At 40.7% G+C, this 90,970-nt stretch carries 68 protein-coding genes; 35 read left to right on the top strand and 33 right to left on the bottom strand.

What is annotated here, in order from left to right; genetic code table 11:
* Window positions 1-804, top strand: an 804-nt coding sequence (locus H5201_RS08605; RefSeq protein WP_182784249.1) for an ISAs1 family transposase, incomplete at its 5' end; no start/stop codon positions are given.
* A 380-nt stretch (window positions 805-1,184) separates the two neighbouring features.
* Here the strand turns inward: H5201_RS08605 and H5201_RS08600 are convergent.
* The 3 genes from H5201_RS08600 to H5201_RS08590 form a co-directional block, all read right to left on the bottom strand.
* Window positions 1,185-1,577 (bottom strand): GreA/GreB family elongation factor, encoded by a 393-nt coding sequence (locus H5201_RS08600; RefSeq protein WP_182730903.1) that lies wholly within the window; start codon window positions 1,575-1,577, stop codon window positions 1,185-1,187.
* Between the two features lie 230 nt (window positions 1,578-1,807).
* The gene (locus tag H5201_RS08595; RefSeq protein WP_182717756.1) at window positions 1,808-4,897 is read right to left on the bottom strand and encodes an efflux RND transporter permease subunit; all 3,090 of its coding nucleotides are present in this window, start codon (window positions 4,895-4,897) and stop codon (window positions 1,808-1,810) included.
* Window positions 4,897-5,946 (bottom strand): efflux RND transporter periplasmic adaptor subunit, encoded by a 1,050-nt coding sequence (locus H5201_RS08590; RefSeq protein ID WP_182717757.1) that lies wholly within the window; start codon window positions 5,944-5,946, stop codon window positions 4,897-4,899. Before H5201_RS08590 ends, H5201_RS08595 begins: the two co-directional genes overlap by 1 nt.
* Window positions 5,947-6,116: 170 nt before the next feature.
* Between H5201_RS08590 and H5201_RS08585 the strand changes: the two genes are divergently transcribed.
* On the top strand, window positions 6,117-6,722 hold the full coding sequence (locus H5201_RS08585) for a TetR/AcrR family transcriptional regulator (protein WP_145234238.1): 606 nt from the start codon (window positions 6,117-6,119) through the stop codon (window positions 6,720-6,722).
* Between the two features lie 17 nt (window positions 6,723-6,739).
* On the opposite strand, the gene H5201_RS08580 is transcribed toward H5201_RS08585, so the two are convergent.
* Both H5201_RS08580 and H5201_RS08575 read right to left on the bottom strand, forming a co-directional pair.
* Window positions 6,740-7,429, bottom strand: a complete 690-nt coding sequence (locus H5201_RS08580) for a VC0807 family protein (RefSeq protein ID WP_149980025.1) — start codon at window positions 7,427-7,429, stop codon at window positions 6,740-6,742.
* Between the two features lie 107 nt (window positions 7,430-7,536).
* Window positions 7,537-8,445: a LysR family transcriptional regulator gene (locus H5201_RS08575; protein WP_182784247.1), complete on the bottom strand. Its 909-nt coding sequence runs from the start codon at window positions 8,443-8,445 to the stop codon at window positions 7,537-7,539.
* 120 nt (window positions 8,446-8,565) lie between these two features.
* Here H5201_RS08575 and H5201_RS08570 point away from each other — a divergent pair, with 120 nt between their 5' ends.
* The 3 genes from H5201_RS08570 to H5201_RS08560 all read left to right on the top strand — a co-directional run bounded on the left by H5201_RS08570 (window position 8,566) and on the right by H5201_RS08560 (window position 14,127).
* The gene (locus tag H5201_RS08570) at window positions 8,566-10,554 is read left to right on the top strand and encodes a ligand-gated channel protein (RefSeq protein WP_182717759.1); all 1,989 of its coding nucleotides are present in this window, start codon (window positions 8,566-8,568) and stop codon (window positions 10,552-10,554) included.
* Between the two features lie 437 nt (window positions 10,555-10,991).
* Window positions 10,992-13,019, top strand: coding sequence for an ATP-binding protein (locus H5201_RS08565; protein WP_182784245.1), 2,028 nt, complete (start codon window positions 10,992-10,994; stop codon window positions 13,017-13,019).
* Window positions 13,020-13,263: 244 nt separating this feature from the next.
* A complete protein-coding gene (locus tag H5201_RS08560; protein WP_145234228.1) occupies window positions 13,264-14,127 on the top strand; it encodes a diguanylate cyclase domain-containing protein in 864 nt (287 codons plus the stop codon).
* A gap of 72 nt (window positions 14,128-14,199) precedes the next feature.
* Here H5201_RS08560 and H5201_RS08555 read toward each other — a convergent pair whose 3' ends face one another.
* From H5201_RS08555 to H5201_RS08545, 3 genes are all read right to left on the bottom strand, one after another.
* Window positions 14,200-15,063, bottom strand: coding sequence for a DMT family transporter (locus H5201_RS08555; RefSeq protein ID WP_182767299.1), 864 nt, complete (start codon window positions 15,061-15,063; stop codon window positions 14,200-14,202).
* Window positions 15,064-15,194: 131 nt separating this feature from the next.
* Window positions 15,195-16,769, bottom strand: coding sequence for a PepSY domain-containing protein (locus H5201_RS08550; protein WP_145234223.1), 1,575 nt, complete (start codon window positions 16,767-16,769; stop codon window positions 15,195-15,197).
* A complete protein-coding gene (locus H5201_RS08545; protein WP_145234221.1) occupies window positions 16,766-17,062 on the bottom strand; it encodes a hypothetical protein in 297 nt (98 codons plus the stop codon). The genes H5201_RS08550 and H5201_RS08545 overlap by 4 nt, the downstream gene beginning before the upstream one ends.
* Window positions 17,063-17,418: 356 nt before the next feature.
* Between H5201_RS08545 and H5201_RS08540 the strand changes: the two genes are divergently transcribed.
* On the top strand, window positions 17,419-19,494 hold the full coding sequence (locus H5201_RS08540) for a TonB-dependent receptor (RefSeq protein ID WP_182784243.1): 2,076 nt from the start codon (window positions 17,419-17,421) through the stop codon (window positions 19,492-19,494).
* 61 nt (window positions 19,495-19,555) lie between these two features.
* Here the strand turns inward: H5201_RS08540 and H5201_RS08535 are convergent, their stop codons facing one another.
* The 5 genes from H5201_RS08535 to H5201_RS08515 form a co-directional block, all read right to left on the bottom strand.
* A complete protein-coding gene (locus tag H5201_RS08535) occupies window positions 19,556-21,217 on the bottom strand; it encodes a methyl-accepting chemotaxis protein (protein ID WP_182784241.1) in 1,662 nt (553 codons plus the stop codon).
* 228 nt (window positions 21,218-21,445) lie between these two features.
* Window positions 21,446-22,435 carry a Gfo/Idh/MocA family protein gene (locus H5201_RS08530; RefSeq protein WP_145234213.1) on the bottom strand — a complete coding sequence of 330 codons (990 nt, stop codon included), beginning with the start codon at window positions 22,433-22,435 and terminating at the stop codon, window positions 21,446-21,448.
* A 2-nt stretch (window positions 22,436-22,437) separates the two neighbouring features.
* Window positions 22,438-23,241 (bottom strand): class I SAM-dependent methyltransferase, encoded by an 804-nt coding sequence (locus H5201_RS08525; protein WP_182784239.1) that lies wholly within the window; start codon window positions 23,239-23,241, stop codon window positions 22,438-22,440.
* An 8-nt stretch (window positions 23,242-23,249) separates the two neighbouring features.
* On the bottom strand, window positions 23,250-23,621 hold the full coding sequence (locus tag H5201_RS08520) for a hypothetical protein (RefSeq protein WP_145234209.1): 372 nt from the start codon (window positions 23,619-23,621) through the stop codon (window positions 23,250-23,252).
* A 57-nt stretch (window positions 23,622-23,678) separates the two neighbouring features.
* The gene (locus H5201_RS08515) at window positions 23,679-24,098 is read right to left on the bottom strand and encodes a DUF3429 domain-containing protein (RefSeq protein WP_149980032.1); all 420 of its coding nucleotides are present in this window, start codon (window positions 24,096-24,098) and stop codon (window positions 23,679-23,681) included.
* 245 nt (window positions 24,099-24,343) lie between these two features.
* Between H5201_RS08515 and ahpC the strand changes: the two genes are divergently transcribed.
* The 3 genes from ahpC (at window position 24,344) to H5201_RS08500 (ending at window position 27,131) form a co-directional block, all read left to right on the top strand.
* Window positions 24,344-24,913: an alkyl hydroperoxide reductase subunit C gene (gene ahpC, locus H5201_RS08510; RefSeq protein WP_145234205.1), complete on the top strand. Its 570-nt coding sequence runs from the start codon at window positions 24,344-24,346 to the stop codon at window positions 24,911-24,913.
* 103 nt (window positions 24,914-25,016) lie between these two features.
* Window positions 25,017-26,591: an alkyl hydroperoxide reductase subunit F gene (gene ahpF / locus H5201_RS08505; protein WP_182784237.1), complete on the top strand. Its 1,575-nt coding sequence runs from the start codon at window positions 25,017-25,019 to the stop codon at window positions 26,589-26,591.
* A gap of 135 nt (window positions 26,592-26,726) precedes the next feature.
* A complete protein-coding gene (locus H5201_RS08500; protein ID WP_182717767.1) occupies window positions 26,727-27,131 on the top strand; it encodes a GFA family protein in 405 nt (134 codons plus the stop codon).
* A gap of 98 nt (window positions 27,132-27,229) precedes the next feature.
* Here the strand turns inward: H5201_RS08500 and H5201_RS08495 are convergent, their stop codons facing one another.
* Both H5201_RS08495 and H5201_RS08490 read right to left on the bottom strand, forming a co-directional pair.
* On the bottom strand, window positions 27,230-27,700 hold the full coding sequence (locus H5201_RS08495) for a DM13 domain-containing protein (RefSeq protein WP_145234199.1): 471 nt from the start codon (window positions 27,698-27,700) through the stop codon (window positions 27,230-27,232).
* Between the two features lie 200 nt (window positions 27,701-27,900).
* Window positions 27,901-28,713, bottom strand: coding sequence for a transporter substrate-binding domain-containing protein (locus tag H5201_RS08490; RefSeq protein WP_259398462.1), 813 nt, complete (start codon window positions 28,711-28,713; stop codon window positions 27,901-27,903).
* A 140-nt stretch (window positions 28,714-28,853) separates the two neighbouring features.
* Here H5201_RS08490 and H5201_RS08485 point away from each other — a divergent pair, with 140 nt between their 5' ends.
* Window positions 28,854-30,479, top strand: coding sequence for a methyl-accepting chemotaxis protein (locus H5201_RS08485; protein ID WP_182739552.1), 1,626 nt, complete (start codon window positions 28,854-28,856; stop codon window positions 30,477-30,479).
* A 156-nt stretch (window positions 30,480-30,635) separates the two neighbouring features.
* On the opposite strand, the gene H5201_RS08480 is transcribed toward H5201_RS08485, so the two are convergent.
* From H5201_RS08480 to H5201_RS08445, 8 genes are all read right to left on the bottom strand, one after another.
* Entirely contained in the window at window positions 30,636-31,481 is an 846-nt protein-coding gene (locus tag H5201_RS08480) for a patatin family protein (RefSeq protein WP_259398468.1), read from the bottom strand.
* A gap of 29 nt (window positions 31,482-31,510) precedes the next feature.
* Window positions 31,511-32,746, bottom strand: a complete 1,236-nt coding sequence (locus H5201_RS08475; RefSeq protein ID WP_145234192.1) for an ABC transporter permease — start codon at window positions 32,744-32,746, stop codon at window positions 31,511-31,513.
* Complete coding sequence (locus H5201_RS08470) at window positions 32,746-33,942, bottom strand: efflux RND transporter periplasmic adaptor subunit (RefSeq protein WP_182784235.1); 1,197 nt, start codon at window positions 33,940-33,942, stop codon at window positions 32,746-32,748. The genes H5201_RS08475 and H5201_RS08470 overlap by 1 nt, the downstream gene beginning before the upstream one ends.
* Entirely contained in the window at window positions 33,939-35,099 is a 1,161-nt protein-coding gene (locus tag H5201_RS08465; RefSeq protein WP_145234188.1) for an efflux RND transporter periplasmic adaptor subunit, read from the bottom strand. The genes H5201_RS08470 and H5201_RS08465 overlap by 4 nt, the downstream gene beginning before the upstream one ends.
* The gene (locus H5201_RS08460; RefSeq protein WP_182784233.1) at window positions 35,089-36,060 is read right to left on the bottom strand and encodes an efflux RND transporter periplasmic adaptor subunit; all 972 of its coding nucleotides are present in this window, start codon (window positions 36,058-36,060) and stop codon (window positions 35,089-35,091) included. Before H5201_RS08460 ends, H5201_RS08465 begins: the two co-directional genes overlap by 11 nt.
* Complete coding sequence (locus tag H5201_RS08455) at window positions 36,054-36,728, bottom strand: ABC transporter ATP-binding protein (RefSeq protein WP_182717774.1); 675 nt, start codon at window positions 36,726-36,728, stop codon at window positions 36,054-36,056. The genes H5201_RS08460 and H5201_RS08455 overlap by 7 nt, the downstream gene beginning before the upstream one ends.
* Window positions 36,729-37,046: 318 nt before the next feature.
* Complete coding sequence (locus H5201_RS08450) at window positions 37,047-37,499, bottom strand: NfeD family protein (RefSeq protein WP_182784231.1); 453 nt, start codon at window positions 37,497-37,499, stop codon at window positions 37,047-37,049.
* Window positions 37,500-37,517: 18 nt separating this feature from the next.
* Window positions 37,518-38,471 (bottom strand): slipin family protein, encoded by a 954-nt coding sequence (locus H5201_RS08445; protein WP_145234179.1) that lies wholly within the window; start codon window positions 38,469-38,471, stop codon window positions 37,518-37,520.
* 339 nt (window positions 38,472-38,810) lie between these two features.
* On the opposite strand from H5201_RS08445, the gene cas6f reads away from it, so the two are divergent.
* Window positions 38,811-39,020: a type I-F CRISPR-associated endoribonuclease Cas6/Csy4 gene (gene cas6f, locus H5201_RS08440; protein WP_182717775.1), complete on the top strand. Its 210-nt coding sequence runs from the start codon at window positions 38,811-38,813 to the stop codon at window positions 39,018-39,020.
* 925 nt (window positions 39,021-39,945) lie between these two features.
* The gene (gene tkt / locus H5201_RS08435) at window positions 39,946-41,946 is read left to right on the top strand and encodes a transketolase (protein WP_182784229.1); all 2,001 of its coding nucleotides are present in this window, start codon (window positions 39,946-39,948) and stop codon (window positions 41,944-41,946) included.
* Between the two features lie 107 nt (window positions 41,947-42,053).
* Here tkt and tal read toward each other — a convergent pair whose 3' ends face one another.
* Entirely contained in the window at window positions 42,054-43,007 is a 954-nt protein-coding gene (gene tal / locus H5201_RS08430; RefSeq protein WP_182784227.1) for a transaldolase, read from the bottom strand.
* Window positions 43,008-43,249: 242 nt separating this feature from the next.
* On the opposite strand from tal, the gene H5201_RS08425 reads away from it, so the two are divergent.
* The 8 genes from H5201_RS08425 to H5201_RS08390 all read left to right on the top strand — a co-directional run bounded on the left by H5201_RS08425 (window position 43,250) and on the right by H5201_RS08390 (window position 54,177).
* Complete coding sequence (locus H5201_RS08425) at window positions 43,250-44,902, top strand: ribulokinase (protein WP_182784225.1); 1,653 nt, start codon at window positions 43,250-43,252, stop codon at window positions 44,900-44,902.
* Complete coding sequence (locus H5201_RS08420) at window positions 44,899-45,600, top strand: L-ribulose-5-phosphate 4-epimerase (protein ID WP_182717779.1); 702 nt, start codon at window positions 44,899-44,901, stop codon at window positions 45,598-45,600. Before H5201_RS08425 ends, H5201_RS08420 begins: the two co-directional genes overlap by 4 nt.
* Before the next feature lie 22 nt (window positions 45,601-45,622).
* Entirely contained in the window at window positions 45,623-47,122 is a 1,500-nt protein-coding gene (araA, locus tag H5201_RS08415) for an L-arabinose isomerase (protein ID WP_182784223.1), read from the top strand.
* A gap of 88 nt (window positions 47,123-47,210) precedes the next feature.
* Window positions 47,211-47,801 (top strand): HAD family phosphatase, encoded by a 591-nt coding sequence (locus H5201_RS08410; RefSeq protein WP_182717781.1) that lies wholly within the window; start codon window positions 47,211-47,213, stop codon window positions 47,799-47,801.
* Window positions 47,802-48,017: 216 nt separating this feature from the next.
* Entirely contained in the window at window positions 48,018-49,085 is a 1,068-nt protein-coding gene (locus H5201_RS08405; protein WP_259398463.1) for an aldose epimerase family protein, read from the top strand.
* Window positions 49,085-51,052, top strand: coding sequence for a glycoside hydrolase family 97 protein (locus H5201_RS08400; protein WP_182784221.1), 1,968 nt, complete (start codon window positions 49,085-49,087; stop codon window positions 51,050-51,052). The genes H5201_RS08405 and H5201_RS08400 overlap by 1 nt, the downstream gene beginning before the upstream one ends.
* Window positions 51,024-52,994 carry an RICIN domain-containing protein gene (locus tag H5201_RS08395; RefSeq protein ID WP_182767289.1) on the top strand — a complete coding sequence of 657 codons (1,971 nt, stop codon included), beginning with the start codon at window positions 51,024-51,026 and terminating at the stop codon, window positions 52,992-52,994. Before H5201_RS08400 ends, H5201_RS08395 begins: the two co-directional genes overlap by 29 nt.
* A 415-nt stretch (window positions 52,995-53,409) precedes the next feature.
* The gene (locus H5201_RS08390; RefSeq protein ID WP_182717785.1) at window positions 53,410-54,177 is read left to right on the top strand and encodes an ABC transporter substrate-binding protein; all 768 of its coding nucleotides are present in this window, start codon (window positions 53,410-53,412) and stop codon (window positions 54,175-54,177) included.
* 289 nt (window positions 54,178-54,466) lie between these two features.
* On the opposite strand, the gene H5201_RS08385 is transcribed toward H5201_RS08390, so the two are convergent.
* The 4 genes from H5201_RS08385 to H5201_RS08370 all read right to left on the bottom strand — a co-directional run bounded on the left by H5201_RS08385 (window position 54,467) and on the right by H5201_RS08370 (window position 62,050).
* Complete coding sequence (locus tag H5201_RS08385) at window positions 54,467-54,886, bottom strand: hypothetical protein (RefSeq protein ID WP_259397091.1); 420 nt, start codon at window positions 54,884-54,886, stop codon at window positions 54,467-54,469.
* A 114-nt stretch (window positions 54,887-55,000) separates the two neighbouring features.
* Entirely contained in the window at window positions 55,001-56,902 is a 1,902-nt protein-coding gene (locus tag H5201_RS08380) for a carboxylesterase/lipase family protein (RefSeq protein WP_259399669.1), read from the bottom strand.
* Between the two features lie 229 nt (window positions 56,903-57,131).
* On the bottom strand, window positions 57,132-60,560 hold the full coding sequence (locus H5201_RS08375; RefSeq protein ID WP_182784219.1) for a LamG-like jellyroll fold domain-containing protein: 3,429 nt from the start codon (window positions 60,558-60,560) through the stop codon (window positions 57,132-57,134).
* 527 nt (window positions 60,561-61,087) lie between these two features.
* Window positions 61,088-62,050 (bottom strand): glycoside hydrolase family 43 protein, encoded by a 963-nt coding sequence (locus H5201_RS08370; protein WP_182784217.1) that lies wholly within the window; start codon window positions 62,048-62,050, stop codon window positions 61,088-61,090.
* Between the two features lie 548 nt (window positions 62,051-62,598).
* Here H5201_RS08370 and H5201_RS08365 point away from each other — a divergent pair.
* The 6 genes from H5201_RS08365 to H5201_RS08340 all read left to right on the top strand — a co-directional run bounded on the left by H5201_RS08365 (window position 62,599) and on the right by H5201_RS08340 (window position 74,292).
* A complete protein-coding gene (locus H5201_RS08365; protein ID WP_182784215.1) occupies window positions 62,599-65,433 on the top strand; it encodes a TonB-dependent receptor in 2,835 nt (944 codons plus the stop codon).
* Between the two features lie 512 nt (window positions 65,434-65,945).
* Window positions 65,946-68,777 (top strand): TonB-dependent receptor, encoded by a 2,832-nt coding sequence (locus H5201_RS08360; RefSeq protein WP_182784213.1) that lies wholly within the window; start codon window positions 65,946-65,948, stop codon window positions 68,775-68,777.
* A 300-nt stretch (window positions 68,778-69,077) separates the two neighbouring features.
* Window positions 69,078-70,415, top strand: coding sequence for an MFS transporter (locus H5201_RS08355; RefSeq protein ID WP_149980054.1), 1,338 nt, complete (start codon window positions 69,078-69,080; stop codon window positions 70,413-70,415).
* Between the two features lie 14 nt (window positions 70,416-70,429).
* Window positions 70,430-71,374, top strand: a complete 945-nt coding sequence (locus tag H5201_RS08350; protein WP_033103079.1) for a glycoside hydrolase family 43 protein — start codon at window positions 70,430-70,432, stop codon at window positions 71,372-71,374.
* A 22-nt stretch (window positions 71,375-71,396) separates the two neighbouring features.
* Complete coding sequence (locus tag H5201_RS08345; protein ID WP_182739567.1) at window positions 71,397-73,847, top strand: glycoside hydrolase family 127 protein; 2,451 nt, start codon at window positions 71,397-71,399, stop codon at window positions 73,845-73,847.
* Window positions 73,848-73,857: 10 nt separating this feature from the next.
* On the top strand, window positions 73,858-74,292 hold the full coding sequence (locus tag H5201_RS08340) for an FKBP-type peptidyl-prolyl cis-trans isomerase (protein ID WP_182761407.1): 435 nt from the start codon (window positions 73,858-73,860) through the stop codon (window positions 74,290-74,292).
* Window positions 74,293-74,390: 98 nt separating this feature from the next.
* Here the strand turns inward: H5201_RS08340 and H5201_RS08335 are convergent, their stop codons facing one another.
* Entirely contained in the window at window positions 74,391-75,401 is a 1,011-nt protein-coding gene (locus tag H5201_RS08335; protein ID WP_149980056.1) for an arabinan endo-1,5-alpha-L-arabinosidase, read from the bottom strand.
* A gap of 102 nt (window positions 75,402-75,503) precedes the next feature.
* Between H5201_RS08335 and H5201_RS08330 the strand changes: the two genes are divergently transcribed.
* Complete coding sequence (locus H5201_RS08330) at window positions 75,504-76,532, top strand: family 43 glycosylhydrolase (protein WP_182784211.1); 1,029 nt, start codon at window positions 75,504-75,506, stop codon at window positions 76,530-76,532.
* A 73-nt stretch (window positions 76,533-76,605) separates the two neighbouring features.
* On the opposite strand, the gene H5201_RS08325 is transcribed toward H5201_RS08330, so the two are convergent.
* The 4 genes from H5201_RS08325 to H5201_RS08315 all read right to left on the bottom strand — a co-directional run bounded on the left by H5201_RS08325 (window position 76,606) and on the right by H5201_RS08315 (window position 79,850).
* Window positions 76,606-77,670, bottom strand: coding sequence for a hypothetical protein (locus H5201_RS08325; protein WP_182739569.1), 1,065 nt, complete (start codon window positions 77,668-77,670; stop codon window positions 76,606-76,608).
* Window positions 77,667-77,855 carry a hypothetical protein gene (locus H5201_RS08320; protein ID WP_182717795.1) on the bottom strand — a complete coding sequence of 63 codons (189 nt, stop codon included), beginning with the start codon at window positions 77,853-77,855 and terminating at the stop codon, window positions 77,667-77,669. The genes H5201_RS08325 and H5201_RS08320 overlap by 4 nt, the downstream gene beginning before the upstream one ends.
* 367 nt (window positions 77,856-78,222) lie before the next feature.
* Window positions 78,223-78,522: a hypothetical protein gene (locus H5201_RS23135; protein WP_259399668.1), complete on the bottom strand. Its 300-nt coding sequence runs from the start codon at window positions 78,520-78,522 to the stop codon at window positions 78,223-78,225.
* Between the two features lie 20 nt (window positions 78,523-78,542).
* Entirely contained in the window at window positions 78,543-79,850 is a 1,308-nt protein-coding gene (locus H5201_RS08315; RefSeq protein WP_259399667.1) for a sodium:solute symporter, read from the bottom strand.
* Window positions 79,851-80,097: 247 nt separating this feature from the next.
* On the opposite strand from H5201_RS08315, the gene H5201_RS08310 reads away from it, so the two are divergent.
* The 8 genes from H5201_RS08310 to csy1 all read left to right on the top strand — a co-directional run bounded on the left by H5201_RS08310 (window position 80,098) and on the right by csy1 (window position 90,850).
* On the top strand, window positions 80,098-80,829 hold the full coding sequence (locus tag H5201_RS08310; RefSeq protein WP_145234132.1) for a FadR/GntR family transcriptional regulator: 732 nt from the start codon (window positions 80,098-80,100) through the stop codon (window positions 80,827-80,829).
* Window positions 80,830-80,870: 41 nt separating this feature from the next.
* Complete coding sequence (locus H5201_RS08305; protein ID WP_149980061.1) at window positions 80,871-81,650, top strand: SDR family NAD(P)-dependent oxidoreductase; 780 nt, start codon at window positions 80,871-80,873, stop codon at window positions 81,648-81,650.
* Window positions 81,651-81,749: 99 nt separating this feature from the next.
* Window positions 81,750-82,457 (top strand): sulfite exporter TauE/SafE family protein, encoded by a 708-nt coding sequence (locus tag H5201_RS08300; protein ID WP_149980062.1) that lies wholly within the window; start codon window positions 81,750-81,752, stop codon window positions 82,455-82,457.
* Window positions 82,458-82,496: 39 nt separating this feature from the next.
* A complete protein-coding gene (locus H5201_RS08295) occupies window positions 82,497-83,378 on the top strand; it encodes an SMP-30/gluconolactonase/LRE family protein (protein ID WP_182761402.1) in 882 nt (293 codons plus the stop codon).
* A gap of 76 nt (window positions 83,379-83,454) precedes the next feature.
* On the top strand, window positions 83,455-84,672 hold the full coding sequence (locus tag H5201_RS08290; protein ID WP_182761401.1) for a J domain-containing protein: 1,218 nt from the start codon (window positions 83,455-83,457) through the stop codon (window positions 84,670-84,672).
* Window positions 84,673-85,028: 356 nt separating this feature from the next.
* Window positions 85,029-86,003, top strand: coding sequence for a type I-F CRISPR-associated endonuclease Cas1f (cas1f, locus tag H5201_RS08285; RefSeq protein ID WP_182768117.1), 975 nt, complete (start codon window positions 85,029-85,031; stop codon window positions 86,001-86,003).
* Complete coding sequence (gene cas3f, locus H5201_RS08280) at window positions 86,000-89,344, top strand: type I-F CRISPR-associated helicase Cas3f (protein ID WP_182784209.1); 3,345 nt, start codon at window positions 86,000-86,002, stop codon at window positions 89,342-89,344. The genes cas1f and cas3f overlap by 4 nt, the downstream gene beginning before the upstream one ends.
* A 438-nt stretch (window positions 89,345-89,782) precedes the next feature.
* Entirely contained in the window at window positions 89,783-90,850 is a 1,068-nt protein-coding gene (gene csy1 / locus H5201_RS08275) for a type I-F CRISPR-associated protein Csy1 (RefSeq protein WP_182784207.1), read from the top strand.
* Window positions 90,851-90,970: the final 120 nt, after the last annotated feature.

Raw genomic sequence — 90,970 nt, 5'->3', positions numbered from 1 at the left:
GTTGCGATTGATGGTAAGCGATTGAAAGGTTCATTTAATCAGTCAGATAGGCGCGATGCACTTTATATGGTCAGTGCATTTGCGTGCGAAAATGGTGTTGTTTTGGCGCAATGCCCTGTTGATAAAAAGTCGAATGAAATAACAGCGTTACCAGAGCTTCTTGAATTACTGGAGATAAAAGGCTGCTTAGTCACGATTGACGCGATGGGGTGTCAAAAATCAATTGCAGAGACAATAGTGGATAAACAAGCCGATTACCTACTTGCAGTAAAAGCGAACCATAAAGGACTGCTGTCACAAATAGAGAATGCTTTATTACCTGAGGTCACACGACAAGCGTCCGAAGGAGTTTTGTTTAATGAAGCCGATTATCATAAAAACAGAGAAGAATTCAGGTGTTGTGCTGTTAGTCATAACGTAAGTGATTTATCAGAAACGAGCAATTGGAAAGATGCCAAAACAGTGGGAGTTATTGTTTCTTATAGGAAAGAAAAAAACAAAGTAAGCAATGAGTTATGCTATAGATACTACATCAGTTCAGCATATTTATCGGCGGAAGAACTCGCAAGATCCGCACGGCAACATTGGCAAATAGAGAATGGATTACATTGGCGTTTAGATGTCGGATTTAAAGAAGATGATTGCCGAATTAGGCGTGAAGGTGCAGCACCTGTATTTGCGGGGCTGAGACACATCGCATTTAATCAGCTAAAAGCAGAAACAAGCTTTAATAAAGGCATGCCCGCAAAACAGAAAAAAGCTATGCGCAGTACAGGTTACCTTGAAAAGGTATTGAAATCATAGGCTTTTTTCATGCTCTTGCCCTGACGAAGCTCCTGTAAGCGATGCTCAAGCAAATACTGAACCTTCTGTATCAGAGTAAATTGAAAGCGCGGTTTATACTGCGCTTTATTTTTGCAGCTAATTTATACTTATTTAAAGTTTATTTAAACGATAAAAGCCCGACATTTTTATAATGCCGAGCTTTGGACTTTATTAAGGTTTCCATGAAACGTTATATGTAAAGTGACAACTCTTTACTTTTCGGTTGTCTTTGTTTTCTCTTTACGTATTTTTCGCTTTTCTTTTAACGTCATTTTTGCTGGTTTTTTAGCTTTTTCTTTACTCATTATAAATAACTCCAATTAAATATATAAAAATTAATAAATAAAAATTGAAATGATTTACTCTATATAATTCTCCTTACTATTAATTGCTAATATTTGCCAAGAGTGAAAACATCCATATTCTTTACACTCAAAAATGTGACCTATTTTATGTCCTAAAAGATCAGTACCTATAGAAGAGTGTAATGACACAACATTATTACATAGCCCCTTTTCTGCAGCCGGAACTAAGCTTATACGGCGTTTATAACCCGTATCAGTATGCTGGATGACTACGGTACAGCCAATTTGTACATGTGGGCTAAACTTTGACCAAGGTCGTTGTGAATACTCTATTTTTTGCAACACATGCGCGAGTTTCAGCGGATGTAAAAATGCTGAACTTTGGCTTAAATAGTTTTTATACTTATAAAAAGCAGGGGTTTTGTACCCGAACAGAAAAGCAAACACGGACTAAATCTCCACGAAAACTGAACCGAACTTAAATTTAAAATAATACAGTGAGACTGCCGAGTGTAAGAGTTACACTCGGCTTAAATGTCGAAGGTGAGATTTGTTTTTTGTGGATGAGATATTAATATAAACATGATGTTCCTCTTATTTAAAGTAATCATACCTCATAAAAATATTATATCAATGGTGTTTTATAATTTAAAAATAAAGATATTAATTTAAATTTACTAGTGTGCGTTAATTCCATGTTTTTTTGTGCGTAGCGTGCGTTTTGATACTAAATAATATGCCACAGGAACAAAGTAAAATGACAACACAGTGGTTAATACAGTACCACCTGCGATAGCGACGGCAAACGGAGGCCAAAAACCTCCGCCGGCGAGTATGAGTGGTAAAAAGCCACCAACGGTGGTGATGGTAGTGGAGCTGATATGGCGTGAGCAAGTCATCACAGCGGCAACGATTTTGTTTTTATCAGTGAGGGCTTGCAGTGAATTTAACTCTGATAAAATGACAATGGCGGCATTTATGGCCAGTCCCATTAAGCCCAATAAACCAATGATCACAGTAAAACCAAACGGGTAGCCAGCAATAAATACACTGAGCAAGCCCAGCATTGCAGCTTGCAGGGCGTTTATTAAGATTAGCCCTGTGGTGGTAAATGAATTAAATGACATCACCAGTACGGTGATCAATAACACGACAATAATCCCCACTTGGCCAAGCAATTTACTAACCGCTTCGTTGCGTTTTTGCGACTCACCACCGAGCTCTAATCTGTAGCCATGGGGTAATACAAAGCCTGATTGTGCAATGGTGGCGGTCACTTCATTCAGTACGGTTTGCGGTAATACGCCAGTTGCTAAATAAGCTTCGATAATATTAACACGTTCACCGTCACGGCGAGCGATAGAGCCACGAGAAGGGCTCAGTGTTGCACTGGCAAATGATTCAATCACTAGCGGTTGTGCAGTATCTATTTGGTTTGAACTAGCTGGCGTATTTAACTGCGTACTAAATAGCGAGCTAATATCATCTCGGTGCTTATCTGCAACTCTAACGCGTACGGGAACGGTTTCGGTATTATCAATAATACTGCCGACCACGACACCATTGAACTGGTTTTGTAGTTGGGTTGCCATGTTACTTAGGCTTAATCCTGCATGAGTCAGCGCTGCTTCATCGGTGTTTAACCATAGTTTAGGCGAGCCCGACAATAAGGTTGGACGGGTGTGGGTTATATCGTTATGAGCAATGAGCTGCGTGCGTAATTGTTGGCCCAGTTCAGAGAGAGTATCTAGGCTTGGGCCATAAATACGCATTTCAATTGGTGCATTGAATGGTGGACCTTGCTCAAGCTTTCTGACTAAAGTTTGTGCGTTTGGAAATGCTTTATCAAGTTGTATTTGCAAGCTTTTTATTAACTCGTTGGCACGTTTAAAGTCGGTTACTTTTACCATCGCTTGCGCATAGTTATTGGCGCCGCGATTACGCTGGAGCATATTATAGTAAAAGCTTGGGAAATTAGTTCCGATCATCCAATCGAGCTTTTCAATGCCTTCAGATTGCCGAATTAGTTGATCCATTTTCTCTATGGCTTGTCGAGTTGATGTAATACTCACATGAGGGGCAAAATGCACTTCAATTTGAAACATATCGCGATCTGAGGGCGGGAAAAACTGCTCGGTGAGTTGTCCTGCCCCAAAAAAACCGGCAACAGGGAGTATAAAGACCAGTAGTAAAGTGAGTATTGGTTTTTCTAGGCTACGTTTTAACGTTGCTTCAAAGCGTTTACTGAGTTTAGGTGTGCGTATACCTTGATAAAAGATACCAGTACGCTGTTCGTTATTGATAAATTGCCCTGCAAATACCACCACTAAAGAGTGTGAAATCAGGTATGAACCAATTAAGGCAAAAATAACACTTAAGGCAATACCGCCAATAAACTCTCCTGCAGCACCTGGCATCAACACAATCGGTGCAAACGCTAAAATAGTTGTTAGAGTTGAGCCAAGCAGTGGAAGCCAAAAATGTGCCACGGCTTTTTCTACTGCGGCTAAAGCTGTTAGGCCTTGTTGGCGAAAGCGCTGAACAGCATCGGTGATGACAATGGCGTTATCAACCATAATGCCCAGGGCCACGACTAAACCGGTAACCGACATTTGATGAATAGGTAAGCCATAGAGCTGCATACTTACTAACGTAAACAATACGGTTAAAGGTAACGCGGTGCCGACAACTAGAGCAGCTTTAAAACCTAAAGTGATAAATAGTACCACTAGAATAAGCACAAACCCCACGGTAATATTGCTGAGTAAATCGGATAAACGAGTTTGGGTATAACCGCGTTGATCAAAAATATCTTGGAGTAAAATTTGGCTTGGTAAGTCTTGGCTAAAGTTATCGATGGCGACATCAACACGCTTAGAAAAAGTATCGATACGCAAGTTTGGTAACATGCGGATCGCAATATAAATACCGGGTTTTCCATCAATTAATGCAATTTCGTTCACGGGGGTTTTTACTGAGCGAGTAATTTGGGCTACATCAGAGAGTTGATATTGCCCTGCATTTTGATTACTACTTAGTGGAATTGCGCCAATGCGAGCAATCGAGTCAAACGCACCGGTCACTTCAATTTGCATTTGCGATTTGTCATTTGTAAGGGTACCAGCGGCTACTTTTGCATCTGCACCTTGAATAGCTGCATGAATATGCGCTAAAGGAATACCAGCTAAACTGGCTTTTTGTTGATCAACCGCAACTAAAATTTCCTCATCAACTTGGCCAAAAAAATGCACCAACTCCACACCTGAAACATTACGTAATTGATTTTGCAGTTCTTTTGCATAGCGATTAACCGTTGCTAATGTGGTTATATCGTCATTGGCGTTAAGCGATAAGATACGAGTATAAGCATAGCCACGCTCGTCATCCAGTAGCGGTGATGAAGCATTTACTGGCAACTGGTTGTTGACATCACCTAATAAATCACGCATTCGCGACCAAATGGGTTTAACGTTCGTGACTTCGTCTTTTAGCTCAATGGTGATCACTGAGAGCCCAGGACGAGAAATCGACGATAAATGCTTTACTTCAGCTTGGGATTTTAGTTTTTGTTCGATTTTCTCACTTATTTGCACCTCAACTCGTTCAGCACTGGCGCCAGGTAAAGCAGTGGTTACGATAGCGATACGATTAGTTATTCGAGGATCTTCACTGCGCGCTAAGCCACTGATCGCAGCTAAACCACTAACGATAAGTAACGCCACTAAAAGCGCTTGGACACGCCCGTGATTAAATAAATAGCGGATCATCACAGCACCTTGGTTGGTTGATTTGCAACAACATTAACCGAAATGTTGGCCGACAGCTTATGCATGCCATTGGCAACAATTTGCGCACCATTGTGTAATGGGGCGCCAATAAACGCATAGCCATCATGGGCATAATAAAGCTGCACAATGATAGGTTTTAGTACCTTGTTTTTTATTTGATAAACCTGCCAAGTACCGCGCACACCATCGGCAAGGGCATCAAGAGGCACCCAAAAACCGCTTTGTTGCTGATATTGTTGCACTGTTAATTTTGCTAATTGACCAGCATAAACAACTGCGCTACTTGGCAAAGCAAAGCGCATTGTTAAGGTTTGTGTATGTGGGTCGATACTCGCTCCTTTACTGATAGATTGTGCAGTAAAGTTTTGTCCGGCAATCTCAATGTCCATGCTATTTTGGATGGTGCTTTGCAGTGTCAGTGGGATCCCCATGCTAACTTGCGCATGTTGGTTTTCGATTAAACGCACAATCGGTGTACTGGCTGCAACAATTTCACCTTGTGAGGCAAAGCGCTGGCCTAAAATACCGTTGAATGGCGCGGTTAAATGTGCCTTTTCAGTGCGGATACTGACTTCATTCAAGCTTGCTGCTATTGCGGCTAGTTCTGCGTTAAGTACAGCGATATTGGTTTTAACTTGGTCAAGTGCCGAGGTGGCCGAGTAGTTCTTTTTATCAAGTTCTGCTAAACGCTTTTTTTCAAGTTCAGCGAAGGTAAGTTGTGCTTGAATTCGTTGTTTTTGCGCCTGAAGTTTTTGTTCTTCGATAACTAAAAGCTGCGTATTTTGGCGTGCAATAATATCACCTTGTTTTACTTGCTCGCCTTGATCAAAATAAATTTGTGCAATTTTTCCTGGAAATTCAAAACTCAACTTTGCATCGTTTTGTATGACCACTTTGCCACTAAGCGTACGTGTTTGATAATAGCCTGCCTCTTGTTGTACTGTGTAGGCAGCTACATGAACCAGACTTTCGCCGTAACATATAAATGGTGTGAATAAAATGAATGCACTAAGCAGATATTTTTTCATTATAATATCCTTATTTATCGCCATGTTAAATCAGCGTGGTTAGTCAGGTGCATTAAACACAGTTATGCTTTGTGCTAGACGCAGAATGATTTAGAATTGGACTCAAGAGTCTAATTTTGTATAAATATAAATCAATCAAACTAGACTGTCTAGTTTGATTTGAGGTGAAAATGGAAATAACTACCCTAAGTCGGTCAGAACAAAAACGACAACAAATTATTACAGCTGCAACGACCTTGTTCATGGATAAAGGCTTTCCTAATACCAGCATGGATCAAATTGCTAAATTAGCCCAAGTATCTAAACAAACGGTTTATAGTCATTTCAAAGACAAAAATAATCTATTTGTTGAAACTGTAACAGCGCATTGTTCCTCCTCAAACTTACGTAAAGAGCGTTTTGAGCCAGCGCAAAGCCTAGAGGAAAACTTACTACGTGTTGTGACTAATTTTATTACACTGGTATTTTCACCCGAGGCATTGAAAGTATACGACACGTGCGTAGCGCACAAAGATGAATACCCTGAGTTGGCCTTATTGTTTTATGACGCCGCCCCTAAAGTAGTGATGCAGCAGGTAGAGGTCTGCTTATGTAGTATTGCACAGGCGGGCTTGCTTGATATCGACAACCCTAAGTTTGCCACGTTACAGTTACTGGGCATGGCCACAGGTGATTGGAAATTACGCCATGCACTTGGGCACGCAAAAATTAATGATGTACCGCCAGCAGCATATATTGAAGATTGCGTAAGGCGGTTTATTAAAATGTATCGCTAAGGCTTTTGAGTAACCACTTACTGCAATATAAATTCATCGATAGGTTGTTTAGTTAATTTACCTATTTGCTTAAAAATGAAAATAATTGCTCCGCCTAATAGCACCATAGTCGGCGCCACAATGACTGGGTAGCTTAACCAAGTCATACGTCCTAACTCTTCGGCATAAGCTGTGGTGCCTGGCATACTAACAACAATACTTTTTGCTAAAAAGTAGTTGAGTGTTGCAGATAAAAAGAACGCACTGGCAACAATAAAACCGGCAAGACGCATTTTTGCATCAAATACCGCGGTGTTGTTTTGTTGCTCTAACGAATGCATAAGTTTATCAATATCAAGCAATTCAGGATTAATTAGTAATTTACGGATCAGCGGATAAGGGGTGTACTGGCTGATCAATACAATCACACCAATAATTGCTGGTACCATCGCTTCTTTAATCGCGATATAAGCTGGGTCAAGTTCAAATAAACTGATACCGCCAGTAAGTAGTACGCTGATAATGCCAAGTACTGAGAAAAAGTTTACTTTGCCTGATTGTTTAAGTTCCCACAAACCAAATAACAGCGGAAAAGCAAGTGCTACCACTACTGCCCATACCGGGCCTAACGTATCAGGTGTACTAAAGCGGCTTAAAATCACCGCAGGTAAAATAATATTAAAAATTATATTACTGAAAAAATTACTCTTCTTTTTTGCCGCTGTCATTATGCATCAATCATTGGTATTCAATACATAAAGTATATACACAAGTTACTTTAAGATATAGACCCGCTGTGTTGCAGTAGTTACAAGTAAGTTTAGGATAATTTGCTTTATGCAGACTGCTTTAATGAATCTGAGATTTCATCACAGTGCTGTTTTAAAATTTCGATAGCCAGTTTGGTTTTACCTGCCAAAATATCTCTTGCTGGGGTAATTGCATACACACTGTAGGTTGGCAGTTGCCAGTCAGTGCATAACTCAACGAGTTCTCCTTCTAGCAATAATGATTGTACTTCTGGCTTTGGTAAAATTGCATAACCAACGCCATCACACACTAATTGAATAATACTGTGCATGTTATTAACCACGATACGTGGTTTTGGGAGCGCTTTTTTTTGGCTGTTTAAACTATGCGTTAATGGGTGATCTGCAGTGCAATGCGAGATACGAGTATAATGGTTTAACTGCCAAGGCGACAGTGTGCAATGCTCAGCCAATGGGTGACTTTTATGTACACATAATACGAGTGGCCACTTCGCCAAAGGCCGAGCAACTAAACTTGAATCATCCAGCGGGCCAATCGCTATAGCCAAATCAGCGCCCGACTTTATTATATCAAGGGGTTCGTCAGATAAAGTCAGTTGCACATCAAAATAAGGGTACTGGTTGGTTAATTTTTTAAGCGGTTCACTTAATATTCCGCCACCAAATCCAACCGGTGCTACTAACTTTAATTGACCACTAGGGCTGTTTTGTAAAAATTGCAGCTTTTCACCAGCTTGTTTTGCAGCGGTGAGGATGGTTACACAGCTTTGATAATAAATCTCGCCAGCCTCGGTGAGTGTCAGTTCTCGTGGACTGCGATTAAATAAGCTCAACTTAATATCAAGCTCTATTTGTTTGATTTGTTGGCTAATTGCTGATGTGGTCATGGCAAGATCAACTGCGGCTTTACTCATACTACCCGTTTCAACAATGCGCACAAATACAGTTAATGCGCGAAGTAATTTTGTATTCATTTGGTTAAGTCTTACTTAATACTGTTTTAAGAAAATACACATTGTAGAAAAAGGAACATCTCACTACCATGCAAACGCTAATTATTATCATTTAAACTGCATTTGTCACGGAGAAAAATCATGAACACGGTAAGTTGTAAGTTAATACCGTTAACTAGCGCCATTTTAACCGCGCTTAGTTTATCCAGCTCAATAGTGTTAGCTGATGAAACGAAACAAGATATGGAAGTTATCGTGGTATCAGCGTCAGGTTATGAGCAAATGTTAAAGGACGCGCCAGCAAGCATCAGTGTGATTGATCGCGCAGATCTGGAAAAACGCTTTTATCGTGACTTAACCGATGCAATGACCGATGTTCCTGGAGTTGTGGTTACCGGCGGTGGCGATCGCAAAGATATAAGCTTGCGAGGCATGGCTAGCCAATACACATTAATTTTAGTTGATGGCCAGCGACAATCATCACGTGAAACAAGGCCAAACAGTGATGGACCAGGTGTTGAAGGTGCATGGACACCGCCAATCTCTGCAATTGAACGCATTGAAGTGATACGTGGGCCTATGTCGTCCTTGTATGGCTCAGACGCTATCGGTGGGGTGATAAACATTATTACTCGAAAAACACCCCTGCAGTGGTATGGTGAGCTGCGTTTAGACAGTACAGTTCAACAAAGTAGCGACTCAGGTAATACTAATCAAGGTAGTTTTTTCGCAGCTGGTGGACTTGTCCCAGAATTATTAGGTGTGCAATTATATGGGCAGTTTTCAAAACGTGACGAAGATAACTTTACTTCAGGCTTTAGGGGCAAAGAGCAAAGTAACCTTAAAGCAAAGTTTATTTTAACGCCAAACGATAATCACGAAATAATGCTAGAGGTTGGCAGCGCGCAGCAAAAATTTGAAAACACACTGGGTAAAACAGTTGAACCATTGGCGCCGGGTGAAAGCTGTGGCCGAAGAGGTTGCCCAGAATCATCGACAACAGAGTATGAGCAACAAACTTACTCGTTAACCCATAACGGTTATTATGACTTTGGTAACTCGCGCAGCTATTTAAAATACGATAAGTACGATAATACTTCTCGTGAAATGTTTGTTGAAAACACGGATGCGCAAACCAGTTGGACTTTACCGATTTTTGCCGGTCATAACGCGACGCTTGGTGCAGCCTACTTAAAAGAAGTGCTTGATGATTACACGAGTAATAGGATCAGCGAGTTAACCCATGTAGAAAATAAACAGTGGTCGGTATTTGCTGAGGATGAGTGGAGCACCAGCGACAAATTTAAGCTCACCACAGGTTTGCGTTACGACCACGACGATAATTTTTCAGGCCATTGGAGTCCACGTTTATATGGTGTTTATACCGCCTCTAAGGCTATCACTATCAAAGGTGGTATTTCGACAGGTTTTAGAGCGCCTAATATTCGTCAATCAAATGCAGACTGGGGACAAGTAAGTCGAGGCGGCAATATCTATGGCAACCCAGATCTTAGTCCTGAAAAGTCATTGAATTATGAAATGGGTATTTATTACGATCCACGTGGTGATTACACAATCTCAAGTACGGTGTTTTACAATGAGTTTGATGACAAAATTACGCGAATTGCATGCCCACTTACGCAATGCACGGATGGCCAAAATCAGTTTGGTTCAGATCCGACAACCTATGTAAATGTTGATGAAGCCGTGACTCAAGGGTTTGAATTTTCAGTTTCTTACGACTTAACCAGCGATTTAGGTTTAAGCGCTAATTACACTTATACCGATTCTGAGCAAAAAACCGGGCAATATAAAGGCAGTCCTCTCAATCAGTTACCTAAACATATAGTGCAAACATCGTTAAACTGGCAGCCAAGCGATAAGTTAGGGGGGTGGTTACGTGTGCATTATCGTGGTGAGGAAAGTCAACCAACCACAGGACCTTCACAAAGCAGCCTAATTGCACCTAACTACACGTTAGCCGATGTGGGTGGTAATTATGTTTTGACTAAAAGCGTAAAGTTAGGCTTTGGTATTTATAACCTATTTGATAAAGATATCACTGAGAATGAATATGGTTATGTCGAAGACGGACGCCGTTATTGGGCATCGCTCGGGTGGCAGTTTTAATGCATACCACTTAGTAACCCCTGCTTAGGTTAAGTAATAAGGTCTCAATTGAGGCCTTATTTTATAAATGGAGCTTTATAACTAACTGAAAATATAAATAAACTATTGCTGATGAAAAGTTTCTACTCTAAAGTTAGGGTAGCGTGTGTTTCTATTTCGAAGTTTGCAGCAATGTGTTTGGCTTTTAGGCTAGGCTAGGCTGAGCTTATGTAGTGTGGTAATTCCCCATAAATAGGCGATAACGCAGCATAACTGGCAAACATACTATGCTCTAAGTGTTAAACCTAAATTGAACAAATTTTAATCCCGAAAGGTCAGTCTCCTTAGTAAGGTAAATATTTAATTACACGCTATAATAATTAACCAATATGAAGTGGTTAGATAAGATTTTTTAGCTATAGCATCTGTCGCTATGCAAAATAATACGAGGTATTTATTTGAATTTCCTTCGAAGCTTCCATGATATTGTATCTGATCAAAGTCAAAGTTTTGACGAGAAAACGCATAGTTTGCTCAAGTTTGGGCTTGATGTATTTAATTTAGATATCGCGATTGTTAGTAAAATTGAACAAAATATTTATACCGTGCTCTACGTTATAACACCTGATAATTCTTTAGCTTCTGGTACAACGTTTGATTTAGAAGGCACTTATTGTGTACATACACTCGCAGCAAATGCCGCGCTTACTTTTCATAAAGCGTCGAGTAGTCGCATTGCAAACCACCCATGTTACCTAAATTTCCAGCTCGAATCTTATATTGGGGCGCCAATAAAAGTCGGTTCAAATGTATTCGGTACAGTTAACTTTTCATCACCGGCTGTTTCAACTCCCTTTTCACAACAAGCCCATGACTACGTTGAGCTATTTGCACAATGGCTGGGTGCTGAGTTTGCCCGCAAGATCACCAATGAACAGCTTATTAAAAACAACAATACGCTGTTAAAATTAGAGGCTGTAGCAAATATTGGCACGTGGGAAGTTGATTTACTCACTGATAAAGTCACTTGGAGCGAGCAAACACGACGTATTTACCAAGTTAGTGATAGCTATGTTCCTGATCTTAATGCTGCGACTGAATTTTTTAAAGCAGGAGAAAGCAGAGAAAGCATCGTTAATGCAGTGAACTCTGCAATACAAAGTGGCGAGAAATGGCATCTCGACCTCGAACTTGTTACCGCTAATGGACAGACTTTGTGGGTATCAACATTTGGTGAAGCTGAATTATTAAATGGTCGATGTGTGAGGTTATTTGGTACCTTACAAGACGTGACTGAATCGGTCATGCTTCGCGAAGAGTTAAAAAATAAAAAAGCAGAAGCAGAGCGCATGTTAGAAGATAGAAGCATGCTACTAGCTAAAATAAGTCACGAACTCAGGACACCATTGAACGGCATAACCGGAATGTTAACTACGCTATTAGGTGAGCGTCGTGAAGATAAGAGAGTTGAAAAACTAAAGATAGCTTTGCGTAGCGCGGATATTTTACTGAGTATAATTAACGAAGTGCTCGACTTTTCAAAAATAAACCACGGTGAGTTAAAACTCGAACCAAATCATTTTTTATTAAAAACAATTTTTGTTGATCTTGCTTCGTTGTACATTCCATTGTTTAGAGATAGTAAGGTTGATTTTCAAACAAATATAACGATAGCAGATGACTGTTGGGCTTATTGCGATAATGCTCGGCTGAGCCAAATTGCGTCAAACTTATTAAGTAACGCGTTAAAATTCACTGACGAAGGCTTGGTAAAATTTAATGCTGATGTGAATGTAGTCGGTGATAAATTAGCCTTGCATCTTGAAGTGTGTGACAGCGGAAGGGGGATGACCAACTCATTTTTAGATTCATTGTTCTCACCTTTTACACAAGAAATAGACGCCAAAAAGAGTAAAGGTGGTACCGGCTTAGGCTTGGCAATCGTAAAAGAATTGATTGATTTTATGGGGGGGACAATAACGGTTGATAGTACTTTTAATCAGGGTACGACATTTATCGTGGATATCCCACTTGCAGTCGGCGCAGTACAAATCGAAAATAATCCTCGGGTAAACGTTGTCATAGCGGCAACTAATTTATCGGTTTTAGTTGTTGATGATAACCAAATAAACCGATTGGTACTGGACGCTTCGCTTGAAAAATTAAATATTAAAGCCGATTTTGCAGTTGATGGCGAAGACGCAATTTTAAAGTGTAAGCAAAAAAAATACGATCTTATTTTTATGGATTGCGTGATGCCGCAGCTGGATGGACTTGAGGCCACTAAAATTTTGCGAGCACAACATATTTGTCCTTATGCAGATACCTTAATAGTGGCATTAACTGCAAATACATCATCTACCGATAAAGTTGCGTGCAAAGAAGCTGGCATGGATATGTTTATTTCAAAGCCTTTTAAACTACATTCGATTGAGGAAGCGGTAGTTAATGCTGTAGGAAAGAACAAAACTAAAGAAATAAGCTAGTTTATTAACAGAGAAACATAACGTGGCCTAATATTTGTATGTTTTTTAATGTGGTATTTGATAAAACGCACTATGATTAGTTTTATTATCGCAATATATTATTATTTCTTTATAGCTCTCAACAGCAATGAACCGTATCCTAAGATACGTTATACACTATTACGCAATGATTGATTGCTTAACTGATGGGTACTGTAAATAAATAATAAAGACTGTATTTTTACTGTTTGAGGCATGGAGTTGAATGAAAAATAGTGGTGTGATTTGTCTCTCGGATGTACTTGAACTGATGCTTGACGCTGTTTGCGTGGTTGACAAGCAAGGGGTATTTGTTTTTGTGAGCGCGGCTTTTAAAGACATTTTTGGTTACGAGCCTTGCGAAGTAATTGGTAAACCAATGCTCGACTTTGTTTATAAAGAAGATATTGAGATCACGCTTGACGCAGTAAATACGTTATTATCTGGGGGCTCTAAACCGCGCTTTGAAAATCGTTGGGTGAGAAAAGACGGGCGAGTGGTGCATATATTATGGTCTGTCCGCTGGTCTGATTCACATCAGTTCAGAATTGCTGTTGCTCATGATATCACCGAGCGCAAAAAATTTGAAAAGCAATTACAACATATGGTGGGACATGATCAGTTAACTGGGTTGCCCAATCGCATGCTGTTACTTGACCGAATTCAATCAACATTAACGAAAGCTGACCGACAGCAAGTTGAATTATCGCTACTATTTATAGATTTTGATGGTTTTAAAGAAGTTAATGATTCATATGGGCATCAATGTGGTGATCGATTATTACAAGCCATTGCTGCTCGGCTGCAAGGGTGTATTCGAGGATCTGATACTGTTGGGCGTTTAGGTGGCGACGAATTTTTAGTCTTACTTCATGGGATTAGCTTACGCTCAGACGTACATAAAACAGCTGAAAAAATCCGCAAAGAGTGCGAACAAGCTTTTGTGATAGATGAACATTCATTACAGCTTTCAGTCAGTATCGGTATCGCCAGTTATCCTGAAATGGGCGAGAATGAACAACAACTTATTCAACATGCAGATCAAGCAATGTATGTTGCAAAAAATGCAGGGGGTAATCGTATTGTCTAAACACGTTACTCCCCTTTGATCAAAATCAACATTTAGCTTTATAACTAATATTTTTACGTCTTTTTTGGTTTGTTAGTTGCTGTCTTTACTTGTAGACATTGAACTGCCAACCGATGCAACTATCACCAAAAGAATGGCTAACCATTGCCAAAGAGTTAATAACTCGCCTAAAATTATAAAGCCAGCAAGTGCCGCAATAGCGGGCTCTAAGCTCATCATAATACTAAACCCTTGTGCAGGCATATTACGCAGTGCAACCATTTCCAGTGTATAAGGTAGGGCACTTGACATAATAGCAACCAATAAACCTAAAGGGATCACTTCCCAGTTTAGTAGTGCACCACCTTGAGAAATAGCACCATAAGGCACTAATATAAGTGCAGCGACACTCATACCAAGGGCAACAGTCATCCCGCCAGAGCTTTGATTACCCGTTTTTTTGCCAAATAAGATATAGCCTGCCCAACACGCACCAGCTCCCAGTGCCAGAATCACGCCCAGTAGATCGAGACTTTCTTCACCTTTCATATCCGGGAGCAACATTACGATCCCCGATATAGCACAGGCGACCCAAAATAAATCTCGCTTACGTCGCGATGATAGCAGCGCTACCGCTAACGGGCCGGTAAATTCAAGGGCGACCGCAATCCCCAATGGAATACGCGCAATGGCGTAGTAAAAAAAAATGTTCATACCGCCTAAGCATAAGCCATAAACAATAATTGGCATGCGTTGACCCAGTGGCGGAAAGGCGCGCCAAGGTTTAAACACTAAGCACAATATCGTTGCTGAAAAACCTAAACGAAGTGCGGTTGTCCCTTCAGGGCCAATTAATGGAAATAGTTGCTTAGCAATTGAAGCGCCTGACTGAATAGTCACCATGGCAAGTAATACACATATAACAGCAATGAAAAAAGGAGAAATAACTCGAGACATAACGTATAAAAAATGAAAAAGGAAATTATCTGCAGAGTGTACAGATTAATGTAACAATTTAATATATTTGCGATAAATAGCAGCCATTAAGTGATGCAGGCTCACGTATTAAACAATGCGTGAGCCTTTATTTACCTTATGAACTCTATTGTTTTGTGATCCAGAATTACTTTATCTTTAATGGGTTTTTGCTTTAAGCGTTTAGCGATAAAGAAAAACATAACTGAGAAAAGTGTGGCTATAAAATCAACAGAATAGCTTTCGTAATAGGGGAGCAGAGCTAAATTATTCAGGCCTTGAATAACACTCGAGATGGGTAAACATACGGTTAAAATCGATAATGTTATTAAGCCAGTATAGCTTGCTTTATTAGCGCCTAGTGTAAAGCAGTAGGCTAAGGAAATAAAAAAAACAACATAATAACACTGCATATAATGGTGATTAATGTTATTTATCAGTATGTTACTCCATTTTGCTAACAATAATACTGCAACAACAGCGAGCATGGATCCTAAACACACGCCAATCGTTAACTTTGCCATAATATGTGTGCCGGTTTTATTTGCATCTTTTTTCATTCGTTTGTCTATCCATAATAAGTTGCCTGAATAAAAAAGCAATGCGCCGAATAGTCCCATTATAAAGTAAGCCCAGCGACCCCACTCACCGCCATATGTTCCAAAATGCAGTGAAAAGATACTCGCGACAAAATTGCCCCAGAAGCTTTCTTCACCCTGTGGGTAAGTTGATCCGCTGATCTCTAAAGTATACGGGTTCATAAATAAATAATCCGTATCAGGTCCACGTACCACTGCAGAATCATTACTCATTTTAAATACAGCGGAAGGGGACGCTAAATTCAATCGACTGTAGCTAATATGTATTGGCTCATAGCCTGTAGCATAGCCCTTAGCCGCTAGTATTTGTGTATCAATACGTTTCAGTTCGCTGATGTTATAAGCGTGTGTTGCGGTTGGGGGACGCTCAAATAGTGGTTTGTCACCATAAAACTGGGCCAAACCATCATAAATTAAGTCGTGAAAAGCAAATACAATAACAGTAAACGCAATGATCAAATGAAAGGGCAAACTCGCAACGCCAATAAGGTTATGGCTATCTAACCAAAAGCGACTCGGGCCTTTTTCTTTTCGCAGCGCAAAAAATGTTTTTACCAGTGTTGGTAAAAGGATAATTACACCGGACACCAAGGCTAAAAAATACAGTCCTGCAGCAATACCAAGAATGTAAACGCCAGATTGGTCGTGGCCAATTTCACCAATAAAGCCTGCGGTACGGTGTAGGTAATCGATTAAATCAGCAAGTTTATGTTCTGCTTGATCAGCAATTATCAGCTTTTGATCTTCATCAAGATATGCTGTTTGCTGTTGATTATCTAGGTGCATGCCACGAGCTTGACCTTGTGTATACCACGACAGTGGCGCAGCTGTTGTTAAAAGGTCGAGTTCAAAACCTTTTGCCATTTGCTCAGGATAAACAGTGATGGCTTTGTCGACTAAGCTTTGATAGTTTGTAGTAGTGGGATCGGTAAGTGGTGCAGTAGTTGGCTCTGCCCATTGTTGGATTTCATGTTTAAACATGGTCAAACTACCAGCATAAAAGCCGATGAAAAGTACTAAACCTGCAATGATCCCCGTCCATGTATGCACACCTTGGTAGGTGCGTAAAATATCGGCTCTTACTTTCATAATCCACCCCTTAACAGCAAAAATAAACTATACAAGATAACATTTGCTCCACCGAGTATGAGCCAAGCTTGCCTCGCTGAATTAAATAAATAAGTAAAACTAAAGAGCGTGAGCCATAAAATCGGGATCATCCACATATTAAATTGAACCTTGTCTTGGGCATCAATTCCGCCTGGGCCGTACCAAGCAAAAAAAGCAATCAGAATATAAGCCAGCGCTAAACCCAGCAATACACCAGCTAAACTTTTACCAAGCCAAGTTGGTTGAATTTTTTGTCTTTGCTCAGATGTCATTTCTTAGCCCTTTCACTTTAATTAAGCTTGCAAATGGCATGACCATTAAAGCGAGCATCAGTATTAAAATAATAAAGAAGCTTGCTGCTAATTTAGACAGTGTAGAAAAAGAAATGATAATTGCAGTTATAAACAGCATTAGCGCAAGTGTACGCCAGTGTTTAGAAATAGGTTTAGTAAGTAATCTTTGATGGCGATTACTGCAGTAGAGCACAGTTATAGCAATGAGTAAGATAACAATAACGGTAAATTGAGACATAAGAGCAATAATAGTTTATTTTTAATGTCATTCTAAATGATAAGTAAACTCAATTGCAATACTGTAGTTGATATGGTATTTTTTCGCGCAATTTAAAATGTCTCAAAAAAAGGAAATTATTTTGGCTGCTTTATTTAAACGCAATAAGCTTTCACTGCTTATTGCCAGCGCGCTGTTATTTACTCAAGCTCAGGTATTAGCAGATGATGAGGGTAATCGCGAATCAATCGATACTATCGTTGTTACGGGTGAAAAAATAGCAAAATCACTTAAAGACACTATTACCTCAGTTGCGGTCGTCGATAAGTCGTTATTAGAAAATGGTCAGCTAGCATCTGTTTCAGAAGCGCTTGCAGAAATGGCGAATGTAGTGGTGTTAACGGGGTCAGTTCCTGATATGCGTGGTGTGTCAGGTAACGGTGGAGCAACAGGGTTTAATTCGTTTAGTGGTGGCTCTAAAGCGCGAGTATCAACGTTAGTTGACGGTGTAAGTCAGCCGTTTGTCGCTGATTTAACCGGTGATACTGGTTTGTGGGATATGGAGCAAATAGCAGTGTATCGAGGTCCACAATCAACAAGTAATGGTCGTAATAGCATTGCTGGCGCTGTTTATATGACAACCAAAGCACCGACTCAAGACTTTGAAGGCGCAGTGCGAGTCGGTTACCGCAATCAAGATAGCTACCTTGACACCGCAGCCGTTGTTTCCGGTGCATTAGTTGAAGATGTACTTGCTTTTAGGTTATCGACTCAATATGTTGATGGTGAAACTTACAGTAACCCAACTGTCTATGAAACAAATCCGACAGATCGCGATCTAAATAAATTAAACACCTCAAGCACCCGAGCAAAATTACTTTATACTCCATTTGATGATCTATCAATTCAACTAAGTTATTCAAACTACAGTGAAAAAGGAAATTCTGGTCGTCATTATTATGAAGGTGACAACCCATCTGATTATATACCACTGTTTCAACGTATAATGGATACAGATTCAGATACAACACAAATCGATTTTGAATATAAGATTGATGAGAACTTCTCTGTGGATCTGCTGGTGGCATATATGGATTATCATTGGGCGTTTGATGCTTATGAGCCGCTAGCAACAGCAGAATCTGATGTTACTATGGATGAAAAAAATATTACCATTGATGGTAAATTAAACTTCGGTCTTAGTAGTGATTTTTACTCAGGTTTTATTGGCTTAGCTTATTTCGATCGAGATCAAGATTTCGACAGTACTGGAGCAACAGATTATTTTGGTGATGATAGCAGTGATTCGATAGCTATTTACTCAGAGGCAAGCTTCAACCTAACAGATAAGTTAATAGTAACAGGTGGCTTGCGGGTTGAACATGAAAGTCAACTTCGTAACTTTAACATGGCATTTAGAGGCGATACCTTAGCTGAACAGCTAGATGATTCTAATACTATTAAATTACCTACCTTAGCTATTCAATACAAAGTTACCGAGGCAACTACTTTATCAGCCAGTGCGCGGCGTGGTTATAATTCCGGCGGTGGTGCACTCGACTTTAATGCTGAAGATTATTATTACTATGATGAAGAAACTGTTAATACCTATGAGGTAGGCACACGTAGTGTATTAAATAACGGCGACATTAATATCAGTGCAAATGTCTTTTACAATAACTTTGACGGTTATCAGGCATTAAGTTCAGATCGTAGAATTACTAATATCGATGACGCTCATAGTTATGGTTTAGAGCTTGAGGCTTACAGTATGTTAGGTGAGCAATGGCAGTTACATGCTGGTCTAGGATTGTTAAAAACAAAAATTGACGCATCTACAACGTATTCTGAAGCGGTTGGTAACGAACTTAATTCAGCCCCTTCATTTACAGCCAGTTTAGGTCTGTCTCATTGGTTTACTGACAACCTTAAAATCAATGTCAGTGCAAATTATGTCGATGAGTATTACGGTGATCTTACTAACAGTGAAGAGCGCATGGCAGGTGATTACACTATTACTCGCGCTACAATAAGCTATGACACAATGAATTGGTTAATTAGCGCTTATATTAATAATGCCTTTGATGAACAAGGTTATACCAGTGTAGAGCCTGTAAGTGGCAGGTATCCAACTGGTTATGTCTCTGTTGTTAGCCCAAAAACATTAGGTGCTTCAGTTACTTATCGTTTTTAGCTACTCTAAAACCTTAGGCTGTTGCTGTATAAAAGCCTGAGGTTTTTAATCCAGAGATCCGTTAACTTAATTTAAACTTATTTATTTGTGTATTTAAATTAATCGCAACTTGCGCGAGTTCACTAGACGAAGACGAAATTTGTGCGGTTTGCGACTTCGACTGCATACTGGCATCTTGAATACCAGTTAAGCGTTCAGCTATATCTTCGGTTACTTGTGCTTGTTGCTCGGATGCAGCTGCAATGGTTCGGTTTGCATCTGAAATTAAGCGCACTTGGGTGCTTATTTCTTTGAGCATTGAGCCCACTTTTTCTGAGTTTGATACTGCGTCTTTAACCCGCGTATCACTGCTACGGATCCGTTCGGTTACAGCGTTACTTGCAGACTGTAAGCTATTGATTTTTTGTTGTATCTCAACTGTTGAGCTTTGTGTTCTGCTCGCTAATGTCCTTACCTCGTCGGCAACGACGGCAAAACCTCGACCTTGTTCGCCAGCTCGTGCGGCCTCAATTGCAGCATTAAGTGCTAATAGATTAGTTTGTTCAGCAATATTGCTGATCACATTTAAGATCACCGCTACTTCGTTAACTGAAGATTCGAGATCATTTAAATCATTAATTGACTCGGTTAATATTTCAGCAACCGATTCGACAGAATGAATACTCTGATTAACGACATCGATCCCTGCTTGTGTTTTAGCATCTGCATCTCCTGCGTTTTGAGCCGCTTCAGAGCAGTTTTTTGATACTTCTTTGACGGCGGTGGAGTTTTCATATACTGAACTTGAGATCACCTCAATTGCTTGACTCTGCTCGTCATTAAGCTGTCTTGCCTGCTGTGCAATAGAATCTAGCTCGTTTGCAGCAATTTGGGCTTGTTGGGATTGCGAGTTAATTTCTGACAGTAAGGTAGATAGTTTATCGATCATAATATTAAAACTGGCTGATAACTCTGCAATTTCATCGTTACCGGAGTGAGCAATTTTATGCGTTAAATCACCATTGGCGATTCGTTGTGCTTCATTGACTAATAGCGTGGTTGTCTTTATTACGCGCTTCTCAAGCTGTAAGTAGCATAAAATTAAAATAGTGATTATAACTAATACCATCACAATACTAATAAGGCTTAAATTAGCAACACGATTGTTATTATTCATTACTTCTTGCAAGCTGCTGTTTTCTACCGCAGCTAAAAATTCTTGCACCGGTGTCTGTATTTTAGCTACTTCATCCATATATCCCTTATCGGTTAGCAGTCCTATTGCCTGTACCCACTGTTTTGATTCGCTCGTATTTAATAATGATGGTGATTGCCCAGCAAAACTACTTACCAATTGAAAAGCTTGTTCTTCAGTGTTGACTAACTGCAAAGAGAGCGAGTTAGATTTATTTAGCAAAGCAAGTTCTTGTTCATTTACATTAAATTCTTTTAAGCGATCAATATAAGATTTTTTACGACCGTCTAACCAGGGTTCAGTTCCTTCAATTTGATTTACAAGTTCATAGTATTGTTTTTTATAGCTAGGTTGTAGGGTGACAACATATTGTCGGGCGAGTTCTGTTAGCTCGATAGAGTTGGAGGCCGACAGCTTAGCAAAATGACTTAGCTGATAGCGTTGCTGAGCTGATTGTTGACTATCAGATAATCCTGTTTTTAACAGTAATATGATAATGAGTAGCCCTGCTGCAATTGTGATTGCTAGAGCAAAAACAGTTCTTAGCATTAATCTTATTGTCAAAATTGCCTCTGATGCGATTTAATAATAATGCTAAATAACTATAGAATATAATTTCAATTAACTAAAGAATTCATGAATTTTATTTGCAAACTAGGAAGATTTGGATACGCATTAAATTAGTGAGCAGATTGCAAGAGTATGATAAAAGTGACAACAACATTGACAAGCCTCAAAGCATTGAGGCGTTGTTTTGCGTGAATAATATTTTGTAGCTTATAGTCGGTCGGCTGGATAAATAACACCAAGTTGCTGTCTTGCTTTATCAAGTACAGCCATCACATTGATACTTAGTTGATGGGTATTGATAGGTGATTCGAGTTGTCCTGCGTTGGCAATTGTAATGAAATGGGCAACTTCGTGGCGCATAAAGTGTTCATCAAATGGCTGTGATAATTCTTCAACACTGCCATCATTAGCAATAAATTGTATCTGTTTTAATAACGAAACGGCTTCAATTCTGATACGGCCCAGCTCACCTTGGATTTCTGTAAAATTATCACCTTGAGATATTTTTGAATAACTGATCACTGCTTGCTTATCACTATAATTTAGTAATACATCACCAGCACCATCTACCCCTGTTTCAAGTAATACTCCACTGGCTTTTACCGTGTTTGGTGCACCCCAAAGTGCAATCAAGATATATAGCGGATAAACCCCTAAATCGACGAGCGCACCATTAGCGAATGCTGGCAAAAAGGTGTTAGGGCGCTCACCATTTTTGTATTTATCATAGCGTGATGAATATTGACTATACTGACCTATGTATTTACGTGGCGTCCCAATTTTGGCAATGGCTTGTTGTAAAACGGCAAAGTTAGGCAAGTGAGTGGTCATCATCGCTTCCATATAAAGGCGATTATTTTGTTTTGCTGCGTCCACTATCGCGGCTAATTCTTGGCTATTTGCTGCTGCAGGTTTTTCACCTAACACGTGTTTTCCTGCATTTAAACAGGCCACAGCATAGCTTTTATGCAAACTATTGGGGGCTGCTATATATACAGCGTCTACACTGTCGTCGCTGCATACTTGCTCAATAGTCGTAAATACTTTTGCATTTTTTATAGCGTGCTTAGCTAAAAATGCATGACCGCTTTGTTCGGCTCGCGAACATACGCCATATAATGAAAACTCACTGACTGTTTTAGCCGCTGCAAGTAAAGTATCGCTAATAAAATTAGTGCCGACTATCACAAAATTCATGGTCACTCCTGATTGTTGAATTGTGCAAGCCAAGCTTGCCAGTCTGCCTCAAAGCCTAACATTTGTTGGTGCTTTTTAGCTAATAGGTGTTTTTGTTTATCTTCACTGGCTTGAAATGGACCTACTCGGCACAGCGAACAGTTATCAACTGCTAAGTAGCTTGGTATAGTTAATCGATTATGGAGTTCAGTCGTTTCTTTGGGGCTGAATACATAAGTGGTGCCACTGGTGTCTTTTACGTGTTTGTCACGATCAACATTACGGATTTTATAGCCAGGGAAAGGACTGATATCAAATGGCATTTGGCCGATATAGCGTGATGCTAAGCCATAATTTAAGCTGCCTTCAATATTCCACTCACGATATGGTTTAACATCTTTTGAGGTGATGTAGCACAACATTGGGCCATTGTTATCAAGAGCATAGCTGGTGGCATATTTAATATATTGGTGTAGCAAAGCCCGGTTGAGGGTGTTCATACTGGTTGTTTGGGTGTTTTCACGATAAGCACTCTCCCCGACAAAAGCAGGAATAAGCGGAAATTGAAAAATCACCACATCAAATAGCTCGCCATTTAAGCGTTGCCAGGCTTGTGGGTCAGTCACATCAAAACTATCAAGTACCGTAATGTGATGATCTTGCAGTGCATTTAGTGCGTTATCAGCATATTTGGAGGTGATCGTGGCTGCACTATCATAGGTAGAAGCAACTAACTTGGCCGGCTTTAGATCAGTAGATAAAGCATGAGAAAACGATAAGTCGCCATCGCCAACGGTAAGGATCCGCCAATTAGGATTTAAATACATTAATTCAATTATTCTAGTGGTGTGTTTTTAGCATCATGATCAATTAAACGTAAAAACGCTAAGCGAGTCTTTAGTCCTTCAATCGCGATTTGTTTGATAATTAAATTAAACGTGATTAATACTGCAAACGCAATATGAATAGGGCCATGAGTAAAGCCTGCGTCAGGATCGAAGAGCATTAAGCCAAACAGTAAAAAGAGTACCACGAGTGCAATTTCAAGCCATTGATTAGAATAAAACGATAATCGGCCTTCACTCTTATGATCTTTCTTGATTTGAATAGCACAAAAAAAAGGGATCACTTTAATTTTGAAATGAGCGCTTTTCTCAACATAGTTTTCACCGAGTTGATCAAGCTGTTGGCGCAATTGGTCTATCATTTTAGTTCCTCAAAAAGCAGTGCACGGATGGTACATTAATCCGTTTTAAAGGGCGAGCTAGTTAGGGTATAAACTAATGCCTATTACTAATATATGGCAAACAAACACCACTGAGGTTAATACAAAGCGCATTTTTTGATAATCAGCATGGTAGCTTTGCCATTGCGGGCTGGTTTTTTCAAATAGTAATACCAGCCAAAAACTAACCGCTAACCAAGCCAAGGTTATGTGTTGTGGTAAAAAAGCTAAAAAGCCAAGCGGTAAAATCGGTAGTATAGCCTTAATCGCATCTCGATAACTCTGTTGTCCAGCGTGCCATAAGTTACCACTCATAAAAGCCAAAATTGCAATACTATAAAAAGTAAAAAACTGCATATTAAAGTTATTACTACCGACTAATAACGGCCAACCGACACACGCTAAAAAGGGCAATAAGCCTAAATAGCCTAACTGGATATGATTGATGAATTTATTCATGGCTTACCCCAAAATTAACTAAAAATACGTATTCGCGATATTTTTCAGTGAGCATTGTAACATTAGACGCAAAAAAAGCTTTAGCCCTATCTGTCCAGATGACAATGACCGCTTCAGTCAATAAAATCGATTGAATTAATCTAAACAATCAATTTTATTAATTTTTATTTACACCTTATTGTATTACTCAAGCCAACGCAGCAACCTGCGTTGTTTACACTTTAAATAAACAAATGAGGAATACTATGAGCACTTCATTAATTAACACTAAATTACAACCTTTCAATGCAACGGCTTACCACAATGGTGATTTTGTTGAACTATCAGAACAAGATGTTTTAGGTAAGTGGTCTATTTTCTTTTTCTACCCAGCTGATTTTACCTTTGTATGTCCTACGGAACTGGGTGATGTTGCAGATCACTACGCGCAATTACAAGAAATGGGTGTAGAGGTTTACTCCGTATCGACTGATACTCACTTTACTCACAAAGCATGGCACGATACATCAGACACTATTGGTAAAATTACTTACCCTATGATCGGTGACCCAACAGGACGTATTACACGTAACTTTGGTGTAATGATCGAAGACGAAGGCCTAGCACTTCGCGGTACGTTTGTAATGAACCCTGAGGGCGAAATCAAAATCATTGAAACACATGATTTAGGTATTGGCCGTAGTGCCAAAGAACTAGTACGTAAAGTACAAGCGGCACAATACATTGCGACTCATGATGGTGAAGTATGTCCGGCTTCTTGGCAGCCAGGTGAAGAAACATTAGCACCATCGCTTGATTTAGTTGGCAAAATTTAAATCTACTATTACAAAGCATTAATATGCTTGAAGGCTCATCATCACAATTTTATTAAGCACATTAGCGTGATGATGGGCATTTTTGCTAAAACAAGGGTAAGTCATGTTAGATACCAACATTAAAAATCAATTAAAAAGTCACTTTGCAGCTATTGCTGATCCTGTTGAGCTACTTATCGCCTTGGATGACAGCAAAAAATCAATAGAAATTGACAATTTAGCCAACGATATTGCGTCGTTGAGCGACAAATTTTTGGTGCGAGATAATCCAGATAGTGGCGTACGCCGTCCATCAATAACGGTATCTTCACCTATTCGAGATAGCCAAATTACCTTTGCTGGTGTGCCGATGGGGCATGAGTTTACCAGTTTGGTATTAGCGTTGTTACATACGGGCGGGCATCCGAGTAAGGCGTCGGCTGCAGATCTTGACCAAATCAAGTCACTGACTCAGCCACTTGAGTTTGAAGTGTATATTTCATTAAGTTGCCAAACATGCCCGCAAGTCGTACAAGCGCTTAATTTAATGGCTGCTAATAATAGCAACATCAAAGCAACTATGATTGATGGGGCATTATTTCAAAACGAAGTTGAAGAGCGCAACATCTTAGCTGTACCAGCTGTGTACTTAAACGGCCAGCCATTTAGCCAAGGTGCGATGAGCTTAACTGATATTTTAAATAAAGTTGATAGTAAAGGGGCCGAGCGTCAAGCCACTTCTCTCAATGAAAAATCACAATTTGATGTGCTTGTCGTAGGTGGTGGCCCTGCTGGTGCATCTGCAGCAATTTATTCAGCACGAAAGGGTTTAAATACGGGCATTGTTGCTGACCGGTTTGGTGGACAAGTAGCTGATACGCTAGCAATCGAAAATTTTATATCTATTAAAGCAACCGAGGGGCCTAAGCTCGTAGCTCAGCTTGAAGAGCATGTTAAAGAGTACGATGTAGATGTCATGCACAATCAACGAGCCGTCGCTCTTAGTTATAAAAATGGTTATGAAATCACGCTTGAAAATGGAGCTGTGCTCAGTACTAAATCGTTAGTACTGGCAACGGGCGCTCGCTGGCGTGAAATGAACGTAGCTGGTGAACAACAATACCGTGGTCATGGTGTAGCGTATTGTCCACATTGTGATGGACCGTTATTTAAAGGCAAACCTGTTGCCGTTATTGGTGGTGGTAATTCGGGCATTGAAGCAGCAATTGATTTAGCTAATATTGTTGAGCACGTTACGGTACTTGAATTTGCAGATACGTTACGCGCCGATGAAGTGCTTATTCGTAAAGCGAAAAGCTTAAAAAATATTACTATTATTAAGAATGCCCAGACTACAGAAGTACTCGGTGATGGTAAAAAAGTGACGGGCTTAAGCTATACTGATCGCATCTCAGGTGAGAACAAACAGTTAAACTTAGCAGGTATCTTTGTACAAATAGGCTTAATACCTAACACTGAATGGTTAAAAGACAGTAATGTTGAACTCAGTCAGTTTGGCGAAATAATAATAGATGCAAAAGGAGCGACATCTTTAGCTGGAGTATATGCTGCGGGAGATGCAACGACCACACCATTTAAGCAAATCATCATTGCGATGGGCAGTGGTGCAACAGCAAGCCTAGGGGCATTTGATTACTTAATTCGTCAAACACCTAGTGAAGAGCAACGCGTAGCATAAATCAAATTATAGTCTCTTGATATAACAGCTCCCACCCATAGCTGTTTGTTCACCCAAGCCGCCCTCTCCAAAGGCGGCTTTTTTGGATAAAAAATTGTGCTAGTATTTAGGCTTATTTTTTTAAAGAGTTTTAGCATGTATCAAGGAAGTTGTTTGTGTAACAAGGTCACAGTGCAAATTGATGGCCCGATCCAGAGCATTATTCATTGCCACTGCTCGTTGTGTCGTAAAGCCAGTGGCACTGCATTTGCAACCAATGGATTTATCTCTCGTGTTGACTTTAAAGTAACCAAAGGCAATGAGTGGTTAAGCAGCTTTGAATTTAAACCAGGGCGTATCCGCTATTTTTGTAGTGCATGCGGTAGCCCAATTTACAGTGAAAACCTTGATGATATAAGCAGACTAAGGTTGCGTCTGGGTATACTCGATAGTGATATTACAGAGCGGCCAATTAGTCATAATTTTGTCAGCTCAAAAGCGAATTGGGAGCAAATAAATGCTGATATCCCACACTATGATGGTTTTGAACCGACCCGCTAAGTTCGTTGGCTGATAGTGTTTTTATAATAAGTAAACTGGTAAATAGTCTGTGCCGCAACTCTCTGTTGCTTTTAAAGCAGTTGTTTCCCAGTACTTGTTCATTGGTACTGAGCCGCGGTTATAAATTGTTCAAAACTCTCACACCACACAATAACAGTGTTAAAGCGTGCAATATTAATATCGGCTGGCACCTTAATTATAAAACCATCGAATGTATTTATGCTTGCAACCCTTGTCATTGTGCCTTTATAGGCTAAAAAATCGGCTTCATTATCAATAAAGCGATTAGCTAAATAAAGTTGGTAATCTGGGCCTGGGCTCAAGGTGCCATCAAAAGAGATCATTGCATTGGTTAATCTGACTTGGCCGTTACCATAATGCAAAGCATCGGAGCCTGCGAGGTCAGCTTTGAATTCACCACTATAAAGTGCTTGCTGAGCATGTGTGGCTAGCTCAAGTTTGCTGGGGGATGGTGGGGCCGTTAAAATTGGCAGTGTGTATAACCCCGCAACAAAGCCAACACAAAATATCATCAGATAAACGACTACCTGCCACAATTTACGCATCATAATAAGACCTTATCCATGAGAGTATTCAGTATATAGGGCAAAACAAGCGGATGCCTTCATCTATAGTTATAAGCTAGCTTACAAAATTGGATTGGGCGAGTTCAATCTTCATTTAAGTATTTACTTTATTAGGGTGCTTGACCCTATTGTGAACTGACTTAGTTGTTAGCTCGCAATAAGTAATGTGAGCTATGGTGTCGCTAATTTAGGTGAAAAACTTTTCTCGATGATAATGCGAGATCTCGTTCTTTTTCACCAAAAAATTGTTGATAAAGCTGCGCAAACTTACCGTTTTTTTGAAGTTTTAGTAACCCTGCCTCTAACTCCATTAGTAAAGCATCGTTTTGTTTATGAGTGTAAAAATAATAATGACTCGGGTATTGCAACATGATCGTTGGTTCAATCATTAAGTTTTGATGCTGCAGTTTAGTCACCTCAGCGGCAATAGCTGATACAGAGCGAGGAAAATAATCTGCCAAACCTGTCTCGAGTGCTCTAGTCATGCCTTTATAATCTAGCTCACCATTAACAGTGAAGCCATTGCGGATAAGTACATCATAATCAGACCAACTTTGCTTTTGTAATGCGATTAAAGGCTTAAGCTGTGCTGAAGTTGATATTTCAGCGAAGCGCGGTTGTTGATTTTTATTAATTATTAGTAATCGCTTGCCGTGTAAACCTTGGTAAATTGACAATGAGGTATGATGTAAATCTGGGTAGCTAGTAGCAGGGAGCGATAGCCAAGCTAAATTAATACTGCTTGCTTTTGACAACTCTTCCACCACGCGTTTTTTATTCATTGGTCTAATGGAGTATATAAAATTAACCTGTTTTCCTTGCTCAGCAAAGGCGAGCGTTAACAGCGCATGAATATAGTGATTACGAGGGGTATCGGTGTTGCTGGGGCTGGCTAAATGAAGATTAACGATTGCTTCATTTGCGTGTACAAAGCTAGTAAACGCCAGAGGCAATAACAATAACCAGAGCACGCCAAAATTATACAATTTCATCATTGAGCTATAACTTAAAATTTTATGACTCTAGTATAGCAAAATTATAATACCTTATTTTTGCAAAAAATATTATAAAAACGTAGAGGCTTTTGAATTACGTATTATACTTGTAAATATTAAAGATGTAGCTTTGGAATACTATGTTAAATAATTATTTGGTCCGTTCCCGTTTAATTGTATTAGCGCTTTTACCTGTTGTAATATTTACGATTACTGCCATATATTCAATTAGTACTATGGGAGGGTTAGTCAAAGGAATTGACAGTTTATATGAAAACCGTATCGTACCATTGAAACAGATAAAAACAGTGTCAGATAACTACGCAGTTAATATTGTTGATTTACTTCATAAATTTAGAGCCGGGACTATAAGCCAAAATGATTTATTAGCGGCAGTACAGCAGTCTCAAAATACAGCCGATAAAGAATGGAATACTTACCTTAGTACAGACTTAATCAGTGAAGAAAAAAGCTTAGTAAATACTGTTGAACAAAAACTTAAGCCAGTTCAAGCGCACCTCAAAAATTTGTTGAATAAAATACGCAATGGGGATTTCCAGTCACTCTCTCAACAGCAGTTTGTTACTGATCTATATGATGTATTCGATCCGTTAAGTGCGAGCTATCAAGCTTTAATAGAGCTGCAATTAAATGAAGCGAATCACTTTAAAAAACAAGCCGACGAAAACTTTGCGTTAGTAAGTCTAGTGATGAAATTATCAGTAGCACTGTTGATTTTTTTGTTGTTAGCCATTGCTTATTTTATTTATCGTTCAATTCAAAATCCATTGATGGCGCTGCGCGATACCATTACGCAAATTGCAAATAATGCTGACTTGCGAATACGAGCCAATGTACTTGGTGAAGATGAAATTGCAGATACTGCGCGAAACTTTAATAATATGTTGTCACGTATACATACTTTAGTAACCGATGTATCTGGGGCGACGTTAACTTTATCTTCTGCGGCAGAAGAAATGAACTCAATTAGTGAGCAAGTGGCCTCAACAGCCACAGAGCAAGAGCAACAGTCTACAATGATTGCGACAGCCATTACGCAAATGAGTAGTGCGATTGAACAAGTGGCACAAAATGCGATGGCCACATCAGAAAAAGCCACTAATGCAGATAGTAAAGCACAACAAGGGCAGCAAGCCGTTGCTGATAATATTAGCTCAATCCAAACGTTATCTAAGTTAGTAAATACAAATACACAATTAATAAACGATCTTAATACACAAACAAATGATATAAATCAGGTTGTAATGATGATCCAAGGCGTTGCAGAGCAAACTAACTTACTGGCTTTAAATGCTGCGATTGAAGCCGCAAGAGCAGGGGATTCTGGTCGTGGTTTTGCTGTTGTTGCCGATGAAGTAAGGCAGCTTGCTCATAATACCCAAAAAGCCACAGCGAGTATTAATGAAATGATCAGCAAGCTACAAGGTATGGCTCAACAAGCTGTTGTTGCTATGGGCAACGCTGAAAGTAGTGCACAAGAAAGTGTTGATCATGCAGAATATTCATCACAAGTTTTAACTGAAATAAATCAAGAGGTAACCGAAATTGCCGATATGAACACGCAAGTGTCAACAGCCACTGAAGAGCAAAAAATGGTGGCCAATGAATTAAGTAGTAACATCAACGAGTTTAGTTCTAGTATTGCATCAGTGAGTGAAAGTTCACAGCAAAACGCACAAGCATCACAGGAGTTGGCCTTACTCGCAAGTATGTTACAACAACAAGTAAATGAGTTTAAAATATAACACTGTAATGAGTGTACCTTGTTATTAATAGAGTACGAATGACAAGGTACAGTCTAAATTTATTCGTTTTCACAAGGTTTGGTTCGCGCAGTTTTGTGACAACATCAGCAAAAAAAATAAGCTGCCATACACTTTTTTATAGATAAAATCATTGTTCTATAGCTGTATGCTTTGCAAATGTTGCTGTGCAGCCACAATCCCCATTTGGTAACCATCGCTGAGCTTTTGATAGTTTTTAGTGGTGCGGCCAACGTTAAAGTCAGCCGGTGGTGCGATGATATTTATTTTACAGTCTGCAGGTGGATTATGAATAAACGCAATACTGGCATTATAGTTATCAGCTCGCGCTAAAGATGCACTGGCAAGTGCCGGGTGGTTTTTATAAATGCGGCGTGTAAACCATGGGGCCTTACTGGTTTTTTTACGATATCCAAGTGGTTGTGATAAAACGACCGTGATTTCTTCAGCTCCCATTTGATAGGCTTTTCGGATCGGAATTGAATCAGCCACACCGCCATCGGTCATGGCAACACCATCTATGACTGGGTAATCTCGATAAGCAATAGGAATCGCACAGGAGGCTTTTAACTGTTGCTCCATTTGCTCTGCTGTCGCTTTTAAATATTGCGCTGATGCTGTGTCTATATCGGTAGCGACAATATAAAATTCACAGTTCTGTGTTGCAAATGTGCCAAGATCTAAACGAATATCAGCCATGGTGGTTTGCCATAACCAATCTAAGTCAAATAAATGTCCGCCACGGATAAAGCGCGCTAAATTAATAAACTCGGGTCGACATGAATAATCAGTGATCACTTTATGATTACGTTTAGCTTGTTGGCATAAATAAGCCGCAATATTAGTTGCCCCAGCAGAAACACCAAAGCAGCGATTAAATGGTTGGTATTGTGCCCCTAAGAACGCATCAAGTACGCCGGTGGCAAATATGCCGCGCATTGCACCACCTTCTACAACAAGGGTGTGTTTGTTGTTGCTCACCAAATTTTCTCCTTTAACTACTAACATTCGAGTTAATCACTTTGCAGTGCTTCAATAGGGTCAAGCTGTGACGCTTTGATCGCGGGGTATACACCAAAAATAAGGCCGACTAACGCACAAATACTAAACGATAGCACGATGGCGGTCATTGACCACGATACCGCCCACTGCGAGTACATAGAAATAATTTCAGACAAGCCAATACCAAATACCACACCCAGTAGGCCACCTAAAATAGAAATGGTAAAGCTCTCGGCAATAAATTGTATTCGAATGTCTTTTTGTGTTGCACCAATAGCACGCAGTAAGCCAATTTCTTTAGTGCGTTCAAGCACCGTCGCCAACATGATATTCATAATACCGATACCGCCAACCAGGAGTGAAATGCCTGCCACGCAGGACATTACAATATTAAATATTTGCTGGGTTTGTTTTTGCTGGGCTAATAATGCGGCAGGAATAACTAATTCAAAATCATCAATATCACTGTGGCGATTTTGCAGTAAATGTTCCAGTGCTTGTGCGGCAACAATTGGATCAACCGATTTATCAATGGCTAGTTTCAAGCTGCTGACTTCACTATCAAGTAAGCCACTTTCAAAGCGGTGTAATGCAGTACTAAGTGGAATAAATACTTGGTTTTGTTCGTTACCGAGTTTGACTCCTTGAAATTCTTTTTTCTTTAAATAAGGCGCTTGTAAAATACCGACTACTTTAAACCATAAGTGGTTAATTTTTATTTGTTGACCGAGTGCGTCACCTAACGGAAATAGTTGCTTGGCAGTATTTGCGCCAAGCATTGCCACTTGAGCAAACCGTTGTTGATCGTTTTTATTTAATATACGCCCAGCAAATAGTTGAAAATGTGACAGCTGAAAATAATTAGCGCTTACACCTACGGCATTGGCGTCGCTGTTATTGTATTGGCTAAAAATATGATACGTCTCGATGGTTTTTTGTGCGGCAAAATCGGTAACAAAAGGCAGCGAGTCGTGGGCAACTTGGGCATCACGCAGGCTTAAACCGGCCGAATGCTTACGTTGCTCTTTGAGTTCTTTTTCATCGAACTCTTTGCCATTAACAATCAAATTATATAACCCCATAGAGTCAATCATTTTCATGGCTTCACGTTCAGCACCTTCACCAATATTGAGCATAGCAATGACGGCACCGACACCAAATATCATCCCTAATAAAGTCAGTAAAGTACGTAATTTATGCTGTGCAAGCTCTAAGGCGGTGTCGATAAATAAAGTTAAATATTTCATCAGATGTCCTTTATATCAATGAGTGAGATCACATCATTAGCAGCTAAGCCTGCGAGGATCTCTACATGACTAAGGTTATGTTTGCCTAATGAAACGGTCTTTTTGACAAATTCGCCAGCTTCTTCAACATAGACATAATGCGCATTTTGTTCGGTAAAAACACTTTGTTTAGGTACCACTAAACGCTCACTTTGCGGTGTCACTAAAATAGTCGCATTGAGTTTTAAACCCGGGCGTAAAGCGTCACTTTGCTGATTTATCGTTGCTTTTAGTTCGTAAAATTTTTGTGGGTCGCCGCGTTTTATTGATTTAGGAAACGGCGATACCGCGATTAACTCGCCACTAAATTGCTGCTCAGGCAATGCAATAAGTTTGAATGTAAGTGACTGACCTACGGATAAATCGATTGCTTCACGTTCAGACACATATAACATCAACTGCATTTGGCTAACATCAGGCAGTGCTGCTATTTTTTGACCAGGCCATAAGGATTCACCCGCTCGCGGTTTTTCGCCGCGCCAATTAGTACTATGGGTTAATAAGCCATCGTGAGGGGCGATGATCTCAAGCAATGATAGGTTAGTGTTCAACGTTGCTAATTTTTGTTTGTATTGGTCTTCTTTCATTTTTAATAACATCAACTCTCCGGTGGCACTTTGCTCAAAACGGCCAGTTTGCCAGTCGTAGTAGTTATGTTTTGCACTTAAAAACTCAACATTTTGTTGTGACTCTAAAATATCTAATTTAGAGCGAATGCGTTCATCTTCAATTGAGTAATCTTCGGCAAATTGCTTTTCTTCATTAACCAATACAATATCGTGCTCTAAAATAGTCTTATCTTTATCTATTTCTCCTGATTTTTGTGCTAAATCTTGCGCTGCTAAAGCCGCTTGATTAGTGTTTTTTTGGCTTTGCCGACGCATTTGTTCGCCATCAAAACGAGCAATGACCTGACCTTTTTTAACTTGGCTATATTCTGGCATTAACCATGCTAAAGTTTGTGGCCCACGGCTTGATGCTGGCGCAACAATCAGGGTTTCATTTGCTGCGATCAAATGCCCTTTGGCTTCAACCTCAGTTTTAAAACTGTGTTCACTAACCGTATAAGTGAGCGCGTTTTGAATTTCATGTTCTTCTGAACAACCGCTGATAAATAAAGCCGTAACGATTAAGCTAAGTGCAAAGCTCGTTTTCATAATTTTACCTCGTCGCCTAGTTGTAGGCCGCTTTTAACTACGGCGAGATTATCGGTAAAGTGACTTATCTCTATAAATTGTTTGTTATTTTCAGTGGTTGCAACATAGGGACCTTGTTGATCATATTGCAAACTGGTTAAAGGAATACTTAATACTTGAGGTAGGCGAGCGGTGGTGATCTCTAAGCGCGCAGTAAGTCCTGGGCGAATAACACTGGTGTCAATATTATCAATACTAACAATGGCATCCACAATCCGACGCTTATCTTGATATGACTTTTCTCTAAATACACGACCCAAACTCTTTATTTTCCCTGACACAACTAGTTCGCTACTGCCATCAATGGTTATTTTAACGGTTTGCCCTGGGGCAATTTTACCGCTGTCGGGTTCATCGATTTGTGCTTTTACTTGCATATTTTTAAGTACAGCAAGCTCAATAACAGGCTGACCAAATTGCACACTTTCACCAATGGATGACTTTTCACCTTCATAATTGGTTTTATAAATTACCAGCCCATCAATTGGGGCTTTTACCTTAAGGCGTTCAATATCTTGTAAATACCCGTCTACCTCACTTTGCAGCCGTGCAACTTTACTCTGCACCATTTTTAAGTTTAGTTCTTTGCTCTGTTGCTGAAACGTTTGCTTACTTTTAGCAAGCGTTAGATCGTTGTTTGCAATAGTAAAATCAATTTGTGACTTTTTACGTTCAACTTCAGAGCGAGATTGATCAACAATCTCTGCTTTACGTTTAGCTTTATCGTAGTTCATTTTCATTTCGGCTACGCTGAGGGTCAGTTCTTGCTCTTTGATAAGCTCTTTATTTTGCGCATTTTCGAGTTGTTTTTTTGCTCGCTCTAATGAAGATTGTTTGTCGATTAGCTTATCGCGAACTTGTTTGTCGTCAAACGATACCACCACTTGGCCTTTTTTAACTTGGGTGTTCTCCGCTAGCATAGTCTTAATTTGGTATTGCCACATACGGGCAACTGACGGCGGGGCAATGATCGCACTGGTTGATGACTCCAGTTCGCCATTGGCATTAACCGTGATAGCAATATCACTCTTTTTCACTAGATAATGTTGTTGCTCATCGTCATTACATGCAGTTAATAGCAACATACTCAATATTATGCATAAAACGTTATGATTCATCAGAGTCTTCTCCGATTGTTAATTTTGCACTCATGCCCGGTAACAGTTTTAAATTCTGAGCGTTAAAGTTAAAGCGAGTTCTAAAGTAGGCATCTTTGCCCCACTGAAGGCGTTCTTCTGGCTGAGTTGAAATTTCGCTTAAAGTCGCATTGAGCGGCTGTTGTAAATAGGCGTCAAATAACAATTGCGCTTGTTGGCCAAGTTGTAAATGTTGATAATCAATTTCGTGTACCCAGGCTTCAATGTAGAGTTCACTCATGGCCGGTATTTCGACAATTTTCCAGCCTGGTTGGGCTGTCATACCAACAAATGCTTTTTCGCCATTCCACGGATGGTTTGCATATAAAACGGGCCCTGTACGCTGTGCCTTAATGCTCATACTTGCCAGTTGCGTTTTATTGTATGCAAGGTCTGTTTTTAGTTGTTCAATAGTCAGTAACTGCTTATTGCGCGCAACGGTATTTTCAGTTTTAACTTGGCTGAGTTCTTCGGATGATTTTTGTTTATTGATCAGGGCTTTTTCAAGTTCGAGCTGATTTTTTTGATAATCATAGGTACTTAAGTTAGCGTGTGGAATAGCGGCATCAATACGGGCACGCGCTAGTAAAAGCTCAGTGCGCTTAAAGTTAAACTCAGCTTCTATTTGTTTTTCTTGATTGCTAGTGGTGATCCTAAGCAGCTCTTCTTCGGCGGCCTCTAAACTTACTTCATCTTGTTCAATTTCAGTGGCAATCGAGCCACTATCAAACACCACAACAACATCACCTTGTTGCGCTATTTCGCCTTCTTTCATCATCCATTGTACTTGTACTCGCCAATTGTCTGATTTTGGAGCATAAAAAATTTGCTTATCGCTGGCTTTTAGCTCACCACTGAGTAATAAACTTTGCGCGTTGCTTGAGAAAGCTAAGCTGTAAAGTAATAATCCTAAACAGGCTTTGAAACATTGATTTTTTAACATCCGCTATCCTCTATAACTATGCCATCTTTCATCCGAATAATTCGCTTAGCATAAGCAGCAATATCTTCTTCATGGGTTACCATGACCAAAGTATGCCCTTGCTGGTGGAGTGAGCAAAGCAACTGCATAATTTCATGAGACGTTTTACTATCGAGGTTACCCGTTGGTTCATCAGCAAAAATGACTTTTGGCTCGTTTACTAATGCTCTGGCAATAGCAACTCGTTGCCGCTGACCACCGGACATTTCAAAGGGTTTATGGTGTGCGCGATTTTGCAAGCCAACCTTATCCAGCATCGCCATAGCGCGCTCACTGGCTTGCTGTTTTGGGGTGTCGGTATAGCGCAGTGGCAAAGCCACATTTTCTTGAGCACTAAGGCGAGTTAATAAGTGAAAGGTTTGAAATATAAAGCCAATTTTTTTATTACGGATAGCTGACAAACTTTCGTCATCTATTTCTTTAATACTTTCACCAGAGAGCAAATAACTGCCTGAGGTTGGTGTATCGAGACACCCAAGGATATTCATTAAAGTCGACTTCCCTGAACCGGAAGCGCCCATTACGGCGACAAACTCACCTTCTTCAATATGCAATGAAACATTACTTAATGCAATGACTTGCGTTTCGCCTGCGCCATAAGTACGGCAAAGATTTTCGACCCTGATCATACAGTTACTTTTTGTTTTTATTATTATCTGATTGGTTAAACTAGCGAGTTTTATAGCGAGACACAAGTCCAAATATAGTAGTTAAATATACGTCTATTTGCAGCCTTTAATTGTTTTAACATTTAAAGGCTAATTTAATCATTGTCAGTTAACAATTGCGTGGTTTTATATTTCATTTATTGCGTTTTAGCTAAGAGTTGTGCGGGTTTAGCGAATATTTTTTGTTACAAAAAAGCCAAGTAATTCGATAAAAACTTCTTGGCTGGCTTTATGGTAAAAATCATACAGCATATTCAGAGTGTTATACCCACATCTAGGTTAAATTGCTGCAACCCACATAACACCGACTTCTTTTTTTACCACTTTTACATGGGTGCCAGCGCCTAGTGGTTGCTGGCTTTTTAGTTTCCAGCTCACTCCAGAATACGAGTAGGTACTAACACCTAACTCATCAACATCGCTAGTGAGCACAAAATCAAGCTCTGCAAAGTCACTTTTCACTTCTTTATTATCAACATTATCTTGCATGCGTTTTAGCGGTTTCCATAGTAAAACAGCGCATGCGGCGGTGATCAAGGTGTTACTCCAAAGTGCGGTGGTTAATGAGTCTTCTAACAGCGCGAAGTTCATCATTAATCCAGTTGCAAATAATGATATACCCAAAAACAATAATATAAAGGTCGACATTCCCAGCACTGCTACTTCAATTATCAGTGCCAGTACACCTAAGATCATCAGTGTTTGGGCTAAATTATTGGTAATGAACTCCATAGTTTGCTCCTTTACAGCTTAACCTTTTTGTTTGGTATTTAAGGTATTAATAATCGACATCGCTTGCGCTACCATAGAGCTGGCATCGGTGCCGTTATCGGGTAATAAAACAACTGACGATTCTTTAGCAATGGCTTGTTTTGCGGCAATTGCTTTTGAGGCGAGGTCTAATTGAATGGCTTTTTGACCTTGCTCAGTATCAGCTGCTTCACCTACTTTACGTAGTGCATCAGCTTGTGCTTCGGCTACCGCAATAATGGCTTTAGCTTCACCTTCAGCACGCAGGATTTGCTCGGCTTTTTCTGCTTCAGCGGCTAGTACTTGCGCTTGTTTTTTACCTTCAGCGACATTGATATTAGCTTGACGATCACCTTCTGATTCTAAAATTTGTGCACGTTTAACACGTTCCGCTTTCATTTGTGCTTCCATTGCTTCCATTACTGATTGCGGTGGCACAATATCTTTAATTTCATAACGTAATACTTGAATACCCCAAGGATCTGCGGCTTGGTTAATTGCCGCAACAATATTAGTATTTAGTACATCACGTTCTTCAAAGGTTTTATCCAGCTCCATTTTACCAAGCTCTGAACGCATCGTTGTTTGCGATAATTGCGTAACGGCAAACACATAATCATCAACGCCATAAGTGGCTTTGTATGGATCCATAACACGGAAATACAATACACCATCAACAATCAATGAAATATTATCTTTGGTAATAGCAGATTGCGACGGCACATCTTGCGCTTGCTCTTTTAAACTACGATCAGCGGCAATACGATCAACAAACGGCACAATAAAGTTTAGGCCTGCTTCTTTAGTTGATTGATACTTACCAAAACGTTCAATGAGCCACGCACGGTTTTGCGGCACAAATTTAACACTACTTTTTAGCAGTACTAAAACAAAAATGAGTAAAAACGCCTCAACAGTGAATAACATGTTGAGAACTTGCGTTATCGGGTCCATAGATACTCTCCTTTAATAGTGGCCAATATGGCGTGTCACATATTTATTTAATTTATATACTTATAAACGTGACTAACCCTACATTATCATTGAGCTGTAAGCCCAGCTAGTGAAAAATCGTGACAAAGTATGTCGGTAAGTTAATTACGATTGCAATATTATGGTCATGTTTTTTGAAGATGCACACAGAAAGTATGTTTGATTTTTGATCTAAAGCAAATAGTTCAGGCAGAAAGGGAAGTCTGTTTGTGAGCCTCTCAGTTAATTTAAGATTAGCAAACTCAAAGTGAATACCTTACATAGTTAAACTCACCTTCATGTAAGAATAGACCCCGCACCATGTTTAGCTCAAAACAACGTACACATTTTTTCAAACAATGTAAATATGTACTTGGTGCTGCTGATAATCCTTATCTAGATTTGTTCAGCGGTTCAACAGAACAAGTGCATCGCAAATTCTTTGCGTTTAGTGATTTAAAAGATAAACCTATTGATGGTAAGTTTGATTCTTATGGATTAAGTAAAGTTGCCACGATACCTTGGTTTTAACCCTTTATTTTTTCTCTTTAAAATTTTCTATAAAAACAATGGGTTATAACATATCGTTTTTGATAAGGTAAAATAGTAATATTTAACCTAATGGCTTGTTGTAACTTATTTTTATGCTGATATTCTATAGTTTACTGCCGCACAGGCAGCTTAGAAATCGCAATTATTAATCCAAAAGGTAGCGGGTGGGTTTACTGCCGCACAGGCAGCTTAGAAACATTCAACCTCGCCAGTAGCTAAGTCAGGTTCGTTTACTGCCGCACAGGCAGCTTAGAAAACGGACAACCAGTATCAGCCCTGCAGCTTCGAGTTTACTGCCGCACAGGCAGCTTAGGTGACGAGGGACCGACAAAAATATCGGGAATATTTTGGAACTGCGAAGCAGACCTTTATGGCGAAGGGCAGGACGCCTAAAGTAAACGACATATCTAGTAAAGAGTGCAGCGCGAAGAAGTGAGGTCATGGCAGATTTTTGTTCCCGACAAAATCTAAGTACCTAAATCCATTTAGGCAATGACCGATGTAACCAAGCTCCATGGATGGATTCAAACGCCGATGTTTTTTTTCGCGCCAGCAAGCTTAGCGCCTACGACACAGGCAGCTTAGGTGGCGAGGCAGTGAAACGAGTTTTTTGATCACTATTCGGCGCTAAAGCGCTCTTCTACAAGCCACACTACGGATGCTTACGGCGACGATATGCTTAACGTGCTAAGCACGAGCTACAAATTATTTCATGGTTTCTCATTTACCCTCACTGTCTGTTTTTTGTGCAACAAATCGTTAAGTTCTAGGAAAATGATTTGCAGAGCTGCATTTGTATGCGCTGAAGAACTGTTTTTAGCGAGTTCGGGCGATTTCTGATTGCTATTTATATTACATTTTGAGATATTATTTATAATATAATATTAACAGGAAATAGTAACAGATGACTCTGCCCAGTTCTCAATCTGCAAATGCAATCCGTATGCTTGCTGTCGATGCCGTTCAAAAAGCTAATTCAGGTCACCCAGGTGCACCAATGGGGATGGCCGATATTGCTGCTGTTCTTTGGCAAAACTTCCACCGCCACAATCCATTGAATCCTGATTGGCCTAACCGCGACCGTTTTGTGTTGTCAAACGGCCATGGCTCTATGTTGCAGTACGCATTACTACATTTAAGTGGTTATGATGTCAGTATTGAAGACATTAAACAGTTTCGCCAACTGCATTCTAAAACGCCGGGTCACCCAGAGTATGGTTATACACCTGGGGTTGAAACAACTACAGGGCCACTTGGTGCTGGTATTGCCAATGCGGTTGGTATGGCAATTGCTGAAAAAACCTTAGCTGGACAATTTAATAAACCACACTTTGATATTGTTGATCACTTCACTTACTGCTTTTTAGGTGATGGTTGTTTGATGGAAGGTATCTCTCATGAAGCATGTTCATTAGCAGGTACATTAAAGTTAGGTAAACTCATCGCTTTTTGGGATGACAATGGCATCTCAATTGATGGCGAAGTAGAAGGCTGGTTTACTGACGATACCCCAAAACGCTTTGAATCATACGGTTGGCAGGTTATTAGTGGCGTTGATGGTCACGATATGGCCGCGATTGCCAGTGCTATTGAAGCTGCGCAAGCTAACCCAGATCAGCCAACGCTTATCTGTTGTAAAACGGTGATTGGTTTTGGTTCGCCCAATAAATCGGGTAGTCATGATTGTCACGGTTCACCACTGGGTAATGATGAAATTGCAGCGGTTCGTGAGCAACTAAATTGGCCACATCCAGCGTTTGAAATTCCTCAAGATGTATACAATGAGTGGAATGGCCAAGCCAAAGGCCAAGATTTAGAAAGCGCATGGCAACAAACCTTTGCCGCTTACAGCAAAGCACACCCAGAGCTGAGTAAAGAATTTAACCGCCGTGTAACGGCTAAATCATTACCGAGCAACTTTGCAGAAATTGCTGATCAGTACATTGCCAAGTGCCAAGAAGATATGCAAAACATAGCAACCCGTAAATCATCACAAAATGCCATTACCTTCTTTGCTGAGCATTTGCCTGAACTTATGGGAGGCTCCGCTGATTTAGCCGGTTCCAACTTAACTTTATGGCCTGACGCGAAAGGCTTGCAAGATGATGCTGCCGGTAACTATGTATTTTATGGCGTACGCGAGTTTGGCATGAGCGCGATAATGAATGGTATTGCGCTGCATGGCGGCTTTATCCCATTTGGTGCAACTTTCTTAATGTTTATGGAATACGCGCGTAATGCTGTGCGTATGGCGGCATTAATGAAAGCACACAGTATTTTTGTGTATACCCATGATTCAATTGGTCAAGGTGAAGATGGCCCGACCCATCAGCCAATTGAACAAATTGCTAATTTGCGTATGACGCCAAATATGTCGACTTGGCGCCCATGTGATGAAGTTGAAACAGCGGTTGCATGGAGTCAGGCATTAATCAAAGAAGCTGGCCCAAGTGCATTGATCTTTAGCCGCCAAGGTACTAAAGCAATGCCGCGCACTAAAGAGCAACTAGCGAATGTTGCTAAAGGTGGCTATATCTTAGTTGATAGCGAGCACACACCTGAGCTGATCATTATTGCCACTGGTTCTGAAGTTGAGTTAACGGTAAATGCAGCAGCTGATCTAACCGCACAGGGTAAACAGGTTCGTGTTGTATCTATGCCATGTACAAATCAGTTTGACTTGCAAGATCAAGCCTATCGCCAGAGTGTATTACCTGTTGGTGTTGCTAAAATTGCGGTAGAAGCTGCACATAGCGATTTTTGGTATAAATATGTTGGCCAAGATGGCGATGTACTAGGTATGACTACCTTTGGTGAGTCAGCGCCAGGACCAGTTCTGCTTGAATACTTTGGCTTTACTGTGAGTAACCTAGTTGCTAAGGCTAATGCGTTACTAGACGCTTAATTGTTTTGAACTTGGGTTAAAAATTTACCTGAACAAAAAGCCCGCTGATTTAATTAAATCAGCGGGCTTTTTTATTTGCAGAATTGATTTTATATAACGACTGAAGCTTAGAACAGCTCAGCTAGAATGGCTTCTAGTTTTTCTTGGTCAATTGCAAATTGGCGAATACCTTGGCTTAGTTTTTCAGTGGCCATGGCATCTTGATTCATTTCCCAGCGAAATGCTTGCTCAGTCATAGGCGTTGGCGGGGCAACTGTTTCAGTAGCAGCAGTCAGTTGACGCGCTAATGGGGCATCTGTTGCGGCTAGTTCTGATAATAGCCCTGGGCTGATAGTTAATCTATCACAACCTGCCAGTAATTGGATTTCGCTGATGTTTCTAAAGCTTGCACCCATAACGATGGTTTTATAATCGTGCTTTTTGAAGAAGTTATAAATATGTGCAACAGACTGTACGCCTGGATCATTAGCACCGCTAAAATCGCTATCAGTTTGGTTTGCTTTATACCAATCAAGAATACGACCAACAAAAGGCGAGATTAAATAAGCACCTGCTTCAGCACAGGCACGAGCTTGAGCAAATGCAAACACCAACGTTAGGTTACAGCGAATACCTTGTTGCTCAAGTACTTTTGCCGCTTGAATACCTTCCCATGTAGACGCCACTTTGATCAGTACGCGCGAGGTATCAATATCTTGCTCTTTATAGAGCGCAACAAGCTCAAGGGCTTTATCAATAGTTGCTTGAGTGTCAAACGATAAGCGCGCATCTACTTCGGTAGACACTAACCCTGGCACTTGAGCCATTAAATTTGCACCAATTAGTACCGACAGTTTGTCAGCAGCTTTGCTGATCACCTGTGCATTGTCACTTGTTTGTTGCTTAGCCCAAGCAACGGCTTCAACAGCCAGTGGGCGGTATTTTTCAATTTTAATCGCATTGAGCAATAACGATGGATTGGTAGTGGCATCTTGCGGCTTATATTGATCGATTGCTTCAAAATCACCGGTATCAGCAACCACAGTGGTCATGGTTTTTAATTGTTCTAATTGGCTAGACATAGACATCCTATTTTCATCATACAAAATAAATTAATTAACGGCTTTTAGCATTGCTTATGACATGGTTTAAGCCCTTTATTAGTGCAAAACATTAGTTTAAAGGGCACAGGTGTCACGAATATTTCAGAATAAATCTGTTAATAATATTTTTATAATACCTTTACAATCCGTCATTATTGATATTATCATACAAATAACAGTAATGACTAACATTGTTAGTATCCAATTAGTGAAAGGTATTTATGTCTCGTTATACATTGGGCTTAGATTATGGTTCTGATTCAGTAAGAGCACTGCTTGTTGATGTAACCACAGGTAAAGAGCTGGCTAGCCATTTAGTGAATTATCCGCGTTGGGCGCAAGGTTTATATTGCGCTCCAAGTAAAGATCAATTTCGCCAGCATCCACAAGACTACATCGACAGCTTGATTGAGGTCGTCAATGGTCTATGGCAACAAGTACCTGCGGGAACTGCGGATAAAGTAATAGGTATGAGCTTTGATACCACAGGCTCAACGCCAGTGGCGATTAATAGCCAAGGCACGCCTTTAGCGCTGACTGAAGAATTTGCTGAAAACCCTAATGCGATGTTCATTCTTTGGAAAGACCATACGTCGATTAAAGAAGCGAATGAGATCACCAAAGCCGCGACCAATAACGAGGTTAATTATCTTTCACACATGGGCGGCATCTATTCATCAGAATGGTACTGGGCTAAAGCATTACATATTTTTAGAGATGATGCGGCTGTAAAAGCGGCAACTTACTCGTGGGTTGAGCATTGTGATTGGATGACGGCATTGATGTGTGGCACCACTCACCCAGAAGTATTAACACTGGGACGCTGTGCAACGGGCCACAAACAAATGTGGAATGAGCAATGGGGTGGTTTCCCACCAAATAGTTTCTTCAGCAATATTGACCCATTATTAGATGGTGTGGTTGATACGCTTAATGCAGCAACCCAACCAAGTGACCAAGTCGCTGGTAAATTAACAGCGCAATGGGCTGATAAACTTGGTTTATCACAGAATGTAGTTGTAGGTTACGGTGCGTTTGACTGTCACATGGGGGCAGTTGCTGCCAATGTGCGTCCAGGTGTTTTAACTAAAGTAATGGGTACTTCAACTTGTGATAGTACTGTTACGTCAAAGCAGCAACTTGGCGATACCTGTGTTAAAGGTATCTGTGGTCAAGTAGATGGCTCAGTGATCCCAGGCATGATTGGCCTTGAAGCGGGGCAATCTGCGTTTGGCGATTTATACGCATGGTTTAAAAACCTAATGCTGTGGCCAACTCGCCAGTTAGCAAATTTAAACGACGTTGAACAAAGCTTGATCAATAAAATTGAAGACTCAATTTTAGTTGATTTATCAAAAGCTGCCAGTGCGTTACCGGTTAAAAATACCGATGTAACAGCACTTGACTGGGTCAACGGTCGTCGCACACCTGATGCAGATCAAAGCGTAGCAATGGCCATGACGGGCATGAAAATGGGCACTGACGCGCCGCAGTTCTTTAAAGCATTAGTTGAGGCGACGGCCTTTGGCGCACGCGCCATTACTGAGCGTTTTCAAAGTGAAGGCGTGCCGATTGATTCAGTAGTGGTAATTGGCGGCATTTCAAAAAAATCAGATTACGTAATGCAAACCTGTGCGGATGTATGGAACTGCCCAATTGACGTACTTGAAAGCGAGCAAAGCTGTGCGCTTGGTGCTGCAATTATGGCTGCTGTGGCAGCGGGCGAATATGCAACAGTGGCGGATGCTCAGCAAGTTATGGCTTCTGCTGTATGTCATCAGTATTTACCTAACCCAGAGCGGGTTGCGGTTTATAACGAACTCTATGCTAACTATCAAGCGTTAGCACAGTATGTTGATGGAGCAAAAGCATGAGCTACACAGAATTAAAGCGCGAAGTATTTGAAGCTAACATGGAATTACAACGTCGTGGTTTGGTGATTTACACCTTTGGTAATGTATCGCAAATTGACCGCGACAAAGGCGTGATTGCGATTAAACCAAGTGGTGTTTCGTATGACCAAATGAAAGCAGAAGACATGGTAATTGTTGATTTACAAAACAACATTGTTGAGGGCAGTATGCGTCCATCTTCTGATACCAAAACTCATATTCACTTGTATCGTCATTTTAATGACATTGGTGGCGTAACGCATACTCATTCAACTTACGCAACAGCATGGGCACAAGCAAAGCAGAGTATTCCATGCTTTGGGACAACGCACGCTGATTATGTGCACGGTGACATTACCTGTACACGTGAGCTTACCGATGCGCAAGTAAATGGCGATTATGAGCTTGAGACAGGTATTCAAATTACTGATGCTTATAAAGACCGCGACCCAAAAGCAGCACCAATGGTGATTGTGGCAGGACATGCACCGTTTACGTGGGGTAAAGATGCAGCGCAATCTGTGTATCACGCAGCACTGCTAGAAGAAATTGCTCGCATGGCTTACTTAACTCGCACGCTTGATCAAAATGCAGGTGCGCTTAAGAAGTCTGTGATGGATAAACATTATTTAAGAAAACACGGTAAAGATGCCTACTACGGCCAAAGTAACCGTGGCTAACAAGTACAAGAGGAATTTATATATGCCGTCGTCAATGAAAGAAGTTTGGTTTGTAACTGGGTCACAACATTTATATGGCCCAAAAGTGTTAAACACCGTTGCAGATAATAGCGCTGCAATTGTTGCTGGTTTAAATAGCGAAGCAAATTTACCGGTTAACTTAGTCTGTAAGCCAACGGTAAAAACACCTGAAGAAATTCATGCGGTTTGCCAAGCAGCAAACACTGATCCTAACTGTGTGGGTTTAGTATTGTGGATGCATACATTCTCACCAGCAAAAATGTGGATTGCCGGTTTAAACGAATTACGTAAGCCATGGTTACACCTTCATACACAATTTAATGCCGCGTTACCGTGGTCTGAAATTGATATGAATTACATGAACACCCACCAAAGTGCGCATGGTGATCGTGAGTTTGGTTTTATTGGTACTGTAATGCGCAAAGAGCGTAAAGTAGTGGCAGGTCACTGGCAACGTGCTGACGTGCAAAAGCAAATTGATGATTGGTGCCGCGCTGCTAAAGGGTGGGCTGAGAGCCAAACACTTAAAGTGGCACGTTTTGGCGATAACATGCGCCAAGTTGCGGTTACAGAAGGTAACAAAGTATCAGCGCAAATCACTTTTGGTTATGAAGTACACGCCTTTGGTGTAGCTGAGCTCGTTAAAGTTGTTGATACCGTGACAGATGCTGAAGTCGATGCCCAGCTTGAAGTATACAAAACTGACTATGTGATCAGCGATGAAACGTTGCAAGATGACTACAAAGTATCGATGCTACGCAACGAAGCGCGTTTAGAGCTTGGTATGGAACGCTTTTTAGAAAAAGGTGGCTTTAAAGCATTCACTAACTGTTTTGAAGACTTGTCTGGTTTATCAGGTTTACCAGGACTTGCAACGCAGCGCTTAATGGCTAAAGGCTATGGCTATGGCGGTGAAGGCGACTGGAAAACAGCCGCTATGGTACGCATCATGAAAGTAATGGGTGAAGGCCGTGAAGGCGGTTGTTCATTTATGGAAGATTACACGTATAACATGGGTGATACCGACCAAGTACTAGGTGCTCACATGTTAGAAGTATGTCCATCGATTGCAGCGCAAAAACCACGCCTTGAAGTTCACACTCACACCATTGGGGTGAAATGTGATGTGGGTCGTTTATTGTTTACTGCTAAAGCCGGTGCGGCAATTAACGTTTCGCCAATTGATATGGGTAATCGTTTCCGTATTTTGATCAACGAAGTAGATACAGTAACGCCACCGGCTGAGTTACCGCATTTACCAGTTGCATCAGCATTGTGGGAACCAAAACCGAATCTATCAGTGGCGTCTGCTGCGTGGATCCATGCCGGTGGTGCGCACCACACTGCGTACAGCCAAGCTGTTACCACCGATATGATTGTTGATTTTGCTGAAATGGCAGGTGTTGAAACGATGATTATCGATGCTGATACCAGCATCCGTGGTTTCAAAACAGAGCTACGCCACAATGCAGCGTATTACATGTTAAAACGTGGGCTTTAATCACCTATAACAGCAGTGATCTAAGTTAACTAAATAAGCCAACTTTATAGTAAAGTTGGCTTTTGTTTTCTAAGACTTTGGAGTACACATGCTCGATCTCACAAAATACCAAGGCATTATTTTTGATATGGATGGCACGCTTATCGATTCGATGGGCTCTCATTTACAAGCATGGGAGCTGACCTGCCATGCATTAGGTTATCCGTTTGACTATGACTATATGTATAGTTTAGGTGGCGTACCAACACTTGCCACTGTTGATATTCTCAATGAAAAATATGGACTTAGTCATGATCCTGATGAAGTTGCCAAGCAAAAACACCAATTTTGGTTAGGCTTAAACCATCAGCCAGAAATCATTACTGAGACAGTCGATGTATTAAACTATTACCATGGCAAAATGCCTATTGGGGTAGGTACTGGCGCGGACCGTGCGCATGCCATTGAGCATCTAACTCAAACAGGGTTAATCGATAAAATAGACGCATTAGTTACTGCCAGTGATGTTCGCCACGGTAAACCACACCCAGAAACTTTTTTAAGCGTAGCCAAACAAATAAACATTCAACCACAAAATTGTGTGGTGTTTGAAGACACGCAAATAGGCTATCAAGCAGCTCAGGCTGGTGGTATGGACTGCATTTTAGTCAAAGACGGCAAAATACAACTAAAAAGTTAGGCGAATAAATTTGCAATCGATCACTATATTGTATTATAAAAGTATAAATGCAATTATAATAAGGTTATTGTCATGTCATTGCAATGTGTAACTCAGCGCCTAACAGCGGTTCATCAGTCGTCAACATCGATTAAAAAATTATCTCGCGGTATCTTTGCAATAGCAGTGTCCTTTGGGATTGCTTTAACCCCCGCGTGTGCTCACCAAGGAGACAATATGACCAATTCACCTTCTGCATTACTGCACGCTTATGGCAAGCTGGCAGACCAAACTCCGATCAACCAAGTTACCCTAACCAATAGTAATGGCGTGAGCGTTGATGTGATCAATTATGGCGGCATTATTACCCGTATCGAAACGCCAGACAGCAATGGCAACATGGGTAATATTGTTTTAGGTATGGATAATTTAGAAGATTACACTAATGCAACCACATACTTTGGCGCGATCATTGGCAGATTTGGTAACCGTATTGCTAATGGTAAATTTAGCTTAAACGGCACGGATTATCAGTTAGCAACTAACGATGGTGCTAACCATTTACACGGTGGTGTGCAAGGCTTTGATAAGAAAGTCTGGAATATGGTGCCATTTAGCACGCAAAACAGTGCTGGTGTAACACTAAGCCTCGTAAGTCCTGATGGTGACCAAGGTTATCCTGGTGAGCTGACCACACAAGTCACCTATACATTGACCAACAAAAATACCCTTGATATGCAGTTTGTGGCAAAAACAAATAAGCCAACCATCATCAATATGACCCAGCACAGTTATTTTAACTTAGCCGGTAAGGGCGATATTCTCGATCATCAAATGCAAATCAACTCAAACGCAATCACCCCTGTGGATGGCGGTTTGATCCCAACGGGTGAGTTAATGCAAGTGGCGGGTACACCGTTTGATTTTAGAAATCCAAAAGCAATTGGTAAAGAAATTAATGTGGATGATGAGCAGCTGAAGCTTGGTAAAGGTTATGACCATAACTTTGTGCTGAAAAACAAACCTAATCATGATTTGATTGAAGCAGCTAACGTTTATGAGCCAAGCTCAGGTCGAACCCTAACTGTGTATACCGAAGAACCTGCGGTACAGTTTTACTCAGGTAACTTTTTAGATGGAAGCAGTAAGCAAGCCTCTGGTTTAGTACATAAATTAAGAAGTGGTTTTTGCCTAGAGCCACAGCACTTTCCTGATGCACCGAATCAGCCAACATTCCCCAGTACAACTTTGATGCCTGGTGAGGTTTATTCAACGCGTATTGTGTATGAGTTTGGCACTAAGTAATGCACTTCGTTAATCAAATAGGGCTGCTGTTTGCAGCCTTAGTGATAACAACTGTGGCGCAAGCGACTGAGGTTGCGACTATTCATAGCCCAGATCAGCAGTTAGCCGTATTGGTTGATTTAGATGAGCAAGGGCAGTTAAGTTATCAAGTACAGTCAGGTAGCGATAAAGTAATTGAGCCATCTTTATTAGGTATCACGCTTAATAATACCGATTTTACTAAAAAGCTTAGATTATTAGCTGTTAAACAACAGCCGACAGTGAATGATAGCTACCAGCTTTTTACTGGTAAGCAACAGTTTGTTGATTACCAGGCTAACAGTACGGTTGTAAGCGTGACTAATCAGCAACACGAAACATTGAATGTTCGCTTTCAAGTGAGCAACGATGGGGTTGCTTTTCGCTACGAGTTAGATGGGGAGTCCTCGGATACGCGGGTCGTTATGAGTGAACAAACGGGTTTTAACTTCCCAAGTGAAACCGTTGCGTGGTTACAGCCTAAAGCGCAAGCGCAATCTGGCTGGATGAACACTAACCCTTCTTATGAAGAAGAATATTTACAAGCGACAGCATTAACGACCCCTGCAATAACCAATAATGGCTGGGTGTATCCGGCATTATTTAAGCACCAAGAGCAGTATATTTTAATCTCAGAAGCTGGTGGTGAAGACTATTACAGTGGTACTAATTTAACCAATAATAGCCAAGGGCAGTTTAAGGTTCGTTTTCCTGATCAGCGTGAAGTTACTTCTAATGGTGGCTATTTACCAGAGCATACACTGCCGCTGTTATCGCCTTGGCGTTTATTGGTAATTGGCACGTTGCAAACGGTTACTGAGTCTACTTTAGGGACTGACTTAGCCCGACCAAACCAGCTAACTAACACTGATTTTGTTAAACCGGGGATTGCTGCTTGGAGTTGGGGGTTATTAAAGGATGACTTTACAACCTTTCCTGTGCAAAAACAGTTCATTGATTATGCAGCAGATATGCACTGGCAATATGTATTGATTGATGCGGATTGGGATCAAAAAATAGGCTGGGAGAAAATGCAGCAGTTGGCAGCCTATGCTAAGCAAAAAAATGTTGATTTATGGGTTTGGTATAACTCATCAGGCGCGTGGAATAACACGGTTTATTCTCCTAAAAGTGCATTACTAACGCGTGCTGATCGCATTAAACATTTTGCAAAACTTCAAGCTATGGGAATTAAAGGCATTAAAGTCGACTTCTTCCCGGGTGATGGTTCATCTGTGATGGCCTATTACGAAGCTATGCTGAAAGACGCAGCAGCACATCAGTTAATGGTCAATTTTCATGGCACCACTTTGCCAAGGGGCTTGCAGCGAACTTATCCTAATCTAATGACCTCCGAAGCAGTAAAAGGCTTTGAGATGATAAGCTTTTTTCAAGCATTTGCCGATAAAGAAGCGCAGCATGCAGCGACCTTAGTGTTTACTCGGAACGTGTTTGATCCAATGGATTTTACACCTATGGTACTTGGTGATATTCCTAATATTGAACGCAAAACCAATAATGCCTTTGAGCTCGCGCTGCCGATTTTATTTACATCTGGGATACAGCACTTAGTGACAACGCCTGAGCAAATGACGAAAGTTTCAGAACCAGTAAAAGCTTATTTGAAATCGCTGCCTACTCTGTGGGATGAAACAAGGCTCTTGCAAGGCAGCCCAGGTAAGTATGTGGTGATGGCGAGACGTTCTCGCTGCAACTGGTATGTTGCAGGTATTAATGCGCAGGATAAAGCTATTACGTTAGATATTGACTTAAGCTTTAGTAACTTCAGTTCAGCCCAGCTACTTAGCGCAGGTAAAAAATTAACACAGGTTGAGGCGCAACAGCTCAACTCAAAACTGTTTTCTATAAAATTAAACCCCAATAGCGGGTTTGTTATAATAACTAAGGGTGATAACAACAATGAATGCACAACATCACTTGCGCACTAAATTAAAGCGTACTGCTAAAGCAACAGGCCTTGTAGGTTTATTCGCTTTGTCATTAAGCTCACTTACAGGGTGTGAATCTACAACCCGCGCAGACACACAACAAACACAAGATGCAGCACCAATCGCGAGCGCAAAAGCACCCACGCAAGATGATGGCGTATTCACTAATCCATTATTTCCTAATGGTGCCGATCCATGGCTTGAGTACTGGGATGGTAACTATTACCTAACGACGACAACATGGACATCTGAATTGGTGATGCGTAAATCACCTACTTTAGCAGGACTTGCCGATGCAACCCCAGTAAATGTATGGTCAGCGACCGATCCTGCGCGTTGTTGTAACTTTTGGGCGTTTGAATTTCATCGTGTTAAAGGCCCTGATGGCTACCGTTGGTACATGATGTATACAGCAGGGACTGATGGTACTTTAGATAACCAACATCTTAATGTATTAGAAAGTGCCGGTGACGACCCAATGGGTCCGTATGAATACAAAGGCGCACTCATGCCTGATGTATGGAATATCGATGGTAACTATTTAAGCTATAAAGACAAACTCTATGTTATTTATTCCCAGTGGCAGGGCGATCAACAGTTAAACATTATTGCTGAAATGGAAAACCCGTGGACGCTGAAAAAGAATTCACCGCACACGGTGATCACACGCCCTGAACTTGATTGGGAGATCAGCGGACGTAAAGTAACCGAAGGTGCTGAAATTCTGCAGCATAACGGTCGCACGTTTATGACTTACTCCGCAAGCTTTTGTAACACGCCAGATTATAAGTTAGGTATGTTAGAGTTGGTGGGTGATGATCCGCTAGATGCAAACAGCTGGAAGAAGTTTGACGAGCCTGTATTTGAACGTACTGATGAAGTATTTGGCCCTGGTCACAATGGCTTTTTTACCTCACCCGATGGCAGTGAAGACTGGCTGGTATACCATGGCAATGACTCAGTAGAGCATGGTTGTAGTGCCACACGTTCTTTACGTGCGCAAAAATTTACTTGGAATAAGGATGGCACGCCAAACTTTGCAAAACCTGTTACACCGGGTGTTGAAGTTGCTCCACCATCAGGTGAATACGGGCCACTTGTAACTCGTGTGCAAGGTCAGCGTTATAACTTAGTTAATGCAACCAGCGGTTTATGTTTAGATATTGCAGCGGATCCTCAAGATGCGCGTGCCGTGCAACGCCAATGTGCAAGCACCAATGGTCAATGGGTGATTGATGCCACCACAGATGGTTTTGTACGTTTAGCAAATCGTGAAGACAGCAAGTTTTTAGAGCTGGCTAATTGCAGTGATGCTGATAATGCGAAAATACAATCTGCAGCGTGGCGTAATAACTTCTGTCAGCAATGGAAAGTAGCACCAAGCACTGATGGTAATGTCACTATTACTAACCGTTACACTGAAAAACCATTAGCCGTAGCAGGGTGTTCAGCCGCGCAAAATCAAGCGGTTTTACAACAAGGTAAAGATACTGCATGTGCTGATTGGCAGTTACAGCCTGTAGGTAGTGTCGCGGTAATGAGCCAACAAAGTGGTAAAGCATTGAGCGTTGCAGGAGCTGTTAAAGCGGGTACTAATGTTGAGCAACAAGCGTTTACTCACAGCGACGCCCAACAATGGTTCTTTGCACCAACAGACACAGGTTACGTTGCTTTAAAGCAAGACCTTGATAGCGATTATTGCGCTGCTGTGGCAAACAATGCTTTAGTGCCTGGCGCTAACGTTGAAATGGCTTCGTGCGAAACTAAAACAGCACAATGGCGCATTACTCCTGTTGCAGGTGGCGGCGTGATGTTGATCAACCGTTACACAAAGCAAGCACTGGGTTTAAGTGATTGTGGCCTTGCAGATAAAACTAATTTTGCACAACAACCTGATTTAGGTAACAAGTGCCAAATTTTCCATTTACGAGAACCAAAGTAAATGTAAATAAGCGTTCGACTCTCACCAAGCCACTGTTTCGATAGTGGCTTTTTTATGTGTATGTAGCGTGCGTTTTAATTTTATGAACTTACATTTGAATAGTCGTGTTATTGCCATCATTAATAAAGTGCACTCGCGGCCTGTACATTTAGTATTTTTTAACAAACTGCCAAAGTTAAGCGATTCGCTCAATATCAAAGGTGGTTGTATTTTAAGCTGTTGTCGCTAATTTAATTAGTGTAAGGTGACGCAGCAAAGGTACAATTTGATTGTCCATAATTGTAAGATACAGTGAACCAAGTGTAATGTTAGCGTAGGCTGCTAATATGTAAGGTAAAGCCAAAGATAATTATAAAATAAACTTAAAAAATAGCGCTTTTTATAGATAGAAGCAGGCACAGGAATAGGAAGCCTCATGATATTAAGAATGATTTTATTATTGAGTTTATTGTCAAATATAAATGCAAACGCTCAGGATCCAGAGCCTGAACTTACAATTTTGTTGAACGACTGGCCACCTTATAATTTTAACAAAGGTGGTAAGCTAGTTGGTATTAGCACAGAGTTAGTAGAAGCCGCGCTGCAAAAAGCGAACATCAAATACAAACTGTTAGTTTATCCTTTTAAACGCGCTTTATACACTGTCCAACAAACTCCTAACACTTTGCTTTTTACAGTAGCTCGCATTCCTGAGCTCGAAAATATGTATAAATGGATTGGCCCTTTGCACACCAGAGAGGTATATCTGTATAAATTAAATTCCCGATCTGATATACAGATCAACAAAATCGCAGATATCAAACAATATAAAACTAGTGTGCTGATGGGCGGTTCAGTTGAGCAATTCCTTAAACGTAATCACTTTCAAGAAAATATAGACTACTATGTTACTGTTAATTCAGAACAAATATTAAAAGCTTTATTTAAAAAAAGGACAGATCTGATCCCTGGAGATCCATTAGATTTAGCCTATCAAATGAAAACGCTGGGCTATGATCAGTCAGCAATTGAAAAAGCCTATTTACTGTCGAACGAAGGTGGCTATTACATGATAGCTAATAAAAAAACATCAGATGAAATGATAACAAAAATTCAGAAATCTTTAGATGAAGTGCTTGCATCAGATAAGAAAGATAAAACTATCGAAAAGTATCTACAAATAAAAAGCGGTTCCTTTAACTAAAAATCTATCGATTAAACAATCACTAATTATTTTGGTGATTAAATTGCAAAGCTTATTGCGCCTGGTAGCAGAAGGCATTTTAATGGCCGATTTACTTTTGTCAGTAAAAATTGCTGTAGCAAGGAAATACGAGTGCACCAATCTGCCTAGCGATTGGCCAGTTTTTATAACTCATAATTATGCCTAATTGTTGATATTGCGCTTATTTAAGTATAGCTAAAAACACGATTGCTAATAATAGAATATGAGCAGTACTACAATAGTAACAACTAATCGCGATTTCAGTTGATCACACCATGGCACTGACAAGTGCACCTGTGTCGGTAATACCAGCTTCTTTCATCGCTTCAGCGATGGTTTGAACTAACGAACCCATTTGAGCTTGCATTGATACAATCATATTAGTTTGCGCTTCGACTTGTGCTTTAACAGCTTCATCTTGCTGGTTATCTAGCGCTTTTAACTTTTCGAGTTGCTCTTTTTGTTGTTCAATCTGTTCTTTGATTTTTTTCAGCTGTTCGATCATTTTAGCGATGTGATCGGGCATATCTGAATTGGCCTCTTTTTCTGCTTTCTCTTTAGTTTCCCGGCCTGATATATTGTCTAACTCTTTTTCTGATAAACGATAGCCAGTAGTATCGTTACTTTTTACCGTAGACTCTGATGGTGACGCAATTGGCTGTCCCAGTGGTTTATGTATCTGCATCATGGCTCTTTATAATGTGATTTAATCATACTTATCGGCTGAAAGAGGCGTTACTAAAGGGGAGGCATGTAAATAAAAGCCAAATATTAATTTGGCTTTTATTTGGATAGCTGCACACTAACGAACTTGGTTAGCCCATTTTTCACCGGCTGGTGTGCGGCGCCATTTAAAATACTGATCAAGTGTTTCTAGCGCTTGTTTGTCGGGCACTGGGCCGACTTTCGCTTGCTGTTGAAAATACATAGTGCTGGGTTTGTCATTATTAAAAGCAGGCCAATTTGGTAATGCATCGTCATTTGGATTGCTATTTTTGGCAAAGTTAGTCCAGTAGGTTGCCATTATATCTGACATTTTTAAATCATTTTTAGTTACATTCGGATCTGCTTTATTAAGGTTTTTAAACATATAGGCTATTTCATGACCGTGGCCAGAGCCATAATCTTCATCTTTGCCGCCAAGTTTACGCTCAGGATGGTGATCAAAGTAATATAAATAAACAGGGGCTCTTCCATGTTCAGTTTGTAACTTAGCCCAGCTCCAAGTATGCCAACCAAAGGCAGCATCACGCACCAGATTACGGGCGCTGCGAGGGATGCTGTTTTTTGCAACAGGGTAAGCTTCAAGTAAGCTTGGCGCAAATTGACCGAAGCGAGTCTTTACTCCATCAACAAAATTATTAACATCAGGGTCCCACACAAAGCTGACGCCTTCATCCGAGTTATAACCAATTAAAGCAGGTACATCATTAAACTTGCCTTGCTGATAGAGCTTATATTGGTCGTCTTTTATCACATAGCCGTCAACAATGGGCCAACCACCGGGAAGTGACCAGCCTTTTGGTATAAAAGTTTTTGCGCTCATTTTTCGCAGTTGTGCAATGGAGCTTGTGCCAAACTGTTTTACATAGTCGAAACCTTCTGTTTGAGCCTGTTGTAAGGTTGACATGTTTTCACCGGGGTAGTTCTTAATGCGAGTAGGACCAAATGAACCACCACTTTGCGAGATAACTTTGTTAAATAACCCTTTAGCTAACGGTGAGGCGGCAAGCATGCTAACCGAAATGCCGCCCGCAGATTCACCCGCAATGGTAAGATTATTTGCATCACCACCAAACTCACTAATGTTTTGTTTAAGCCACTTTAAGGCGGCTAGTTGGTCGAGCAACCCATAATTACCTGATACGCCAACTGGGCTTTCCTTATTAAGTTCAGGATGGGCTAAAAAACCTAATTGACCAACGCGATAAGCAATAGACACTACTATCACGCCTTTATTGGCAAGTTCGCTACCATCAAAAATAGGATCTGATGAACTGCCAAAGCTAAAGCCACCACCGTAGATCCAAACGAGCACCGGGAGCTTTTCATTATTTGATTGCGCGGGCGTCCAAATATTCAGATATAAACTATCTTCACTGCTCCCAGATACGGGATCGCCTGCTTGAATTGGGGCAGGGGCATACGCTTGTGCTTTAAGCACACCTTGCCATTTTTCGGCAGGTTGAGGGGCTTTCCAGCGCAACTCTCCAACCGGTGGTTTAGCAAAGGGCACGCCTTTAAATACGGCTAAGTTTTGCTGGGCCGTGCCTTCAAGTTTGCCCTGTGCCACGCTGACTTGGGTTAATGGTTCTGCGTTTGCGCTGGCTGCTGCTGTAGCAAAAAATGTGGCCCATAAAAGCCGTTTAAGTTTTGATACGTTCATAATCATTCCTTTAAAATTGCTTTGCTTATCTTTTAATTGCCAATCAAGCTTATAGTTTGCTGTAGCAAAAAGTTGCGCGCCATCCCAGAATTGACCTGCAATAGCGATTTTTTGCAGATTTGCGCTTTGGTAAAATTCACTGAGCAGATTCGCAAATTGTGCTCTAATCCAATCAATGACGTGAGGGAGCATGCTATTTCTGGCCTTATTTAAGAATTTGTCATCAAGGCTGTTTTGCCTTTTGCCCAGTGCTATCACTAAGTAACCATATGAATTAATCTCAGACAGCATATGCTCAAAAGGAAATAAGGTGTCCATTCAGCCGCCGTTAGCAATAACTTTAAATGCTGTCATTTTGGCAAAGCAAAAACAGGGTATAAGAACATAAGAATACGGTACATAGCCCTTACTAAGTTGTTATTATAGTACAAATGGCACGGTAGAAGATAAGTGATTTTTTGAAATAATTGATAAATAAAAAAGCCAGACTCTCGTCTGGCTTTTCACGACAACAAACTATTGGGCAAGGCAGCTCGCCCAAAATAGTTTATTCTTGTGCAGTTGCTGCATCAAAGAGTGCTTTAATTGCATCAGCATCAATTGCACCGCTGAATACTTTTAACTCATCAATTGCACCAGCATAAGGCGTATCCCAATAGTTTACGCCTAACGCAAATTCATTGGTCTCGCCTGCAACAGTGAATACACGTGGAAAACCTGCAGCTTCAAGTTTTAATTCACCATTTACGTACATTTTTAGTGTATCACCATTGCTACCATCGACAGTCATGGCTAAGTGAGTCCATTTGTCTTTAGGTATACGAGTATCAAGCTCACCGTTATCGAAAAATGCGCCCGTAGTTGCCCAAAGTCGAGTTTTATCAGTACCATCCATTGATGGGACAAGGCTTAACCACGTTGACGAATTTGCACCGGCAAAGAATGCAGTCGTGTAACTGGTAAATACATCTGGTTTTAACCACAGTGAAATTGAATAGTCATTCGTTGTAATTAAGTTATCAGGTAATCTCACTCCAACATTACCATCTAGATGTACAGCTTGACCGATAATACCGTCAGTGAAAGTGACAGCACCGCCTTGGTTATCTATCCGGTTACCGGTTGCGTTACCTTTACCGTAAACGCCTTCAAGCTCAGCTAAATCACCTTCAAAGCTATATTGCGCAGGGGCAAGTGATTTAACGGTAACATCGAAGGTTTTAGTGTCAGTGAAGCCTTTATAGTTAATCGTTGCAGTTAAGGTGACGATTTGATCGCCTGCCAACGCACTTGGTTGATTAACGATAGCTGTGCCATTAACAGGTTTTAGGTATTCTTCATTATTTGATGTCCAACTGATACCGGATACAAATGGACCAACACGCGGTAGAGTGAGGTTATCACGCACTGCTGATACATCACCTAAATCTAATGCATCTTTTACAAAACCAGCGAATTTTGTTGGATCAGTTAAGTTATTGATAGCAGCTGCATTGATGTCTAAGTTACCAAGGGCATAGTCATATACTATTAATTCATCAATCTCGCCTTGGAATGGTAAATCCCAGCCATAGTTTACGCCAAGTGCAAAGTTACCCGTTGCATTACTAAAAAAATCAGCGCGTGGCATTGATCCTGCTAAAACCCCATCACGGTAAAGTTTAGCTTCGCCGTTGGCATAAGTGATTGCAACATGCGACCAAGTAAGCGTTGCCGGGGTTGCAGAAATGATTTGGTTCCACTGTTCAACACCCGCATCATCTAAATATTTGCTCCATAGCATTGGTGTGGTTGTAAAATGAGTGTTACCAGGGATCAAGCTCATCCATCTATCAACAGTCGTAGTGGCGAAGAATGATGGTGAAAAATCAGTTAAAACCGTTGGTTTCAACCAATAAGAAACAGTGTATGCACTTGATTGAATAAAGCTATCAGGTAATCTGACACCTGTTGCACCATCAAAACTAAATGCTTGGCCTGTTTGCCCAGCAGCATACGCTTGATTACCTGCGCCGGTGTTTAACAAATTATTATCAGTAGTTGTGGCACTTGGTAAATTTCCTAAGCTATCTGTGAGCGCATTTTCAAATGAATAATGTGCTATCGCATTTTTAAACTCAGGACGTGCGGTTAAATTAACTGTAAATGTTTTACTCGTGGTTTGGCCGTTTAGCTCAATATTGGCTGTGAGCGTCACTGATTTATTACCACGGTCTGGGGTTGGAATAAATACTGCACCGTCGCTACCTATGTAATATTCATCACTACTTTGCCAGCTGATTTGTGCGCCATCTTTACCAAGAGTTGGTAATGAGTAACCTTCATCTGCAATACTTAACTCAGTTTTAATATCCAACGCTTGAGCAACAGTGGCAAGGATATCGCTTGTTGCCGTAATATCGTCAACTTTAGTTGCCCAAACCGTTGCTCCTTCACTTGATACTCCCGACAGCGTTGGTACAAGTGCTTTATTGGCATCATCCCATTGCCATTTAGCGACGGCAAAGTAAGTGCCAGATTCTAATACTAGTTTAATATTGGTATTAGAATCATCGCTAGGATACCAAGTACCAGGATCGCTGCCTGTTACTGAGTTATCAGCATTAAGTGCAATGTGAGTTGAACGAATAGCACTGGTATTAACGGTTGTACCATGGTTTATGAATTTGTAATAACCTTGGATTTCGTCCATCGATAGTACATTCTCACCATTGAGTGGAACATAGCGTTGTGGTGAAAGTACAGGCCAACCAAGTTGGTTAATGAACATTTCATGGGTTCGTACTTGGTGTGCTTCAGCACTTTCTGGAAATTCAGTAGAGCTTAATGGGAAGCGAGTGTGAGTGACAAATAAATGTTTGCCCGATGCCTGATCATAATACGCTGAGTTATGACCCGGTGATTGATAACCCCAAGCTGGTGCTGTTTCTCCGAGCTCTTGGGTATATTCAAAACCACCTAATAGTTTTTCACCTATTTCAAGGCCGCCTGCAGAGGCAATATCGTTGCCCGCATTATCTAAATAAGGACCTTGTGGGTTCTTTGAACGTGCAACACGTACATTATAACCATCATTAGCAGCAAATCCTGCAACTGAGTAAAAAAGATAGTAGTAATCACTTTCAGGGCTATACATAGTAAATGCACCTTCCATAGCACGGAAGTCACCACCGACTAGTTTAGTTCCATAGCCTTGTCCTGCTTCAGGCATGCCTGTTGTTTCATCTATAGCAAGTACAAATATCCCGCCAGAGTATGAACCGTACACCATCCATAAATTGCCATCTTTATCATAAAAAGCGGCGGGGTCAATGGCATTGGGATCTACAGCGCCAGCCCATATTGTTTGCCCATTATCTAATGGATACTTAGCAAATTCATCATCAGTACGGTAGCCGCTGCGTAAAAAAATGCCTTTATTTTTGTATGGACCTTCAATAGAGTCTGCTTCTGCAAGACCTAAATAAGAGCGATTAAAGCATACTTCATCAACAGTGTTAGGTGTATCTGGATTATCTTGAGCGCAATGATTGTAGTAAAACCAAAACTTGCCGTTGGGTGCTTTAATTACATCAGCAGCCCAGTTACCGGTAAAGCCATCAGTCCATTCAATACCCTCTGCAATTTCGGTTGTGTAATTAAAATCAAACAACGGGCTTTCATTTACAGCACTGTTTGCTGATAAACTTGAAATCATTTCCCAGTTCATTAAATCGGTCGATTTAGCGGCAGCTAAATGTGAGCCAAAAATATAATAAGTATCATCGACTTTTAAAACCGACGGATCATGCACGGCAACATTAGTCACTGTTACATTGCCATTGTTGTTAAATTGTACACTGCTACTTACAGTTGGCTTTGCGGTTGCAGTAGGTTGTGCCGCTAATACGCCTTCGGGCGCTGAATTGCTGTCTGAACCGCATCCTGTAACAGCTAAAGCGCAGCTGATCACCATCGCTAATCTGGTTAGTTTCATTTTTTAATGTCCTCTTATAACTGGGATTTTTGTTATTTAATGTTGTCAATAAAATTGCTGTGCACCTAACGTAAAATAGCAACTACGTAGTATTGTAATTTTATAGTACTATTTCAAATGTGCAAATACTTTTGCAAAAGTAATTGTTATGTAAATAAAAAGTGCTTTGTTTACAATGCTTACAGCTGTGTTTCAATTATCATCAAGCAATGATTTGCGACGATTTTTCGCTTATTTACAGCAAGTAATGTAAGTATTACGCGAAAATAGAGGGGGTTAACCAGATCTCAGGTAAAGGTATTTACGAATGCTTTGATTTAAAATTATAAAGGTTAATAAAGTGTCTACCTAGAAAGTTATCAGAATTAACAAGGCGAGTTTACGCGTCAGGCACTTACCTATTGCAAGTTAACTCAACGCAGTTAGCGATTGAAAATCGTCTTTATAAGTAGATTTATTCACCAGCGAACAATTTTTTAAACCACGGTGATAGGGGCTCTGCAGTGAGAGCCCCTTCGTTGACTGAGTTATTTGTCTTTACTCAACCCTTCAGTGGTCATGATGATACGCTGTAAGGTACCATCATCATTGTATATAAGTGGTTCAATCGCAACTGAGCGACGAAAACGTCCGCCACTTGGCTTGCCATCTTTTGGTGGTACTGCACCTGTATGGTAAATAAAGTAACTTTTATCTTTAAACTCGATAATTGACTGATGATTAGTCTCGCTGTTACCGGCAATCTCATTGAGAATGCCTTTGTACTGCCAAGGGCCATGGATACTTTTACTCATTGCGTAGCAGATTTTTTCTGGAAATTCACATGCATAAGAAACATAGTAATATTCATCTTTCTTATGAACCCATAAAGCTTCAGTGAAATTAGGTAAGTCGATGGTTTTGATTTCACCGTCTAGGCTTAATAAATCATCACTTAGTTTTACATATTTAGGTACGAGGTTACCAAAAAATAGGTAGGTATCACCGTTTTCTTCTACGTAGGTGGCCGGATCTATATCATCCCAATCATTCGGTGTTTGGGTAGTCATATCATTAGTAACCAATGCATGACCTATAGCGTCTTTAAATGGTCCGGTAGGAGATTTCGACGTTGCAACACCAATTGCAAAACCAGGTTTAGTTTCATCATGGCGAACAGTGGTGAAGAAATAAAAGGTGCCATCACGTTCAATCATATGCGCTGCCCATGCATCGCCCTTAGCCCATTTAAAGTCAGTGGCTTTCATTATTGGGCCATGCTTTTTCCAATTCACCATATCTGTTGATGAAAAAGCAAGCCAGTCATGCATCTCAAAGAAAATATCATTATTAGGGGCAACATCATGACCGGTATAAAGATAAACTGTGTCCTTATGAACTAATGCCGCTGGATCTGCGGTGAACACGTCGGTAAATAATGGGTTTTGTGCTGCAACCATACCGCTCGATAAGAGTAATGGTAACGCAAGGGCTGTTAATTTATTTTTCATATGTATCCTTATAGATGGTGTAAGCCAAAGTATCTGCGCTTGTGTGTAGTTTTAGTTAATTCATGGCAGCTGTGAGTACTAAAAATTAGTAAAAGTACAATAAAAAACACCATTAATTGTATTATTGTATTTTTATTGTGATGACATCAGCATAACCGAGGTAAATATATAGTTGCAATGCATTTATATTTTTACACAGTATTAATGTGATTGTTATTCGCATTGTCGACTTTAAGCTTTTGAATTTCATAGCCTTACTTTTTTAATTGTTAGGTGGCTAGATGAAACAAGCTAATAAATCAACTATTTCAATGGAGTGGGTGTTAACTACTCTTTACAGGTTATTTGAATTTGTTGTTTTTTGAGTTGACCCTTAAATAGTCATACAATATGATTAAAGTCCGAGTGTAAATCTATATACATAGTCAATGTAGATATCTCGTATACTGTTTTGACAACACACAATGGGCAATGCAGTGGTCACTCTTCGGTAACTTAATTGGATAGTTCAGAGTTCCGATATAACTATAATTTGGAGAACACCGCTAATGTTTAAAAAAACACACATAGCCAGTGCGATAGTTTTGGCATTTACATGCCAACTGTCTTACGCACAGGATGAAGTAACAAATACACCGCCAGATAGCACTGATGATATCGAAGTTATCCAAGTATCAGGTATTCGCGGTAGCTTAAACAAAGCGCTAGATGAAAAACGCGCTAGCGTACAAATTGTTGATGCGATTGTTGCCGAAGACATTGGTAAATTTCCTGACAATAATGTCGTTGAAGCACTACAGCGAGTTTCAGGTGTACAAACTACCGGCCGTGGGGGCGGTGAAGTCAGCAGCGTATCAATTCGTGGTCTAAGCGATGTTCATACTACTGTAAATGGCCGTGATATTTTTACCGGCTCAGGTCGTGATGTGTCGCTGCAAGATATTCCTGCTAGCTTACTCTCTGGTGTTACCGTATATAAAACGCGATCGGCAAAGCAAGTTGAGCGTGGTATAGCTGGCTCGATTGATATTAAAACTCAGCGTCCATTTAACTTTGATGGTAAAAAAGTAGTACTAGCAGCACGCGGTATTTATTCAGACCAACCTGACAAAGTTGACCCTAATTTAAGTATGTTATTAAGTAATCGTTGGGATTTGGATGGTGCGGGTGAGTTTGGTGCACTGGTCAATGTTTCCTATTCTAAAACGCACTACCGCGATGATACATTAGCTGCAGGGGCTGCATTACCCTATTTCACAAACCAACCAGCTACTGGTTTTAGACCTTATTCTCCAATTCCTAGAACGTTAGGAGCACCGGGTAACGAAACCTCTGTTTGGCAGAGCTTAGAAAATGGCCTACCAACAACACCAGGTTCAGCGCTTGATATAAATGGCCAGTCAGCAGAGTATTTACTTGGCCGTGACGCTGTTTTTGGTAACTCTTTTAGCGGTGAACGTAAGCGCCCAGCAATAACAGCCTCATTTCAATGGGCACCTAATGATACATTAGAGTTAACGGCTGAAGGTTTTTATACTGGCTATCGTAATGAGTCACAAAATTCATTATGGCATGCGTTTAGTTACAATGATAACGTCGGCATTGAAACACCGGTTACTTACGATGACACAAATGTCATAAAGCAAAGACAAACCCTCGGCGCAGATGGTTTTGTAAGTGGTGATGCTACTTCTCAAAAAACAGACACGTATTTATACGCATTGGGTGCGAAGTGGCAAGCATCAGATTATCTGACCATTAATAGTGAACTGGTATATCAAAAAAGTGATTATGAAAGCGACTTTTTAGCAATGCGCTTTAATCGCGCAACTTTTCCTACTCTAAACGTTGATTATAATAATGGTGGAGGTGTACCCGCAGTCGTATACGAAGACGATCCTAATACACCTGTAAATGAAGCTGATATGAGCGCTGTTGCAAACTGGAATGCTGCTGATCTATATGACAATGGTGATGGCAACAGTGGTGACTCAATTGCGTTTACGTTTGACGCAGAATATTTATTTGGTGGCACATATATTGATAAAGTTTCTTTTGGTGGGCGCTACGAAAAACGTACTGCAGAAGCATTCACTCGTACTCAGAATAAATATCAACCAACATCGCTAACTAATTTCATGAGCCAGTTAGTTGAAGCAGGTGTAAGCGATGACGGATCTGGGCTTATCTATCAGGTTGATGATTACTTTGATGGCCGAGCTAACGTTTTCAATAACTTTATCGCAGCAGATGGTGGTTACTTACTTGATAATGTAGATGCTGTCCGCGCTGTCTATGGGTTTAACAAAGAAGATAAGTATAAAACGTTTGATATTAAAGAAGATTCTTATGCTTTATATAGCACAATGAACTTTTATCTCTTTGAAAATATTAGCGGTGAGGTTGGTGCTCGTTACGTGAAATATAATCAAGATATGAAGTTTCAATCACTATTATCTAAAAATCCTGCTCAGTATGACCAAACCGTTGAATCAGAAAGTATCAATAAGTTGCTACCAAGTTTATCTCTAAACTGGAATATTACAGAAGATATTGTCGGGCGTGTTGCGTATACAGAAACACTAAGAATGCCTAATTACGCTGATTTAAGCTCTGTGGCACGTTACGAAGATCCAATTACCAAAGCGCAAGAATATGGTACCGGTAGTACTGGTAATCCTAATTTACAAGCTACTGAGTCAAAAAATTATGACTTATCGCTAGAGTGGTATTTTGCTGATACAAGTTCTTTATACGCGTCTTACTTTAAGCGTGAAATTGATGGGTTAGTCATTTCATCACGTAGAAATGTTGTACGCGAAGGCGATGATGGCGAAACTCGTCCATACGTTGTTAGCTTTCCTGGTAATGCGTCAGATGGTGAATTATCTGGTCTCGAGTTAGGATTAGTCTATTTCCCAGAAAATCTGCCAGCCGTTCTTGATGGCTTAGGTATGCAGGCAAGTTACACTAACTTAGACTCTTCGCAGGACACTCCTGACTTTGATTCGTTAGGCAATATTATTGGTTATACCGAAACAAGTATGACAGGCGTTTCTGATGAATCAGTTAGTGTCGTTGGTATTTACGAGCGAGAGTCATTTGATATGCGTTTGTCATACTTATGGCGCTCAGCGTTTTATAGCGGAACAACGGATGCTACTTTTGCGAATCCATTACAAATTTGGAATCGCCCAGAGCAAAGTTTAGATTTCCAAGTTAGTTATAACATTACAGAAGATGTTACTGTCACATTTGATGCTACTAACTTGTTAGATGATAAGTATCAAACTTATTATGGAGAAGGTAACGAAAATCTATTTAATGCGGGAAGTAGTATTTTTTCTCGTACATTTGCTTTAGGTGCACGGTATTCATTCTAATGTAAATTAGAGTATAAAAAGCCCCGATAACCTCGGGGTTTTTTATGCTTATTCATATTATACAGAAAATTATTCCCATTGCTTGTAAAGCTAATTGTTTCGTCTTTTTTGTTTCCCCGTACTTGGAATTACCGATCTTAATATATGTTATAGCTATGGAGCATTGGCATACCCTTTCAAGTGAGTTGTTAATTTGTAGTATAATAATTATTTGATTTAGGATGAGTTATATTTCACTTTTTGATACTTCTATCTTTCCCGTAAGATTATATTTCATCAACCAATTGTTTTTTATGGCCTTGTTGCCAAGATTTGTTTTTTTGATTTTTATTTAACATTTATTTATTTTTATCAGTTGACTGTTAATTAATCATACAATATTATCAATGTCAGGCAGCAAATAATTAACATAATAAAAGGCAACCTTAATACAGGCTCTGACAACAAGTTTGTAAATAAGGGGAAGCAGAGGGTAATAGCCTTCTGGGGAAAACAAATGGAGAACACCACTCATGTTCAAAAAAACACACATAGCTAGTGCAATAATCATGGCTGTTTCATGTCAGTTTGCATATGCGCAGCAAGAAGATAATGCATCGGTAAATGCTGAGAAAGACGACATTGAAATTATTCAGGTTTCTGGTATTCGTGGTAGCTTAAATAAGGCACTGGCTGAAAAACGCTTTAGTACACAAATTGTCGACTCTATTATTGCAGAAGATATTGGCAAGTTCCCAGATAACAATGTAGTTGAAGCACTACAAAGGGTTACTGGTGTACAAACCACAGGCCGTGGTGCTGGTGAAGTGAGTACTGTGTCTATTCGTGGTCTAACGGATGTTCATACTACGGTCAATGGTCGAGATATTTTTACCGGTGCAGGGCGCGATGTTGCACTGCAAGATATTCCGGCGAGCTTACTATCTGGCGTAACAGTTTATAAAACGCGATCAGCAGATCAAGTCGAGCGAGGTATTGCGGGTTCAATCGACATTAAAACAAATCGCCCGTTTAACTTTGATGGCCAAAAAGTTGTTTTAGCTGCACGTGGTATTTACTCCGATCAACCAGATAAAGTTGACCCAAATATTAGTGCACTGCTAAGTAATCGTTGGGAAATTGACGGCGCTGGTGAGTTTGGTGCACTGTTTAATGTGTCGTACTCTGAAACCAATTATCGTGATGATACGATAACTGCAGGTGCAGCGTTTCCATTTTTTACTAATAATCCGCAAGCAATGTACTCTCCTTATTCACGTATTCCTGAATATGACTCGCAAGGAAACAAGGTTTGGCAGATTGGTCAAGAGAACGGTTTACCTAATACTCCAGGGTCTAAACTAAACGTTGAAGGTGAGCCGACAGAGTATTTAATAGCACGTGATGCTATCTTTGGTACGTCATTTACTGGTTTACGTAAACGTCCAGCAGCTTCTATCTCGTTGCAGTGGGCACCGGTTGATACTTTAGAAATAACCGCCGAAGGTTTTTACACCGGGTATGAAAACGAGTCACAAAATGCGATGTGGTTTTCAAACACGTTTGAAAACGGCAATGGCAATATTGAAACACCAACTATTTTCGATGGCACTAATGTAGTTAAAGAAAAACAAGCGATTAATGCAGGTGGTTTCCAAAGTGGTGATTTCTCATATGGTAAAACAGATAGTTACTTATATGCACTAGGTGCACAGTGGCAAGCTAGTGAATATTTAACAATTAACACTGAAGTTGTTTATCAAGAAAGTGAATTTGAAACTGATTTTTTTGCAATGCGCTTTGACCGTGTAGCCAAAGGGTTAAATGTTGATTTTAATGATAATGACGGAGTTCCTGGGATTGCATTTTGGGATGATCCTAACACCGCAGTAAATGAAGCTGATATGGCTGCAATACAAAATTGGAATGCGGGTACGGTGTATGATAACGGCGGTGGTAATCGCGGGGATTCTACGACATTTACTTTTGACGCTGAATATCTTTTTGGTGGTCGATTCATAGATAAAGTGAAATTTGGCGGTCGCTACGAAAAACGCACAGCTGAAGAGTTCACTCGAACAAATGAAGGTGGGATTGGTAATACTAGTGTTGAAAGTTTAATTCAACAATTGGCCGCAGCAGGAACTACTGGTGATGGATCCGGTATTGTATTCCATGTGGATGATTACTTCGATGGCAGGGCAGATACATTCAGTAACTTCGTTACCGCTGATGGTGGTTACATGCTTGATAACGCTGGTGCAGTACGCAACGTGTATGGTCTAGAAGCCGAAAATGTTTATAAAACCTTAGATATTGAAGAAAACTCGTATGCATTATATACAACCACTAATTTTTTCATAACTGAAAATATAAGTGGGGAATTTGGGGTGCGTTATGTCAAATATGAGCAGGATATGGACTTCACAGCAGAAACTGGAACAAATACTAATATTTTTGATTCAAGCTCTGCGAGCGCAGACGTCAGTAAATTACTGCCAAGCTTAGTTCTAAACTGGAATATAACCGATGATGTGATAGGTCGTTTTGCTTACACTAATACCTTACGTATGCCTAATTTTGCAGATTTAAATGCCTTGCAGTATTTTACGGATCCTCTTACAGAGGGAACTAAGAATGGGACGGGCACAGGAGGGAACCCGCAATTACAACCTGAAGAGTCGACAAATTATGATATCTCTTTAGAGTGGTATTTTGCCGATTCAAGTTCACTTTACGCAACTTATTTTTTACGAGAAATAGATAGCCGAATAGTCCCAGGGCGAAAAGTTGTGATGCGACCTGATAAGAATGGTGACATTATTCCTTACGCGCTTAGTGCCCCTGTTAATGCAAGTGAAGGCGAATTATCTGGTTTGGAACTTGGTTTAGTATATTTCCCGGATAACTTGCCTGAAATGCTAAATGGGCTTGGTCTGCAAGCAAGTTTTACCGCACTAGATTCATCTCAAAAACTACCTGAGTATAACAACGATGGAACCATTAGCGGTTATGTAGATTCAAGTATGGCTGGTGTATCTGATCAATCATATAGTGTGGTGGGTATTTATGAGCGAGATTCGTTCGATATGCGCTTATCGTATGTATGGCGTTCAGAGTTCTATACCGGTAACGAAGCGGCTATTTTTGCTAATCCATTGCAATTTTGGAACCGTTCAGAACAAAGTTTAGATTTCCAATTTAGCTATGATGTAACAGATGATTTTGTGGTGACTTTTGATGCTACAAATATACTCGACGATGTGTATCAAAGTTATTATGGTGAAGGCAACGAAAACATCTATAACTTTGGTAACGGTATATATTCACGCACTTTTGCAATTGGTGCCCGTTATTCTTTCTAAGTTTATATAATCTTTAAAGTACAAAACCTCGACTTTGGTCGGGGTTTTTACTTATCAACTCATTGAATTAATTTAACTTGTATTTATTCGCTCTGAGATAGTTGAGCTTCCAAAATTATGATTCGTCGAAAAGAGTTGCGATCCTATTAGTATGATAATACTATCAATGAAGTTATCATTAAATTTACAATAATAAGCAATACAATGGTCACCAGTGTGATAAAACAAAGAATAGGTGACCTTTATTATTTTAAATATGGCGTATTAAGGTACTACATATTTTAAAAATCAGGTAGTTGTATGGAAAATCAAAAGTTATCAGTGGTAGAAAAAGTCGGTTTTGGTGCCGGTGATATGGCAGTAAACGTTATGGTTGCTGCATTATTTTATTTTATGTCGTTTTTCTACACCGACATTTATGGCCTCGACCCTGTTGATATGGGTATTTTATTTTTAGTTGCACGTTTTGTTGATGCGTTTACTGACCCATTAATGGGCGTGATTACCGATAAAGTAAAAACTCGCTGGGGGCAGTTCCGCCATTGGTTCTTATTTTTATCTGTGCCATATGGTATTTCAATCGTCCTGCTATTTACCACTCCAGATTTTGATTACAATATGAAGTTGGTGTGGGCTTACCTTACTTATTTATTTGCCACCTTGATGTTTACCGGTGTAGCAATTCCTTATATTTCGTACATTGGCGTATTAACCGCAGATCCTAAAGAACGTTTATCAGCGAATGGTTATCGGATGTTTTTTGCCAAAATAGCCAATGTTATTATTGTATTTTCTGTACCTTTACTGGCATCAATGTGGGGCGGTGGCGATATCGCTCATGGTTATAAACTGGCAATGATTTTAGTGTCTACCTGTGGTGTAGCATTGTTTCTGTTTTGCTTTTTTACTACTCGTGAACGTATTACTCATGAACCACAAACCGAAAGCATACTGACCCAATTTAAAGTGCTGATTAAAAACGATCAATGGTTGCTGCTATGCGCCGCATGTGTGCTTGGTACTTTAGGTTATGCAATTCGTGGCAGTGTGGCTATGTACTACGCTAAGTACTATTTAGGTGCTCCTGATCTGGCGGGTACTTTTACCAGTGCCGGTATCGCAGCATCAATAGTATCTATGGTGGCAAGTACGTGGATCACCCAACGTTATTGTAAGTTAAAACTATTTAGATGGTCACAAATCGCAGTGTTGTTTATTTCGCTGATAATGTTTTTTGCAGTGCAACCTGGTGACATCTGGTTGGCCTTTGTGTTGTATATCATTTTATCTTTCGTGGTTGATTTGCATGCACCGGTGTTTTGGTCCGCGATTGCAGAAGCGGTTGACTATGGCGAAATTAAAGACGGTGTTAGGGCATCAGGTTTGTCATTTGGCGGGATTTCATTTTGCCAAAAAGCCGGTGGTGGTTTAGCGGGTCTTGCCGGTGGTTTACTGTTAGCTTTTTTTGATTACCAGCCAAATATTGAACAAAGTCAATTTACCATGACTGGATTAGCATTAATGCTGACCATTATTCCTGGTGTGTTTCATGCCATTTTGGGCTTTGTGCTATTTAAATACAAAATTACCGATAACTATTATACCGATATGGTTAAAAACCAGCGGTTACCAGAATAATTTTAGGAGCATTTATGTCAACTTTACCTAAACCTTTGATCCCACAACGTGCTGATCCATATATTCATAAGCACACAGATGGTTATTATTACTTTACCGCGTCAGTGCCTGCCTATGATGGCATTGAACTGCGCCGTGCAAAAACCCTAGAAGGGCTTGCAACTGCAACGCCAAAAATGGTCTGGATGAAGCCACAAACAGGTCCATATTCTGAGCTTATTTGGGCTCCTGAGATCCATTTTAATGATGGCGCTTGGTATGTTTATTTTGCCGCAGCACCGAGTCGTGAAATTAAGCACGATTTATTTCAGCATCGTATGTATGCAATTAGCTGTAAAGATGCGGATCCGATTGAGGGCGAGTGGCAGTTTTGCGGTCAAATTGAAACCCCATGGGATACTTTTTGTTTAGATGCCACGACTTTTTATCATAATGATGAGCTTTATTATTGCTGGGCACAAAAAGAACCGGGTGTAAAAGGTAACTCAAATCTGTACTTGGCAAAAATGTCATCACCAACAGAGATCACTGGCGAAATCACCCGTTTAACCATCCCTGAACTTGATTGGGAAATAATTGGTTTTTGGGTGAATGAAGGCCCTAACGTACTTAAACGTAACGGTAAAATATTCTTAACGTATTCAGCCAGTGCCACCGATGAAAACTATGCTATGGGCTTGCTATATGCGGACCTAGATAGTGATTTATTAGATATAAATAGCTGGACTAAAGTGCAAGAGCCAGTATTTCGTAGTAACGAGCCTAAGTCGATGTTTGGCCCCGGGCATAACAGTTTTACGCAAGATGAAAATGGTAACGACGTGCTGGTTTATCACTGTCGTCAATATACTGAAATTGAAGGTGATCCACTGTGGAACCCAGATCGTCATACCTTCACAAAATCACTAAATTGGGATGATAACGGTATGCCTGTTTTTGGTAAGCCTGGCGAACAATAAAAATAACAAAAGGACTCTGTGTATGTTTGTTTTAGCAGTAAAAAAATTACCACACGTTATTAGTTTTTCTCTTGCGGTAATGTTGTTATCGGCTTGCAGCGAACACCCTAATGCAGATGATAAAACTGTTAATACGCATCATACACAGCGCACACCACAACAACTTTTTGCACTTGAGCAAGTTAGCTTAAGTGCAAGCCCATTTTTACATGCCCAGCAAACTAACGTTCGTTATTTATTGGCATTGCACCCAGATCAATTATTAGCCCCTTACTTACGTGAAGCTGGTATCGAGCCCAAAGCGTCATCTTATGGTAATTGGGAAGACTCGGGGCTTGATGGTCACATTGGCGGTCATTATTTATCGGCGTTAAGCCTTGCGTGGGCTGCAACTGGCGATGAAGAACTAAAGCGCCGTTTAGATTACATGTTAAATGAGCTACAACGCGCACAACAGGTTAATGACGGTTATTTAGGAGGCATACCAAATGGTCAAGCGATGTGGCAACAAATCCATGATGGCAATATTAAAGCCGATTTATTTAGTTTAAATGATCGTTGGGTGCCGCTTTATAACATAGACAAAATTTTCCATGGCTTGCGTGATGCTTACTTGATTGCAGGCAGTGAACAAGCAAAAACCATGCTGTTTGATTTAGGCGAATGGTTTTTAAACTTAACCTCTAAGTTAAGCGAGCAGCAGATTCAACAGATGCTGTATTCAGAATATGGCGGTTTAAATGCGGTATTTGCCGATATGGCGACGATCAGTGGCGATAAGCGTTATCTCAAATTAGCGCAACAGTTTACTCAAAATAGCATTGTCGATCCGCTGTTAAAAAAACAAGATAAGCTAACTGGCTTACATGCTAATACCCAAATTCCAAAAATTATTGGTATGTTGAAGGTCGCTGAGGCCACTGATGATAAAGCGTGGCAACAAGGCGCAGATTATTTTTGGCAAACAGTGACTAAAGAGCGCTCAGTGGCCATTGGTGGTAACAGTGTGCGTGAGCATTTTCACGACAAAAAAGATTTTACCGCGATGGTTGAAGACGTTGAAGGCCCTGAAACCTGTAACACGTACAACATGATGAAACTCAGCAAGCTGCTGTTTCTGAAAACCGCGGACACTCGCTATTTAGAATACTACGAGCGCGCAACCTATAACCATATTTTATCGTCACAACATCCTGAGCACGGTGGGCTTGTGTACTTTACGCCAATGCGTCCTGGGCACTATCGTATGTATTCATCGGTACAAGATTCAATGTGGTGTTGTGTCGGTTCGGGTATCGAAAATCATAGTAAATACGGTGAGCTGATCTACAGTAAAAATGACGATAACTTATGGGTAAATCTATTTATTCCAAGTACGCTTGATTGGCAGCAACAGGACTTAAAAGTAACTCAACAAAGCCATTTTCCGGATGCTAATAATATAACCTTAGTGATTAACACATTAGATAAAAAACATAACTCATCAGCGCAGCTGCATATTCGTAAACCAAGTTGGGTTACTGATGAATTGCAGTTTAAGCTTAATGGCAAAGCAATAAATGCCACTGCAGAGCAGGGGTATTACGCAATAAAACATGACTGGCATGATGGCGATAAATTAACTTTTTCTTTAGCGCCAAAACTGTACACAGAGCAGTTGCCTGATGACCAAGATTACTATGCGGTATTGTATGGTCCTGTGGTAATGGCAACCAAAGTACAAGCGTTTAAAAATGAGCATTTAAACTTTGTTGCTGATAACAGTCGCATGGGTCATATTGCAGCAGGGCCTACCTGTCCACCCGAAGCACTGCCTATCATGCTCAGTGAACCCGAGCAGTTTATTGCTGATTTAAAGCGAGCCCCTAGCGCAGAACTTGCATTTACCACAGATAAAAATGTCGCCATTGCTCAGCAGGGGATAGGGAGCACACAAACAACTCAGTTAATTCCGTTTTTTAGGCTTCATGATAGTCGCTACCAAGTTTACTGGCCGCAGCAAAGTGAAGCCGAATTTACTCAATTTGTTAAAGATTCAAAAGCGGCTGAACAAGCAAAAGAGCAATTACGATTATTGACCGTTGACCAAATTACACCGGGCGAGCAACAGCCTGAAGTTGAGCATGACTTTAAAGGTGAAAATACCCGTGCAGGTGTTAATAACGGCCATCATTGGCGTGATGCAACAGGTTGGTTTGAATATAAGCTAACTAACTCAGAGCAGCAGGCAGTTGCACTGCGTATCCGTTACTTTACTGCAGATGTTGGACGTAAGTTTACTATCACAATTAATGGTGAGGTGCTGGCAAAAGTTAGCTTACCTGCTAAGCAAACCGGTGCAGAATTTTACAGTATTGATTATCCATTAACTGATGAAATGAAAAAAGCTAGCTCATTAACACTGCGCTTTAGTGCAATAAAAGGATCGGTTGCTGGTGGTATTTACGGTATTCGTTTAATCAATAATAACTAGTAGGACGAGTATGAGTTTACAGCATTATGACGATGTGCATTCTAAAGTGAGTGTTCGGCGCTACCCGCTCGCAGAGCAATACATAACACAGCCTGGTGTGCATGTAACCGGCTCGGGTTTAATGTATCGAATTATTGAACTGGGAAGTGGCGAACCACCTTCATGGGATGCTACTGTTAAGGTGCAGCAACGCGTGATGACTGCAACAGGGCATGTGCTTTATGATACGCGGCAAATCGAGCAAGTGGCTGAGTATGAGATAGCAGAAGCAATTGAAGGTTTGCAAGAAGCACTCATGCTGATGCCTAAAGGCAGCCGTTATGAACTTTTGATTTTACCGCATCTAGCCTACGATATTTACAGTGTGGCACTGAATGAATCTTTAGCGACAAGCAGTGAGCAGCTTATTTTTATGGATATTAAACTCATTGATTTTAGCGAGTAATATTGGTGCTAGAGCAGTAATTCTTGTGTTAATAATGCGATATATCAAAACAAAAAACCTGCAAAAAATGCAGGTTTTTTAGTGGCTGTTCTTAAGTGTTACTTCTCAATCAGCTTAGTGGTGCGCTTGTTTAGATCTTTGCTATCAACTACTGGCCAGTTATCGTCCCAAGTCATCGGTAGAATACGTAATTTTTGTAAACCGTTATCAGCCGTTTCGTAAGCATGAAGTACTAAGTAATCTTTACCGTCAAAGGTATAAGCGGCATTATGACCAAGCGCTACCCAGTCTTTATTACCTTCGATCACCAGCGAACCACCGCCATTATTTAAGTCACGGCCTTCTTTATCAAGGTATGGGCCTTCTACGTTTTTACTGCGCCCTACACGGACATTGTAAGTGCTGTCTAAACCTTGGCAGCATTTATCAAACGACACAAATAGGTAGTAATAGCCATTCTTTTTAAAGATATATGGTGCTTCTACAGGTCCGTGTTCAGTGTTAGGGCGTGCTGAAATGCTATGCCATTCTTGTGGTTGTGCCAAACGTACCATATCATCGTCAAGTTTCACTAATTTAAGACCGCCCCAAAACGAACCAAAGCTCATCCATGGTGTACCATTGTCATCTTCAACAATCGCTGGATCTATGGCATTCCAGTTATCACGCTCAGGCACAGACTGTATAACTATACCGTGATCTATCCATTTATAATCTGGTGATTTAGGATCTAGAGTTTCGTTAACCGTTACACCGATCGCCGAGGTGTTTTTACCAAACGCAGACACAGAATAATAAAGGTAAAACTTGCCATCTTTTTGGTATACATCCGGCGCCCAAAGGTGGCCACCAAAGTCACTGGCAACTCGTTTTGCCCAGCTCGGCTCGTCTTTAAATACGCGCCCGGTAAGCTGCCAATTTTTCATGTCTTTGGATTCGTAATACGTGATCCCCATACCCGTGCTAAAGACGTAATAGGTATCGCCTTCTTTGGTCATTACAGGGTCGTGTACTTCAACTTGTTTAGCCATGGTATTACTTGCTAAACAAAGTAATGTGCTTGCACCGAGCAGTTTACATGTATGAGCGAACTTTTTTGCGTGTTTCATAGTTGCCTACCTTTTTATTTTAATCATTAAACTTATCAGCTACTATAATATATATAATACAATATTAACAATGGAAATTAAACTATAAAAATAGGAAATACCATGGCCAAGAATCTGATTGCCACTGCAATTATAAGCGTACTTAGTATGTCATGCTTTTACAGTGTTGCAGAGGCAAATAATAGCCCAACATTAATGCCAATTGATAACCCGATTGTTTTGCAACGCGCAGATCCTTGGTTGGTCCGCGATGAAAAAACCGGTTGTTATACCTTTATTGGTACATCCCCTAAGTTTGACGAAATTGAATTACGTCAAGCTTGTAGACTTAATGACTTGAAACTAGCAGAGCCAAAAGTGATTTGGCATAAAAATGAAAAAGGCCCAATGAGTACCAATATTTGGGCACCAGAGCTACATAAAGTTGATGGCAGTTGGTATATTCATTTTGCAGCGGGTGATGTAGAAAAGCCGTTTAGTATTCGTATGTTTGTGCTTAAAAATGACAACAAAAATCCGATGAAGGGCCAATGGCAAGAAATGGGGCAATTAAAAACCCACCTTGATAGTTTTTCGTTGGATGCCACAACATTTAGCCACAACGGCAAACGCTATTTAGTTTGGGCACAACAAAACCAACCCGCAACGTACAACTCTGCATTGTGGATTGCACAAATGGACTCACCAACATCGATAAAAGAGCCAATAGTTAATATTTCAGAGCCAACACTTGATTGGGAAATACAAGGCTATAAGGTGAATGAAGGAGCTGCAGTGATGATCCGTGAGGGAAAAGTGCTACTTACGTATTCTGCCAGTGCCACCGATGATCGATATGCAATGGGCTTGTTATGGGCCGATGCCGATGCAGATTTACTCGACCCCGCAAGCTGGCATAAAAAGCCACAGCCAATTTTTGCAAGTAACGAAAAAGTAGGGCGCTTTGGTCCAGGTCACAATAGTTTTGTAAAAGCAGAGGACGGTGTTACAGACTTACTAATTTACCATAGCCGTGATTATAAAGAGTTACAGGGTACACCCTTAACAGATCCAAATCGCCATGCGCGTGCACGCGTAATAAAGTGGGATGACCAAGGATTTCCTATTTTGTCTAAAGAAAAAGGAGACTAATTATTAGTCTCCCATAGTTAATAATGAGTTTACTACAGTCAGATATATGCCGATGATAGTGATTTAAAATATTCTATAGGTCAATTACGAAGGGATGTGCCAGTATCCTTTGTGTTTGCTCGAGTGTTAGCCCTTTAGCGGTTGCTGCTAAAGGAACGCGGTGCATCAGATTGTTGACGGTGGTGCTGGTTAAATCATCTTCAGTTCCATTGGCTTCTACGGGGTGAGCGAGTCCAAGGAAGTGGCCAATTTCATGCGCTGTTAATCGTGCTATCTCGTTTATAGTGCCAGGAGCACTTTGTGGGAAAGCGCAATTGGTGGGTGATACAAAAATACCATCAGCCACACCTGCGCCACCAGGGATACGAGGCGTAAACCCTGCTAAATTTTGTAGGCCAAAGCCAGTTTGTTGTTTAACGCATTTGCCAATAACAACACTAATCGTATCCTCATCTTTGCTTTTAAGTTGTGACAAGATATTTGCTAAAGGGGTTAAATCGTGAGTACTTTTCATTATGATGGCTGCATCATCTATAAATTCAACCTCAGTTACATTAACGTTCAGGTCTAATTCAAGGCCAATTAAAATAGAAAGTGATTCAACATCTATTTCAGAAGCAATAGCAGAACTTAAAGCAAACCTTACGTTAATGCTTGGATTAGCTGGCATAGCAGAGACGAGCAATTCTATATTGATATTTTTGGCTAGAGTATCTTTGGAAAAAGAGTCACACGGCACTGGTTTAAATGTCATTTGAGTGATTTCTGCTGCAACACCTTCTAATACAAACAAACCCAGATCAGAGAGTTTATTTGTTCTCCAAAGGTGTTTATTTGCGCTCGACTTATCGGTTATTAGCGTATCGCCATTAACATTTAAAGCTGATGAGGCAATCAAACATCCCTTGGGCAACGCTGTTACACGAAGTGCTCGGCGGTTATCACTTAGGGGGATCTCAACGGCAAAACTGTTATTTTCGGTCATATTTTGAAAATTAACGTTAAGCGGTGTCCAATCATTTTGCTTAGTCTCTTGTTCAGTCGTTTGCTTAGTAGGTTGTTCAGTAGCCTGTTCGCTATTACAGCCTGTTAAAGTAACAGCTGCAAAAGCGTATAACATTGGCATAAACTTTCTCATCTCAAATCCTTCGCGCTAAGATACCTACCAATACGTCTTTTAATGTATACATCTGATTCACGTTTATACTGAGTTACTAATAGATTTTTCGCTTCTTGTGTTTGTTGGGCGCCAAGTAAATCAATACTTGCGGCACGTAGTTGTGGATCGAGTGAATTTACACGCTTGGCAAGCGCATCAACCATGTCGGATGATGCTGCGCCACTATCTTTAAGTGCTTTGACTAATGCCGCGCTTACTGAAGGGTAAAATAAAATGGGACAGGCACATTATTTTAAAATCTGTCCCATTCGTATTTTTCACCCGTAGGAAATGGCTTCAGCCATGAATTTTTTAAGTTTTATGCGTTCCTCTTTTTAAATCAGTCAGTTAATTTTGCACAAAGATAAGTGAATGAGGGTAAGTGAGAAAGGCATGCCTGTAGGAGATGGCTTCAGTCATGAATTCTCTAAGTTTTAGACGTTGCTCTTTTTTAATAAGCATCTTTATCTGTGTGTAAAAAAGGGGGGGTGATAACACCCCCCCATAAACGTGGGAACAACTAATTAAGTTTTACCAGAAACGGTAGTAAATAAACGCGGTGATACCGATGATCCCTGCGGTATGAATGTAATCCCATTTATCTAGGCCATCAGCAACCTCTTTTAATGTAGCTTTGTCTAGACTTGAGAAGGTAAGGCCTTTTAATTGCTCTTCACTTGCTTGCTTGGTGAATATACTCACTACAATCATAATGCCGACAACGAGTACGAATAGTAAAATACAGTAGTATAACCAGTTCATTGTGGTAACCCATTCCACTGGTGTACCCACTAGGCTGTCTTTAAATGGCAAAAGTACTAAGCGGAACATACCCATCACAAAACCAGATACTAAACCAACAAATCCCGCTGTAGGTGTAATACGTTTACTACATAAACTAATAAGAATACCGCAGCAATACCTGGCGCGATTAGTGATTGCACGCTTTGTAGATATTCATACAGTACGTCTGCAATCAAGCTCATAATAGGTATCCACAATAAACCTAAAATAACAATTGCAACGGTTGCTAAGCGGCCAACTTTTAACAGATGCTTTTCGCTCGATTCGGGTTTGAATTTTTTATAGAAATCGATAGTAAATAACGTCGCTGATGAGTTAAATAACGACGCTAACGAGCTCATTAATGCGGCCACTAAACCACCAATTACGATGCCTTTGACGCCGGATGGGAGTAACTCGGCAACCAATGTGGGAAACGCTTGGTCCGCACTGTCATAACTAATAACGCCTTTAACTTTTAGTGCATAGGCAATCATGCCCGGTACTAAAAAGATAAAAATAGGTAATAGCTTTAAGTAACCTGCAAACATAGTACCGCGACGAGCTTCTTTAATGCCTTTCGCCGACAGTACCCGTTGTACAATATATTGGTCTGTACACCAGTACCAAAAACCAATGATAAATGAACCAAATACGATCCCCGGCCACGGAAACTCGGTATCTGAGGCACTGCGAATTAAATGCATGTTCATATCGTTTATGCGTTCAACTTCAGACCACCCGCCGACTTTATCCAAACCGACAACTAAGATCACCACAGAGCCAATAATAAGTACTGGCGTTTGTAAAACAGAGGTCCACATGATGGCTTTCATACCCCCGAGTACAGTATAGATACCGGTGATCACTACTAAAGCAATGGCTGAGATCCAGAAGAAATCAATGCCCCAAATGCTTTCAATTCCTAAAATAGTTTTAAACGCGATGCCGCCAGCATAAACAGTCACCGCAACTTTAGTCAGTACATAACTGATCAAGGAAATAACCGATAAAAAAGTGCGTGATTTTGAATTATAGCGGCGCTCTAAAAACTCCGGCATGGTATATACTTTACTGCTCCAGTAAAAAGGCACAAACACCCAACCAAGTAATAAAATAATCCACGATTGCATTTCCCAGTGGGCTAATGCCATTCCCGATTGTGCACCTGCACCAGATAAACCAACGAGGTGTTCTGAGCCAATATTCGAGGCAAAAATTGACGCACCAATAACTAACCAACTCGCATTACGCCCAGCTAAAAAATAATCTGTAGTATCTTCTTCTTTTTGTCTCATCGAGACGACGACAACGGCTAATAACAAGACAAAAAATCCCGCTAACACTAGCCAGTCGAGTGTACTTAATTCGATCATCTTTAATTCCATCTAAGCCCGGAGATCAATCCGGATTATTTGTGTGTATAAAAATATTATAATACAAATGATGTGAATGAAAGAGATTTGTTAAAAATTAGTAATACTTTAAATTTTTATGTTTTCAGCAATTACACAGTTCAAACAGCGGAAAAAAGTATTTACAGTAGCATTGTCAAAGATTTGCCTGATGACGCGGTAAGGTTATAGTAGTATCATAGAATAAGTATTTTTAAAGGAACTGTTTATGGCACGCATTGAAAATTTAAATTTGTCGCAACAGGTAACCAATGAGTTAGGTAAAGCCATTATTAATGGTCATTACACTGCTGAAACGGGTTTACCTACTGAAGCAAAATTATGTGAAGAGTATGGCATTAGTCGTACTGCTATTCGTGAAGCAGTGAAAATGCTTGCTGCAAAAGGGCTTATTTCATCGCGCCCGCGCCAAGGCATTCGGGTTGAACCAGCAAACACATGGAATTTATACGACACCAGCGTATTAAAATGGTTGCTTGATAGTAGCCCGACCTTGTATGTGTTAAAAGAATTTTTACAAGTACGCTTAGCTATTGAACCACAAGCAGCGGCACTTGCAGCAAGACGTGCTGATAAAGGCGCAATTGCAGAGATTGCGATTGCAGTTGAAAAAATGCAAGCGGCGGCTGATGCCTCCGATGGCGAAATCCATGAAAGTGATTTAGCTTTTCATACAGCAATTTTGTTTGCCAGCGGTAATCGTTTTTTCTTTCAATTGCGTGATTTTATTTGTACTGCTCTTAACGTTAGTATTCAGCATACAACACCCGCGAAAGGTAATAAAAAAGCCATTGCGGATGAACACTTTAAAGTGTATCAAGCAATTTTAAATGGTGAGCCTGAGCGCGCTAAAAACATGATGACGTATATGATTGACGAAGCTATGTCATTTATTGAAAAAGAAATAGCTGAAAAAGAGTCACAAAACGAATCGAAATAACCATGTTTTGTTAATGAATTATCTTAATACTTAAGGAAATCATGCCAGTCTCAACATCACACACAACAAGTTATCCAAGTCTCGCTGGTAAAAGTGTTTTTATTACCGGCGGTGCAACAGGGATCGGTGAAGTCATGGTAAAGCGCTTTTGTCAGCAGCATGCAAAAGTAACTTTTATTGATATTGCCAAACAGCAAGGTGAGCAATTGTGTAGCCAGTTAGCTGGCCAGTATCGCTTTGATCCGCAGTATATTTACTGTGATCTTCGTGACATTGAACAATTAAAAGCCGCTATTGAAACAACGGGCAAAACACAAGGTGAGATCAGCGTATTGATCAATAATGCGGCTGACGATACTCGCCACGTTGCCGATACCATGAGTGTTGAATACTGGGATGATAAGTTAGCCGTTAATTTACGGCCATGCTTTTTTTCGGCGCAAGCCGTAGCCCCGCAAATGCAGCGAATTGGTGGTGGTAGCATTATCAATATGGGCTCAGTGAGCTGGCGTATTAAGCAAACGGGCATGCCAGCTTACACCACGGCAAAAGCTGGGATCGAAGGACTAACCCGTTCATTAGCTGCGACTTATGGTAAAGATAATATTCGTATTAACACCTTAGTACCTGGCTGGGTGATGACCGAGCGCCAAATAACGCATTGGTTAACTCCAGATATGATTGAAGATGTTAGACATAATCAATGTATAAATGAAACATTACAGGCCGATGATATTGTCAATGCCGCATTATTTTTAGCCGCAGACGACAGTAAAATGATGACCGCACAATCACTTGTTGTTGATGCTGGTTGGACTTAAAATTCAATAAAAAAATTTACCTAACGCCAATGATATTATAATATTAGGATATTCTTGTCTGTAAATTAGTCAAACCTAGTTAAATAAGGTAGAAACGCGTTGCCCGATATCGTATTAGTTTATTTTATATTAATAATAGGCGCATGCTTGCAATGCGTGATTGGGTTTGGTCTTGGCTTATTGTGCGCACCTATTTTATACTGGCTTATGCCAGAGTTAGTGCCAGGGCCAATGATTTTAAATGCTTTATTACTCACCTCAATTCTTGCCATAAAGCACCGTGGCGCAATAGATCTAAAGCAAACCGGCTATTCAATTTTTGGTGGCGCCGTCGGAGTGTTAATTGCTGCAGCGGTAATGTTGCATGTTGATCCCCATCAGTATCGTATTTTACTCGGTTGTTGTTTACTAATTGCAGTTGCGTTATCACTTACAGGTTGGTCGCCTAAGCTTACCTTTATCTCTAATGTACTGGCATCACTAGCATCTGGTTTTATTGGTACCACCACATCCGCAGGCGGCGCACCGATGGGGCTACTCTATCAAGCGCAAAATAAAGATAAAATTAAAGCTAACTTAAGTATTTTCTTCGTGTTTATTAATTTATTTGGGATCACTGCGCTGCTGCTTACGGGCACCGCTGACTCTAATGACTTACTGCTATTTATTGAATGCTTACCCGCTATTTTAATTGGTTGGGGGCTTTCATACTTGTTAAATAATACAATTAATGAACAAGCCACGCGTATTTTAATTATTGTTGTGGCGACTTTTTCAGGGCTGGCACTGATTTTCTTGCAACGTTAAAATAGCGCAATAAACTCACATGCTGTTTTAAGGTAAATAATGGCGATTAACTCGATTAAAATGATCATTCCTTGCCAATGTTTACTTGGCGAAGGGCCATATTACAGCGCATCGCTAAAGTGTTTATTTTGGGTCGATATTTTAGACAAACTACTTTACCGTTTTGATTGCCAGCAACAAACAGTGTGCCGTTACCCGATGGAGCAGGCTATTTGTTGGATAATGGAAACCACCGAACAGCGTTTAATCGCAGGTTTTGAGCGCGGCATTTATTACCTTGATAACAACACATTCCAACCTAGTGAGCTGTATCCACTGGCTACTCTTGCAGTAAATAACCGTTTAAATGATGCCAAAACCGACCGCAACGGGCATGTGTTTTTCGGCACTATGGATAAACATGAACAACACAATACTGGGGCGTTGTATCGCTTTGGTCAGCAACAAACGCCAACCATTGTTGATAGCAATTATGTGATCAGTAATGGCCCTGCAATAAGTAAAAACGGTCGTATTTTATATTCAACAGAATCATCCACCCGCACTATTTATCAATTTGATTTAAATGAGCAAGGTGAGCTTAGCAATAAGCGAGTATTTGTAAAATTTGACGAGACAATGGGCTTTCCCGATGGTATGACAGTCGATAACGACAATCACTTGTGGGTCGCGTCTTGGAATGGCCACGGCCTTTATCGTTTTTGTGAAAATGGCACTATCGTGCATTTTTATCGACTTCCCGCACCTAGGATCACCAGCCTCACTTTTTTTGGCGATGATCTAACAACCATCGCCGTTACCTCCGCCCGTACTGGCCTAGAACCTGAGATACTAAAACAATACCCCTACAGCGGCGCCGTATTTATTTTACAAGCCGATATACAAGGAATAGCAGAAACGCCTGCCCAGCTGTGTTCATAATCAGCCAAGAGGTCTTTTTCAGTGCAATGATAAAATGTTAGTATTCCCACATATATATTTGCATAAATGAGTTGCTATGAAGACAAACACTACTTTTTTACAAAATGTAAAACAACAAACCACAGCAAAACCAAGCTCAGAGTTAGAGCGTCTGTGGCAACGCATAGAAAAGCACACTAAACGTAACGCTAATTTTGATACTAAAAAGCAAGGTTTATTTATTCAGTTTAAAGAGCAAGTAGAACCGCACGAACAGCATCAAGCACAAATGATTGCACAGCAGATTTGTCATTTGAGCCAATTTATTCCACGCAAAAGCTTAACCGATGAGCAGCGAAATGAGCTTGTGGATTGGATAAATGCAGATTTAGATTACTTAGCAAGCCATCCGTTTACTGGTCACTTAGATATGGAAACAATATCACACACTTTTAAATTTCATTTAGGTAAGCACAATCAAGAAGCGGTAAACGACATCCCATCGTCAGAGCTTAATGTTTTCAGAACCATGCTGCAGCAAGATTTTCCTGGTTTAGAGTTAACAGATGAACAATTAAAGGAAATTACGCTTGATCCTCAACTGCTCTATAAACACCTAGACGAACAAGGTTTTGGTGATACCCAAGAGCCTGACTCAGAAAGCACAGATGATCCCTTTAATGCCGGCGATGCGCAAAGCGATGATGATGAAGATTGGGATGATTTTTTTGACCAATTTGAGCGGTTTGATCGTGATGAAATTAAACAACAAAGAACCGATGCAAAATTAGAAAAGCTATTTAAAAGCTCACAGCTTAACAAAATGTACAAACGCTTAGCGTCAAAATTACACCCCGATAAAGAGCCAGACCCAACTAAAAAAGCCCAAAAGCACGCGCTAATGCAACAACTAAGCGAAGCACGTAAAGCAAAAGATGGCTTTACCTTATTACAGCTTTATATTACGCATTTTGACGATGATGTGGACTTTGATGAAGAAACCAAAGCAAACCTAGTACCATTACTGCAAAATAAAATAGCCGAGCTAAATGCGCTTCATCGCAGGCAAAAAGAAGGCAACGATGAACATACACTCGTATGGCGTAAATTTAACGGCCGTAGTAAAGCACAGATCAAAGAAAATTTTGCAGATCATATAGCAGCTTTAAATAATGAATGCGATGAAATTACTGAACGCTTAAGCTATTGCACAACAGTAAAAGTACTCAAAGAAGAACTAAACGATCGGATTTTAGATAAACGCCATATGCCCATGTCATTAGAGGCTGCGTTCGAAAGTATGTTTAACCTTTGATCTAAAACAAGTCATTCAAGCAGAAAAGGAATTCAGCTTGTAATCAATGGTTTTTCTGATAACTTGGAATAACAATAAAAAATAATAGTGCAGGGAACGCATGGTTGAAACAACCGATCAAAATAGCCAGCCACTTAACTACAATATCCAACAACGGTTTCATTTTATAGAGCTCATTATTCAATGGGAAGGACGCCTGACAACCAATCATTTACAGCAACATTTTGGTATAAGCCGCTCTAATGCATCCCAGCTAATTCAAGATTATTTAGCGCTCAACCCACACAGTTTAATTTACAACAACTCGCTAAAAGGGTATCAAACAAGCGTAAGATTAACTCATAAAGGAATCGATAATGGAACAGTTCTCACCATCGGATATGAAAACCATATTGCACTCCAAACGAGCCAATATGTATTACCTCGAATATTGTCGTATTTTGGTGAAAGATGGCCGAGTGGAATATGTTACTGATGAAGGGAAGCAATCTCTTTATTGGAATATCCCGATTGCCAACACAACTTGTCTTCTTCTAGGAAATGGTACATCGATTACTCAAGCCGCTGTCCGAGAGTTAGCAAAATCCGGTGTACTGATCGGTTTTTGTGGTGGCGGTGGAGCACCTCTGTTTTCCAGCAATGAAGTCGATTTTGATGTGTCTTTTTTTAGCCCGCAAAGTGAATATCGCCCTGTTGAATATCTTCAATCTTGGGTGTCGTTTTGGTTTGATGAAGAGAAACGCCTAGCAGCCGCCAAGCAAATTCAAACCCTTCGGATTGAATACACGAGACAACAGTGGGCGAACAATTCAGCCCTAAAAGACGCTGGTATTGTAATTAGCATAGCAGACCTGAATAAAGCCTTGGATGGCTTTGAACAAGCGGTTGCGAAAGTATCCCATACTCAAGAGCTCATGCTAGCCGAAGCAAGGCTAACCAAAACCCTCTATAAAATTATTTGTGCTGTCACAGGCTATAACGACTTCAAGCGTGTGAAGCAGGGTGCTGGTGTGGATCTTGCCAATCGCTTTTTAGATCATGGTAACTACCTTGCCTATGGCTTAGGCGCTACCGCCACTTGGGTATTAGGTTTACCTCACGGGTTATCAGTGCTTCACGGTAAAACCCGTCGTGGTGGCTTAGTGTTTGATGCCGCAGATTTAGTAAAAGACGGCATCATTCTCCCACAAGCGTTTATTAGCGCCATGAATGGCGACAGCGAACAAGAATTTCGCCAAGCTTGTATCACTAACATTCGTCGGTGTGAATCCCTCGATTATATGATCGACAGTCTCAAGCAAATCAGTGAAATGCTTGGGGAAAAGCAATGAACATCCTTCTCGTCTCCCAATGCTCTAAAAAAGCCTTAAAAGAAACTCGCCGCGTCATTGATCAGTTTGCAGAGCGAACAGGTGATCGAACATGGCAAACCGCAATAACGGAACAAGGCCTAACAACGTTACGTAAATTACTCAAAAAAACGGCACGTCGAAATACGTCTGTGGCGTGCCATTGGATTCGTGGTCGTAACAGAACAGAATTGAAATGGTTGGTGGGCAACCCTCGTCGTTTTAATGAATGGGGAAGTGTGCCAACTAATGTCACAGGGCGAGATATTTTGCGTTCTGGCGATGAAAACACATGGCAAACAGCGGAAGACATCCGAGTGCTGGCTGGTATCGCAGCGTTGTTTCATGATTTTGGTAAAGCTAATAAAGCCTTTCAAGACAAGCTCAACCCTAAAAAGAAAACGCAAAGCTACGAACCGTATCGCCATGAATGGGTATCTGTACGATTATTTGAAGCTTTCGTGCTGCACGCGATTGAAGGTGTGGAGAAAAGTAAGCAAGACGCAACATGGTTAACCTTGTTAGGTAACTTGCCGGACGACATTGAAAGCAAAGTGATGGCGAACATTAAAAAAGACGGAATCGATACAAAAATCTATTCGCCATTATGTTTGCTTCCACCTGTTGCCAAAGCCGTAGCTTGGCTGATTCTATCCCACCATAAATTGCCAGAGCCTTTAGATAACAATACCGATTATGTAAAGTATCCAGAGTTATTAATGGATGATTATATCGATGCAGGCTGGAACTCCCCGCAATGCAGCAATAAAGATTGGAAGCCTACTGAAATAGAAGCGGTTTGGAATTTTTCAAAAGGCTCGCCATTTTGCAGTAAGGTTTGGCGTGAGCGTGTTAGTCGCATCGCATCGCAAGGTGTCAAGCGTACGCAGTTACTTATGCAAGATTGGCTGAACCAACCATTTTCATTGCATCTCGCCCGACTTAGCTTGATGTTGGGCGATCACTATTATTCCTCACAAAAGTCCATTGGCCCTAAGAATTCATGGCATGACAACAAAGGTTACAAAGGTGTTTATGCCAACACATGGCGCGAGCGAGGCAGTCGTGACAATGGAAACTACAATCAAACCTTAGATGAACACCTGATTGGTGTCTACCGTCATAGTCATCAGATCGTACGGTCTTTGTCCTCGTTAAAAGAATCCTTACCTGTCATCACTCGACATCCCGAATTGAAAAAGCGCACGCTAGACAGTCGTTTCGCTTGGCAAAATAAAGCCTACGAATTAGCGGTCAGTGTTAGAGATAAAGCAAAACAGCATGGTTTTTTTGGGGTGAATGTCGCGTCCACTGGCAAAGGCAAAACCTTTGCCAACGCGCGTATTATGTATGGCCTTGCGGATGATAGAAAAGGGTGCCGATTCAGTGTGGCGCTTGGGTTACGTACATTGACCCTACAAACCGGTGATGCCTTTAAAGAGTTATTACGACTCGACGACGAAGATTTAGCGGTTCTCATTGGCTCCAAAGCCGTGAAAGATTTGCATGAGCAAGCGAAAACCAAGCGGGTGCTAGAAGAAGAAAGCCAACAGGAAGCCTTGTTAGGGTCAGAATCTGCCAATGATTTTAGCGATCAAGACAGCTACGTCAGCTACGAAGGTATGTTAGGCGACGGGCCGTTATCGCGTTGGTTAGAAAACTCGCCCAAAAATAACAAGTTGGTGAATGCGCCCGTGTTGGTAAGTACCATCGATCACCTAATGCCATCGACCGAAGGCAGCCGAGGCGGCAAACAAATAGCGCCCATGCTGCGCTTGCTAACCTCTGATTTAGTGTTGGATGAACCCGATGACTTTGGTTTGGAAGATTTACCTGCTTTGTGCCGATTGGTGAATTGGGCAGGCATGTTAGGATCGAATGTATTGCTTTCATCAGCGACATTACCGCCCGATTTGATCAATGCGTTATTCGCCGCGTATCTTGCTGGCCGCAAACATTACGAAGCCGCTGTCAGTGTGAATCCCAGCCAAACGCCTAATGTGGTCTGTGCTTGGTTTGATGAATTTCGCAGTGATTCCATTCAAGCCAGTGAATGTTCTGCCTTTTCTGAACAGCATCAACAGCTCATGGCAAAGCGTGCTGAAAAATTGCTTGCGCAATCTATTAAGCGGCGTGTCGAATTAATCGAATGTAATAGCGATGGCGACGAGCCTAGTGCTATTCAAACCGTGTCGAACCGTATTCATCAAAGCATTCTGGCACTTCATCATGCTCACAATCACTCGCACCCAAGTTTGTCTGCCAAAGCCAGTTTTGGCCTAGTGCGAATGGCCAACATCAACCCCTTGGTGGCCGTTGCAAAAAGTTTGATAAATACACCAAGTCCAAAAGGGGTTCAGATCCATTATTGTGTTTACCATAGTCAATTTCTTTTATTGCAGCGCTCCGCCATTGAACACATGCTTGATAGCGTATTAAACCGAAAAGATCCAAACACCATTTGGGCGCAGCCTAGCGTAAGTGCTGCGCTGAAAGCTCACCCAAATGATCAGCATATTTTTGTTGTGCTTGGTAGTCCAGTAACTGAAGTGGGCAGGGATCATTCCTACGATTGGGCCGTAGTGGAGCCTTCGTCAATTCGTTCCCTGATCCAACTAGCAGGACGAGTATTGCGACATTCAGACACTACAGTGGAAACGGCTAATATTCACTTGCTTAATCAAAATGTTCGCGCAATGAAAAATGAAAAAGCCGCCTACACAAGGCCAGGTTTTGAAAGCGCAGCGCTCTTGTTAGAGAGTCATAAACTACAAGATGTATTAGCGGCTAATGAATATCAAACTATCAATGCCTTACCACGGATCCAAAAGCGTGACGAGCTAATGCCAACCAAGCGCTTTGTGGATTTAGAGCATGCGGCGCTGCATTCTCAGCTGTGGGGAAAAGGTAAAGAGAACGGCGAAGCCTTTGCCAGCTTATGGTGGGACAAGCCCTGCCATTGGACTAATCATCTACAGCGCAAATTGCCATTTCGTCGTCATACGGCAGATGAATCCTATTGCTTCTATCTGGAAGAAGAATACGACGAACCCACTATCCATCGCTGGCACGACAACGGCGAATTAAAAGCCGACGACAAACAAAGTTTTCAGCGCGACCAAGCGCCGACTTTCGCCACAGGCGTGCATAACTGGGCGAAACAGTTTGATTATCAAAGTGCATTAATTGCTTTAGCGGATGAACTCAATAAAGAACTTAGCGAGGCCTCCATGCAATTTGGCGCGATTCGGCTACGAAAGAGTAGTGAGAACGATGTATGGCAACAGAGTAGTGTACTAGGTTTCTACAAACCTTCTTATTAGAAGGTTTGTAGAGCCGCTTATTCAGCGGTGTAGCTATAATTTACAAGAAAAGCCTTGTCTTTAATTTCTGAGCTGCTTTTCAGCAGTGTCAGAGATTGTAAGCTAAATATTTTAAAAAGTGAAAATTAAATTAATAAAAGTCTTGTTTTTAAGGTTGGTTATTTTTGTCTTTGTACATATATTATCCAATATTATGTTGGGTAATATATGTTTGATTTTGAGAGCGAAGAAGTAAAGAAGAAAACGACGGTAAAACGGGCAATAAGAAAATCAAGCGAAAGAAAAGAAAGGTCTTCCGTTTTAGTATTCAGGAAGATGTAACAGGAATGGTTATTTACTCAGCGTTTGTTGTACTGGGTGGAACGGTACTCGATTGGTTTGATCAGGTAAGTAACGTGTTTATTTAGATAATTTCTATAGTGAATAGCAGGAGGCGAGGTGGCAGATTTATCTGAAAAGATCCGCGATTACATCGACAGTCGCAAACGGGATCGGTTAGACAAGTTCGATAAAGACACGCAAAAAGGCGTGCAAGCGGCAGCGGCTGAAAATGTCGCTGCTTACGAAATGGAACGAGCGGCCGTGAGAGTGAGTGAAGAGGATCGCTTTAAGCCAGTAAATTGGCTCAGTGATGCCGCCAATCGAGCGAAGCAATTACAGCTAGTCACTCATGCGCTGAAATTCACGCATTCCGATGCCAAAGGCACAAGTCTGTTCGCACAGAGAAAGTCCTTATCTGAGTTGCCATTCATTTCTACATCAGCGATAGAAAGTCCAAAAATTGATGTAGTAGGCAATGCGGCTGCATTGGATGTGGGAAAACTACTTTTACTTGAACAGGACGATGGTAAATTGCTGGTGAACTTTATCCAGCAAGAGGATATGTCGCCTTTTGAGTCGTTCGCACAATCCAAAGAGCAATTGGCTGACTGGCTAGCGGGCTTTAAGTTGGCCGTGACGGCTAAAGATCCAAGCTCTCATAAATTGGGTAAGCAGCTCTATTGGCCGATTGACGGTGATTATCATCTACTTCTACCACTTTATGCTACCTCGCTTTCCCAAGAGATTTTTGAACGTGTACAACATGCGCGTTTCTCAGAAGAACAAAAAGAAGCGCGGGCAGCACGTCGAAACGAAAAAGAGTCTGACCTTGCCACGATTGAGTTTCAAAATATCGCTGTGCAAGCGTTTGGCGGGACGAAACCGCAAAACATCAGTCAACTTAACTCTGGCCGTGGTGGCCGCTCTTTCTTATTAAGCAGTGCTCCGCCAACATGGCAAAGCCAAGAAAAGCCACCGTTAAAAGTAAAATCTATTTTCCGAGGGCCGTTCTCTCGTAAGGTGTATGGGCATCTTATTGGTTTGAGAAAGTTCTTAGTTGCCAACTTATATAAACGCAGTGTTTGGGAAATACGCGAAGAACGAGCGCGCCGTATTGACAACATTGTCGATCAGCTGGTGGCTTATGGGGCAAGTGTTCGGTCTTTTCCTGCGGGTTGGTTGTAATGGTCTAATGAAACTGGACAGGTTTATAGCGTAAAATGAGCTAAACCCAAAAGGTATCACTATGACCAGAAAATCAAAAGTAACACTCAGTGCACAACAAAAACTTGAATATGCCAAATT

This window comes from Pseudoalteromonas sp. SG43-6, from assembly GCF_014164365.1.
GTDB lineage: Bacteria > Pseudomonadota > Gammaproteobacteria > Enterobacterales > Alteromonadaceae > Pseudoalteromonas > Pseudoalteromonas rhizosphaerae.
The sequence above is the reverse complement of the archived record's forward strand: the minus strand, read 5'-3'. Positions and strand labels throughout refer to the sequence as shown.

Bases quoted from the DNA above. Each gene is read 5' to 3' on its own strand.
- H5201_RS08595 (WP_182717756.1), bottom strand. From the start codon at position 4,897: ATGATCCGCTATTTATTTAATCACGGGCGTGTCCAAGCGCTTTTAGTG.
- H5201_RS08590 (WP_182717757.1), bottom strand. From the start codon at position 5,946: ATGAAAAAATATCTGCTTAGTGCATTCATTTTATTCACACCATTTATA.
- H5201_RS08585 (WP_145234238.1), top strand. From the start codon at position 6,117: ATGGAAATAACTACCCTAAGTCGGTCAGAACAAAAACGACAACAAATT.
- H5201_RS08580 (WP_149980025.1), bottom strand. From the start codon at position 7,429: ATGACAGCGGCAAAAAAGAAGAGTAATTTTTTCAGTAATATAATTTTT.
- H5201_RS08575 (WP_182784247.1), bottom strand. From the start codon at position 8,445: ATGAATACAAAATTACTTCGCGCATTAACTGTATTTGTGCGCATTGTT.
- H5201_RS08570 (WP_182717759.1), top strand. From the start codon at position 8,566: ATGAACACGGTAAGTTGTAAGTTAATACCGTTAACTAGCGCCATTTTA.
- H5201_RS08560 (WP_145234228.1), top strand. From the start codon at position 13,264: ATGAAAAATAGTGGTGTGATTTGTCTCTCGGATGTACTTGAACTGATG.
- H5201_RS08555 (WP_182767299.1), bottom strand. From the start codon at position 15,063: ATGTCTCGAGTTATTTCTCCTTTTTTCATTGCTGTTATATGTGTATTA.
- H5201_RS08550 (WP_145234223.1), bottom strand. From the start codon at position 16,769: ATGAAAGTAAGAGCCGATATTTTACGCACCTACCAAGGTGTGCATACA.
- H5201_RS08545 (WP_145234221.1), bottom strand. From the start codon at position 17,062: ATGACATCTGAGCAAAGACAAAAAATTCAACCAACTTGGCTTGGTAAA.
- H5201_RS08540 (WP_182784243.1), top strand. From the start codon at position 17,419: ATGTCTCAAAAAAAGGAAATTATTTTGGCTGCTTTATTTAAACGCAAT.
- H5201_RS08535 (WP_182784241.1), bottom strand. From the start codon at position 21,217: ATGCTAAGAACTGTTTTTGCTCTAGCAATCACAATTGCAGCAGGGCTA.
- H5201_RS08530 (WP_145234213.1), bottom strand. From the start codon at position 22,435: ATGAATTTTGTGATAGTCGGCACTAATTTTATTAGCGATACTTTACTT.
- H5201_RS08525 (WP_182784239.1), bottom strand. From the start codon at position 23,241: ATGTATTTAAATCCTAATTGGCGGATCCTTACCGTTGGCGATGGCGAC.
- H5201_RS08520 (WP_145234209.1), bottom strand. From the start codon at position 23,621: ATGATAGACCAATTGCGCCAACAGCTTGATCAACTCGGTGAAAACTAT.
- H5201_RS08515 (WP_149980032.1), bottom strand. From the start codon at position 24,098: ATGAATAAATTCATCAATCATATCCAGTTAGGCTATTTAGGCTTATTG.
- ahpC (WP_145234205.1), top strand. From the start codon at position 24,344: ATGAGCACTTCATTAATTAACACTAAATTACAACCTTTCAATGCAACG.
- ahpF (WP_182784237.1), top strand. From the start codon at position 25,017: ATGTTAGATACCAACATTAAAAATCAATTAAAAAGTCACTTTGCAGCT.
- H5201_RS08500 (WP_182717767.1), top strand. From the start codon at position 26,727: ATGTATCAAGGAAGTTGTTTGTGTAACAAGGTCACAGTGCAAATTGAT.
- H5201_RS08495 (WP_145234199.1), bottom strand. From the start codon at position 27,700: ATGATGCGTAAATTGTGGCAGGTAGTCGTTTATCTGATGATATTTTGT.
- H5201_RS08490 (WP_259398462.1), bottom strand. From the start codon at position 28,713: ATGATGAAATTGTATAATTTTGGCGTGCTCTGGTTATTGTTATTGCCT.
- H5201_RS08485 (WP_182739552.1), top strand. From the start codon at position 28,854: ATGTTAAATAATTATTTGGTCCGTTCCCGTTTAATTGTATTAGCGCTT.
- H5201_RS08475 (WP_145234192.1), bottom strand. From the start codon at position 32,746: ATGAAATATTTAACTTTATTTATCGACACCGCCTTAGAGCTTGCACAG.
- H5201_RS08470 (WP_182784235.1), bottom strand. From the start codon at position 33,942: ATGAAAACGAGCTTTGCACTTAGCTTAATCGTTACGGCTTTATTTATC.
- H5201_RS08465 (WP_145234188.1), bottom strand. From the start codon at position 35,099: ATGAATCATAACGTTTTATGCATAATATTGAGTATGTTGCTATTAACT.
- H5201_RS08460 (WP_182784233.1), bottom strand. From the start codon at position 36,060: ATGTTAAAAAATCAATGTTTCAAAGCCTGTTTAGGATTATTACTTTAC.
- H5201_RS08455 (WP_182717774.1), bottom strand. From the start codon at position 36,728: ATGATCAGGGTCGAAAATCTTTGCCGTACTTATGGCGCAGGCGAAACG.
- H5201_RS08450 (WP_182784231.1), bottom strand. From the start codon at position 37,499: ATGGAGTTCATTACCAATAATTTAGCCCAAACACTGATGATCTTAGGT.
- H5201_RS08445 (WP_145234179.1), bottom strand. From the start codon at position 38,471: ATGGACCCGATAACGCAAGTTCTCAACATGTTATTCACTGTTGAGGCG.
- cas6f (WP_182717775.1), top strand. From the start codon at position 38,811: ATGTTTAGCTCAAAACAACGTACACATTTTTTCAAACAATGTAAATAT.
- tkt (WP_182784229.1), top strand. From the start codon at position 39,946: ATGACTCTGCCCAGTTCTCAATCTGCAAATGCAATCCGTATGCTTGCT.
- tal (WP_182784227.1), bottom strand. From the start codon at position 43,007: ATGTCTAGCCAATTAGAACAATTAAAAACCATGACCACTGTGGTTGCT.
- H5201_RS08425 (WP_182784225.1), top strand. From the start codon at position 43,250: ATGTCTCGTTATACATTGGGCTTAGATTATGGTTCTGATTCAGTAAGA.
- H5201_RS08420 (WP_182717779.1), top strand. From the start codon at position 44,899: ATGAGCTACACAGAATTAAAGCGCGAAGTATTTGAAGCTAACATGGAA.
- araA (WP_182784223.1), top strand. From the start codon at position 45,623: ATGCCGTCGTCAATGAAAGAAGTTTGGTTTGTAACTGGGTCACAACAT.
- H5201_RS08410 (WP_182717781.1), top strand. From the start codon at position 47,211: ATGCTCGATCTCACAAAATACCAAGGCATTATTTTTGATATGGATGGC.
- H5201_RS08405 (WP_259398463.1), top strand. From the start codon at position 48,018: ATGACCAATTCACCTTCTGCATTACTGCACGCTTATGGCAAGCTGGCA.
- H5201_RS08400 (WP_182784221.1), top strand. From the start codon at position 49,085: ATGCACTTCGTTAATCAAATAGGGCTGCTGTTTGCAGCCTTAGTGATA.
- H5201_RS08395 (WP_182767289.1), top strand. From the start codon at position 51,024: ATGAATGCACAACATCACTTGCGCACTAAATTAAAGCGTACTGCTAAA.
- H5201_RS08390 (WP_182717785.1), top strand. From the start codon at position 53,410: ATGATATTAAGAATGATTTTATTATTGAGTTTATTGTCAAATATAAAT.
- H5201_RS08385 (WP_259397091.1), bottom strand. From the start codon at position 54,886: ATGATGCAGATACATAAACCACTGGGACAGCCAATTGCGTCACCATCA.
- H5201_RS08380 (WP_259399669.1), bottom strand. From the start codon at position 56,902: ATGGACACCTTATTTCCTTTTGAGCATATGCTGTCTGAGATTAATTCA.
- H5201_RS08375 (WP_182784219.1), bottom strand. From the start codon at position 60,560: ATGAAACTAACCAGATTAGCGATGGTGATCAGCTGCGCTTTAGCTGTT.
- H5201_RS08370 (WP_182784217.1), bottom strand. From the start codon at position 62,050: ATGAAAAATAAATTAACAGCCCTTGCGTTACCATTACTCTTATCGAGC.
- H5201_RS08365 (WP_182784215.1), top strand. From the start codon at position 62,599: ATGTTTAAAAAAACACACATAGCCAGTGCGATAGTTTTGGCATTTACA.
- H5201_RS08360 (WP_182784213.1), top strand. From the start codon at position 65,946: ATGTTCAAAAAAACACACATAGCTAGTGCAATAATCATGGCTGTTTCA.
- H5201_RS08355 (WP_149980054.1), top strand. From the start codon at position 69,078: ATGGAAAATCAAAAGTTATCAGTGGTAGAAAAAGTCGGTTTTGGTGCC.
- H5201_RS08350 (WP_033103079.1), top strand. From the start codon at position 70,430: ATGTCAACTTTACCTAAACCTTTGATCCCACAACGTGCTGATCCATAT.
- H5201_RS08345 (WP_182739567.1), top strand. From the start codon at position 71,397: ATGTTTGTTTTAGCAGTAAAAAAATTACCACACGTTATTAGTTTTTCT.
- H5201_RS08340 (WP_182761407.1), top strand. From the start codon at position 73,858: ATGAGTTTACAGCATTATGACGATGTGCATTCTAAAGTGAGTGTTCGG.
- H5201_RS08335 (WP_149980056.1), bottom strand. From the start codon at position 75,401: ATGAAACACGCAAAAAAGTTCGCTCATACATGTAAACTGCTCGGTGCA.
- H5201_RS08330 (WP_182784211.1), top strand. From the start codon at position 75,504: ATGGCCAAGAATCTGATTGCCACTGCAATTATAAGCGTACTTAGTATG.
- H5201_RS08325 (WP_182739569.1), bottom strand. From the start codon at position 77,670: ATGAGAAAGTTTATGCCAATGTTATACGCTTTTGCAGCTGTTACTTTA.
- H5201_RS08320 (WP_182717795.1), bottom strand. From the start codon at position 77,855: ATGGTTGATGCGCTTGCCAAGCGTGTAAATTCACTCGATCCACAACTA.
- H5201_RS23135 (WP_259399668.1), bottom strand. From the start codon at position 78,522: ATGTTCCGCTTAGTACTTTTGCCATTTAAAGACAGCCTAGTGGGTACA.
- H5201_RS08315 (WP_259399667.1), bottom strand. From the start codon at position 79,850: ATGATCGAATTAAGTACACTCGACTGGCTAGTGTTAGCGGGATTTTTT.
- H5201_RS08310 (WP_145234132.1), top strand. From the start codon at position 80,098: ATGGCACGCATTGAAAATTTAAATTTGTCGCAACAGGTAACCAATGAG.
- H5201_RS08305 (WP_149980061.1), top strand. From the start codon at position 80,871: ATGCCAGTCTCAACATCACACACAACAAGTTATCCAAGTCTCGCTGGT.
- H5201_RS08295 (WP_182761402.1), top strand. From the start codon at position 82,497: ATGGCGATTAACTCGATTAAAATGATCATTCCTTGCCAATGTTTACTT.
- H5201_RS08290 (WP_182761401.1), top strand. From the start codon at position 83,455: ATGAAGACAAACACTACTTTTTTACAAAATGTAAAACAACAAACCACA.
- cas1f (WP_182768117.1), top strand. From the start codon at position 85,029: ATGGAACAGTTCTCACCATCGGATATGAAAACCATATTGCACTCCAAA.
- cas3f (WP_182784209.1), top strand. From the start codon at position 86,000: ATGAACATCCTTCTCGTCTCCCAATGCTCTAAAAAAGCCTTAAAAGAA.